The sequence below is a fragment of the Paenibacillus allorhizoplanae genome, assembly GCF_927798215.1.
Classification (GTDB): domain Bacteria; phylum Bacillota; class Bacilli; order Paenibacillales; family NBRC-103111; genus Paenibacillus_E; species Paenibacillus_E allorhizoplanae.
Window position 1 is genome coordinate 1 of the sequence record NZ_CAKMMW010000015.1, and the last position, 115,343, is coordinate 115,343.

Here is a 115,343-nt window from a genome sequence, read left to right on the forward strand (position 1 = left end):
CGCCGCTAGCTTATCCCGAAGGATAAACCCGCTCGACTTGCATGTATTAGGCACGCCGCCAGCGTTCGTCCTGAGCCAGGATCAAACTCTCCATAATAGTTTGGACGATTGCTCGTCCGTATATCTGAAAGCTTAATTGCTCATTTGAAGCTAGCGAGATTTTTGCAATCTCTTTTATAGTCGATTACTCGACTGTGCTTACTCACTCGTTGTTCAGTTTTCAAAGATCAATTTCTTTCGTTCACTGCCGTGCTACCGAAGCAGCGAAAAGTAATATACCATTTTCATTTTTTATTTGCAAGCTTTTTTTGAAATTCTTTTTTAATTCTTTTTCGTTGCCAGCCTGTCTGTCTTGCGGCCGAAGTGATAATATAGCATGGATGGCAAACACATGGCAATGTTTAATTTTTCCAATCACAAAATTGTTTAATCGCATCAGCCGCCACCAGTTATAGCTTCGGAAGTTTTGTAATTAAACAGATCTCTTCAACTTGCGAACTTCCCTGGTACGTCCACTATAGTATTGGGTACCGAGTACGCCAACAATGATGAATACGGAACCAATAACATGATAACGGGTTACTTCCTCTCGCAGGAATAACGCGCCCGCGGCAATTGTAACCAGTGTGGAAAGATTCGTGAAGACGCTCATTTGGGAAGCTTCGATTTTGGACAAGACATACGTCGACGCCAGAGCCGTTACCAGAGAAGACACCAAGCCCAAGAATAGAATAGACACGATAAAGAGTGGATGAGACATAGGCGTTAATAAACTCTCGAAAGATCCTAACTTCCTATGTGTAAGCAAAGAGGAGATCAGAAACACTACAAATCCTGTGCTCAGCATCAAGTAACTGATTTCAGATGGACTAAATTGTTTGGATAAGGAGCGTGCCATTACGCTGTATCCCGCAAATGAAATACTAGTGAGAATTAACAAGGAGATTCCTGTAATATTAGAGATGTCTAACTCAGCTCCCTTCATTAGAAAGATAAATACAACACCGAACACAGAGCAAAATATAGCGAGCTTCTGAGCCTTATTCGTGGATTCTTTCAAAAAGATCGATGCGCACAACATAGTGACGATAGGTGTAAATGCGTAGAGGATTCCCGCCTCAGCGGCCGTTGCATGCTGTAAGCCATACGCTTGTAAGGTGAAGAAGCCCAATGGATACATAGATGAGAGTAAAAGTGCTTTGCCAATAGGCTTGCCGCGATAACGCAATTTTACGATTCCCAAAGCAACTGGTAGCGATATTCCAAGAAACGATACGGCAAATCGGTACATCAGTGTATCGAGGGGTTGCGCGTAGTCCAGCGCTATTTTGGCAAACAAAAAAGAGATACCGATGATGACTGCATTGAGAACAGCTAGTAAATAAGCAAGTTTTAAACCGTTATGGGATTTCATCTCTCCAACTCCTTATCAAAATAGAATAGGTTTAGTCTTATAGCTGACTGAAACATTCTCTGATATCAGCATAAGTCCGTAAGCCATGCGCAACAATCCTTTTACACGGCAACTGTACCGGTACAATTCTAAGATGAAGATCGGAGATCCAACGCTCATGTATAAATATTTGCTTATTGTGAATGACATTGAACAGCAACTCGAACAGGGGCAATTTAAAGCTGGACAGAAGCTTCCTTCTATTAGAGACCTCTCCCTTCAGTATGCTTGCAACAAGAGCACGGTGATTCGTGCTTTTACCCTTCTGGAAAGTCGCCATCTCATTTATTCGATCCCACAAAGCGGCTATTACGCAGTTCAACAACGAGGAGCAAGTCTGCAGCTACCTGAAAATAGGGTCTTAGACTTCTCCTCTGCTGCACCAGATCCCGAGCTGTTTCCTTACTTGGACTTTAAACATTGTGTGGATAAAGCTTTTGACATGTACAAAAATGAATTGTTTATTTACGGGACACCACAAGGCTTGCCCTCGTTGTTACGGCTTCTATGTAAGCATTTGGCTAACTACCAGGTATTCACGAAGCCCGAACACATTCATATCACTTCCGGTGTGCAACAGGCCCTCGCCATCTTGGCATTGATGCCTTTTCCGAACAAAAAGCGCGGAATTCTCATGGAGCAGCCTAGCTATCACTTATTTATCCAATTAGTCGAAAGCTATCAGCTACCAGTACACGGAATTCATCGGTCACCTCAGGGTGATATCGACTTAAATCACTTAGAACATCTCTTCCGTACGGAGGATATAAAGTTATTCTATACGATGCCCCGTTTCCATAACCCGCTTGGGTGCTCCTACTCTGAGCCCACGAAGAAAGCAATTGCCAAGCTGGCCAAACGATACGATGTGTATATTGTTGAAGATGATTATTTGGCAGATCTGGAGCTTGATTCGAAATCAGATCCGATCTACACCTATGATTCTTCTCATGTCATTTATTTAAAAAGCTATGCTAAAATCCTGTTTCCCGGGTTAAGGGTCGGAGTTGCCGTTCTCCCGCAAGCTCTGAGTGATGTATTCCGTACATATAAAAAGGTAGCCGACATTGACAGTCCCATGCTTTCGCAAGCAGCCTTGGAAATTTATATTCAAAGCGGCATGTTTGAACGGCGTAAACATGCTATCAGGGATGCCTATTCGAAAAGGTTAGAACAGTTGCATCGATCTCTGCATTCCTATAATGAGGATAGCTATATTGTGGCTTCCCCAAGCCAATCTGGTGTACACACGCATATCGTGCTCCCTCCTCATTTGCCGATTAAGGTTTTGTTGGAAAGATTGCATAAGAAGCAGGTATTGATTCAAAACCTTACTCCTAATTACTTGCCCAGTTTTGAACCGCTTCCGCTCATGAATCTGAGCATCACACGCGTATCAGAAGATCGCATAGACAGGGGCGTAAGCCTCATAGCCAATGAGATCAAACACCTATTGAAACAGGGTCGGCGAGTCTAAAAAAGGTAAAAGCTGAGCACTGGACACCGCGTCACTTCCTGTCGACATGGTTCCAAGCACTCAGCCCTTATGCGATTATGGTGTTATCGTTAACTTAGGTCGATCCGTGCTGGTGATGCTCTCACTTGATGCAAAAGAGACATTCCCATTTGAATTTACTGCTGACGTGCTGTATACGCGGATGGAGAGCTTTTTGCCAGCAGACATCGCCGCTTGTACCTGAGAAGTTACATTAATGGTAATCGGCGTACCAGCAACGATCGTATACGTACCTAACACGGTGCTGGAAGAAGGCTTCGTATCCCAAGTGATGGCACCTTCTGTCCATGTGTTGTCGCTAACGAGTGCCACCTCGTTCTGGATGCCGCTCATTGCAGCTGTGATTGGCTTCAGTGTGATCGTTGCGTTAGAGACTGTACCGCTATAACTATTAAAATCAAATTTAAAATAACCATCCCGTTTGTAGCTAGTCAAGTCGTTCTTCGTATCAACCGTAACGGCCGTTGTTCCTGCTTGGTTCGTTGTAGAGTAGGTGCCATCTCTCACATTCGCGTCATCCACGGCAATCCACGTATTCGGAGCCGTTAGGACAATACCAGCACCATTATAGGCGCCGCGATTCGGAGAAGTCGAAGACGAGACGGAGTTGCCCCAGTAATCTTTGCCTCCATTGCTGCTGATTAGGACCCCAGAGGACAAGGCAGGCGAACCTGTTCCCAGCTTATAGCCATTCACCGTGCTTAAACCGATACCACCACTGCCTGCCCCTGCGAGGAGCGGATCTGTCGTTAATTTATGAGCATCACTTGGCTCACTTGCCGGGTGGTTACCATAGAAAACATTGTAATCATACACGTCATTCGCTTTGACGGAATAGCCGCCGCTACCTGCGTTGTAGACAATGTTATTCTTGAAATAGATCGGATTGCTTCCGGCAAGCCCCGTTGTAATGCTCGTGCTTAAACCCGAGCCAATATAGAAGGTATTATTATAAATTTGGCTATTCAACGGCGTATAGCCGCTATTGAATTGGAGAATACGCGCGCGGTCATTCTGCGAAATATTATAGCGAACGATCATATTGTCGTTACGAATCGTCCCATTTCCCATCACGAGCAAGAAGCCACCTTCATTATCATGACTATAATTGTACTGAACCGTACAACCACTCAAGTTAAAGTCGCAGTCAAAGCCTTGGCCGTCATTCGTTGTTTTGGTATTGTAGGCTTCGTTATATTGCATAACAGGACTGGTGCTGTTAATCGCCCAAATGGCAACGTCGAAATTGGTATCCCGTGCATGGGCTTTGTTTACAACGTTATATTGAATCAAACCATTGATGGAAGCCCGCATGACGATCCCATCTCCGCCGATATCATTCAACGTATTGTTGCTGATGACAAGATTCGTGTAGGGCTCGAAGTTGCCTGCCCCGTCATTGTTACCCCATGAGCTGCCATTGCTTATTCCCGTCCGATCCGTGCGCTCAATCGTATTGCCATCGATCAGAACGTCGTTCCATTTGGTTCTTACCGCGGTTCCTGATACGAGCACATAGATACCACCGGTTACTTTCAACGCATCGGTATTCGTTCCGGTGACATCGTGGATATACATATTTCGAATGTAGAAATGGTTGTAAGTTCCTACATCGTGTGCTTCAACTTTGACACCGTAACGGTCATCTGCTGAAGCGGATGTATTCGTTACCTCCAAGTTATTCAATTCCCAATATTGCTGATTGTAAAAATATACCGTTCCTCCAGTTAGTCCATTCCCATTAATAATCGGCTTATTGCCTGTGCCGTATTTATCAATGATGATGGGGGACCCCGAAGCTCCAGACCCTAGCGGGTGCAATTGCCCGGTCCAGACGGAGCCAGATTTGAAAAGGATTTTATCCCCAGGCAAAAAGGTCGTGCTATTGACTTTGGTTAACGTTTGCCATGCTGCCCCCGTGCTCAACCCATTGTTACTATCACTGCCTCCAGCCGAATCCACATAGTAGGTCGTATTGTTCGCATACGTTGTGGTCGTTAATGCTGGCATGGATACTACAACCGTCAATAGGAGTGTAAAAATTAGGCCGACCGATAGGCACAATCGAAATGCCTTTGATATTCTCATTAATCATTCTCCTCTATCTTGGAATATAAGTGCTTACATGTGTGAACCTAAAAAGACGGCTTATTGCAGCATCATTTCATGATAAATGTGGTCCACAAGCTTCACTTGCGCTGCATCCATCAATTGCTTCACTTTCTCTGCGTAACTAGCGTCCAGCGTGCGTTGCTTTTGATCATCCGTTAAGCCATTACTGGCGGTGTCACCTCCCTTCGATGCTGTCCCTTCTTGAAATACCGCTTGCACTTTCAATACCAAATTGGAAAAGACATAGGTGTAATAACCGCGCTCGTCATACTGCTTAGGACCATAGATAACTTGGTTATTCTTAATAGCTTTTTCCCTACGCTGATTTTCCATAGCCCAATTCTCGAGAAAAGTTGTATAGCTAAGATCATTCACTAGGCCGTATTCCTGGGCTAAAAGTTGTTGAACTTTGACCTCTTTCAATCGCTCTAGTGCCAGTTGCCTGGCTTTCTCGATCGGTACTTCCCCCTGAAAGCTCGTTGTCCAGAAAGAGGCAGAGTCATCCGCATTATAGTTTTTCTTGAAGTGACCCGCAGTCTGAGCCTTCACATCATTCAAGAACAGTTGAAACTCGCGCTCATCTATCGGTACATCATTGATATAAGCGACAGTGGCGTAAGAGGGACCTGCTAACGAATGGTTTTGCCATTCAGAGCAACCTGTAGCCACAAAGATAAACAGAAATAAGATGATCATGATAGGCTTCATAATCTCCCTCCTACTGCTCCGTCATTCGAAACACCCAATAGCCTTGTTGTACAGCCTTGCGAAGCTTAAATTGGATGCGATACAGGCTGTCTCCCCATACACGTGCTAAGCTTTCGTCTGTAACGGAGATGTGTTCAAAAGCAGCCTCCCACTGTTCGTGATCATATTGAAGCAAAAGCTGATTCTGATCGCTATCCTGCAAACGGATACGTCCCTGATCTTGAAGTTGGGGAAGTTGGCTGGACATCATATGAAGCAGCACTTGTTCGGTAGGCTCGAAAAGCAAGCACGATTCCCGTAGTTCTATAGAAGGGAACTGACCCCTCTGAAGCGTCAAGCTGCGATGCCAACTCTGCACACCCGCTTCAACTGGATAGGCACTGACTAGCTCTAAACCGAAACGAACAGTGTCCCCGCTGTTCTCATAATCTATGCCCTCCGCGCGGAAGGAACGGCCCTCCTTTTGCTCAAAACCGTTAATAACCGGAACACTGTGATAGCCAGACTGCATTGTCCAAATCTCATATCTCTGAGGACTGAATGTCTTCTGTGTATAGGTTTCCACCCCGATATCAATCAAGAACGGCTTTCCATGTACATAAACAACGAAATGACCGATGTCATTATGATTATGGCTTTCGTCATTGTGACCGCCTTTGATTGCAACAAACAGGCCTTGCGATGAGCCTTCCGATTCTCTTGCAGCCATCACTTGCAGGTTCGGCAGCCATACGTCTTGAACAAGTGGTGACGCTAGCGCTGCTTCCTTATGAATACTTGCGAAGCTATGCAAGCTGATCATTTCTTGGAAAAAGGAAATCCCCTTTCCTCTGCGATCAGATACTTGATAGGTGCGGAAGCCAATCTGCCCCAATGCCCGCAGCTGATCATCCTGGATTCGCGAGCCATACAAGTGGATCATGCTGTAGTCCTGTGAAGCAATCGCGGAGCCATCCGCAAAGTTTACATAGTAATGACCGTCAATGTTCATGTTGTAGACGAATTGCCCAAGCTTTTTAATCAAAGGTTGATCGTAAACCGACAGCGCACCGTCCGAAGAACGGTACAATAACTCCAGATTGACCAATAGCATGCCAGCCGCTCTTGCCCAGTATGTTGAACCTTCATCGCAGCCGCCATCTTCGAATTGCACCTCTAAGTACCGATCCAAGCTGCGCAGCACCTTGTCAAAAAGCATTGATTTCCGTTCTGGCTCCATATCCATCAGTAGTAAGACAGTCAACATATTCGCATTGCACCATGGGTTCCAGTTGTTAACTTCTCGTTCGCCAAAGCCCATCCACCAGAAATCATTCCGATCGGTGTATGGGGCAATTATGCGGCGATCCAGCTCCACTTGGATGCGCGCGCGAATAAGGGGAGAAAGCGCATCTAACGGGGCTTTCAGCAAATGCGACGTCCACGCGAGTAGCGCTGCGGTTTCTCCCGCCGTCAGGTCAAACAAGGGTTCACTTATATCCGAAAGCACCTCCCCTGGCTGAAGGGATAAATAATGATGGGCCGGAGCGCACCACGTCGTCTGCTCACAGAAGAGCCAAATGACGTTCGTGATCTCTCGAAGGAAGCGGCCCTTCGCTTCGATGCATTCTGCGATCAGGAGTGTGCAAAGCGCACTTCGTCTTTCTGTTTCAACGGAATCGTACGGCTTACGGCTTCCCTCTTCGAAATAGGCCATAAATGCGGTTGCACGCAAAGATGGCCATTCATATCCAAGGTAGGACTCTGCTTGCGTCAGCCAAGCTTGCTGTAAGTCCGTGGGTAAGTTGGCCCAAGCCTTGCGATCATCGCGTGCTGGGAAGATGCGTCCCACCATGCTTTTGCCTAAAATATGAGTTTCCACATCGGAAATGGTAATGAAATCTGTCAGCTTCATGTCACTATGCTCCTCCTTGTTGGGGTAAAGAAAAGACTGCCTCATTTGCAGTTTGGCTACGAATGTGACAGTCTTCGATTTTAATGAAATGGATTTATTTTCAAACTATTTAATGACTTCCGTGTACTGCTTCTCAATCTCGTTTGCGCCGGCAGATCTTGCCTTTTTGACATAGTCATCAAAAGAATCAACGGTTTGCTCGCCTGTAATAATTTTGATGTAGTTTTCCGTCGTCAGCTTCTGTAAATCAGCTGTGTACTTGCCGGAAGCCTCTACGCTTGGTAAGTACGACGGAGGCGTACCCGTTCCTTTCACTTTATCCGCAACGACATATTTCGCCTTGAATATCTGCTTCACCACATCCGGATTGTTGGTATACATGCCGAAAGTCGAGACACCGCGTTGCGCTGTTTCAGTTGGGTTTTTGAGCTTGGAAGCGACAGAACCGTCTGCGTTAATGACATAATCATTGTCTTTGACACCGTAGTTAGCCAGCATGTAATAGTCCTTGTCGGTGACCAGTGTATCTAGCATTTTCAAAATCGTATCCAGCTTTCTCGGATCTTTCGTTGCATTCTTGGTAATCACCAGTGTTTCGTTATTATAGCCCCAAATGTTTGCGCCATAGGCTTTGCCATCAGGACCTTTAATAGCTTTGCCGAGTGACCAAGTTTCTTCGTATTTCGCATCTGGTTTCACTTTGATGAACTCTTGATACACAGCTCCACCTTTATCTCCCTCTGTAAGCGGCGGTGTCCAATGATAATACATCACGTTGCCCGTTACACCGACACGGTTGTTAATGAAGGCATGGGAAGTCGCCCAATAACCGCCTTTGTTCTCACCCGTAACGAACTCTGGATCGATGACGCCGTCTTTGTACCATTTGGCCAGCAGCTTGAGGCCTTCTTTCATTTCCGGCTGAATTGCATCCATCGTCACTTTGTTATCCTTCACGGTGTACCAAAGGGCTGAGTAAGGTGTTGTGCCTTTGATAACATCCGTCGGGATCGGTCCGAAAGCACCAAGAACCGTTTGCATCGCTGTACTAGAGAGGCCGTACGTGTCTTTTTTGCCATTTTTATCAGGATCATTGTTCGTAAACTTATAAATCGCATCCTCAAACTCAGCTAACGTTTCAGGTACTTTGGTGATGCCAACATTCTTGAGCCAATCCGTGCGCCATACAAGGCTGGTTGGATAGGTGCCGTCTAATTGGAAAGCGGACAATCCGTAGTTTTTGCCTTTGTACATGCTGGAACGGAAGGCCGATCCTGAGGTGTCATTGTCCATGATTAATTTGTAGTAATTAGGTGCTTTCTGCTTGATCGTATCCACCGGAATTTCCGCTGCTACTCCGCTGTCCACGAGCTTGGATAATTCAAAGCCTTTCAGCCTCAAAATATCTGGTATTTCTCCCGATGCCATGCGGACGTTAAACACTTCACTGTATTTCTGCGAATCCGCTGTCCAGACATTGATTTTGGCATTAAAGCGCTTGGACACTTCCTGTAGGATCTCTGAGTTCGCATCTGGTGCTACATCGTTGATGTTATAGCCTGCCCATTCAATTGTGACTGGTGTGTCATTCTTAGCTACTGCTGTTGCCGTAGTACCTGTAGCTGCTGGTGCTGGGGTATTTGTCGTACTGCTCTCTGTGCCGCTGCTGCATGCAGCCAAACTCCCTGCTAACAAAGCTGCGCTCACCCAGCTGCCTACATGACGAATTGCTTTTCGCTTCATTTTTAGACCCTCCTAGACATGTATGTTAGTGAACCATCCCCTGTGAGGGGGCTGGGATTAACCTTTTAATGAGCCAATCATGACGCCTTTGACGAAATATTTTTGCAGGAACGGGTAAACAACAAGCAGAGGAATCAGGGATACCATGAGTGCAGCCATTTTCATCGTGTCGGTGTTGGCGTAAATTGTATTCGCTGCCTCCACTGCTTGTGGCTCTGAGCCTTCAAACATGATCTTGCGCAACACAAGCTGCAGGACCGCCTTCTTCGAATCCTTGAGATAAATCATGGCGTTAAACCATTCATTCCAATGGTAGACCATCGTCCAAAGACCCACTGTAGCAAGGATTGGGATGGAAATCGGCAATATGATGCGCGTTAAAATAACGAACTCATTCGCCCCATCAATACGTGCTGACTCTTGAATCTCCTCCGGGAGGGACATAAAGTAATTGCGGATAATCAGCATGGTAAAGGTATTGATTGCGACAGGCAGCACAAGCGCCCATACGCTGTTATAGAGACCGACGCCTTTGACAATCAAGTATGTCGGGATCAAGCCCCCGCTGAAAAACATCGTAAACACCATAAAAATCGTCCAAAACTTGCGATGCACCAAATTCTTTTTGGACAAGGGATAGGCTGCTAAAATCATTAAGGTCATGGAGACGACAATACCTAGAATGACGCGAACGATTGTATTCTGGTACCCGGTCCAGATTTGCTGATACGCTAGAATTTTGCGATAACCATCCCAATCGAATTTCAGCGGAATCAAATGAATGCCGTAGCTGCTCACGACTTCTGGCGGACTCATCGACACCGTAACCACCTGCATGAAGGGAATAATCGTAAGCACACTTAGCAAGATGAGGGTTGTATAGACAATCGTATCTACGAAGATATCCTCAAGGGTTCGTTTCTTTTTCTTACGTTGTGCTGCCATTTCGGAAATCACCTACCATAGGGAATAGTCATTCGTTTTCTTGGCTACATAATTGGTGAGAAGAATTAAGACAAAGGCAATGATATTTTTGAACAAACCGACAGTCGTTGCGAAACTGTAATCGCCTTTCACAAGCCCGATTTGATACGTATAGGTGGAAATAACATCACCAACCGAGAGGACAGAGGCATTGAGCAAGTTGTAAATTTGATCAAAATCATCATTAATGATGCCGCCTACAGCAAAAATGAACATGATCGTCACGACTGGCATGATGGATGGCATCGTGATGTTCCATATTTTCCGAAGACGCCCCGCCCCATCCATATCCGCTGCATCATACAGCTCAGGATCCACACTTGTAATCGCTGCTAGGTAGATGATCGTCGACCAACCGACTTCCTTCCATATGGAGGAGAGGACTAGGATGGACCGAAAGTAGGTCTCACTCGTCACGAAGAGGATCGGTTTATGGCCAAATTCCATGATGATTGCATTGATCAAACCTCGTGTTGGTGACAGAAATTCAATCACGATACCGCCGAGAATTACCCAGGAAATGAAATGTGGTAAATAGGTGATGGTCTGAACTGCTTTCTTAAAAAACACAAGGCGAACCTCATTCAGAATGAGACAGAGAATGATCGGCGCCGGAAAGCCAAAAATCAATTTATACGTGGAGATGATAAGGGTATTCTTCAGTACCGGTAAGAAATACAGACCCGTGAATAGCTCCTTAAAATGATCTAGCCCTACCCATTCACTGCCTGCAACGCCCTTTAGTGGATAGTAATTCTGAAAGGCAATGACAATCCCATATAAGGGGGCGTAGTGGAAGATGAGGTAGTAGGCGATGACGGGTATTAACATGAAGAAAAAATATTTTTGTTTCCAATACAGCTTGATTGCACGTTCTTTCGTGATCTGCGGCTGTACGCGCTCCTTCACTTCTCGTGCAGCGATGATTGCGTTACTCTCCATGCCATGCCTCCTGTTCCAAAATCTTGTGTGAGATGTGCGATTTGATGCCCTTATCGTACGGCCTATGTGGGGAGATCGACAACGCCCAATAACTTTACTGGCGTGTTGTTTTTTTTACGTCTTGATGAGAATCATGAATGAAGGCTCTGGTTATGCGGTTGCATGACAGATATTTTTACCTGTGTTGTTTTTTTGCTTTGGTGGGAAAGAAAAAACTGCCATGCATAGTGCATCGCAGCTCTCGTGGGGAGGACTAGCTTTCGAGGCTATCTCGATAGCTCTTGGGTGTACATCCGAAGTTCTCTTTGAACACATTCGCAAAATAACGAGGGCTCGTATAGCCGAGCTTCGCTGCAATCTCTTTTATCGATAAGTCCGTTTCTCTGAGGAGGCTTTCGGCGTGTTTCATTTTGATCCCAGCTAAATGCTCGGAGAAATTCGATCCCATAACCGATTTGTAAATCCGACTCACATAGCTGGAGTTCATATGAATGCCCTCGCTTAAGGACGATAGGGAGATTTCGTTGTAGATATTTTGCTCAATGTAGGCAAGGATCTGACGTTCTAGTGCGGTACCTGGGTCATCGTCGGTCACATTGGTGGTGTGGTACTCCATAATTTGTACAGATACACCGGTGAGCCAGTCCGTTAAATCAGCAACATTGTCCATCTTCCGGCCATAATCCCGAATGTCATAACCAAGGAATCGCTCTAGATCGATATCCATCGAAATGGCAGTTGTCCGGATGATCGAAATCGCATCAAATACCGTATTACGGCAATAATCAATATGATACCTGCCCGAAACAAGTGCTTTCCGCAATATTTCTAGGATAGAGAATACCATCTCCTGATTCCTATTGCGTACGGCGACTGATAGCTGCTCGATAATTTGCAGGCCACTGCCGTGCTCTTTGCGTTGCGCAATTGCCAGATCTTCATACGCAATACATGACTCCGTTGGCATGATGAAGGCGTAATTCAAGCACTCGCATGCTTCTGTATAGGATTGTGCGATATTCGTGTAGGCGTGATCGTATTCATTACCGAATCCGAGGACAAATTTCCCTTTCATCTGTTGGCGGATGCTGCTGTGAATTTTCTCCTTATCCAAAGCGTTCGAATAATTGAGGATCACAATAATATGGCCTTCGTTATCCATGGTCGAACAGAGCCAGTAATCACCAAGCTCTTCCACATGCTGCAGCATGCTGTACTGGATCATCATCTCGTTCTTCAGGCCAATCCCCTCAGTGCCAAAAACCTTGAGCGCCATACAAGCCGTCTTCTCTCGGTCAAAATGCAACTGGAGCATCTTCTCCATATTCGCTACTTGCGGATCGGTTTGATCGAGGTCGCCTTGCAGCAGCCGCATGATAAACTTATCGCGAATAATCGGCTTATTCGTCTCCATTTGATGATTCAAATCGGTGATGGTATGGGAGACACGATCGATCACCTGGTGGAGCATCGCATATTCGTTCTTCGCATGCTTCTCTTGGCCATCTGAGCTTCCCAGATTGCGAATCGTTTGAATGATGCTGCGCAGCGGTTTATTTGCCCAATGGGTCATATATATGGAGAAAAGTAAGCTTACCGTGAGTAGAAGGATAGTGGTGATCAGTAAATAATGCTTGAGCTGCTTCGATTTTTGGTACAGGGTATCAATTGAAATGACAGAGACATATTGCCAGTTGTTATACTTGGATTTAGCGTAGGATACGACACTTTGAACACCGTCGACGGATGCTTCAAACGTACCCGATTCTGGATGTTGCAGGAGCGTTGTGATGTAGTCCTTCTGGCTGAAATCTTGTCCTACCCACTGGTTGTCGCTATGGACAAGCACTTTTCCTGTTTCATCTACAACAAACAAGACCTCGCCATCTGTCGGAGAGGATTGAATTAGATTATGTATCGCGCTTTCTTTGATATTAATGGCGACGACCGCTTGCCGATTCGCAAGGCTATCGATCAGCGGAATATTTGAAAGATAGGTGATTACCGACGCATTGGATGGTGTGGTTACACGAGGAGGCAACCACCGATTCGGGGTCGTCATAGTACGTAGGACATTAATCCATGCTTCATCCAAGCTTTTGAGGGAGCCTGCCGAATCCAGATACGAACTATATTTATCATTAATGTACACGTTCCCCGCCGTATACCACACTTCAACGGATTGCAAGAAGTTCAACTTGTAGGGGATATCTGTCAAAAAGTTGCTAACTTCAGCAATCTTGTAGCCGTTGCCGCTGATATCGTGCGTAAGCGGATACGCCAGCACTTCATTACTTGGAATATCGGAGAAATAAATATTCACCAAGCGAATGACGCGATCCAGAATCGTTTCATCTACGGCATATTTCAGTTTGTTGACATCTTGGGTACTCTGTCTATTGATTTCTTGATTATAGGCGGTGGAGAAATAATGAATATAAATGAGCTGAGGGGCTAATGAAAGGATGATCACGAGCAAGATGTTAAACAAGAGAATTCGTGAGTAGATGGTGCTCATTCTGGCTCGGATGTTGAACATGTAAGATGGAACATCTCCTTGCAAGGTGGAGTGATTGAAGGGCTGGATGGGATTAGAGGCAGAATTTATAAAGCGTTTTCATAAATCACTACTTCTACTATAGCACAAATTTGCGACTTGTCATGGGGGGAGGGAAAAGCGAAGGAGAATAGGTAGGCATCTGCACAAACAACTGGTCACTTACCTACATATTATGAATCATACATGATAAGTACCTACTTTTAAAGGAGTGGAATGAAACGATGAGTTTACAACAACTGCCTCCTCCGCCAGTATATACTCCTTCAAAAGCTTCTGGTTCGTATATGATCGATTGTGTGAATCAGTACACCTATGTATGGCTAAAAAATGGTGACAGTTTCTGGTTTTACCCGATTCGTGTAGAGTCCTTCGGAACATCAGGTTTTAGATGGACTGGATCATTTTGGTTGTATTATGGCATAGATTCACGGTTTATCGATACCGTAGTCTGTCCTCCTATTCCTACCCTTTATTGATCACACGATAAAAACCGTCAGGAGAATCATCCTGACGGTCTTTAGGTTCATATTTACTCGCATCATTTTAAGTAAGCAACTGTCCTGCAACAACCTCCACCGCATTAATATACACATGTGTATCTGCTGATTCTGGATGCATCATCCCTCTGACAACTAATCGAATATCCGTCTCTATATGAGGATCTAGGCCGATCACGGTATATAGCGATTTGCGGAATCCGGTTTGCGGCCGGTATGTATCGACCGTACCTTGATAAGCTCCATTTAGGTAAATATCGAAGAATCCACCGTCGGCACATTTCTTTCCAACAATGCTTGCGGCTTCCCCCTTAAAACGGAACGATAACTCTGCTCCAGCTGCGCCTGATTTAGCCAATGTCCGTGCATAGACGTTCCAATCTCCATCGGCTCGCTCCCAGCCACCAGAGTAGTGAAGTGCAGCATGGGTATCGAGGTAGCGGATACAGTGAACTGGGGTAGATTCCGTGATAGGCTCGATTCGTAGGCTCCGGAAGGCATGACGATGGTAGCTGCTCAATAGTGCCGCATGACCACTCGACATCTCGCTATCGGTATGCGCAAACAATTGCACACCATTCCAATGTGCTTTAATTGTTTTGCCCTCAAACGCCATCACCAAGGTGTACCAAGTGTTCGGGTCCAAGGCGGTCGTATCTCCCTGCAAAAGGGGGTATTTCCCTTTCATCAGCTCATACCGCCCCGTATGTTCCATCCGCAGCCAGTAGCCCTCCGGCGGCTCATTGCTTTTGGATGTATAGCTGATACGGCCGCCTAAGCCGATGTAACCTGCCTGCTGGTCCAGCTGGACCTCTACCGACAAACGATAGTTGGTCCATTCCAGGCTGCCGAAGAGCGTATAGGGTTCCGGTGTTCTGCGATACGTCCAGTCGATCGGGATTTGCTCTTCCGTTACTTGCTGGCGGAGGATCAAGTCACCGTTTGCGTTTGTTTCGAATTCAAACGCGCCGCCTTGATCGGACATATACTTCGGATTGCCGCTTGGGCGGCCGTCTGTGAAGTCGTCGCTATACGGAAGTGGAAATATGGTTTCCGCTGTAATACGGAGCTCCTCGTCACCTTTGCGCTGCCCCGTTGTCGTTGTGATCGTATAGATCGCATAGGGCTCGGCTGTGAATTGATAAGGGCCCTCCGATTCCAGATGTGTAGCAGCCAGCTGAAAGTGAGAATGCTCGGTTGTCTTCCAGATATACAGCTTCCGATCCGTATTTCCTGTGTCGAATTGGTAGCTGCATGTCTCTGGTCCATTGTTGAGTACGACAATGGAGATATTCTTCGTGTTGGGATCCTCTAACGTCACAAACCCGCCAGTCTCCGATTGTCCGCACGCATCATCCAGATAGACCCAGCCTGGCTGCATGAACTGCGTGAAATGTGCGATCACCCAGAAACCAGGATCAATACGGTAATGACCAGACCAAGGCCAAGTCGCAACTAAAATGCCTTTGTAATTGAATGGTGTGTTCTCGTACTCTGCTTCCAATAAAGGATGCAGCTCGTATTTCACCATCTTGCCATCGACATACATGTCGATGATGCGCTTGCCGATATGCAGCCCACCTCGGCTAAAGGTGTGGCGGAATGGTGCGAGGTCCTCGCTCAGCCACAGTGATTTCCCGCTCAGCTTCGCTGTCTCCGTGCTGTCTTGCCGATAGTGAACGCCATACGCGTGCACCGCCTCGAACAACTCCGGATCCTCGGCCGCATGATCGGCGATATCCCACCCGTGGTCGCTGTCGTCAGCGACCAGCTTGATATGGCCGAAGCCTTCCCGTTTGAGGCCAGGTACTAGCGTGTTTACGGTCCAATCGCGACTGAAAGCGCCCTCATTGATGTCCGGGCCAAGGAAATCGAATTCGAGTCCGTATTCGTCTCTAGCTCCGCGCAGGAAATTTAAGTAATACGCCAGCTTATCCTCATCATTCTGAATCCAGAGAGGCGTCCCCCAGCGCAGCGCGTCTACCAACAGCTCGGGGTTAATTGCTTTAGCCAGCTTAGCGATAGGTAGTCCATAGCCTCGTGTAATGTCAAAATCCTCTCGACTCCGCATATGCGATGGCTCGGTACCCGCCGATGTGTTCACGTCGGAGCCCAGCTCCACCTTCAAATGCTGCAAGCTAACTCCATACTTGGGCTTGAATAATAGGTCCATAATTTCATTACGCTGCTGCTCTGGATAATCCATGAGCAGCTTCGACATCCCGTTGCTCGTAATACCGCCAATGCCTTCAAACACTCGACCGAGCTTAGCATCCGTACATCTTATTACATGCGTTTGATTTTCCATCGTGGTTCCCCTTTACTGGGCAGATCGCTCTCATACGTCTGCCCCCCTAAGGATTATTTTTTGATTTCACTCATGATTTGTTTATACTTCTGATCCTGCTGCTTTGCGATTTCATACATATCTTTCGCTAAAAAAGCATTATCTTTCTGCGTTGCGTACCAGTTAGCCATCCATTCTTCGACTTTCTTACCGTCTGCTTTTTCCCAAATGCTAATCGCTTCTTTCATCGCATCTTCAGTGGAGTATTTATCACCTTCCACGATGGATTTTGCCCAAACCGTACCATTGCCAGCACCTACCATGCTATTCACTTGTTTGTCTGTGTTCGTCACAATCGTTGCCAGGTCTTTCGGCAGCTGCGGCATATGCTCGGAGTGCGTCAATTCTGCGTATGGCAGATCGAACGTTAAGTACGTATCACGCAGCAATTGGTAGTAATCCTGCACTCGTGGGTCACTCTTATACTGAACCGCTGCTGTGGAACATTTATTAAAGCGTAAACCTGTATTCGTCAACATTTTCATATAAACCGTGATATCGCTAACTTCTTTCTTAAATTTGTCAGCATCAATAATTTGTGCACAACCGTCAACTGTTTTCGTATGAACGCCTTCCGTCCCATTATCGAGAACATCGGCTGTGGAATCCTTCGCCATGAAATCAATATATTTCATCACAGCGTCTGCATTTTTCGTTGAGGCCGCAACGGCACCTGTCATTTGCACCGGATTTTCCAACGACGGCGTAAAACGTCCGAACGGACTTGTCGGGAACGGCATCAGCGTCATCGTTGCAGTTGGCACATTCTTTTGAAGCGGATCTAGAAACTGTGACACGATATCCTGCGGTGTATTAAAGTTCGGTGAAATGATACCTACTTTACCTGTAATAAAATCCTGTTTGGCCTTCGCCATATTTTTATCGTTGAAAAAGTCCTTATCTACAATGCCTTCACTGTACAGCTTTTTCTTGAAATCCGTCGCTACCTTAATGTTTTCCCAGCTATAAGTAAGCTTGCCCTCTTTGACAACCCAAGGCTTAATCGCGAAGAACATTTGATTGATCGTGTATTCCATCGAGCCGGCCAAGGCGATACCAAATGTATCTTTTTTACCGTTACCATCTGGATCCTGTTCAGCAAAAGCTTTAGCCACCTTATACAAATCGTCCGTTGTTTTCGGCATTTCGAGACCGAGCTTCTTCAACCAATCTGTGCGGATAATGACGCCACGAAGCGGATTCACCCATTGAATATGCCCCACTTCATACAGCTTGCCATCTGGCTTGGTGCCAGCTTTGCGGAGCAGCGGATTTTGCTCAAGCAGCTTTTTGTACTCTGTAGAGCTCTTGGCAATCAAGTCATCGAGAGGAAGCAGCTGTTTCTGCTCGTACAAGGGGTTCCTGATCGTTGGATCGAATACCATCAAGAGATCCGGTGCAGAACCAGAGGCGAACATGACATTCGTTTTTTCTTTAATTTGGGCAAAAGAAACCGCTGTGAATTTCACATTCTCAGGCCCTTTCTCGTTGATCCATTTGGTCCAGCGATTGGACTCGTTCGTTCCTTCTTCTTGGGAAACACGCCCCGTGTCGTAAGCGGTTACGGTAATGTCCTTGCGAACCTCTGGCGCTTTGGTTGGTACGGATGACACTGATGACGATGCAGCCGGTGATGCTGTCGAGGTACTTTCATCATCTTTGGAGCAGCCGATCACGGTAAGAGCCAAAACTGCGGTTGACGCTAAAGCAAGCTTCACTTTCATATTTCTCATGAATACATACCCCTTTCATCTATGAACAGCTTGGTAAGCATGGTGAATCCAGCTTTGATGGAGACTAACCTTTTACAGCGCCGAGCATGACACCCTTCACGAAATACTTTTGCAGAAAAGGGTAGATCACGATCATCGGCAGCATCATAATCATGACACTAGCGGCCTTCAAGGATTCCGGCACTACTTCGACTTGGGCACCTGTTAACACGATCTCCTGCAGCAGCTGTTGGTTTTGAATCATATTTTGCACAAGGACCGCCAAATTATATTTCGCGGATTCATTGATATAGAGCATCACATTGAAAAATGAGTTCCAATAGCTCACTGCATAAAATAGCGTAATTGTCGCCAGTACTGGCTTAGATAATGGCAAAATGATTTGCAGCAGTTGACGCCATTGCCCGCATCCATCCATTTTACCCGCTTCTTCCAGCTCATCTGGAATGTTCTCGAAGTACGTCTTCATGACGAGCATATTGTACGTATTCACGAGAGCGGGAATCCATAGTGCCCAGTAACTGTTCATTAGTCCGAATATTTTCACAATGAGATAGGTGGGAATCATTCCCCCGGTAAACATCATGGTAAAAATCATGGCCAAGGTCACATAGCGTCTGCCAGGAAATAGTTTGCGCGACAACGGGTAAGCCGTCAGTATGGTGACCAGCATACTTAGCGCGACACCAACGACGGTGATCACAACACTATTTCTAAAGGCGGATAACATCCGTGTCCCTTCAATCATCGACGTAAAGGCATCCGTATTCCAGCCAACCGGCCAGAACGTTACTCTGCCAGACAGAATTTCCTGCGTATGACTAAGCGATAACGAGGCAATATGCAGCAAAGGCAGCAAGCACGTCAAGGCAATCAGCGCCAGTAAGCCATAATTAAGTCCGAAAAAGAGGCGGTCTCCAAAGGACGTTGTTCTCAAGTTCTCACTCTCCTCTCTTTTATTTCATTGTGGCCCCCGCAAAGTAATAGGAATTTACTCCAGCGCTTAGCTTCACTTTGTGGGGCATGTTTAAAACAAGCCGTGTCCAAAGCGGCGAGCCAATGCATTCGCAGAGTAGACAAGCACGAAGCCGACAACGGATTCGAAAAAGCCCATTGCTGCCGTCAGGCTGAACTGCCCGCCTTGAAGGCCCACGCGATACATATAGGTCGAGATGACCTCGGAGACACTGGCGTTTAATGAATTTTGCAACACGTACACATGATCGAAACCAATCTCCATCACCTTGCCTAATTGTAAAATGAGCAGAAGGACAATTGTCGTGCTAATCCCCGGAATGGTCACGTGACGAATCTGCTGCCATTTGTTCGCGCCGTCAATATTGGCCGACTCGTACAGGGAGGGATCAATCGCCGTTAAGGCAGCCAAGTAGATGATGGCATTAAAACCCATTTCCTTCCACACACCTGAGGAGATAAAAACAGCGATCCAACTCTTCGTATTGTACAGGAATGCAAATGGCTCTCCGCCTGAAAGCTTGATCCAATTGTTTACGATGCCTGATTCAATCGACAAGATCGAGATGATCAATCCGCCAACGATGACCCACGAGAAAAAATGAGGCATATAAAGAATGGTCTGCACGATCCGTTTGAACCACATTCGACGAGCTTCATTGAGCATGATGGCAAGCGCAATTGGAATGGGAAACCCACAAATAATCGTTAAACCACTCAGTACGAGCGTGTTGCGGATAATGTCCAACGACTGGTCTTGTTTAAATAAGGTTTCGAAGTTGTTCATCCCGACCCATGGGCTGTGAAGAATACCTTCCGTGAAATTGTAGTCTTTGAAGGCAATGACAAGCCCTCCCATCGGCAAATATTTAAACAGCACATAGAACAATATGCCTGGAATCAACATGAGAACAAGCGGCAGACTTTCCTTCCAGCGAAGCCTAGATTTGGCTTTCACTTTGCGCAGCTGATTCGGCAAAACTGTGGTATGTATCTCCGAATTTGGGTTCATCGCATCTCTCTCCTTTCTACTTCTTATTATAGAAGGAAAATTTCAAACCTACCTTGAATCTGATAAGCAATACCTCGAAAATTATACGGAGATTAGGAGTGGAAAAGAGAAGGCACGCAGCGAATCTCGCTACATGCCTTAGGCTTACTGCCGAACCTGCTAGCCCATCTTCCGGAATTCACTCGGGGAGCAATGTACCCAAGTACGAAATACCGTGGTGAAATAATTCGGATCCTCATAGCCGACCGATTCGGCAATTTCGGATATTTTCATATTCGTATTGCTTAGTAGAATTTTGGCCTTCTCCAAGCGGAACTTCGTTAAGTAGTTGGTGTAGCTTTCGCCTGTTTCTTTTTTGAAAAGGTTGCTAAAGTAGCTCACACTGAGATACACGTGCTGGGCGACATCATGAATGGAGCAAGCTCCCTCGTAATTACGCTCCATGTAGGCGATGGCTTTATCCAGTAAATTGACATTTTTACCGGCAAGCCACGAGTTTAACTGCCACATAAAGGCCTGTATCTGTTTGGATAGCCATTCCGCGACTTCGCTGGATAATCGAATCGGCTGCAGCGCTTCAATCCACTCCCCAAGCCCTTTCTCCTCAGCGTCTTCTCCCTCTAAGGCCCGCTTACTTGCCGCTGCTATTGCCAGAGCCGTGCTGAGCCCCTCGATTTTGGCATCATTCACGTTCATCTCGATCACTTGCCGCAGATGGACCTCCAAGTATTCACGCAACTGCTCTGTTTTTCCCTGTACGATGAAGGACATGACTTCGGATTGTATGCTTTTGCTCCGGGCAGCATGATCGGGGATCTGCAGTTCCGCTTTGCTACTCCCCTCATAGGAAGCGAAATGACCATATAAGGATCGCATGCTCTCATAAGCTTCTGGCCGAAGTGTTAAGCCAAGCAGGCTTTGCGTGGACGCCACCAGCCCAAGCTCGAAGGAGGTGAGCGAGTCAGATTTGTCAGTCAGTACAGCAAAAACATCGTGCTTCACATTCGCAATGCTGCCAGCTATATCCGAGATAGCAAGCCATTCTTTCATCATATTCAGCAAGGCAAATTGCAGCAGTCTTGCATCTTCGCGCCGATAGCCCTTCGTAGGGGGTGCATAACTGTCCACGGTGAACACCAATAGCTTTCGGTTAGCGCAGGTCGTCTGCAACCGTGCCACAGTATCTTCATCCATCGGAAGGCCCAACAGCCACGACTGAATGTGATGCTCGAACAGGCGATTCCGTTCCAGTTGACTGCGTTCAGCCTGCTCTTGACGCTCCGCATATAAGCGATAAGCTTTCTCCAACGGAGGCGCCAGTTCTTGTGCGGAGATGGGCTTCAACAAGAAGTCTATCGCCCCATAGCGCAGCGCTGCCTGCGCAAACTCAAAATCCTTATGCGCCGTCAGTACCATCACATCGACCGAGCGGCCTAACTCAGAAATACGCTGGCAAAGCTCAACACCGTCCATTTCAGGCATGCGAATATCTGTAATGACCAGATCCGGTTCAAGCTCTTCGATGAGAGATAAAGCTTGCACACCGTTCTCAGCCTCGCCAATGACAGTCCAACCGGCATGGCTTGCTTCTATCATTTTGGACAAGCCCCTGCGTATGAGATGCTCATCGTCTACAAGTAACAGTTTCCCTTTCATAGCTGCCGACTTCCTTCCATCTGGGTTTGAACGGGGAGTATTAGTTTCATCGTCGTGCCCTCATTAGGCTCGCTGTGGATAACTAATCCATAAGGGGGGCCGTACATGAGACTGACACGCCTGATGACGGTTTTCAATCCAATTCCTCCAGTGGCACTGGTTGGCTCCTCTAGGCTCCGATGCTGCAGCTGCAAGATTTTATCAATCTGCTCCTGCGACATGCCTTTGCCATTATCGCTAATTTCGATACATAAGAGGGATTGCCGGGTGGACACCTTGATGCGCAGAATGCAGACTTTAGACATTTGGGCAAAAGCGTGCACGAAAGCGTTCTCCACCAGCGGCTGCAAAATGAGCCGGATCACTGGAAGCTGCTCCGCTTCCTCGTCTACTTGAATGAACGTCTCGAGTCTGCCGCCAATCCGTACACTTTGAATATTGATGTATTTCGTGATGTGTTCGATCTCGTCTTTTACGGTCGTATGTGCATTCGGTTTCTGCAGCGCATAGCGCAGCAGCCCAGACAAGGAAAGCACCAACTGAGCTGCCTGTTCATCATTCTCACCCAGATATAGCTTCATATGAATTGTATCCAAGGTGTTATAGAGAAAATGAGGATTCAATTGCGCTTGCAGCGCAGTGAGCTCGGCTTCCCGCTCATTCAATTTACGTTCATACACTTCCTCAACGAGCGACTCAATATTCGCTGCCATTTCATTAAAGCTGTGGCCTAGAAAGGCCAGCTCATCTTGAGTGGAGATACGAATCCGCGTATCGAAGCGGCCACTGCGGAGCTTTTTCATCCCCGTAACTAACGTGTGCAGCGGTTTGAGCAATCTTTTTCCTGTGAAGAAAATAAGCAATGAAGCTAGCAGAATGCTGACGAGCCCCGAATAGAGGGCGATTTGGAAAATAACCTGACTCTTCTCGTTGATGGACTTCAGTGACAAGGTGCTGATGAGTGTCATCCCGGAGTCTCGCGTCTTATTGCGGCTAACGAGGATCGACTCCCCATTCGACTTCACAATTTGGGAGTCTGACACCAGCAGCAGTTCCTCTAGCTTAAAACCGCTATTTGGCTTTGCGTTCGTGTAGACGACTTTATCGTTACTATCAAGCAGGATAACCTGCGCGTTCTCACCTTTGGCCAACTCATCGAGAATCGAGCCAAAGATGGATTGATCGTAGAATAAAATCAGGTTGCCGTAGAGTTCCTGCTTCTTGTTCTTCATATAGCGTGCCGCCGAGATCACGTTGCGATAGCCGGAGCTTTCGATGCTCGATATTTTCAGAGGCTGCCACACCAGCTCACCGTTGGATCCCTCTAAGGAGCGGAGGACTGCTGCATAATTGGCATCACTGAGGGGGATGACAGTACCTGCATTATTTTCAAAGAAGTAGCCGGAGCCCTTCGTATTATACACATACATGCTGGAAAGCTTGGGTTCATCAATCGAGATCTGATTCAGCAGCTTCGTCAGCTCGTCCTGATCGAGCAAACGGTTGTAGAAAGTATCATCAGCACGCTCGGCTGAGCGCCTAAGAATATCTTCGATGTAGGGATGGAACACGATATAATTGGTCGCTTTATATAGATTCTGAATTTGTGTTTCGACACGAGCGGTTGCTTGCTCATTGGCCTTAGCGAACTGCTTACTAATTTCCGTCGTAAAAAGTTTGAGATAAACGGTATAGGTGGCATATCCGGAAATGAGGAAGATGACCATAATCAAAACGGATAACGAGGCGATGAGTTTAAACGATAGATTCTTCTTGAACATGTGCATACCCCCGTACACGTATTATAGCTTACAGGAGGCTCAGACGCCTCGAAAATCATACGATTTCTCTCGAAAATTATAGAGAAAAACCACTGGTACATTTACCAGTGGTTTGCATTAGATAACATGTTACTCTTTTATCATAGTGATGATTTTAGAGATAGGAACATTTCCATATCCTTACTTAGCTCATTACCTAAACACTTGCTTTATTTATTTCTTAGCAGTTGCGTACCAATCGTTTACTTCTTTGTAACTTGCGTCTCCGCCTGACGTTTTGAATTTTTGTTGGAAAGCTTCAATACCCGTCATCGGTTCAGCACCAAAGATAAGCTTGGTCGTATAGTCGCTTACCATCGTGTTAAGCTGTGCGAAGTTCTTCGAGAATTCAGGTAAGAATGGAGCAAAGCCTAACGGATCTGCAACTCTCGTATTTGCTGGTTGAAGAGTATTCATGAAATTCCAAGCGTCGAACAAACGCATATCCTTACGAACACGGGCTTGCCAATACGTTTGATAGATTCTATCGTCTGTACCCGTTAAGAAGTTGTTGGCTTGATTTCGCTCATCCGTAAAAATCGGTTGAATTGGCGTATACGCACCATCTTTAAGTGTAAAATGTTTATTTTCTTCACCGATTGCCATTGTTCTGAACGTATCTTTCTCAAGCTTAGCATTCATCCATTTGATCGCATCTTCCGGATGCTTGGAAGCTTTAGGAATATAAGTAATACGATCGAAGCCTGCAGAAGCACTTAGACCTGTTTTTCCATCTTTCCCTTTTAACGTTGGAATAAAAGCAGCTTTAGCGGTAGGAATATTTTTGACCAAAGCATCTGTTACGACAGGGACATCCGCCCAGTGAAGCATGATCATGCCTGCTTTACCGCTTGAGAATTTTTCTTTGGCAGTAGCATCTTTATTGGCTGCGAACTCTTTGTCGAGCAAGCCTTGTTTAAAGAGATCTGAAACATACGTTACATAGTCTTTGTAAGCAGGGTCTAGCAATCGTGGCGTTAGCTTACCATTTACATCATTCCAAAAATTCGGTACACCAAAAGCACCGGCAATGTTAGGAATAATTGGAGCTTCACCCTTTACCGTTAAAGGAATATTCTTGTCACCGTTTCCGCCAGGATCTTTCTCTTTGAAGGCTTTAAGAACAGCCGTTAGCTCGTCTGTCGTTGTTGGCGCTTTCATTCCTACTTTTTCAAGCCAATCTTGACGAATGTACAAGCTTTCACCTGCAAATGAGAGCGTTGTTGTTGGGATCGCATAAAGTTTCCCATCTATTTTGGCAGCTTCCAAAGCAGAAGGGGCAATGGCCGCTTTAATGTTCGGTCCAAATTTGTCAATCAACGGACCCAAGTCAGTTAAAGCACCTTTTTTGGCATAATCCGCATATAACGCTTTGAAGTCTGTTGATCCGCCTGTCGTGATGGCATCATAAGATTCCCCAGACGCAATCAAGATATTCAACTTGTCCGCCGGCTTGTCCTGTGGCAGCATATCATATTGCACTTTATATCCTGTTGCTTGTTCCAAGTATTTTGCAACTGGATACGTATTGTAGTCATCCTTTTGCCATACTTGAAGCGATTTCAATTCTGGTTTAGGTCCAGCAGAAGCAGTAGCTGCGGCTGTTGTACTAGCTGGGGCTGTTGTGCTGCTTCCTGTATCCGTGCTTTTGGAAGAGCAAGCGACAAGAGATGTTACTGATAAGCTTGCTGCAACAGCTACTAGCATCACTTTTTTGTTATTTTTTAACATGTGTAAACCTCCCTAGTCTTCTGTTTAATATATCATTAAACCCTTGATGCTCGCATCATAGGCGTTAATGCAGATTTACCCTTTTACAGATCCAATAAGTACACCTTTGACAAAATGCTTTTGCAAATACGGATAAACAAGCAACATCGGTATGATTGAAGCGATTACGGTCGCAGCTCGAATGCCTTCCGCTGATACGTTCATCATATCGTCAACGCTCTTATTCACAGCACTGGAGCTATCTGCATCCATGACAATATCTCGCAAGTAGAGCTGTAATGGCTTAAGACCTGCGTCATTAATGTAAAGCATGGGATGAAAATAGTCGTTCCAGAAGTAAACCGCATAGAAAAGAGCAATCGTTGCGATGACAGGCACACTTAACGGTAGAACAATTTTCCAAAGAATCGTGAAATTGCGAGCGCCATCCATTTTGGCAGACTCTTCAAGCGACTCTGGCAATGATTCATAGTAACTTTTGATAACAAGCATATTGAACACACTAATCAGTGCAGGCAGCATCAGCGACCATAAGCTATTGATTAAATGTAGTTTCTTCATCAATAAGTAATTCGGAATAATACCGCCATTAAACATCATCGTGAATATGAACAGCACCATAATAAAAGAAATTCCAGGCAAATGCCTTTTGGACAATGGATAAGCTGTTAAAGCCGTCACCAGAATCGCAATCACTGTTCCTACAACCGTAATTAGGAGCGATATCCCAATGGAATGGAGGAACTGGCTGGACGACACCACATATTTCATCGTATCTAACTGGAAGCCGACTGGGATAATACCAACTTTGCCGGAAACTACAGCTGATTCTTCACTAATGGCTTTGGATAAAATATTCGCGAGTGGCAGCAAAGTAGCTAAGCCGCACAGGAGTAAAACAAGATAAATACAAATGTCAAAAGTCCAATCACTCAGTGTTTTCTTATGCATGCTCTGCTCCCCCCTACCATATGCTTCGCTTGATCAGCTTTTTGCTAAGTTCATTACCTGCCACGATCAAGATAAACCCAACAAGAGAGTTGAACAACCCGACTGCTGTACTAAAACTATAATCTTGTTGACCGAGCCCTTGACGATAGACGAAAGTCCCGATCACATCACCTGATTGATACACGACAGAATTGTACATCGTTAATATTTGCTCCGTACCCGCCTCAAGCAAGTAACCCATACGTAAAATCAAGATCAAAACGATGGTTGGTACAATGCCTGGCAACGTAATGTGAAGCATTTGTCTAATGCGGCCTGCACCATCAATGGATGCAGCTTCATACTGTTCCTGCTCAATACCTGCAATAGCTGCGATAAAAATAATGGCGTTCCAGCCTGATTCTTTCCAACCTGCGGTGAATACGACCACGCTTCGGAAGAATTGGTTGTCCAGGAAGAAGGAAATCGGTGTCCCTCCGAACCACTCAATCACATTGTTCACTAGACCGCCTGATGGGGACAGGATATTAATAAATAACCCTGATATGATGACCCATGATAAGAAATGTGGTAGAAAGATAATTGTTTGAATCGTCTTCTTGAAAAAAGCCTTCCGAACCTCATTTAAGAAAAGTGCAATGATGATCGGTATCGGAAAAAGAAGCACAATTTTGTAAACACTGATCAGCAAGGTATTCACGAAAACCTGATAAAACTCTTCGGAATGGATCAGCTTCTCGAATTGATCCAGACCTACAAACTTACTTCCCATAAATCCATCGAAAATATTAAAGTCTTGAAATGCGATGATAATCCCATACATAGGCGCATATTTGAATATAAGCAAAAATAGTATCCCTGGGATTAATAAAAGGTATAAATCATAATTAGTGACAACCAGCTTCCAACGGCCGCTACCTTTGACCTTCGGCTTGGCGTGAGCTGTTTTTCGTTCAGCCTCTGTAAGTGTAACACTCATGAATGGCTCACCTCCGTGTTCTTATAGGTCAATTATATAGGTCGCCAAAGTGGACTTGTAGATGGTAATATTTCTGTTTCTGGTGCAATCTTATGATGTTTCGCAAAAAAAGCCGACCTCTTGACCGAAGAGGCGGCTTGTCTTATGACTTTTATAGAATTAATATTTATGCAAATAAATGGATGTTTGTTGATTGTTATCCAGTTATTACGTATTAGTGATGTGACACTTGCCCTTGCTTATAAAAGACAACATCCTGACTGCTCAGCGCGTTATGAAGCTTGTCGATCGAAACGTCTTGGACAGGGCAGGCGTCGTCTGTGGCGATGGATGCCGCGATTCCAGCCGCTTGCCCTAGTGCGTAGCAAGTTGCCTGTACCCGCATGGAGGACATCGCTACATGCGTGGCTGAAATCGACCGTCCCGCTACCAGCAGGTTATCCAGTTGCTCTGTCACCATGCATCGGTAGGGAATGTCATAGCCATCGATCTTCCGCTCATCCGTCGTTTTTTGTCCATCGGGACTATGGATATCGATCTCATAGTTAGTCTGTGCGACTACATCCGCAAAACGTGTACCGCTCACAACGTCTTGTTCCGTAAGTGTGTACAGACCTTGAATCTGGTTGGTTTCCCGGACGCCAACTTGATTCGCGATATGCGAGAGCGCGTAGGTTTCAAATCCGTTGCGCTGTAAGTAATTGACGACGGAAAACACCTGTCTCAATGCCTCTGTTTCCGCGTAATTGACATCCTCAATTTTCGCCCCATTGCCTTTGACACGCGTCATATTCACCAGCAGTGTACCGTCATTGTTTCGTTCCCAATATAAGCGGCGCCCTTGAGGTAGATCCGATATTTCATCATATCGATAGCAGCCTTCAGGCAAAATTTGCACTACTGACTTGCCTGTATTTTGCATCATAAACATCAATGTCATGGGTTGAGTCATGCCATCTTCATCTCGTCCCGACGTGTAAGGTACACCCGCATCTAGCGCAGCTCTTGCATCTCCCGTACAGTCGATGAACTGCTTGCCTTCGAAAGCTTTTAATCCCTCACGCGTCGATACGATGACAGCCTTCACGCTTCTGTCTTCCTTCACTGTGCCGATAAACTCCGCATGATAAATGACCTGTACGCCTTCCTTCTTCATTTTCTCATTTAAGTATTGTCTCAGTATGAAAGGCGAATATTGCGGTGCGATCGACACATCGTGATCTTTCGGCAAATGGTCGGCCAGTGCTTCGGCAATCATCTCCCGGTAAATACCCGTTACGTTACCAATCGGCATAAATATACTGACGTTTCCGAGCGTCCCCATACCGCCTAATTGGCCCGATTTTTCCAGCAAAGTGACTTTCTTTCCTAGTCTCGCCGCGCTTATGGCAGCCGCTGTTCCAGCTGGGCCTCCACCAATGACAACGACATCTGCGGAATCATACGTTTCGATCTGTCTCTGAAAATCATAAGTTTGGGTTTGTTGGTTGCTCATTGTCATCCTTCTTTCATTAAGTTATTGAGTGCCAGTCTCTTGCTGTTTCGCCCATGCTTGGAACAATTTCTCCCGCTCTGCCAACTCTACATCCGCAACCTGTCTTACATAATCCAGATCCTCACCGAACAATTCTGGCGTCCACTTGCGACCGAACGCGGCATGCGTCACTTCGTCTGCCCAGTCGTAATCTTGGAATCGCTCCATCAATGGGTGCTTGGCTTCGTCACGACAGAACTCGTACTCCGCAATTTTGCCAGGGCGCCGCATCGCCTTTTCCTCAAAACCAATACTTAAGAGCGCATATCGCTGTGCCGGAAGCTTCTCGATGAGTGGATCATAGCCGCCCACGTACTGACGCAACGACATCCAATCAATGCCCTCTGCCTCGAGCGCCGCTTGACCGAACAACGCGTGCCGCACTTCATCCCACAGATGCCGCGCCAAATCCTCGTAAAACTCCCATGGCATAAGCTTCTGGTCATAAATGACGCTCGCCAGATTCTCCACCGCGGACATTTCCTCTTGTCTGGCCTTCATCATTCCGATTAGTCGAATTTTCAATGGATCCTCAGGCAAGTTCGGCACGGCCGTACGTCCCATAGTAGGTGTTCCCATCTTCTTAACATCACGAATGGCTTGTTTCGGCATCTCATAAACTTTGCCGGACCGCCATCGGGCAGGGACATGTGTGGAAGTGCCCTGTTCGCCGCTAATACCCCCAGCTGCATCCAAATATCCTGTGATTCTGTTTTCGAATTCCGCCGCTAGCTCCAAGGACTCCCCTTCTTGCTGCAACGTCTCAATCATGCCTTCACCCCAAGCGATCTGTTCACGTAAATCGGAGGAAAGTGCCTTGAGCAAGCGAACCGTCGGATAATCGACGAGCTGCTGCGTATCCGTCATATGTTGCGTAACCGCTTTCAGCAAAGCCGGTTTCACTACCCTGTACACACCGACTAGCAGCTCCAGATCGCTTCGCGCATGAATCAACTCTTCAAAGAGCAAAGCAAGTGTGACGTTCGGCTGTTTTTGCAATAGCATAGGGGAGGTTCTTAGTTCCTGAATTCTTCGACGTAGGGAACCTGCCGCTTCTGCATCCTCATATAGATGCTTGCCTAGCGCAGCCTTCAAATGCCAATTCTCTCTCGCCGGGAGCTGTCCTGCTGCACAAAAGAACAATTGCTCATGGATGTACCTGTATCTACGCAGCAATTTCGAGTTCATCTCTACACTATATGTCCCTGTACCGAACGGATTGGCAATACCTGCATACGAGATCATATTGGCCTCCCTAAGCTTGAATGGATATGGTGTATGGCATCATTATAAGGCGAAATTGCAGGATTGGCTTTGTCAAAATTCTTAATAAATGTATCAAAACGTCTTTTTCATTGTTTATGTCTCCTATGGCTTGGCGGACATCCGAAGCGAAGTTTATACATTTTTGAAAAATGGTGCACACTCGAGAACCCACAGCTGTCGGCGATGTTTTGAAGCGGCATCGAGGTGCCTCGTAAAAGCTCTGTCGCATATTCGAGTCTTAGTTTAAGCAAGTATTGATGAGGCGCCATATCGAATTGGTTTCGGAATAGCATGGAAAAATAGGAACGAGACATGAAAGCTTTACGAGCCATTTCCTCTACCGAAAGCGGTTCAGATAACCGATACTGCATGTACGCGGGCACCCAGTTTAAGGAGATGGCGTTTTTATATTCAGAGCTGTCTTGGGATGTGTATTCTTTTAGTAACTCCAGAATAATGTCCGCGGCATACACATGCGCTTGAAGCCTTGCCAGTGCATGTTGACGGTTCCAGTGCTCGATAATTTGCAGAAAGACATCTGCCATCCACTCATTCCTAGAAGACTTAAACACAACAGGAACGGCAATATCAGCAAAAGTTGTTAAATCTGGTTGTAAATTAACCAATTCAGGATGAGTGCCTCGCTCCAAAGGCACAATCATAGGAAGTCGCTCGCCACCTCCAGATGGAAACAGCTCGAAGTGGAGCGCCATGACCGTCAATGGCGACTCCGATTCGAGCTGATGAACAACACCAGGCTGGATCAAACTGAACTGCCCAGGCTTCAATAGATACGTATTCGCATCAATAGTTAATTGTGCTGAACCGTCTTGTACATAAAGCAACAAATAATCCGTTATGATTCTTGCATGCGTATTCCACTGTTTAAAATGTAACAGATCCGCATATCTAATATGCGGTCTCAAATCTTGATTTAGGATGGACTCCGTAACCAATCTTATCCTTCCTTTCGACGCTCGGCACAATGAGATTGGTGGTGCTAGCTGCTTGATTCTATGATTTGCCGTTGCAATTGAAATCTTGCTGTGATCGTGGTTCCTTCCCCAAGCTGAGATTGGATGCTCAACCCGTAGGATTCACCCGAGAACAAACGAATTCGTTCATTTACGTTGTATAAGCCATAGGAGCTTCCAGAACCATCTGTTCGCATGGCTGGTCTAGGTTCTGTTAGCAAGGTCTGGGCAAAATCAGGATCCATACCAATACCATCATCGGTAACGGACAGAAGCAGATCATCCCCTTCTATAGAAGCGCGAATCGTAATTTTACCTGTTTTCCCTTTTGATTTACGTATGCCATGAAGCAGCGCATTTTCTACAATCGGCTGCAAAGTGAGCTTAGGAATGAGATACGATTCTAATGTAAGTCCTACTTTCGGGGTTTCATCCGATTCATCCTTCCCAATTAGCTCGAACACGAACTCGAAGCTTTTGGGAAAACGCGTCTGCTGAATTTCTAAGTATACTTTCGCAAGTTCCAGCTCATCTGTAACCGTTACGACATCTTTCCCTTTATTCAAGCTAAGCCTAAAATAACGAGCAAGTCCGTCAATCATTTGGCTAATATCGTGCGCTTTATGTCCAATGGCAATCCAATTAATCGTATCCAATGTATTGTAGAGGAAATGGGGATTAATCTGCGCTTGCAGAGCACGTAACTGCGCCTCACGCTCTTGCACCTTAGATCTATAGGTTTCCTCCATTAAATCTTTCACACGATGGATGAGATGATCCACACTTTTTTCTAGCAGATTAAAATCACCATCCGATGAGACAGACCTTTCTTCCAGACCAGCCACACCTTCACGTTTAATGGCTTTAATAACCGTCTGAACGCGTCGATTCATCCCTCGTACGATAAAGGCTAATAAAATGAAAACGAGGATCAGGAATAGTATCGTCACCCCTGTTAACGTAGCTACACTCGAAAATTGATTTAACGAGGCAGCCCGTGAGTTGATGCCCTTCTTCGGAACCTCAGCTACAAGCTTCCAACCTGTGGCGTCTACTGTGGTGTAAACGACATATTGTTGCGTATCATTCTCAACAATTGGCGATACACCTTCCTTATTTGCTTCAATTACCTGTAGAACCGATTTCGATTCTAACTTAGTCCCTAGTAAGGATTTATCGCTGTGAAACACAATGGAGCCATCCGGAGCAACAATAAAGACACTCTGGTCTTTGTTCAGTGATATGCCTGCGACGATATTTTCAAGCGTCTTCGCTTCTACGTCTAGGGATAAGTATCCGGATACACTGTCGAAATGATTTGGGTCTCTTAGGAGGCGAATGCCTGAGAATATGAATTTGGTATCCTCAGGATTTTCAATAAACTTTTCCTCATAAACACCAGTCCAAACGAGATGACCGCTAGCATTCTTTACTTTCTCATACCAAGGACGTGTCATGAGCGTTTCAATTGTGAAAAAATTTACTTTCTCATGAGAAAATAGCTTTTTCTCATCTACATATAGTCGAACACGAAACACATTCGTATTGGTCTGGATATTATCAATTAATAACCGCATTTCTTTTAATGCATCAATTTGTTCGCTGTAGGAGGACGAGTTATTTAAATAATCCACTAGCTTAAGATTCGTAAACAACGAATTCGACGTATCCCGCAAGTTATCGAACTGATGATCCAAATTAATTTCAGCCTGCTTCAACGTTTGAAGCATTGAGCGAGTCACTTCTTCTTCCAGAATGTGCGAGTAACGCTGGGAATAGACGTATAGAAAAATAGAAGCTGGAATAATAATCAACACCGCATAGGCGATCAGCCATAGCCTTGCTGCAAGAACACTTTTGAAAATCATCGTTATAAACGTCCAGCCTCTGTTCTTGACATGCATGATGAACCCTACTCTCTTTACATGACTTGCTCACGGAAGGAGCTCGGTGTATATCCCGTATATTTTTTGAATATTTTGCTAAAATAACTAGGATCCGAATACCCCACCGCATAGCATACTTCATAAAACTTATTGGCGGGATCCTTCAGTAGCTCTTTCGCCCGCTCCACGCGAACCTTGGTCATATATTCGTTAATCGTTTCCCCAGTTTCTTGTTTAAAAAGCAAACACAAATACGTCGTAGACAGGAATACTTCCGTCGCGATATCGCCTACTTGCAAATTCTCCGCATACCGTTTATCGATAATCGCCCGTGTTCGTTCGATCACATTTTTGGATTTACCATTTCGTTTATCCCCAATGCGTTCACATACCTCGACCAAAAACACGTCAACAAGACGATGTAAAGCACCTAACGTTTCTTGCTGAAACACTTTGGCCATGAGCTCGTTTTCTTTGCTTTCCAGATCTTGCTTCTGCACATGCAGCTCCAACAAGATTCGACTGGCTAGAAGCAGCAATTGTAGACTGATGTTACGTCCATAAGCAATTCCATTTGTCCGATTACGTGACAGGGCATTGTACATCTCGTTTAACTCTTCCTGCACTTTCAAGGTATCTGCAGACTTCAAGGATGAGACGATACGCTCCTGCTGTGAGGCATCAAACCGATACACACTCTCCTCGGCTTGTTCCAAATTGTCCATGGAAATGATCTGGTTTTTGCCTAAAAACCATCGTTGATCGGCCGCTTCCTTCGCTTGCGAATAGGATTGCGGCAGACTGGCAAGTCTGGAAATCCGTTCACCTACCCCGATCGTAACGCTGATTTTCAAATAATTATGAAGGCTTTCGCGGACTTCCTCTGCTAGGGTGAACAGCAAGCTTTCCTGATCATCTTCCTGAGCCATACGAAGAATTCCTACGAATTCGCCGATCTGATTTTCAAAAACATAGCCGCCAATCTTTCGCTCAATCAACTCTTGCACAATATTCAGAACCGAATAGGATAGCAGCTGTTGGTCTCTCTCGGACCGCGTTTGTGCAACTTCAGTGGCATCATCGATCCGAATAGCAATGACCCAATAGGCTCCCTCCATTGGCAGCTGCAAATTAAGGAAATCTATACGATCCTGCACACGTGACGGGTAAATAACACCTTCCCGGATCAATGACATAAGGAATTTCTCCTGCAGCAGGGGCATGCTCTGTATGAGCTTGACCTGCATATCTTCAATAAGCTTGCGCTCTTGCTGCTCAGCATTGAGAGAGCTTACTAACCGTTCGATAACTATCTCCAATTCGCCCAAATTGACAGGCTTAAACATATAATCAACCGCTTTAACCTTCAACGCAGATTTCAAATACTCAGCATCATCGTGACCGCTAACGAACACAATTTTGATATGAGGAAAGCGTTCACTTAACTGGTTGGACATCTGAATCCCATCCATATTGGGCATTCGCACGTCGGTTAGGACAAGATCTGGCTTTTCACGCTCGATCACCTCAAGCGCTACGTCACCATCATCTGCTTCGCCTACAACCTCAATCCCATATGCCTTCCAGTCAAAATAATTACTTAACCCGAAACGTACTGTCGGTTCATCGTCCACAATGACAAGTTTATACATCTGGTGTCGGCCTCCCTAATCGCAGTTCTCTATATTATAGCTTGGACAAAGCCATGAGACATAGGAGGATCTTATGATTTCTGGTGCGATCTTAAGGTACGACTAGGCTGGCTTAAGATGAGATCCCTGCAGTTGTAAGACCAATATGGAACTCACCTTGAATGCGAATATGTTCAAAAGGCAATGTCGGATTGGCAATCCGCCACAGCATCCGATCCGCTGCGCGATATCCCGTTTGTGAGATCGGAAGAAGCGGACGTGTAAATTCCGGCAATACTTCAGGTTGTTCATTGAGGAAACCAACTAACGAAATCTCGTCTGGAACTCGGAGCTGAAGCACCTTGCAGGTGTCATAGACCACAGGCACTTCATGATCGATGCCGCAAATGATGGCAGTTGGCTGTTGTTGTTGAATTTGATTGAGGAGTTCGTTATGCCACTCCATATTACTGTCACGTGGGCCTATGCAATGCGCGGAAGGCGAGATCGTGATGCCAGAGGCTTGCATCGCATAACCAAACGCCTGCCAACGCAGAATAGATCCTCGCTGCATAAGGATGTCACCCACATACATAATCCGCTCGTGCCCTTGACTTCGCAAATAAGCCACAGCCTGGCAAGTCGCTTCGTAGACATCCCAGATAACACTGTCAATTTTGACACCCGACGGTGGAAAACTTAAGAGAATTCGGGGAATGGGAAGCTCAAAAAGCACCGTTTCCCACTCCTGAGGCAAAATGCTCGGCGCAATGAATATACCGTCTGCATATAGGACTCCTGCTTCCTCTAGCCAAGCTGCCATCTTCTCTTGTTTTAAGCGCTGCGGCAGCATGAGCAGCTCAATGCGATGTCCGAAGGAGAAGAATCGATCTTGCAGGCCTTGCAGCAGCAAGCGGTTATATGACACGGACTCTGCTGTCTGAACAAGCAGAAAACGCAGGCGCTCATTCGGGTAAGGCGCAATGTGATCCATCCTTAAACTGCGGATCTGGTCCATCGTGTAATAGCCGAGCTTCTCGGCTGTTTGGACAATGAGTTGGCGAGTCGCCTCCGACATGCCATGCTTGCCCTTCAGCGCTTTATTCACGGTTTGCACCGTTAAGCCAAGCTCGATCGCGATTGTTTTCATTGTGACTGCTTTGCGGGTTGGCATGGGGTTGATTACACCTCCAATACATTGTTTATAACGGACAAAAGTTAAAAGACATAACTGACATGACTTATTCATGTCCACTATATCACGCTTACTTTTTGGATGAAACAAAAATTAAACTAGTTCCTTCGTTACAGCGATCTATAATGAAAACAAAGGCTTTCTGAATATGTAACGCGAAAACACTGCGGCGGTTTAGACTCGCCAATGTCCACCCACTAGGAGGAAAATTCGAATGACTAACTCATCTACTAACAACTTAACCGTAACCATACCTGCTCAAAAGTTAACTGTCAGTCACACCCCTGATGTCGTCGTTGTTGGCGGTGGTGCTACTGGTATTGCCGCTGCAATTGCGGCAGCGCGTAATGGTGCCAGCACGCTCTTAATCGAGCAAAGGGGCTACCTAGGCGGCATGGGAACTGCTGCACTTGTACCTGCATTTTGCCCATATACCGATGGAGAAAAGCCTGTTATTCGTGGTATTGGCCTCGATTTATTAGAAAAAATGAAACACGCAGCTGGTGAGGATTTCCTTAACCGTTATGAACAATTGCTGGACTGGGTTCCGATCGATGTGGAAACGCTCAAACGTGTCTATGATGCCGAAGTACTTGCCAGCGGTGCACAAGTACTATTCCATACCGTTGCTGATCAAGTGCTGCTTGATGGGGATCGCATCAGCGGGCTTGTCATTAGCAATAAATCCGGCCGGTCCGTCGTGCAAGCGAAGCTGTACATTGACGCATCCGGAGATGCGGATCTTGCAGCATTAGCTGGGGTTCCTTTTCAAGTTGGGGGCGAAAATGGTGAGCTTCAGCCGGGTACGATGTGCTATGTCGTTACGGGTGCAGATAAGAATCGTTTCAGTCAATTTCTCGCTGATATAGGACAGCATCCGCAGCTTGAAGAACTCGTGACCTTAGCCCAGCAAAATGGTGAACTGCCAGAAGGACGCAAGCGCATTTCAGGGATGGCTTGGATTTCGAATTCCGTAGTTGGCTTTAACTTCGGCCACGTCTTCAATATCGACGGAACAAAAGCAGAGGATTTAACGCGTGCCGCGATCGAAGGACGTCAGTTGATTGATACACAAATCCGATTCTTGAAGAAATATGTGCCTGGCTTTGAGCATATTTTCCTTGTCCATTCCGGCGATCAAATCGGTATTCGCGAAACCCGCCGTATCCAAGGGGACTACACCCTTGTCGTGGATGATTTCCTCTCGATGCGCACGTTCGAGGACGATATTGCCCGTAATTCCTACTTTATTGATATCCACTTGGCGAATGCCGGATCTACAATGACGATTAAGCATTTGCCAAAAGGAAAATCCCACGGCGTGCCTTATCGCTGTATGCTTCCGCAAGGCAAATCGAATCTCATCGTCGCAGGACGCTCTGTTTCGTCTGATCGTCCAGTGCAAGGTTCTCTTCGCGTAATGCCCAATTGCTTCGCTATGGGTGAAGCTGCAGGCGTTGCTGCATCGATGGCGAGCGTTAAGGATATTGGCTTCCGTGAGGTGTCCATCCCTGAATTGCAGCGCAAATTGATCGAGCAAGGTGCCTATCTGGGAGATAATCCAGGACTCGCATATGCAGATCAAGAGGTCCCTGTCGGGTCTGTTCATTATGAAGAAGAGAATTAATTGAAAGGGGATTACTACCTTGCTTAACAAATGGGCAGGAAAAACCTGGGGTACCCTCGGAGACAGCATTACCGAAGCTGGCGGCTATCAGCCGCTAGTGAAGGAAGCGCTAGGTTTCGCAAGCGTGATCAACTATGGCAAAAGTGGCTGTCCCATGACAGCTGGCGGTGATCGTGACTATGGAGCGACGACTCATGTTGGTCGGATGATCGACACTGCCTTAGATTGCGTCACCATCTTCGCTGGTGTGAATGATTTTCGTCTAGATAAGCCGGTCGGGGAGTTAGGGAGTAAGGACGTGTTTACTTTTCACGGTGCGTATGCCACGTTGATTGAGGACATTTTGACGAAAAATCCGAAATGCCGGTTGAGTTTATGGACCCCGCTGCAGCGAGATAAGGATCAATATGACATTTTCTATGTCAACGCGGCTGGTCATCGTCTCCTTGATTATGTCGAGGCTATTAAACAGATTGGCTTGCTGTACGGGCTGCCTGTGCTTAATCTGTACGCGGAAAGCGGATTAAACAAGCTGACACTGCCCCACTTCACATCGGATGGCTTGCATCCGAATGAGGCTGGTCATCGACGGATTGCTGATATGGTTGTACCGTTTTTGTTGGGATTGTAAAAAAGTATGGAAACAGCCGATCTCGGGGGTTAGATACCGGGGGTGGCTGTTTTTTTTGATTAGCCAAGTTTTGCGAAATAACTGGATTTCATCCAGCTAATTCAGCTGCTTTAGTCTGATTATTGAGAATAGATGGACAAAGTCCATCTATTCTCTGCCTATCGGGCACATCTAGTCGTTTTCACTGAAATTAGCTGTACAATTTCCATCTAATTGGAAAACTCGAAGATTTTGCGATAAATTAACTGTACGTTTTCCATTAATCTATGTGAGCAAGAAAGCCACTCCCGGCTAATGCGTACTTCACGATACGCTGCCCCTTTCCACTATAGGCAGGTGTGAGCATACCTTTCGAGCAAAGCTTCTTAAGCATCATGACCGCAGTCCGATGATCAATATCAAAATGCTGCTCCACATCCTTCGGCCGAATCGGCTCTGCACGCTGAACGGCGAGACGAAGGACTTCTTTTTCTGCCATGTGGGCGCGTAGAACTGGCGTTGCACTCGCTTGATATCTCGCCATCACCATTCGCAGCAAGGCTATACAGAGCTCCGGCCTTTGTTCAACATCATCATAAGCGAAGGAAATGACTTGATACCCCATCGCATAAAGAAACGTTTCGCGATTCAATTCATTGCAAAATTTCTGCCTGTCCAGATCACGAACATGCGAGGTATAGCCTTTTATTTCTATCAGCAGCTTCACAAAGCCTGGCAACCACGCAAAATCCGCAAAGTACGAGCGCCCACGCCAATCAAGCACCTCATATTCAGGGTGAAGATGCTCGAAGTCCCCACGTAAAGTCCACCAAATTTGTTTCGCAAAAAGCGCCTCCCCATGCCCATGTCCTCTCTCCAATCTGCCGCGCCGCTCCCCACTACGGTTGTCCAAATGCTTCCGAATAAACACGTTATGCTCTTCCACTACATTCATTTTTCTCATCTCCTTCTAAATAAACAGAAAACGCCCCGCATCCATTCAAATAGAATGGAACGGGACGTTCTTCGTCACTTAAATGTAATTATAAGGAAATTATTGATGAATGACTAGTCCTGATTATCTAGATACAGGTCAATTTAGCTGGTAGCTATTCGTGCATTTTTTAAATAACTGGATTTCCTGTAGCTAATTCAGTACCATTTGACTGATTTAGGGAAATAACTGGAAATCCTACATGTAATATCGGCAGAATCTTGGCTATCGCACTCAAACACGAGAATTAGCTGTATATTTTCCATTTAAATGGATATATTTGCGATTTTCCTGAGTATTAACTGTACTTTTTCCATCTACTGCGTGTGTGAGGTCGTGCGTATCTCGGCGTTCTTGTGGATGGCGTAACTTGTAAGTGCGTACGTGTATCTTGTACGTATAAAGAACCTACTTGTAGGGTGTAAGTGTATGCCTGTACTTGTAAATAAGTTCAACGACTACAAGAAATAATACTGACTCAAATCCTTGCCCTTCAAAGCATAGCGCTTGTAGTGCTGGTAATGCGCCTTATACAGGTCGCCATCCTTCGCTGGTGCGTACGTTAGGAATAGCTGCTTGCGGCTTTTATCCGATGTATTCGTTCCACTTTGATGCGGTGTGAAGGAGTGGAAAATAATGACGTCACCCGGCTTCGTCTCAACGATTTCACCCGTACTAGGGTCGATTTCCGCGATTTCCTGCGCGTTCATATTCCTAAGTTCCCCTGGCGTTGAGCGAAGACGCTCGTGGTACCCTGGGAACAACTCCAGCCCGCCATTCACAACGGTAGCCCCGTCAATCGCAACCATCACGCTGATAAGCCCCTCGATCGGGAAGCCTTGCCACCATGCAGCATCCTGATGCATACTGTAGCCGTTTGCCCCTGGCAGCTTGAAGATCAGTTTATCTTTAAACAGCTGCGGCTCATCCAAATATATGTCACGAAGCGGCGTTAGAATCCGCTCATCCTTCACTAAATCCGCGAACACCGCAGAAATATCATGAACCGGGTCCAATCGTTCAATTTTCACTTCACCGTTTGCATACCCTTTGTGCCCTGCTCGAACATTATTCGGTGCTGTGTACGCCTCTAGCGTGAGGAGCTTGTCGCATTCCGCTTGAAGCACGATGGCTTCTTGCTCGCTGAACACATTTCGCAGCACAAGATAGCCTTTCTCGTTATAACTTTGGATCTGTTCTGTGGTAAGAATGTTGATTTTTTTCATGGTGTAATCTCCTTTGTTTGTTGCTTGTATTTGCTTCCATGACTTAATAGTACTCCGAGTTATTTACATTGCACATGCACTGGTTTATGATATTTCATATACTTTTTTGCAAATGACACTTCACTTAGAAAGGTGAATTGCGATGCCACCTATCCAAATGATTCGATACTATTGCAGCGGAATTAGGGATAGCTTTATGATGGAAGAAGATATGTATAAAGACTGGGTCCTGCTTGCCCCCCAATCCGGTGGATTCTCTTACAACTTAAGCACCAATGCAGAAGGAGATTTCCAAGATGTATCGGTTGGTGAGCTTGTCATTTGTCCGCCAGGCACATTATTAAAGCGTAAAGTAACCTCACCTCTCTCCTTTATTTTCATAGAATTCAGTTCAGAGCGCACGTATTCCCATGGCAAAATTATAATCCGAGATATTCAGCGTTTAACGTCCACCTTCACTTATTTGCGACAGCTATCCGATGAGCCTTCCGATAAAAATGGAGCCTACGCAAACCACTTAATCACGGATCTTCTGTTCCAAATTGAGAAAGAACAAGACCATATCCCGTCCTACCAGCAGGACAAAACAGACCCGATTACCTACCGAGCTCTTGCTTATATTGAGCAGCATGCGTTCGGAGCTCACTTTCAATTGCAAGACCTTGCGAAGGAGCTAGGCCTCAGCGCTTCGCAGTTAACCAGACGTTTTCAGCAGGTGTACAAGCTTTCGCCCATTGCTTACGCCACCACACTTCGGCTTCAAAAGGCACGCGCCTTACTCGTCGACACCGATCTAACGCTAGAGGACATCGCTGAGCAGTGCGGGTATCAGAACGCTTTTTATATGAGCCGCATGTTTAAAAGTAAAATAAAAATAAGCCCCTCGACGTATCGAAGGACCTACCGTTTCTAAAAAGCTCTACCTACTTCTTCAATTTATAGCTGACAAACGCTAATTTCTGGCTATCGGGTGACCACGAGTTGACGTTAATTGTCCCTTGTCCGCCAAACAGCGAAACTAAGGTCCGAGAAGGGCCTCCCGTACTCGCCATTAATCGAATTTCAACCTCTTTATTCGGGGGATGCGCATTAGGCTCGACATCTCCTTCACGATAAACAATATAAGCAACCGTATTCCCATCTGGGGATACGTGAGGAAACCAATTGTTACTCTGCTCATCTGTCATTTGCGTCTGCTCACTGCCGTCCACGTTCATTCGCCATACCTGCATCAAGCCGGATCGTGTGGAATTGAACCAGATATGCTGACCATCTGGCGAATATTCAGGACCATCATCAAGTCCAGGGACATCTGTCAGCTGTCGCTCCACACCACCCTGAACGGGAATCGTATAAATATTGTAAACACCATTCCGCTCTGCACAATAGGATAATTCACGGCCATCCGGAGACCACCCATGCAGATAGCTTGGGGCCATTGCTGTAATCAATGTAGGCTGACCACCAGCTAACGGAAGCACATAAATGCGTGACTGCCCGTCTTCTTCCGTATGATGACTAACCGCAATCTGCGAATTATCCGGGGACAGCACATGATCATTATTACACCAATTCGCATAGCCAGAATCGATGACTTTGCTTTCACCTGCAACCATTTCGTAAGCGTAGAGCAAGCCTCTCCGGTTGTAAATGAGACGCTCACCATTACTCGTCCAGTTCGGCGCCTCAATTAGATCATCGAATTCAGCCAATACGTGACGTTCCCCTGTGCCCACATCCACAATTTCAAGAGTACTAATGACATGCCGTTCTTCCCGCTTGCGAGGCTCCTGCAACGTATTCATGGGCTCCACCGTCCTTTGTAATCCCATCATACTTACTCCTCAGAAGGACTGTCAAATCCCACCAAGATGATGCCTTCCCTAGCAAAAAAGAGCCGCTAAACAATCAGCAGCCCTTTTTCTGGTAAAAGTTGAACGGTCGTCGTGCGACCATCTGCGGTAATACCAATGTGATCCTTTGCGATAAGTCCTAGCATCGCCCCCGCTCCAATCCGATACACATGGATGAAGCTAGCCTGTTTACTAGATTGGCGATGCAGCAACGCAGTCAGTGGTACGCTAGAGTCGATGGAATGGCCTGGCGTTCGAACCGTCAGCAGCTCTTGGTCAGGTAGCATCAATGCCGTTTGATGGATCTGGACACCGTGCATAAGTACATACTTCATGCTAACATTCGATGCTTCAGGGAAAAAGCGCCCCACGATAGGCAAGTCTGGCAAGTTTGGTTGGATGTGAATAGGTGGATACTGGACTTTATCTGCAAAAGAGAGCTCCTTCAGCTCCTCCGACAACGGATCGACCATAGGATGCATCCACCACTCGATGGACTGAAGATCCTCGCTCAAGAGCGTGACTTCAAACCAATCCAACAGCCAGTCGCTTGTTAAAAGGAGATGACGATTCAGTCTGCAGCCTTCGTAGGCTGCGTCACTTTGCAGCCACGCGTAGGTGCTTGCTTCTGTTTGCTCAAAGTGCATACACAGCCCCGTATGCTCAGCTTGCGATTTACCGCCTAGTGAAACCGTGTTATGACTGGCGGTCTCACCAAACCACGGACGCAGCGTGGATCCATACGGAACTACGCCGAAATCTGGCGTAAGTGTCTGATCCTTATGCATCAACGTCAGGTGCAGCTTATCTAGGTGCCCGTGAGCACCACCGTGTTCGCCAAAATCCACAAGAAAAGACAACGGGTTATCCACTTGTCTCCCGACAACAAAACCAGATGCTGGCCAAAGCTTTGAACCGCGCGACTTCGTAAGAGCCTCGGAGGGAATCGCTATGGATGCCGTAGCGCCATACAGCAGCGCTTCAAGCCCGCAGCGCGAGCCGTCCGCGGAGCCCATCTGCCGATACGCCTCGCGCAGAATCGGCTCGAGTCCTTCCACCGCATAGTGGCTCAGCCCCAGCTCGACTACCTCCGCGATTTCGCGGGCGTATGGCAGCCGCTCCATCGGACCATCGTGCAGCGCTGGCAGCACGCCTTGATCATCGGCGAGCTCCACTAGCGCCTCCACCATGCCGCGCATGGACTGGCCTAGCGAGCCCTCGCACGCGTAGAGATCTCTATCGCATCGCTTCGCCATCTCAGCGAAGATCATATACGCTCGCAGCACGAAAACATGATAATACGTGCTGCCTTCGAACTCCAACTGATCGGGCTTCACACCGATCGACAAATGATGCCGGAAGCCGCCCTCGGCTTCCACTAAAGCTTCAAGCTCATGCCGCTCCCCCCGGGCGGCATACACACAAGCGAGCGATGCGTTCAGCCAAGCGGTATAATTGTTCTCCGCATTGTTCCGCTCGTGGATCAAAATCCCACGATACGCGCGCATGCTCTGTTCCAGCAGATGAAGGAACGTATCTACCTTGTGCTGCTCATCTGAGCTAAAGACTACCCCTTCATCCAACAGCAGGACATACGCGCGAATCAGCGTCGTAGACCATATGGACTCCGTCAGAGCTTGATGAAATGCGCGCCCTTTCAGCATCCAAGGCTGCGCATCTGGATGCACAGGATAGAGCGGAAACTGCGCCGCATACGCCACGATCAGCTGTTTGCTCAGCTCGGCATAGGCGTAGTCGCGCAGTCCCGCATAAACCGCAGCTGCTTGCAGCGCTATTCGCGCGAGCAGCTGGTGCTTATACACCAGCCAGGCGCCTCGGTACTCGGCGCCTTCCACCATACAGCCGTGCGGACAATGAAACTGCATCGCATCGGCTACGGAAGGATCGAACAGCAGCTCCGTGTGGTGCTGCGGACACACATACTGGTGCCACCAACCGCCTGGCTCCAGTGGTATGATCATGCTGCCGCTAGCCTGCAGCCCATCAATCTCTTTCTTCAGCGAGTTCGCTACCTCACTCGCCCAAGCTAAGCGCTGCACCTTTGCGCGCATTGACTCCTTCACCTTAACGGCATCGCTCATCGCATCATCATCCCGCCGTTAACCTCAATCGTCTCTCCTGTCAGGTAGCTAGCAAGCTCCGATGCCAAATACAGAACTGCCCCAGCCACATCCTCTGGTGTGCCTTCGCGCCCAAGCGGAATGCCGCCGATGGTAGCCTGACGCGCTGCGTCACTCGTGAAAGTTGCGTGGAACATCGTGTTGCCGATAAAGCCAGGTGACACGTTATTTACAGTGATGCCGCTTACCGCTACTTCCTTCGCCAGCCCCTTCGAGTAGGCCATCACAGCAGCTTTGCTAGCCGCATAAATGCTAGAACCAGGCCCACCGCCGTTGTAGGCAGCAACCGATGACATATTAATTATGCGGCCGGCGCCTTTGGCTTTCATGCCGGGCAGCACTCTTTTGCACATAAACACCGTGCTTTTCAAATTCACATTCATGATGCGCTCATACATATCCTCGGTCATCTCTGCGTTCGGCACTCGCTGCACTAAATGGCCTGCGTTATTCACCAGAATATCGATGGAGCCGCCAAAAGCCTGCTCAACCTCGTTTACTAGCCGATCAATTTGATTGGGATCCGTCACATCTGCTTGCACAAGAATGGCCTCCCCACCAGCCGCACGAATGGCCGCCACCGTTTCTTCTCCCTGAGCTATGTTAGATAGACAATTCACGCCAACCTTTGCCCCATTTGCAGCCAAAGCCTGAGCAATCGCCCGTCCAATCCCCGCGTTCGATCCTGTAACAAGTGCAATATTTCCAGTAAGATTTAAACCATTCATACGATTTCTTCCTCCTATTAAATACCCTTTTATATGTTGATCAACCTTGTGCAGCCCGCAACTTATCCACAGAAGGTCGTAAAAACCCAGCCAATTGCTCCCCCATCCGACTATGTCCATAATCCGAGGGATGAATCAAATCACTTGTCAAAGAGGTGAAATCAATCATGATCTGCGCCCCATCTAAAAGGGTCAAATTCGCATGCTGACGACTCTCAACGTACCGTTTTAACACATCATTAAATTGCTTTTCAGCCACGCTAAACGGATGTGCCGTATCATGAAAATACGTTGCCCGATTCGAATAGATCGTTGTCACAAGAATCGGTTTCGTAGGGTGATTGCGGATGATCCCATCCAATAAATAAGTCGCGCGATGCTGAAATTCCTCGGTGCTCACGGTTCCCCTCATATTGACGCCCAGTTCCAGATAGGCCAAATCCCAATCTCCCCGCTCCGCCAAATGATCAGCCAACTCCGGCTCACAATAGCAAGACCCGCTGAGACCTAAATTCAACACATCGATCCCAAGGCGGCGAGCCGTCTGCTGGACATAACCGTTATAATGACTCAAGGCGCCAGCCCCTTGTGTAATCGACGAACCATAGGCAAGCATGGTCAATTGCGGTACTTCCTGACGCTCAGGAGGCCTAATCGCAAAGCCATAAGCATCTATGTCATAAAAAATCACTGTAAACCGGTCGCAATAGATACGCCAAACGTTGGAAGAGAACGCGACATTATCCAGTAACTCCGAAGGTACCTCAGCAAATCTTTCTGGTGCTTCCAATTGTAAAGTCGTGACGACACCTGCCTTCAAGTCATACGCAGCATGGAACAAATCGCCTTTGAAAACGAGCACGTGTCCATTCTTTTCTTGCGCAGCAATCATCACTCTGATGTTCGTAGCCTCTGTCACAAATCGTATCTCACAGCCGCTAGATTCGGCAGCTTTGGTTCGGCCTTTGTCGGTTAGCGATTCACGAACCTGCTTGGGAAAACGCTGTAGCCTAAGACCAGGTAGATACATACTTGTTTCCAACTCCGCTGTATTATGAAACGCCACATTGTCCAGCATCGCTTCTCTCCACGCTTTCTCTCTATGTTTGAATTACGGGGTAATCGTTGTAAAAATAAGGGTTGGTGCCTTGTTACTATCCGTATATTCTCTGGTATATACGGTAGCTGGATTATCGTCCGACACCATCGTTAACCGGAAGCTAAGTGTGCCGTCACTTTGGGTTTGGACATACTTCGTCACGTCAAATGTCACGTAGCTGCCAGCAGTTACTGGTATATCTCCTGCATCTACATCAGTAAATGCTCTTGCTGGCTGGTTCGCCGCTGTAATGAGCGTTGGATCCCAGCTATCCGAGGCAATCCCATGGAGCAGGAGATCGGCTCCGGCCTGTGCACTTGCGACATACAATCGCAGATGAACTGTATCAATGGCACCTGTTAAGGTCGGCATAGCTACTTTCATGTAACCGGCCTGCTTCCCGCCATCTGTTTGAATGAGCATCGTTGTTGTTGTACTGTAATTCGTATTTGCATTGGTCGATGTAACGCTGTCCACATACGTATCTGCATCCACAACCTTCGTTGTTTGTGAAGGTGTTTGTACCGTGATGGTCAAGGCGGAAGACGTGAATCCGTTATACGATGCCGATACGGTGGCACTTCCTAATCCAACGCCGGTAATGCCGCCACTGCTCGATATCGACACAACACTTGCCAGACTACTTGTAAAAACAGAACCTGCAGCAGTTGCGTCTTCCGTTGATGAATCTGCGAAATGAGCCGTTACCAGAAGCTGCTTCACTCCACCGCCGAGTGCAATACTAGCAGGTACACCTGAGATTGTAATGCCTGTCATAGCTGGTGTAGTCGCAGTGATGGTATTACTTACAGTTGTGCGGTTCGCTTGATCTATCGCTTCAACTTTAAACGTATACGAAGTGCCTGGCAGAAGCTCAGTTGCGGTATACGAGGTTGCATTCGCAAAAGTAGTATCGTACAGAACGTCGTTTCGATAAATACGATAACCAACAATATTCGTATCATCATTGGCCGCTGGCCAGTTCAACGTTACTTGACGTGGAGTCACGACTCCAAGCGATAACGGTGTGCCTGAGCTCCAGCTTGGTGCTGTAAGATCTGTCAGTAGATCAGAGGTATACTCATCTGCTCCGACATCCGGAACACCCGCTCTTGCTTCGTGCTCTACATCTTCCGTCACGAAGGACAGTGCGCCGCCACTGCCATAATTGCCAACCGAGCTGTTGATCGTCGGGCTGTTAGCTGCAAGCTTTTTATACGGAATCGATCTGAGTCTGCTATACTCACTTGAGGTCCAAAGCCATGCATAATCGGTCTGACTCAAATTCAGCACCGCTTCTTTCATCATCGGATAAGCAACTTTCACTTCCGACTCCGCTAATGCTGCCGAATTCCCCGTAATAAGCGGCACACCATGCTGTGGGAACATGATATTGCCAGACCAGCTCAAGCCTGGGATTGACGTCATGATTTTAATAAGTTCTTGCTGACCACCAACCACCACATTATTGGCAAAAGTTATATTCTGAGGAGCCATGCCGTAGCGCACAAATCCCAGCTCGATCCCGCTTTTGTTGTCCACAAGTGTGTTGTTTGCGATCATAACATTCTTGGCAATGTAGTGATTATTGCTCGGGATCGGCTGTGTCAAATTATCGTTATCGCCCGTTGTAAGGGCAATCGTCGCATCCCATTCCGTCCCTGTCAGCCCTTGAAAATAATTGTTATACACCTTGTGATTCTGGCCGTATACCCGTACACCGCCTGTACCTAACGTTCGGCTATCTGGGTTTGTCGGAAGCACTTCACGACCATTTCCAATGAACATGTTGCCATAGACACTAGAACCGTTCCCCGATCTAAGGGACACTTCGCCCAAAGATTCGATGAAATAGTTGTAGCGAATAACATTGCCGCCGCTTTTGACAGAGACATATTCAGGGTCACTATCGACATGATCGAAAATGTTGTACTGAATCGTCGCATACGCATTCAAATGCACCAGATCCGTCACACCGAGGCGGATGCCTTCGGATTCATTTTCCTGACGAGGCAGCGTATTTCGGAAAATATTGTACTCCACCACATCGTACTGGGTAATTTCGTACGTACCCGCTACAGTGTCTCGGTTGCCGTCGAAGAGTATAAACTTGCCGCGATCCTTTTTATTCTCCATCAAATTGTGGTCCACTTGGTTGTGATGTGAATTCCAACCATCGATGTACACCCAGCTGGATTTGGTTGCATCCGTCGCTGAGCTTGGTGAGTGAAAATAATTGTTCGTGATCCGCATATGGTTACAACCTGTAATTCGAATCCAGTTCGACGCTGTGCTGTCCATGACGAACGTCATATCTTGGATGGTGATGTAAGAGCTGTCTGTGAATTTAATCGGACCTGCGTTGAAAACAGCCATCCCTTTGTTCTTCGCTTTGATCACGATCGGGCTGCTGGCATCGCCATGTTTGCCTGTGATGCTGAAGGAAGCATAATTCCCATTCTCCAGCTCAATCACAGCACCTGGGTTCGCCGCATTAATGGCTTGCGTAAGCTGGGTTGAGTTGCTTACGGAGACAGGCGAGTTCGCAATGGTTTGCGGTACCGCTGATATAGCTGGCGTGCTATTCGAACCTTCGCCCGCTGTATTCACAGCACTAACGACGAAATAATAAGTATGACCAATCGTTAAGCCAGTCACCGTATAATTCGTTGTGGAGATCGGTGAGCTGTTCACAGTAGTGAAAGGCCCGCTCCCACTGGACGCCATCTTCACGTTGTAGCCAGTTGCTGTAGCCGAAGCTGTCCATGCGACGTTCACGGCACCTGTGCTAGGTAGGGACGTCGTTACGTTCGTTGGGGCACTTGGTACTGTCGGAGATGATGTTGAACCACTTGTTGCCGTTGCTGTTACATCGTCAAATGCCGTCGCACCCGCATAACTGTAAAGACCAACTTGACCTGATGTATAAGGTGTCGTGTCTGTTCCTGAAAGGATAAGCGTGCTGCCGTAAAAGCCTTCGAGCTTCAAGCTGCCATCCGTGTTCTGAGTTGATTGGAGCTTCATCGGTAAGTAGCCGAGACTGTCGAAGGAGGTGCTCAGCGTCGTGTTCGTGATGGAGACACCGCTAGCATTCGGCGTTCCTGCCGTTTGCGGCACGCTGATCTTCGAGCTGCCTGTCACCTTTTCCAAATAAAACTGATAACTGGTTGAGTTTTTCTTCATCGTAAAACGGTAATACGTCGCCGTTGCGCCGCTGCCCGAGTATCTGGCGACGAGTCCGGCATACGTACTGTTTGCACCGGTCACTTTTAGCTTACCTGTTAGCGTGAGGTCACCCGTCTGGATTGCAGGGGTCGTTGCTCCCCACTGGTCATTCGTTAGAACATACGTGACACCTGTTGTGGTGTCTGTTTGTTTGAGGAAGTGATTGAGTCCGACTGAGGCGGCCTCTTCCCCCATCTGCCAGCTTGTGCTTCCGCCGACGACGATCTTCCAAGGCTGCGCAATGGTGGAAGCGCTACCAACTGGTGACGTGTATCCGCTTGTGGCATTGCCATAGCTTTCAAAGTCTTCTTTGGCCGTTTTGAGTTCCACTTGAATATCGTCAAAAGCTGTCGCGCCCGCATAACTGTACACGCCGACTTGACCGGATGTGTATGGGGTCGTGTCTGTTCCCGAGAGGATGAGTGTGCTGCCATAGTAACCTTGGAGCGTTAGGCTGTCATCCGTGTTTTGGATCACTTGCAGCTTTACAGGCAAGTAGCCGAGACTATCGAATGAGGTGCTCAGCGTCGTGTTCGTGACGGAAACGCCGCTAGCATTCGGAGTGCCTGCCGTTTGGGGCACGCTGATCTTCGTGTTGCCAGTTACTTTTTCAAGATAAAACTGATAGCTGGATGAGTTCTTCTTCATCGTAAAACGGTAATACGTAGCCGTCGTTCCGCTGCCTGAGTATCTGGCAACGAGTCCAGCATACGTGCTGTTGGCGCCAGTCACCTTGAGTTTACCTGATAAAGTGATCTCACTGTTCGTGATGCCTGGTGTCGCTGCGCTCCATTGGTCATTCGTTACTACATACGTGACTCCTGTGGTTGCATCTGTCTGCTTGAGAAAATGATTCTGTGTTGCTCCACCGGATGCGGCTTCCTCGTCCATGGACCAATTCGTACTGCCGCCGACGACAGCTTTCCATGGCTGGGTGCTGGTCGAAGTGCTCCCAACGGGTGAGGTATAGCCGGTTGTTGCGTTGCCGTAGTTTTCGAAGTCCTCCGATAGCGGCAATCCTGCTGCCGAGGCTGCAGGTGTAGGGATGATGGCCAGACACAGGGATAACAGCAATAGTACAGATAACATGCCACTCAAAAGCTTCCGTTTCCTAACCATCATGTCATTCATAAATATAAATTCACCATCCTTTATATGGAACTAAGACTCATTATAGATAGGTGTGACGCTGAAACATATGATCGAATTTAAGCAGTATTGTGTTTTTTTAAACAGGTGAGGGAACATTGGTGCGCTATTAGTATGAATTCAGCCTTTGTACGAATTGTTTGGGGAATAACGCAGCAAAAAGCCCCGCTCCACAAATAGGAGCGGGGCTAAATACCCTCATGTCCCTATATTCGGGAACCGAATATAGATCCGTGTACCAACGCCGAGCTCGCTTGCGATGCTCAGGCCGTATTGCTCGCCGAACACCAGCTGGATGCGGCGATGCACGTTCATCATGCCGATGCCGCCACTGTTGCCGGCACCCTTATGCAGCTTCGCTTCCGCCAATTGATTGGTGCTCAGCTGCTTGTTTAGCGAGGCGAGATGCTCGGGCGTCATCCCGACGCCGTTATCCTCAAGGACGATAATCAGATCATCGTCCTTCATCCACGCATCCAGCCGAATGTAGTGATGCTCCTCGATCCCATCAGCAAAGCCGTGCTGAAAAATATTTTCGATCAACGGCTGTAAGGTAAGCCGAGCTGTCTTCTTCAAGAAGAATTCCGGCGGAATTCTTACATCTAGCTCGAATTCCCGCCCTACCCTGTGTTTCATAATCGTCATGTAGTTCAGCACATGCTTGAGTTCATTGACGATGGCCGTCTCTTCGATATGCGTCTGCACCGAGTAGCGGAACATCGTGGCGATGGCATCCACAATCTCCGTAATTTCGGTGGATTGCTGAATGACGGCGTAAACGATAATATTTTCCAACGTATTGTATAGAAAATGCGGATTAATTTGCAGCTGCAGCGATTGCAGCTCTGCCTTCTGTCGCTCCAACTCAGCATCCTTCTTGCTGAGCTCGGTTCGGTATAAGGTGTCCATTAATTCTGACAGCGAGACGACCATCAAATTGTAACGCTGGATCAACTCATCGAGCTCATTTTTCGTTTGCAGCTGGGGGATTTTCACCCAGTTCCCTTTTTCCGTCTGGCGCATGCCATTTTTCAAAATTTGAATCGGTTTCGTGATGTTTCGACCAAATCGATAGGATAACAGTAACGCCAATAGCAGTGTAAGGCCCCCCACCCAGAAGGAGGAGTAACGTATGCTCGATAGTGGGCGATTAATATCTGCCGTCGGAATCGACACCATGAGGTTCCAACCCGTATAAGCTGACTTCGAGCTGACGACCATTCGCTCTTCCCCAAACGAGGAATCCTTGAAGGATTTCAAGTCATTCCCTTCTATTTTCGCCATCAGCGCCTTGTTCACCGTAGTACCGATTCTCTGCTTATCCGGATGATACACGATGCGCCCGTCATTATCGACAATGGCAAAAAATCCACTCGGCCCCAAATTAATTCCCTTCCATAAGGTTGCGAACTCGTCTGCCTTAATCTCGATGGCCAAAATACCTTTGAACTCATTGAACACTTCGCCATGAATTTTGCGTGCCAACGTGATGAATTGATTGTTGCTCTCCTTGAATACACTGTTGCTGATAATGGTCATGTTGCCTAGTGCATCCGTCTCTTTGTCCAGCTCTTCCATTGTAAAAGCAGGCACCGGATCAACTATCGGCTTCAACGCCGGATTCTCATAATACACCCAATGATCGTTATAATCGGCTAAATAGACGGTCATAATCTCCGGTGACTTAATAAAAAGCGGATTGATGACGTTATCCATTAAGTTGTCCGTGAACTGATAATACTCGTAATCGCCTGTTGGCGGGTCGTCGAGGAACTTTTTAACCGAGCTATTGGTAAAAAGCGACAGATGCGCGCGCTCATAATTTTTCAAATATAAATCCGTATGGTTGACCGCGTTCGATACAATTTCCGTTAAATGCTGCTCCGTTTGCTCCTTCAACTTGTTCGAGGAAATATAGTAAGAGGAGAAACCGATCGACATGACGGTGATCAGAACAATAGCGGCCACATAGGCGAAAATGCTGCGAGCTAACGATGGCTTCATCATTTGATCCCCATCATATGCCGGTATTCAAGCGGTGAGAGACCAGTGACTTTTTTGAACATACGGGAAAAATGCGGGTAGTTCTCATAGCCGATCTCATACGCGATATCGTTCGTGCGGTAGTGCGGCATTTCCAGCATCCGCTTCGCCAGCTCAATTCGTTTCGTGATGCGATATTGCACAAAGGTTTCCTTGAACACCTTCTTGAACAGCAAGCTCAAATAGGGTGGTGTAATGCCGAGATACTCAGCAACGTCCTCTAGGGAGAGACTATTCGTAATGTTGGCATCCATGTAAATTTTCGCTTTCTGCATGAGATCCTGACCACCTCGTTGCAGCGCCAGCTCATCGATCATCTTCATGATTTGCTCCTGAAGCTGCAGGAAGTAAGCCATCATATCTGTTGTATCGGTCATTTCTTCGGTTTTGGGCTGAAAGCTGCGAAGAGAAAGCCGCTTCTTGAGCATGGGCAGGCAATCCTGCAGCAGCTGAATGAACTCAGAATCCGAGGAGGAAGCCGACATGCAATACAACCGCAACTCCTCCAAATGCACTTCTACCGCATCAATTCGCAGCGTCCAGATGGCCTCTACAATTTTCTCAATCCAATCCTCATACTTGGAAATCGATAAAATCGCATGACCGCTCTGTGAAATCAGCTTGTTCAGCAAATCATGGATTTTGACCGGCGTAAACGGTTTCAATAAATATTCTTTGACCCCATAGGACATACCAGCCTGAGCATATTCGAAGTCACCATAACCCGAAATAATGACCTTCTGGATCAGTGGATATTTCTCATGCACTTGCTTGCATAGCTCAAGTCCATCCATCTTCGGCATTCGGATATCTGTAAAAAGCAGCTGTGGCATCGATTCCTCGATCATTTGCAGTGCCTTTACACCATTGCTAGCTGTGCGTATCAAATCAAATTTATGTGAATGCTGTTTTAACATAATAACCATACCTTTTAGAATAAGCGGTTCGTCGTCTACGATCAGAATTTGCTTCATCCAGCCGCCCCCCTTTATGGCAAAAAACATTTATCCTCAACCCGAGAATAAATGCTTTCCACCCATTGCACAAGCTATTTTTTAGTCGCCCATGACGACGCCGTCTTTTTTGTTGTAACGCTCTGTTGCTTCCTTGATGATTTCATTTCCACCTTTGGCTTTCCAATCTTCCAACGCTTTCGGCCAATCGGAGATCGGTTCCTTGCCATACACCATTTTCAGCATGTGATCTAGAATAACTGGCGGCATATCGGAGAACTTCAGACCCGCATCCGTGAACTTCGCTGTCGTTGTAAGCTCAGGTGCAAAGGAGATCCCGTTTCTTCCTTCTTTGGTCACGATGGTGTCAAATTGTGTGATCAACTTTTTACCATCTTCGGTTGTGTTTAAAAGTGTTCTGTTAAGTGCTGTATCTTCCACAAGTCTCAGCATAACGGAGCGGAATTGCTCTTCCAGGGAGCCTTCTGGTGTCGTCGGTTGTTTGTAAACGACTTTGTTATCTTGCATCGTGTACGTGTCGCCTTCAATACCGAAATTAAAGAATCGATCGCCCGCTTCTGTCACCATGTAGTTCATCATTTTCACAATCGCGATGGCTTTCTCCTTGCTAACCTTGCTATTGATGTAAGACAATCCGCCTGTGTAGCTGTATTTCATCATACCGCCCTTGCCATCATCACCGACTGGGGACGGAATAATGATGACTTCGGATTTGGCATTAGCAGGCTTCGTTGTACTAATCCAGTTCATCAACAAGTTCGCGTTGTGATTCCATACCCCGGATTTACCTGCATTGATATTGTTCGTCCATTTGTTACCGTCAAGACTCGCGAAATCCTTCGCCATCAAGCCTTCATCGTACATCGTTTTGTAGACGGTCAGTGCTTTCTGCATCGCTTCCACTTTGAAAAACTTCGGTACTACCTGATCACCGATTTTCTCAAACATCGTGCTATACGGCATAACGTCATACGCTCCGAAAATTACATCGGAATAAACGAAATCTTTCCGGAAGGCATACGGTTCAGCAACACCATTCTTCTTCATTGCCCGCAGGACGTTGAGGAAATCGTCTACCGTCTTCGGAACTGGCAGCCCCGTTTGATCCAGCAAATCTTTACGGATAAACGTGGAGCGACGGCTTGCATTGGACAAATATTCAGGAATGGCATAAATTTTGCCGTTGTACTTCACTTCGTTCCACGCTTGCTCGGGAATCGCTTTCAATAAATCTTTGCCATATTCTTTGAGCAGATCATCAAGCGGCATGAACAATCCACCTTTGATCGCTCCGCTCATATCTGGCCCCTGTGGGAACATCCCTTGAATCGTATTCATGACATCCGGCAGATCCGTGCTGGCGAACATCAAGGCTGTCTTCGGTTTGAACTCCGCATGCGGTACAAGGCGCAGATCAAGCTGCGTATTCGTCAATTCACCTAACTTTTTCACCCATTTATCATTGTTGATGTCTGTGCTGCTGAGCGCGTATTTATTTAAGGAGTCACTTAAGGAGATGGAGATTTTCACCGGTGCTTGCGCTTTTGCGGAACTTGCAGGGCTTGCTGGACTTGCTGAGCTTCCACTTGTTCCCGTGGTACTCGTCGAAGAATTGGAACAACCCGCGATAACCGCAACCATTAGCGTTGAGACGAGACCCGTTTTCAACCAAGCTTTCATTGTATATCCCCCTAATCGATATGTTGTTGATTCGTGATCATCTTATCGTGAAAGAAAAACTTGGAACATTGTGTTTTTTAAGCTCAGTTGATCTTTATTATACAGCTTTTACGATTTTATCGAACCGATTAACATCCCTTTGATGAAATGCTTTTGCAGGAAAGGGTACACGAGCATGATCGGAATCGTCGCAATCACGATAACCGCCATCTTCAGTCCTTCGGGCGATAAATTGGCGATATCCCCTGCTGTATTGGCTAAATCAGATGAATCGGTTACGACAAATTCACGTAATTTCACTTGAAGCGGGAACAAGGCACGATTGTTGATAAAATAGAGCGCATTCGAATAGTTGTTCCATAACGCCACCGAATAAATGATACTCATCGTCGCCATCGCTGGCTTCGAAAGCGGCAAAATAATGCTCCAAATCGTGCGAATCTCCCCCGCCCCATCGATACGAGCGGACTCGATTAGCTCGCCTGGGATGGAGAGAAAGAAAGAGCGCATCACGAACAAGTTAAACGCACTGATCGCCCCGGGCAGCATCAGCGCCCACAAACTATCCAAAAGGCCCAGATTACGAACTAGCAAGTAATTCGGGATTAGTGGAGCATGGAAAATCATCGTAATCAGCACGAGCAGCAAAATGTATTTGCGCTCTCGATATTCATTTCTAGATAGCGGATACGCTAAGCTTGCCGTCATGATGAGACTGATGAGCGTACCAAAAACCGTAATAATTACGCTTACACTAAAAGCGCGCCATATCGCAATTTGCTTCAGAACCGTTACGTAGTTATCGACTGTGAATTGAACAGGCCATAATACGACCTTCCCCGCGCTGAGTGCAACAGGTCCACTGAAAGACTGAGCAATAATATTTAATATCGGTAAAACCATGATTAAGCTGATCAGAATGAGCCCGATCGGATTCAACATGGATATCGCGCTTGGTTTATGCAGGGCTGACTTGCTGTTAGACATAGTTAGGTGCCTCCTTTCTTAGATAAGTTAGTATAAACCTTCGCCGGTTGCTTTTTTGCTAAACATATTAGCGGTTACGATCAGAACGAAACCAATCACCGACTTAAATAGGCCAATGGCTGTCGTGTAGCTGTATTCGCGCTGAATCAGCCCCACCCGATAAATGTACGTATCTAAAATATCCCCCTGCGAATTGTTCAAAGGATTCAGGAACACGAACACACGCTCAAAGCCTAAATCCAGAAAATTACCAATTTGCAAAAGAAAGAGGATCGTAATCGTCGTCAGAATACTCGGAATCGTAATGGACCACGTTTGTTTCCACCGTGATGCTCCGTCAATTTGCGCAGCCTCATAGATATCTGGATTGATCCCACTCATCGCCGCCAAATAAATAATCGTACTCCAACCTGCATCACGCCAAACACTGGAACTTACGATGATCGTCCTGATAAAGGAATCCTCACCCATGAAATAAATCGGCTCATGTCCAAATAGCGTCACGATATAGTTGACGACACCACTTGTCGGATTTAAGATTTCGATCACAATGCCCCCGACCACTACCCATGATAAAAAGTGAGGTAGGTATACGGCCGTCTGGACGAAACGCTTGAAAAACTGGTTGCGCAGCTCGTTCATCATAAGCGCCAATAGGATCGGTATGGGGAAGGCGAAGAACAAGGTATAGAAGCCGATGGCCATCGTGTTTTTTAAAATGCGCCAGAAATCTGCGTACTCGAACATGCGCCGGAAATTGTCCAAGCCCACCCAATCGCTTTTCCATATCCCCGTGAAAATACTGTAGTCTTGGAAGGCCATGACTGACCCCGTCAGCGGGATATATTTGAAGATTAAAAAGTAAACAATGCCTGGAATCGACAGCAGGTACAGCACCTTGTAGCGATTGTAATAGGTCAACAACCCTGATTTTTTCGCCGATTGCTCTTGAGGCTTGCTTACCGCCTGCTTAACGTCTGAATAGCTCATGTTCTCCATCACCCTATCATCGTTGTTATGATATGAAGTGTACCGTAGGCGGCGCGAAAGAGGCATACCGTGAATTAAGGGCACTTATCTTTTTTTAATATTTCACTCTGCTCCATCCTCCATCTCCATCATTTGAGCGCGATAACTATACCTCTTAGTCATTTCATCCCCCGCCACTGCCTCTGTGCCTAAATAACTGGATTTCCTCCAGCTAAATCCTCTCATTGCACCGGGTAATCGGGATTAACTGGATAAAGTACATCTAAATTTGGTCATATGCGTCGTATCGAGCTAAATCAGCCGAATTACCTACATGTTTTACATCTAGTTTGTGAAAAGGGGGATTTCCGACGAAATTAGCTGTATGTTTTCCAGTTATTCGTTGCTGGGGGCTTGTAGGGACCGCCCAATACTTAACTCTACGTAACTAAGTGAACTAATAGTGCCTTCTTGTCGGCCAACCCCACCTCACTTATACTTACAGCAACAAGGGTTGATGAGAGGATGATACTAGCAGATGAAATATAGAAATATGGGACGCAGCGGGTTAAAAGTAAGTGAAATCGCCTTAGGAAGCTGGCTTACATACGGTACAGCCGCAGAGCAAAAAGCCGCTGATGCTTGCATCGCGAAAGCTTTTGAAAGTGGTATTAATTTCTTCGATACCGCGAATGCTTACAATCGTGGCGAAGGCGAGAAAGCGATGGGAGCCGCGCTGAAAGGATATGATCGCTCGAGCTATGTGCTCTCTACGAAGGTCTATTTCCCGATGGGCGATGGCCCGAACGATCGCGGATTATCCCGCAAGCACATTATGGAGCAATGTGATGCCAGCTTGAAACGACTTGGTGTCGACTACATCGATATCTATTTCTGCCATCGGTATGATATACACACACCGCTGGAAGAAACACTTCGCGCGCTTGACGATTTGGTCACGCAAGGCAAAATCATTTATCCTGCCGTCAGCGAATGGAACGGCGCTCAAATCACTGAGGCTGCAAGCATTGCTGAGCGCATCCATCTACGTCCGCTGATTTCAAATCAGCCGATCTACAATATGTTCGAGCGCTATATCGAGCGCGAAGTACTTCCTGTATCCGAGCGCAAGGGGCTTGGTCAGGTTGTCTTTTCACCGCTTGCGCAAGGCATTCTAACGGGTAAATATAAGTTGGGGCAGCCGCTCCCTGCCGATAGTCGTGCTGCGAACGATTCCGTAAATGGCGTCATCAACAGCTATCTGAATGACCGTGTACTGCAGACCGTTCATGATCTTGAGCAAGTTGCCCAAGGGCTGGATATCTCTATCGCACAGCTCGCGATTGCATGGGTGCTCCGTCAACCTGGCGTAAGCTCCGCACTGATTGGTGCGACAAAGCCTGAGCAGATCGAAGAGAACGTGAAAGCTGTTGATATTGCGCTCGGAGCAGAAACATTGGGGCAAATCGAAGATATTTTGAAGAAAGTCGCGGATTTCTCTCCAGCACGCTAATCATTTGAACAATGGATAGTGCTTACCCCCACTAATAAAAGAATATATGCACAACGAGAAGCCGTTCCTAAGGTCAAAAGACCTTGCGAAACGGCTTTTTTGGGCATTCCTCTCACATAAAACCTGAGGACGGGCCTTTTTTAACCAAATAGCTCTGTATTGACCCTTGTGTACACATGAAAATAATACGTATATGGATTTGCTTCATCCGTAATCCCTTGATCGACGGAAACCTCCTGCCACTCCGTATAATCAACCTCTGGAAAGTAAGTATCTCCATCGAATTCATGATCGATTTTGGTCATATAGAGCTTGTCCGCATAGGGTAAAAATAGACGATAAATTTCTTCGCCGCCAAAAATGAAGAATTCTTCTTCTCCGCGGCACATCGCTAGTACATCTGCAACAGAATGAGCGATCTCGCATCCCTTGGCGGAATAGGTCGTATCCCTAGTCAGGATGATGTTCCGTCTCCCTGGCAACGCTTTGCCGATAGACTCGAAATTCTTCCTCCCTAAAATGATCGAATGCCCCATCGTCGTTTTCTTTACATACTGCCATTCTTTGGGCAGTCGCCACGGCAGATCATTGTTTCTACCAATAACGCGATTCTTGTCCATGGCTACTATGAACGAAATTGTCAAAGCGATCACTGCCTTATCTTAAATTTACGGTTCCGTAACAGACAATTTCATCCGTATGCCCGCTATGGTTTGCCCTACATGATTCATTTTCTTCTCTACCAAATAGGGCTTAAACCCTAGCTTGGTATAAAATATCAATCCTCTTGTGTTCACATTATGACAAACGAGATGCAACTCTTGAACCTTTAGAACCTCTTTCGCTTTCTCAATCATTGTGCGGATTAAAGATTCGGCTGCTCCCGTACCTCTGGCTTCAGGAGAAACAATGACGTTGCCAAGCCAACAGTGCTTATCTACCTCTAAACCATACAAATTCGCATACCCCAGTATCTGCCCCTTCACATCCACCACGACGGTTTGCTGCAATCTATGCTTAGTTGACTCCACGAGTTGTTCAGACGTAAGCGGGTATTGGAGCACAGGTGACATATAATACAGCTCTTCCGCATTGCGCGGAAAGGAACGAATTGTGTTGAAATCCTCGTTAGCTGCTGATCTACATGTGAACATGGGAATTCCTCCTTTTATGGAAAAGTGGGAAATTAAAGCGAATGTACCCCCCTCCCCACATCCTCCACTTGCGCATAGCCATACAATTTCGAGAGGAAGTTCTCGTTTCCTTTTTTGTAATCCGCAACTCTATCAAACGACAAAATCAGAGCTATCATGTCGAATAAGGAAATAAATGGGTGGGTCCATGTGAGCAGGACCATAAGCACTTACTAGACTAGTCGAATCTAGTATTTAATTGAAATGACCATAGGTCAAATACATAGATTTGTTTCAGTTTCATACTCTAATTTGCAGGAGGTCTCCTATTGAAAAACTACACCTCGAAGATGACTAGAGTTTTACTAGCAACAAGTTTAACCGCAGGACTTTTCTCAACAGCCGCTTTCACAACAGCAACATCTGCATTCGCAGCAGAAACTGACCACGCTGAGGCACTTGAAGCACCACCGGTCGATTTCAATATCGTGGATGATGATCGACTGGCCAAAGGCTTAATGGACCGAGGTCTATTAAGTAAAAGCGCTACCCCTGAACAAATCAGTAAAGCTATCAAATCGTATGTTGCTGTAAAGAACAACAAAATGGCTCCAACCAAAGTCGACAAGCAAAGCAATGAGATCGACAGAAGATCGAAGGAGTTCATTGCGAAGCAAAAAGATAAGCTTTCATCACAGTTAAACAAAGGCCATCTGGATTTGAAGAATGGTCTCCCGGGTGGCATCTCTATTCCATCCGCCAAACAAGATTCCTACAACGGTCCCGTACGCGAGGATAAAGTCCTTGTTCTTTTGACCGAATTCTCGGATTTTAAGCATAACAATGTCAAACAAGAACCTGGATTCATGTTTGCCAAAGATTTCAACCGTGATCATTATCAACAGCTCATGTTCGGCAATAAAGATTTCACTTTATTCGACGGTTCTAAGATCAAAACCTTCAAACAATACTACGAAGAGCAATCCGGTGGCAGCTATACGGTGGATGGCTATGTCTCAGATTGGTTAACCGTTCCAGGTAAAGCCGTCGAATACGGTGATGACAACCCAGCAGGAGGTCATGATAACCTCAACCCCAAAGGGCCTCGAGATTTGGTGAAGGACGCGCTGAATGCTGCAGTTGCAACCGGCCTTAAGCTAGCTGACTATGATAAGTTCGATTTATATGATTTGGATGGCGATGGCAATCAGAATGAACCTGACGGTCTAGTCGACCACCTGATGATTATTCATGCGGGTACAGGTCAAGAAGCTGGCGGCGGTCAGTTAGGCGATAATGCCATTTGGTCTCATCGTTGGACGCTAAGTAGTGTGTATGCGATACCCGGAACAACTGCAGGGGTTGACTATTGGGGTGGCCGAATGGCTGCTTATGATTATACGATCCAGCCTGAAGATGGTGCTGTGGGGGTTTTTGCTCATGAGTACGGTCATGACTTAGGATTGCCAGATGAATATGATACCCAGTATACCGGTCAAGGCGAGCCTGTTGCTTCTTGGTCCATCATGAGCGGTGGCAGTTGGAACGGCAACATTGCGGGTACAACGCCTAGCTCTTTTTCACCTCAAAATAAAGAGTTCTTCCAGAAAACCATGGGCGGCAACTGGGCCAATGTGACTGAAATTGACTCTTCCGACATAACGAAATTAGGTAAGGCTGCCATCATTGATCAGAGTGTAACGAAGTCCAACAATCCAGGTATCATCAAAGTGACTTTGCCAGATAAAGCAGTGGCAGGCATCCAGCCAGCGTTCGGAACTAAGTATTATTACAGCACGAAGGGCGATAACCTTCATACGACGCTTTCCACGCCTGAGTTTGATTTATCCCAAGCACAAACAGCTACATTTGATTTTAAAACGCTCTATGATGTCGAGTTTGAATATGACTACTTAACGGTGACAGCTTCGACCTACAACGAGCAAGTAACCCTCGATATTATTGGTGATAATGACACGAACGGCGACGCGCGTGCTGAAACCACGAACGGAGCTTGGGTAGACAAATCCTATGATTTAAGCCATTTTGCTGGTAAAAAAGTAACCCTCCACTTCGACTACGTCACGGATGGCGGGCTCGCGTTGAATGGTTTTGCTATGGATAATGCGAAATTAACCGTAAATGGTCAAGTCGTATTCTCCGACGATGCCGAAGGTGCATCTCAATTTAACCTCGACGGCTTCGTCGTCTCGAACGGTATTGAATTTAAGAAGCACTATTACTATTTAGAGTGGAGAAATTACGCTGGATCCGATAAAGCTTTGGAATTTAGCCGTGGTGTCAAATACAATACTGGACTTGTCGTTTGGTACGCAGATGATAGTTATTTGGACAACTGGACCGGTATTCACCCTGGAGAAGGATTCCTTGGTGTCGTAGATTCTCACGCTGACGCGATGATTTTCAAGAAGGATGGACAAGATTCCGTCTCGCAAACGACACGATATCAAGTAGCGGACGCTGCTTTCTCGTTAGACAAAACACCAGCCTGGTACATCAACAACCCTACCCGTGGTGAGTATACGTATAAATCTCTGCAAGGCGTCGAGGAATTCTCCGATTCCAACAGCTACATGAATGCATTGATTCCAGATGCCGGGCGCCTAGTGCCGAATTTTGGATTAAAGTTCCGGGTTGTGGGTGAAGCCAAGGATAATTCTGCAGGATTAATTTGGCTCCATAAGTAAGGATAATATGAACAAGACAAAAACCCCTAGCCTACTCAGCTAAGGGGTTCTTGTTATTAGTAACTTACTCGACGTTGCCGTAGTACCAAGCTTCACCTGTCGTCATAATCCGATAATTCAGAGCAATTCTATCGTCCTCCGTCCAAGCTAGCGTGCTTGGATTTTGACGTATTAGGACAATGTTTAAATTAGAAAAGTCCCCTGTAGTCACCGCAGAGCTTGCCAACTGGCTAAGTGGAATGACCATCTCCATCTCGCCTGTAGTTGTGTCCCACTGAGGAATGGTAACTCCTGTAATATGGTTGGTAAATGTCCAGTTCCCGCTTTGAACATTAAATTTAGAAAGATTCGTTCCATCACTCCAACGTCCAACTAAATATTGGAAAGGTCGATCCAAGGTTCCTCCATACATCCCTGTCGACTTGGTCGAGGCTGCACTGTGCTTAAAGTCCTCAGCGTACACCATCATTCCAAATCGCGGAGTGGTATTGAAGCCTGGTAAGGTACCGCTATTATTTTTGATACGGACATATAAATTATTAGCATCGTTACTAACATATACCCTCTTAATGTCTGTAGCTGCTGAACTTGAAGAACTGTCTGAAACCTTATCGACATAGTAAGGAACATTGCTCCATTGCGACAGATCGTTGGCTACGGTTGTTGTAACCGTAATTGCTTTGTATGCCCCGCTATTTGATTGCGGAGGTGTAATCCGAATATCCGCTTTTCCCTCATACTGCAGGGCCGCAAGGACAAACCAAGCCGCAGTTACAGGCTCAACGGATGTACTCGGCAGCGGCTTGAGTGTAATCCGTGAAACAGCTTCCCCTGCTGACATATAGCCGACCGCCGTTCGGGATACGACCCATTGTAAATAATTAAGAGCGTTCGCTGTTTCTCCACGATCCAGATGATAAAGCGCCATATAGAGACTCATCTGCGGCCATGAAGGCTCATCGCTTTGCGCTTCGTTACCTGCAGGACTGAACGATGCGGTGTAGTAGAAAGTATCCCCATCATAACGGGCTATACCATAGTTATCATGCTGCAGGTTCGTTTTTATTTTGTTAATATGGCTGCTTGCCCGTGAAGAATTGGCATCGACTACCCCATAAGCCATCAGCGCCGCTGATGAAGCATCTACCAACGTATTAGCGCCTCCGGATGTTGTTACGGCCCGATTGTAATAGTTATTCACGACATTCCACAAACCTTTGGGATTCCACGTATCTTCTCTTTGAATACTGGAACGAATTTTACTGGCTGCTCCATTATAATCGTCGGCTAAGCTGTTCAAGCTCTTCGCCCTCGCCATGTACTGCGCCGCATCCAAACCAGCTACATAGACCGCTTGTGTGAAGGCGTTGTACTCCACATTCTCCTCCCAAATGCTATTATCTGGCACGCCGAATTGATACGGGTCAGACCCTAAATTCGACCAAATGAAATCAGCGGATTTTTTATATTTGGTCCAAATGTTGTTGAGGAAAGTCGTATTTCCCGTCTTTACATAATGCAGGTAAGCGCCTATTAAGAAAATGCCGATGGAATCATGCTCAGGCTCGACAAAAGAAACATAATTATTAGTCCATAAATCGAACGTGGTCTTAAAGCTGCCGTCAGATAGCTGGCGATCCTGCAGCCAATACCAATATTTCTCCGCTTCATCGGTAAAGCCTGCTTGATCGAGCGCCATCGCCGTCACCGCTGAATCCCTTGCCCAAACCTTATACCCATAAGCGATCGGATTCGTTGCTGCCGGCATGGCTCCGGAAGTTGGCTGAATGGAGTTCTTGATCGTAATTAAGCCGCGTTTATACGTATCGTTGATACCGGTATCCGTGAAGTTGACGGTTTGTTTACCGGTTCCCGTTAACCAATTTGTGTAAGAAGTTCCGGTTTGGGTAAACCAATAGGAGGCTGTTTGTGCTCGCGCCGTATCAATCGAGCTTTGTGCATTCGCAAGTGAATTGCGCACTGTTGCTACAAAAGAACGTGTGACTGAGCTGTTTGCCGGAATCGTAAATCGATCCTGAAACGCGACACTGATGTCTACAGCTGTCTTGCTGGCGTTGCTCTTAACGGTTCCGTTGTTGTCGAAGGTGTACCATGCCGCTACATCGGAGGCAGCTAGCGAGGACTGCGTATCGTCAGCTACCTGATAACCATCCATTGTTTGATAAGCGCCAAGGGCGACATAATACTGTCCCGAATTGCTCATGTTGACGAATAAGGTATTCCGCGCTGCATCGTAAGTGCCCGTATTCGTTTGATTCGTGCCTCCCTTGGTTTTATTGTTGACATGAATTTGCTCCAGCATGTTGTAATCAATAGCAGAGCCTGTTGGATTCGTAAACGTAAAGGTGGCAACTGTGAAATTATCATTTGGCACCATTGCAAAATCCTTCGTTACCGTAATCGGCATGTTAGTGCCGCTATAATCCAAATATTTGGTACGTAAAATCCCGTTGTTATCGTAATAAGCTTCAGAATTGAAATTATGCGGCTGATCATATTTGGTCGAACTGGTTTCATTTCGGAAAAAGCTTGAGTAATCAACGATTTGATTCGTCGTATAATCATCGCTGATCCGCATCTCGCCAATCCGTGGTCCGAACGTACCCGTGTCATTCTGAGACAGCTTGCTAGCCATCCAAATATTCATGGCATTCGTCCAGTTGGACATATAAAGGCTCGTAATAGACTGCGAAGTGGGAGAGGTCAGGGCAAAGACTGGCACTGAAATAAGCAATAAACTTAGTGTTAACACTACGGCAAGAAATAGTGCCAGCTTAGATTTATAAGTGCGCATAAGGACCATGGTTAAACCTCCTAGTTCGTATTTTTCAATTGATGGTTATATTGTAGTTCGTACCCTCCCAGCGGTCTGTGCTGTACTCAGCCACGCCATTGGCATTATCATCCCAAAGGAAAGTCGCGTTTACCGTAGTGCCTGTCGTAAAGGGGCCAACTGAAATCTCATAGTCCAAATTGCCGTTGGTAGAACCATTAGATACAAATGCGGTATCTACGACATTTGTCCAGTTGTTTACACCCCAATGAACCCAACCAGGTGCACCCACCCGGTACGTGATCCTATACCCTGCTGGAACAGTGGTAATCTGGCGATCAAATTGCCAAATATACGTTTTATCCAAATCCAAATGATCCAGGTTTATCGCTCCAGCATTCGTACTGTTGTACCATAACACGATGCTATGGTGACCCGGCTTCAAATGTGCGGTCATTTCACCATATCCCCAAGTCCCCCATCCTCCAGTTGACTTAAGTTGAACGGTTCCCGCAAATTTGCCGTCGACATAGACGTCCCTGCTTGCGTTAGTACCACCGTTGGCGTAGCGGAATCTGAGTACATAATCATCATCTGTTGCTGAATTGACGATAAAAGATACGCCGTCGCCGGAATTCGCAAATTGATCGACAAAGCCAGTTCCTGTGTAGCCAGCATAATTGGTATTGGTTGCAACGTTGGATTTAATCGCTGTCTCGGCTTCATAGATATCATTGGTTGGCACACTAAATGTTCTTTTCATATAAATCATATCCCAATACTTCAGGGAAGGAACGGTGAAGGAAACATATTTACCATTGGTATCAGAACTGCTGGTGAAGGTTAGTTCTTGGGTTGTTCCATTCGAAATATCTGGAGATGCTAGGTAAACATTAGAGATCGTTTCGTCATTGCCAATATAAACCTTTGTAGCTAAATTCGACATGTTCGTTGGAGCGTTAGCCGCATTTCTCCACTTCGTATCATTATTCGTTAAGTTAATTAGATGCACAATGTCATAGTTGGTGCTGCGCTTATTTAATTGCCATATCGTTCCTGAAGCTGCGTCCCCGCTTACGGTTTGACCCGTGATGCTTGCGAACTGAGTGCCAGAATCGTTATTGACTACGTCGGTATCAAACAATAAGTTTTCATAGCCTGTGATAAAATTATAGTGATCCTTCATGCCTTCCCGCAGTGTACTTCTCATTTGCTTGCTGAAGTTGGGAAAGTAAGGATGTCCTAGCATCTGATCGGCCTCACCCATCTCAATGTGGAAAGCCCCACTGGCTGCAATCGCTGCATTCGTCAAACGAACGGAATTTTCCTCGAACGTACCGAGCGTCAAGCTATCCAGGTTAATGAAGCCAGTGCTAGCCGTATCTTTTTTCAGGCGAATTGTATGGGAGCCGGCACTCAGCTGAACTACACTGTAGGCGTCAAATGCCCATGTGTTCCAATCGGCTTGATCCAGGAATTCAATCTCCTTGTTGAGCACGCCATCCACATATACGTTTCTCGTGGATTTGGCACCCGTATCATTCGCATAGCGGAACACTAAAGCATATTTGCCTGTTTCCGGTGCAGAAATGGCGAAATCCACATAGTCACCATTATCTCCAAAGCCATCCACAAATCCAGTTCCTGTATACCCAGTATGATTGGTGTTAGCTGCCACGCCATTTAACGTAGCAGATTCGGCTTCATACTTTGTACCGAGATTCTCCTCATAGTTCATGTAAGCCGCAAGGACAAACGCTTTGCCACCATTATTTTGGCGAGCGTAATTGACATAATCCTTCAGTTCAATGTAATCATCCGAGCCTTCCCAGATTTCACTGTAATCAAAATCAGTTTGAGCATTCTTGGTGACATCGGGGGCTGCCCAGCCATCAACGGCACCATTCACTACATTGAAGGTTACTACTTTATTGGACAACGAATTTGCATTCAGATTGCTTCTTAAATTGTTGACGAATCCAGCAAACGTGTTATCTAGATCAATGGTTGACCCATTATACGCGTAGGGGTCACTTCTTTGACCCATTTGATCCAGATGAATGCCGTCAAATCCTGCTGTGTTCAAAATATCTCTATACTGTCCGTAAATATGGTTCTGCCAGCTCGTGCTTGCCGGATTGAATAACCATAAGTTGGTATTTGGATTGTTATCCACGAAATCAAAAACCAACTGATTGGCATGGGCAGCATCATAGAACATTCCCCATTGATTGCTGACGCCAGAGATGGTGGAATAATCTTGAAGCGCCGCATAAGTCATCGTATACGGCATAGCTGCGGCATTATAATTATGCATGGAGGAGATCAGATTCTGAATCGTTGGCCATCCAATGGTCAACTTTCCGCTCCAATCCGTCCAGGAACTGTCAATAACGCCTGATGTTCGTTTGATCATATTCTCATGCCGCCACATCCAGTCGTACAATTGGAACGATACGGTATGGTAATCCTGCATCGTCTTCTTTACACGAGCATCGGTTGTACTGCTTGATTCACCAACCGGAAATTCGCTCATAAATCCATAACGCGGATACTTTATCCAGTCATTGGACACATCAATGGCTGTAGCACCTGTCCCAGCAGACCCACCAGCAGTAATTTTTACGAAGTAGCCGATATGATTTGTTGATGGCGGTGTCCATGTGAAGTTCACCGTTGTAGAACTTCCATTCGCGAGAGTTACTGCTGTTGATGTCGTATACTTTTGGGTTTCACCTTGGTAAATCGTTATCGTAATATTGTTACTATAGGAAGTGCCTGTATCATTCGTAAGTTCTGCCGAGATTGTTACCGTATTTCCCGTGTTGTACCTTGCTTTGTCCGTATATACTCGCTTTACGATTCCGCTGGTTGCGGCATTAGCTACAACGACGAAGAGCATCCCAATTGCAAGGCTGATCACAGCTAACACGACTGCTTTTCTATAGATCGTTGACAACATTCATGAATTCCTCCTTTAAGATTTGCACAATTGTTGACTTCCATTGGCTGTTAGTTTCAAGATCTGTATTCCTGCTCACCTCCTTTTCAAGACAGAAAAACCCCTAATCGATACACTGAGAAAAATGGACATTTTTCCGTTCGATTAAGGGTTGCTAGTCTTTCATAAATTGAAGTGGTAGCTTCGTTACAGCTTCATTGTAAACCCATCTGATTGCACTTGAAACACCTTAAAATTGCTATTAAGGTACGTATTTTTACCACATAAGAATTTCTAAGTTTCCAGTATACAAGGAAAAACAAATTCTTATTGGCGATAAAAACTACCTTTAAACGCGGTCGCTCATCCTCGAATTACTTCGAAAGTAGTTTTTCTCATTGTACAAGCTCAATAACCACTAAAGTCCAAATATCAAGATGAGGGATTGTCAAGACGAGTGTTTTGCCGCGATCCCTATCCTCTATCTCGTATTGTGCTTGCTGTGGCCTCCCCATCTCGTCATCCGGAGTCGAAATAAAGACCGATTTCACATCCGATTCAAGCAAAATAGTTAATGATAAATCATGCTGCGGAGTTGGCTTTTCCTTCCCCGTATTCCAATAATCGTCTGATACACCACAAAGGTTAATCAGGTTCACCACTTTCAGTCCCGGCTTTTCTTTAATTAGTGTCCAAACCTTGTTCGCTTCACCGTAAGTACTGTATGAAACCTTCTCGAAAACATATTCAAGATTATCGCCATCCACATGTGTCATCGAAACGTCCCTTAACTCTGGGTCAAACAGGACAGTAGCATACCTGATCATGAAATCGTAATACAATCGAATGTCTCGGAAGAAGGAATCAGACAACTTAGAATAATCCACATAATAGCCTTGGGTTAGCACACCTTTATTCTCGCCCAACAGCAAATGGTAACCACCGCTGGCGGAGATCACTGCCGTTAGAATCAGTGCAGCATGGTTTGCTCGGTCTATGGATGCATCACCTGTCTCCATGAAGGGCTTTAAATAAGCGGCTAATATCACCGGCTTCCCCTCACCGTATTGCTGCGCCCAGCGTAAAATTTGAACGATATGATGATACCGCTCATAAGGTTTCCAAACCTCAATATAAATGACATCCTGTTCAGCACGCGCAACCGTGTTAACCGGCCAATTACCCACATTATTAAAAATTAAGCATAAGTCATCTATACTTCGCTGCAGCGTCATCCGAGTATTATTGATCAGTACTGGAAAGTGCTCATCCAGCTTCACAATCTTATCCTGATTAGCTAACTTGGATATGGCTATTTTCGGTGAACCATAAGTATCCATGTGTATACCGTCAAAGGGCAGCTCCTCAATTGTTCGCTTATACTGCTCAATGATATGGCGATGCCACGGTGATTCTTCTGCTATATTCATTAAGTAAAAAATGTGAATAAAGTCGAGCACCTTGCCGTTGCTCCCATAAAGAGCCCAATCGGGGTGCTGCTCATAAAATTCTCGACTTGCCGCATACACAGCGCCATAAGCAATGGCCTTCATGCCAAAGCTGTGACACAGGTCAATCTTCTCTTCAATCACCTTTCGGCTGGACACCTTACCCATTAAATCAGAGTAGACTTCTACTTCAGCTACAAGATCATCATGACGATACATCCAATCATAGAACTGTACGAGGTTGATGTGCAGCTTAGCCATCTGCGTGACATCTTCGCTGTCACCAGCCTCTTTCGGGTGAAAATCACTTAGGAATCCGTACCTTGGCGATTTTCTCCAGTTCGTAACCACATCGAATGAGGTAGAACTTACCTGGAGCCATTCCTCATCTAGATACAAGTAAATATCAACGCCATAGCCTTTAAAATCAACATCCTTAGGACTAATCATCAACTGGACGGTTTGCTGTCCTGGATCTGATCTGCCAATCTTGTGACGATAGACTTCAATTTGTTGGTTCAAATCGTAAACTTTTGCTTCCAATTCAACCTGACCGTTATCCATGGCAAAGGGGAGATCTAACTCCACGGCAATGGTGATCGGTTGATTTCGCAGGAACTGTGCTTTTACCGGATAAACATCATGGATATATGGCTTCACTCATCTCATCCCTTCAGTGCACCTGCCGTGATGCCTTTAATAAAATATTTCTGGAAAATAAGAAATGCAAGTACAGCCGGAGCAAGCCCGATCACCGCTGCAGCTGCCATTAAGTTCCACTGTGCGCCGTATTTTTGAAAAAAAATGGAGATGGCTAGGGGGACGGTATGCATCGTCTGACTTTGCAGGAAAAAGACGGCCTGACCGTAATTGTTCCAAATCCCAAGTCCCGATAAAATGACAACAGCAGCGGTCACAGGCTTAACGAAATGAAAGGTAATGCGCCAAAACGCAGTAAAATAGGTGCATCCATCCATAATCGCAGACTCCTCAACCTCTCTGGGAAGCTGCTTAATAAAGCTAGCATAGAGAAAGACTGATAGTGGAAGTGCAGTGGCTGCAGTAAGAAGAATCATCGCCCAATGCGTATTAATACCGCCAATCGATTTCATCAAGGTGTATAGGGGAACCGTAATAATAATTGCGGGAATCATCATACACAGCAGGAGAAGCTGAAAGATAATTCGATTGAAGCGGCTGTTAAAGCGAGCAATAGAATAGCCTGCCGCACTCGCGAATAGGACGATTATAGCCACTGAACCTATTGTAATGATCAGCGAATTCAGAATAGCATTGCCAATTTTGGAGATTTTCCAAGCGTTCACATAGTTAACAAAATGAAAATCCGGCAGCAGAATATTGCCATCAAAGAAGCTGCTGGATGGTGTGTTCAGAGATAAATATAACAATGCGTAGAATGGAATGAGGGATAAGAGTACCATGAGCGTTACGACGACATATCTGCCAAGCCTAAGGGTTTTGTTTCGCATCGCCTTCTCCTCACATCTCAATCTCTCTGGATTTCGTTAAGCGCATAAAGATGATGACAGGAATCACAATGATCACAAATAATAGTAACGCCACTGCCGTTGAATACCCTGTGAAACTGCCATATAGCATGCGCAAAATATAAATACTTAAAGATTCCGTACTGTAACCTGGCCCTCCGTCTGTTAAGGCGACAATGATTTCGAATACGCTCAAGGAACCTATTATATTCGTAACGACATTAATTTGGATGGCTGGATATAGCAATGGAATGGTGATAGAGTGTAAGGTTGCAAAGTAGCCAGCTCCATCGATTTTGCTGGATTCATATAACTCTGCCGGTATGGATTGAAGCCCTGCCAGATAAATAATCATCGTCATACCTACAAACTGCCAAACGTTGACCATCACAAGTACTTTCATAGCAGACGAACTATCACCAAGCCAATTCGTGTTCATAAATCCTAGATTCATATTGTCCAAAATATGATAGAGGAAGCCTCTCCCCGGCTGTAAAATGAAATACCAGACATATCCCATAATTAATGGACTGATAACTGCTGGTAAATATACGATGGCCCTAACTACGCCCTTCCCCTTAAAATTCCGATCTAAGATAAGTGCATACGCGAGTCCAAAAATATTAAGCAGCGGCGCACTTCCGAGCGCAAAAAAAAGGGTATTGTACAGATCGTGCTTGGCTCGATCATCATGAAAGAAATCGACGAAATTTTGCATCCCCACAAATTTGGCTTGGGACACCCCGTTCCAATTCGTTAAGCTAATTCCTATTCCCTGTGTGAGTGGGTATATGAAGAACAACGCGAATAAAAGGATAGCAGGTACAGCCATAAATTTGTGCAGATTGGTATTAATGGCGCGCAAGAGATACATAGCGATCCTCTCCTAAACCCGAATGTATGAACGATTATGAGAAAGGGAAGAGATCGGTGATCCTTCCCTTCTCGCGAGTTCATTCTATTTTACTTGGAAGCTTTCCATCCTTTATCCCATGTTTCTTTGTACGTTTTGGCAAAATCAGCTGGTGTTTTGTATTTGCCGGCAATCAATTCTTGCACCATGCGGCCTACATCATCACCCGAGAAGCCAGAAGGTGTATCTGTGAAGGCAATGTTCACACCTGTTTTTAATGCTTGCGTTGCTTGATCTTGTAGCGGGCCCCAATCAGCTTTCACATCGGTGAAGGCGGAAGGTGATTTAATCGCTTCGCTGTATAACTTTAAATTTTCCGCTTTGAAGAGGAAATCAAGGAATTTCTTAGCCTCTTCCGGATGCTTGGATGCAGAAGTGATCGCATACTTGGAATCCTCTGCGGATAATACGACTGGCTTACCTCCATCTTGTAAAGCTGGGAATGGGCTGAAGCCAATATTTTTGGCAAAATCCGGATTGATCTTGAGCAGATCGCCCAGTACCCACATGCCTTGGCTGAACATAGCTGCTTTTCCGGCAACAAAATCCTCTTTTTCATTATCATAGGTAGCGGTCAATGCATCCGCATTGATCAACCCTTCATTCTTAAGCTCCATGATTCGAGCAGCGAAGGTCTCCATACTGCCGCCTGGGGCATCAAACGCAAGTTTTGCCCCATCGTTGTTAATGAACGCTTTGCGTGATTCATAAACACCATACTGCTGCTTGATGATGCCATGAGCCATAAATTCGATCAAATGTCCCATAGACCATGCTTCTTTACCAGGCAAGAACATTGGCACGACGCCTTTTTTCTTCTCTTTGATTGTTTTCAAGTTTGTTTTGAAGTCAGCCCATGTGAGTGCTTCCTTTAAACCTAATTCAGAGAAAATTTGCTTGTTGTAAAATATACCGCCCATTGTAACTGTTGCTGCTGCCGAGAACTGTTTGCCCGTTTTAATATCCGTATTCAAATCTTTGACAGCCGGCAGCACTCTCGACCAGAAGGCAGCGTTCGATAAGTCGAGGTATTTTCCTTGATCAATGTAATCTTGGCTAACTACCGTAGTGATATCAGGTACATCGCCGGATGCGAACTTGATCTTGATCACATTGCTGGCATCCTTCTGATATTCCTGCTCTACTTTGATACCTGGATTCTCGGTTTGAAACTTAGCGATCATTTGATTAACTAAATCTACCGTTTCTACTTTACCTGTCAAAAACTTTAGTAGGACGACTTCTTTCGGTTTCTCTGTTGGCTTTTCTGTTGCTTTGGCCGATTCGCTGCTAATGGCTGTTGTTGGCTTTACCTCTTCCTTGGTTCCGCATCCTGCGGCAATACCCAAAATAACTGAGAAACACATGACCATGGATAGCGCTCTGTTTAACACGTTGTTTCCTCCCTTTTGTCTCACATAAGAAAACTTTGTAAACAGTTCCTTCTATTTCATCTTACTTTCAATCCAATCATTCGTTAAGACCTCAATTTTCTTGATTGGAGTGCGGTTTTTTTAGAAGTGCTGATGTTACCGAACCTGATGTGATATATTGGGCATAGAGGGAGGTAATGGAATGAAACAATGGAGCATTAAGTTCAAGCTGCTAATCATGACTGGACTCTTAATTTTATTATCCGTGATCCTCGTTTCCTTCGTCTCTTATCATCAGTACACCAAAGACTTCGAGATTCAGTCCACCGAAAGGGTTCAGCAAATTATCGAGCAAGCCTCTCTGAACATCGACAATTATCTCGACGACTTATCGCGTTTATCAGTCGCCCCCTACCGAAATTCGGCCGTGATGGCTGCACTTGAAACTACTCACCCCGATTCAGAGATCGAACAACTCAAGAAGACTCGTACGATTGAAGATTTTCTGGATGAGATTATGATCATTCCAAGAAATGATATTCTTACTGTTTTTGTACTGACGGATACGGCATACTCAAGCGGCAGGGTGCAGACCAACATCGATTCAAAGGTCGACTTCCACAACTTCAATTGGTATACGGAAGCGCTTTCAACACAAGAGTCTATCTTCGTCCCCGCGCATATGCAGCAAATTATTAAGAACCCGAAGAATAAGGTCTTCTCGATCGTACGGCAGCTTCGCAGCACCAAGGATACGGAGAAAATTATCGGCATTATTAAGGTGGATGCCAATTACAGCGGTATTGAAGCCATTGGCAATAAAGTGAACATGGGCAGCAAAGGCGGGCTCTTCATTGTGGATGCAGATCAGAATCTTATATTTTCCAATGTCAAAGGCGGTCATGAGCTGGATCTCTATCAAACCATGCTGAAAACCAGCCATTCTAAGACGACGATCCGTTTGGATAATGAGAACTATCTGCTTAATGCGACTCCCATTTCACGAGCTAACTGGACCGTTGTTGCCGTAAACTCCGTTGCCGAACTCAATCACAATGCCGTCAAAACAAGAAATATCGCATTCTTAATGGCGATTATTAGCTCTTTTCTCGCTATTCTTGTCTATTTCTTCTTCATCAAAAGATATCTCAATCCGTTGCTAACTATCGTTAAGCTAATGAAAGAGATTGATCATGGCAATTTATCGGTCACCTTCCCGAACAACAGGCATGATGAAATTGGCTACCTGGGGTCCTCCTTTAATGAGATGGTTCATCGCATTCAAGAGATGCTCGAAGAGAACACGAAACTTGTCAGAGAAGTGTATGAGGCAAATTTCCTGCAAAAGGAAGCCCAAATCAAAGCCTTGTTCAACCAGATTAGACCACATTTTATTTTCAACACACTCAATATGATCAGTCTTCTGATGCAGAGCGGCAAAGAGGAGCAAGCCGTAGACCAAATTAATAAACTTAGTTCCCTCCTAAGGGGTATGACAAACTGGGATAAAGAAATCACGCTTGGGCAGGAAATCAGCTTACTCGAAGCTTACCTCAGCATTCAAAGCAGTAGATTTGGCGGAAGACTGGAATACACAATTACCATTGCTAATTCGCTGGGCAGTTATTATATTCCTGCGCTCCTCCTACAGCCTGCCGTTGAGAATGCCGTTATTCATGGGTGTGAGATGAAGAAAGAGAAAACGATTATACACATATATAGTGATGAAGATGACACTAATCTCTATTTCTATGTTCGTGATAATGGGAAAGGGATAGATGCCGATAAGCTTGCAAAACTCCAGGAACGTGTGGAATCGTTGGTTTATAACGAAGATCTCCACGGTTTACATAGTGCTGGTACGGGAATCGGTCTTGTCAATGTGAATAAGCGGATCAAGCTGAAGTATGGGACGGAGTATGGACTTACGATTGATAGTACGCCGGAAGTAGGCACATGCGTCACTATCATTTTACCCAAATTAGACGTCAGAAAGGAGAATCGGCATGTATAAAATGCTCGTGGTCGACGATGAGTCACTTACTAGAGACTACCTGAAGCTAACTATTCCGCAGATTAATCCTGGGTGGGAGGTCGCGCATGTCGCCTCAGATGGCAAGGAAGCTCTTGAGATTCTTGATCAGCATGCTGTTGATTTAATCCTCACCGATATTAAAATGCCTGTCATGGACGGCCTCACTTTATGTAAAATCGTTTCAAAAATGTCTCCTCGCCCAAGAACGGTCATCCTATCAGGCCATGATGAGTTTACTTTTGCTAAAGAGGCCATAACCTATGGTGTGAATGAATATTTGCTGAAGCCTATTGTTAAGGAAGAGCTGCGCGTCGTCCTCGAACGGATTACACACGATTTGGATAAAGAGAAAAGTCAGCTGCTGACCCAACAATCCATGCAAATTCTCTCTGAGGATTCCAAAAACCATGTGGTCAAAAATTTCTTGAAAGCCGTTATCGTAGACAGTAATGCGGAGATTAAAGTACTTTACCCACTTCTCTTCCGTCTAAAGGTGAGCTTAATCGAGACAGAAGGTAATCTAATGATCCTCTCATTGGATGAAGATATGATTCTTAGGAAATCTATTCCATACGCCGATATTCCTGTATTTAAGTATATTTTACAACAGATTACAACTGAAATTGTGGAAGAAGGAAGGGTGTTCTACGATACGGAGGAAAATACAATTGTACTTGTAACCGGCGATTGTCAAGATGACCTAATTAAACAATGCAGAGCCATCCATGCTAAAGTAGCTGACGCGATCTATAGGAGTACGGGTATTACGATCTCCGGTGCTATTGGTAATTGTGTCAACGATGTGCTTCGATTGAACTCCTCCTACCGCAAAGCGCGCAAGATGCTAATGAGCCGTCTGCTGAGTGGCGGTAACTCCTGCTTCGCCTTCAGCGATGAGAGTAAGGATATGCCATCCATTCTAGAATTGGATAAAACGATGATGGCTATTCAATCCGGTTTACTCGATAGAAATGAAACGAATTACATGGTTTCCGTTCGGAATTATGCCGAGCTTATGGGCGGTTATCAGCTTCCCGTTGTTTACCGATATGGCGTTCATTTAATTAGGAGCATAGCGGCCATGAACCCGAACTTTACGGATGAAGGAATACAAGCAGCGCAGACGATCCTTAGGAAGTTGGAAAGCCCCACTTTACAGGCACCGTCAAAAGAAGAAGTGCTGCTTAACTTTTATGAAATTCTCAAATCCTTCATCCTACATGCCACGCCGAAGCACGATAACGAGAACGAGCACGACCTTGTAGCCAGAGCTAAGGAATACATCTATTCGCACTACTCGGAGCCTATCTCTCTCGCTATTATTGCAGATACAATAGGCGTTTCCGCTAGTTATTTGAGCAATATTTTTCATAAAAGCGTGAATGAATCTTATATTAAATTTTTAACCAGAGTGCGAATGGAGCAAGCCGCCAAGCTACTGAGGGCAAGACCCTCAGAGAAGATTATTGATGTCTCAGACAAAGTAGGGTACGTGAGTGTTAAACATTTCTCCCATGTATTCAAGCAGCACTTCTACATGCCCCCTGGAGAGTATCAGGAAAAGCAAGCTGCCGCGTTAAAAGGATGAGAAAAGCCGTCAGGGAGATCTTCCTGGCGGCATATTTCAGGTTTAACACCCTAGGGGATTTGCAATCCCCGTATTATTCTTTCAACCATTCGAGGCGACATATAATCTCCAAATACCTCCATTTCTCTCCGTTTATCTGCCATTCCTTCGGTTGTCAACCTGGTAGGGGTCTGCTACTCTTTGGATAACAAGACCTATAAACGGGAAAAGGGGCTACCCCCATGCTGAATCGGAATTTCATGTTAACGGATACACAGCGATTTTTGCTTCGAAATGTATCTATCATTGTGCTCGGTCTCTTCATTAACCAAATGCTCCAAACTGTGGGAAGCATCGTTCTAGCTCGTGTATTGGACGATCCTACCAAATTCGGCCAAGTGAATCTCTTGTTGCAAATTTTCGGTATGGCCTCCTTGTTTCTCAATGTCGGATTCAACTCCTCCTTAATTTACACCTTTTCTAGGAAGCCGATGGAGGCAGTACAAACCAATTTTCGCGTCGCTTTTTTCGGGAGCTCTCTATTCGGGGTTATCTTCGGGATCCTACTCGTGCTACTCGCACCAATCCTAGCGAATTATTATCAGCTACCTGAGCTAAAAGGAGCCCTGATCCTCAGCTCAATCATGTTTGTATTCAACTCCATCATCAATATTGGCGTCGCTTCTTTCTCAGGAAACCGCGATTTCGGTGTTCAGGCCTTTTTCATGGTCATTACAACGACACTTGCCACTTCAGGTACGGTTGTCGGCGTTTTATTACCCATTGGCTCGTTGAACCTTCTTGAAAATATTTCGGTGTGGATGAGCGTGGGAGCGATCCTAACAGCTCTTTTTATTGGCTGGAAAGTTGAACGTGTGCATAATCCGAAATGGTTCGGTGGTATCCCTTTCCAAGAGGTTCGAAGCATGATGGCATACGGCCTGCCTTCCTGGGCGGGTAATATCGCAAAAGCATTCCAACAGCCTTTTCTGGTCATGATGGTTGGTTCCAGTTCGGTTATCGCCGTTGGTTATTTATCGAATGGATTCCGTATAACAGGCTTCATCGGCATCATTACATGGGCGTTCATGATTGTCACATTCCCATTCGTGGCCGAGAGTGCACAGGATTTGAAAGAAAGCAAGCATCGTGGGACGAGCTGTGTCCGGTATAACAATATTTTTCTGTATCCGCTGACAGCACTCATTTGTTTATATCCCGACCAGATCAACGGATTTCTATTCGGGGAGAGCTTCACATCCGGGGATTCTGCAGCTTATATTCGGCTGATGGCTTTAGGCGTCTTATTCTCCTCCGTAGGTCGACTAGGTGGCAGCATTCTAGCGGGAATTGGCAAAACAAAGGCTAACTTCTGGGTCATGATCGTCGCTGGAATTTTCGTCATTGCCATTGTCCCTTTCATTGCAGCTAAAAGTCCCGTCTTGGCTGTTTGTATTTATACAGGGGGATGGGCTGTCTCCGCACTTGCGATGATTGGATTTTTTTACTACGAAAAGTTCCCGCTTGACTGGTGGAAGGCTTACGGACAGCCTCTGCTGCCTACGATCGGGATGATGGCTATCATGGAAGCTGGCTCATTTGCGAGAAGTTGGTATCCCATTTTCATCATCGCTGGACTCATTGGTTTACTCCTATTAACGATCATGATTGAAAAACGCCCCCATACAGGGACTGATGTTCATACGCCAGCAGCCCAATAGTTATAGGGTTACATGCAGAAAAGCACTTCAAAGGCAGGATACCGCCTTGGAGTGCTTTTTGTATGCTAATACTAAATGGAATACGCATATTTATTATTTGCTGTCATATCCCCTAGAGCAGGATTCTGCTCTTTCACCAATATGCGATCCAGAATCAATTGTTCAAAATAAGCGAACCCGCTGTCCCGCACGCGAGGCCGCGGGAGCGTTATTTTTACATCGAGGGCGATCTGCCCTTCTTCGATCAAAATAACACGATCCGCAAGCTGAACGGCTTCCGACACATCATGCGTCACGAGCAGCGCCGTAAACTTCTGCTGATACCACAGCCGCTCAATGAGCTGCTGCATCTCAATGCGGGTCAACGCATCGAGCGCGCCGAGCGGCTCATCCAACAGCAGCAGGCGAGGCTGACCGGCCAGAGCACGGGCCAATGCAACGCGTTGACGTTGCCCCCCGGACAGAACTCCCGGCCATTCATTCGTTCTGTCCGCAAGCCCCACTTGCGCAAGAACCTCTTCGGCTCTAGCGCGCGAGCCATCTTTCACTCCAACCTGAACATTCGCGAGCACGCGATTCCATGGAAGCAGGCGTGCATCCTGAAACAACACACGTGTTTCGGAATGGATGCCTTTGAGCGTCTGGCCATCGACCTCGATTTGGCCGCTCGAGGGCTTATCCAGCCCAGCGATTAAGCGCAGCAGTGTGCTTTTACCGCAGCCGCTTCGCCCAACAATCGCAATAAACTCGCCAGGTGCTACGTCCAACTCTACACCTTGCAGCACTTGCTTTTGGCCAAAAACCTTCGCAGCCTGCTTCACTTGCAATCGAATGCCAGTACCTTCCGCCATCGTGCCCACTCTCCTTTATGGTTTCAAGAAATTAGGATGCCATTGCAGCCATGCGTGTTCCAGAAGCTTCGCTATATAGTCGGATATTTTGCCTAGTAGGGCATAGACAATAATACTCAGAATAACAACATCCATTTGCAAAAATTCTCTAGCATTCATCGCCATGTAGCCAATCCCAGAAGAGGACGAAATCGTTTCGGCTACGATTAAAGTTATCCACATAATACCTAGTGAGAACCGAACCCCGACCAAAATCGAGGGCAACGCACCGGGAATAATGATTTTGCGGAAGAGATGAAAATGGCGAAGCCCGTAAACACGACCCATTTCGATCAAACCCGGATCAACAGATCGAATGCCATGGAACGTATTTAAATAAATCGGGAAGAACACACCTAACGCAACTAGGAAGAGCTTACCTTCTTCACCAATACCAAACCAGAGGATGACCAACGGAATCATCGCTAGATGAGGAATATTCCGCAGCATTTGTACGGATGTGTCCGTCACCTTTTCAAGAATAGGAAAGAGTCCGTTAATTAAGCCTAGGACAAATCCGATACTGCCGCCAATCGCAAAGCCGATAAATGCTCGTTTGGAGCTGGCACCGATATACGTGAATAAGGTCCCTTTCTCTGCCAAATGAACACCAGCCGCAAATACCGCTGAAGGTGTAGATAGAATTCGGGTGGAAATGACCCCAAATTGCCCCAATAGCTGCCATAAAACAATAAGTACAATCGGAAGCGCCCAAGGGAGCAACTGTTTAGCCAGAGACTTTGACAGGTTGGTTGTCATCGGACCGAACCCCCTTTGCAGGCTTCGGCAACTCGGTGTTGGCGATGAGTTCTCCAAATGGACTTACGTAATTCGCAGATGTGGTCGTCCGTTTCTCATTTGATTTTAAAGGCAAATGCGGGAACAGCAGCTCCGCTGTCCGATAAGCCTCCTCCAGGTGTGGGTAACCAGAGAAAATAAACGTCTCAATACCTAGGTCCGCATACTCTTTCATTCGTGCCGCAACCGTCTCCGGATCACCGACCAAAGCTGTCCCTGCACCTCCGCGCACAAGCCCGATGCCCGCCCACAGATTAGGACTAATTTCCAACTTGGTCCGATCACCCTTGTGCAGCTCTGCCATACGGCGTTGGCCTACAGAGTCCATGCTGGCAAATATTTTTTGCGCAGAAGCAATGGTTTCATCATCCAGATGGGAAATGAGGCGATTGGCATCAGCCCACGCTTCCTCTGAGGTTTCACGTACGATGACATGCAATCGAATACCAAACTTCACCGTGCGGCCGCGCTTGGCTGCAGCTTCGCGAACTGTTTTAATTTTCTCAGCGACTTGAGCTGGCGGCTCTCCCCACGTTAAGTACACATCGACATGATCTGCTGCTACTTCGATCCCAGCTGGTGAGGAGCCTCCGAAATAGATCGGGGGATATGGCGCTTGGATTGGCGGATAAACAATCTTCCCGCCTTTAACTTTCAAATGTTCCCCTGTGAAATCGACTTGCTCTCCGGCCAACTCTTTGCGCCAAATGTGCAGGAATTCGTCGGTCAACTTATAGCGGGCATCATGCTCCAGGAAGAGTCCCTCCGCTTCAAGCTCTTTTGCATCGCCGCCCGTGACGACGTTGATTAATAAGCGACCCTCTGATAACCGATCGAAGGTGGAAGCCATTCTGGCCGAAAGGGTCGGCGACATCAAGCCCGGTCTAACCGCGACTAGGAATTTCAGTCGCTCTGTCACGGGAATCAAGGAAGATGCCACAACCCATGCATCCTCGCAAGATCTGCCCGTCGGCAACAGGACGCCACCATAGCCTAGTTGATCAGCCGCTTGCGCAATCTGCTTCATATAGCCATAATCGACTGCGCGTGCCCCTTTCGTTGTTCCAATGTATCTGCTGTCTCCGTGTGTCGGAATGAACCAGAATACTTCCATCTTCATCGTCTCCCTTATCCTTTATAAGTAGCTCGAACCTATTTCGTAGCTGGCAATACGGCGTCTTTCACTTTAATTTCTTTCGGAATTAGTCCTAGTTTAAAAAAGGTATCAGCGATTTTCTGTTGTTCATTGATCAAAGCATCATCGATTGGTTGAATCCCGTAAGCTCTGCGTTTTGCCGCGCGTTCCAGGGAAGGTACATCAATTCCCAACTGCGGGGACAACGTTTCGGCAAGCTCTTTCGGATGATCTTTGGACCATGTATCTACTTTGGCTAATTGATCTAGTACAATCTTGACGGTCTCCTTATTGTTTTCTGCGTAGTTGCGAGTAGCTAGATAAAACTCATGATTGGCAACGGTGTCTTTGCCGTCAGCCAAGATTTTCGCTTTGGCAGACGTTTCTGCTGCTGAGAAGAAGGGATCCCAGATGACCCAAGCATCGACGCTGCCTTTCTCAAACGCTGCTCTCGCATCTGCCGGGGGAAGGAAAACCACCTGAATATCTTCATATTTCAAACCAGCTTTTTCGAGCTGCTTCACTAACAAGTAATGTACGTTGGAACCTTTATTCAAGGCGACCTTCTTGCCTTTCAGTTCAGCTACGGATTTAATCTCCGACTTCTCTGGAATGAGGATTGCTTCACTAGCTGGGCTTGCCGGTTCATGCCCTAAGTAAACGAGCGGTGTCCCTGCAGCCTGTGCAAAAATCGGCGGCGCTTCACCGGTATGCCCCACGTCAATACTGCCAACATTCATCGCTTCTAGCAATTGAGGACCACCTGGGAACTCCGTCCATTGAATGGTGATGCCTTTTTCTTTTAATGCTTTATCTAGCTCCCCGTTCGCTTTCAGGAAGTTCACTGTACCGTATTTCTGATAGCCAATGCGTAATGTCGTGCTTTTCTCTGATTTTGTTGTAGTGGTAGCTGCAGGCGCTTTCGTATCGTCAGCAGTACCTGTTGTCGACTTGGAAGCCGCTCCGCAACCGCTCAACACCGTAACTAGCAAAGTGGATAAAACGAAACTCATGATTAGATTTTTTTTCATGATAAAGCCCCCTTATTTCTTATATGGTTTTCTTTACAGCACGCACCGATTGGATACAAAAAAGAGACACAGCTCTCCCCCTTCATGGAAGTTTCGCTTGTGTCTCCGGTGGTCCGGTCGATACATAATTATTCTGATAAGATTACTTGGTTTTAATTTATCAGCATTCTTGATGTTCGTCAATAGTTTTATTAGAAATAAAATTGTGCTACTGGCGGTTGCCTATGGTTTTAGTGAAAATGGAGGGGGAATCCCCGGTCAGTTGGCGACTCCCACCTTATCAAGTCCTTGCTTGAGAGCACGAGGAGGCCTGCTAACAGTTTAAATGGAGAATCTACAGTTAAATTCTGCGATTCCTTCGGGTTTCGGGGTTTAGATGGAAAAAGTCCAGTTATTTTAACCGATATTTAAGTAACTGGGCAAAATTCAGGATATTACCTGTGGGAAATACAGCTAGTTCATCAAATTGGTTAACTCCGGCTCAAATGGATGGAGGAATTCCAGTTAAATTGAAAAGCCAACCACCTCAACCGGCAGTTGGCCCTCTCCCTTACTCAAGTCCCACAAAACGTTTGATACGCACAAGCCGAAGGTTCCGGCGGCGCGGCATACTCCTCTTGCTCAGGTGCGTGTGCGAAGGGGTTCGCAAGCATAGCAAGCAGTCGCTCCATCACACTATTGTCACCATGTTCGACTGCAGCTTCTAGCGCTGCTTCTACCCGATGATTGCGCGGAATGACGGCAGGATTGCTGCTGCGCATCAATTGCTGTGAAGCCGTTTGGTCTTCCTGTTGTCTGCCTAGTCTTGCCTGCCACTGTTCCTGCCAAAGGGCAAATTCCGGCGTGCCGAACAGGACTGATTCTTTTATTTTATCAAACGTCAATGCTAAGAAAGTATTCGTATAATCCGCACTTGTCTTCTCCATCATGCTTAGCAAGCCTTCGATCAACGCAAGATCTTCCTGCTCTTCATTAAAGATCCCTAGCTTCGCTCTCATTCCTGTGAGCCACGCTTGTTGATATGTCGTGGAAAATTCGGACAGCGCACCCTCGGCTAGCTTGATTGCTTGCTCCTCGTCAGTATGCAGCAGCGGCAACAGTGTTTCTGCAAATCTAGCGAGATTCCATACGGCAATACGCGGTTGGTTGCCATAGGCGTAGCGGCCATGCGTGTCAATGGAGCTGAACACCGTGGCAGGGTCATAGGCATCCATGAAGGCACAAGGACCATAATCAATCGTTTCTCCGCTGATCGCCATATTATCGGTATTCATCACGCCGTGAATAAAGCCAACGAGCTGCCATTTCGTAATGAGCTTGGCCTGACGTTTAATCACTTCCTGAAGGAACTGAAGGTAGCGTTGCTCACTTCCATTCTCACTTGCATCAACTTCAGGGTAATGTCTCTGTATGGTGTAATCCGCAAGTGCCTGAGTATCCTCAATAGTGCCATATTGAGCAGCATATTGAAAAGTACCAACCCGAATATGACTTGCCGCTATGCGTGTCAGAACTGCACCAGGCAGCTCGGTTTCACGGTAAATAACATCACCCGTTGTTACTACAGCTAAGCTTCGCGTCGTAGGAATGCCAAGTCCGACCATCGCTTCGCTAATGATATATTCACGCAGCATCGGTCCAAGGGCTGCGCGGCCATCGCCTCGACGGGAGTAGGGTGTTCTGCCTGAACCTTTCAGCTGAACATCCACCCGCTCACCTTGCGGAGTCATTTGTTCGCCCAGTAGGATTGCGCGGCCATCTCCCAGCATATTGAAATGTCCGAATTGATGAGCTGCATAAGCTTGCGCAAGCGGTATCGAACCTTCTGGTATGTGATTGCCAGTGAGCGTAGCAACACCTTCTTCACTTCGCAATGCCGAAGCATTCAACCCCAGCGCTTCTGCCAATGGCTCATTCAGAACGATCAACTTCGGTGCGCGTCCAGGGGTAGGGTTCACCTTCGTAAAGAAGGTTTGCGGCAGATGTGCATAGCTGTTATCAAAGTTCCAGCCTGTATTTTGTTTTGCAATATGATCTGTCATCTTATCTCCTCTTTCTTGCTCCAACATCCTGTTTGCTCAATTATATCATAGTCGACAAAAAAACCTCTTCATAAGCATCATCGAAGAGGTTTTCCCTTTTAATTAGTTTCTATTACTGATGTTAAATTGAAAATCGTTTTAATGTGGTTATCGCATTAAAATGCATGCCCTCGTGATATAACGTGAAATTTAAGAACTCCCCAATTGTACTTAGGAGTAATCCACTACCTGTTGTGAATGGCTTAGCCACGCTTTCATCCAAGCGATCCTGTAAGATACTCTGAATCCGTTTGGGTTGCTCAGCAAGCAACGCAAGTAATTCTTCAAGCGAAGGGAGTTCCTCGTTCCAATCTGCGGGTTTGGTACCTTTTGCAAATAACCGATCAAAATTCTCAGGCAGTTGTAAAGGCTCGCCAGCAAAATGAAAAGCAAACTTCTCTTGAACCGTGTAAATATGTCCCAAATTCCATCGGATGTTATTATTAAATCCTTCAGGTATGTGGTCTATTGTGTTTTCCGATAGCCCTGCAACCGCTTTGATGGTTGATTGACGAATAAAATCCAGTTGTTTGAGCGTGATTTGCTCCATAAGATATCCTCGCTTTTTTACTCTACTGTAGCACGTTTCCAGCAAGCTTGCGCCACATTTTTCAAAATCAAGGCTTGCTCCCACCGACTGGAGAGCTCCCTGTGGCTGCCGCCGATATATTTTAAAAAAAGAGCCTACACATGTAGGCTCCAATTGGAACGAAAGGTTATTCTTCTTCGTAAATGACGACTGATTGGGTCTCGTCTTCCCATTTAACCGTTGCTTTCAATGACTCGCTAATGAAACGAACTGGCACAACCGTATTGCCTTCAACGATCGTTGCAGGAACCTCTAAAATAACTTCTTTACCGTCTACTAAAGCCTTCGTGCTGTCGATAAAGAGTTTAACACTAACACCGTCTCGTGTAACCGTTACAGAACGCTCTTCTGCGTCCCACTTCACTTCAGCTTTTAACGCTTCCGAAATGGCACGGAATGGAACTAGTGTGCTGCCATCTTTAATGAATGGATTCACTTCCAAGGATGGTTGCTCACCATTCACGTATAAGAATACACCTTTTTTCCCTAACTTGTGATAAAGCTTAGTTAGCTTTTTATAGGAATTGATGTTTTTAAGGTTTACCTTAACTGCTTCCTTTTGAACATAAACCGCATCCGTTACACTTCCCTGCTCGTCCAATACGTCAGCAACAGCTGCTAACGCAGCATCTCTATCCGTAATTAAATCAAGTTCAGCCTTTAATTCAGCACTAATGTGAGCACCATAGTTAGTCAAAAGTAGATCGGCAATAACAGCTCCAGCAGGCTTATTTTTCACATTTTCTAACGCATTAAGTAGACCTTTATAACCATTCTTACCTTGGCCATATGTATCGGAAGTGACCGTTGCATCCGTACTTCCATTGACATTTACATTGATTTCTACGTCTGTTTTGGACCCATTAGCTTTATCCGCACTGTTACTATTCTCGGATTTGGCGAATGCTGATCCAGCCATAAGGCTTGTTGCCACGATGCAGGAAGCTGTAATCATCCATGTTTTTTTCATTTTCATAAAATCGACTCCTTTTTTTATGTAGCTTATTATGGAACTTTCTCACTCTATTAGTTATTCGATAGATTTCCTGATTTTGGATGGGTCGTATTAATATAATTTATTTTCAATATTATAGCGCCGTAGAGGATGCTGTTGTTTCCCACTTTGCGCTCTTAGGTTTGGAAGCGTAGAAAAAAATAACCACAAGCGAGAGGTTAGTCTCGATTGTGGTCCCCTATCACTCTGACAAGACTGTTTTACTCTTCCACTAGACTTCCATTTAAGGCGTTAATTGTTCTTAAACCTACATTTCTAACCTGTAAAGTTTCCCCTTTGACAAGTACATTTGGGTTATGTTTACTAAGTTCGAGCACTTGTTCTTCCTTCATTTGGGAGATAAGAATTTCTTCTTAGCTTGGAAATTGACGATTCAAATTTGTAATATCGACTTGAACATTACAATTTCGGACAATGCAGTTTCATTAGAATTGCCAATCACGGCTATTGCCTCAATACCTTGAAATGTTTGTACGGTTCGTAAATCCAGTTTCTTACTACCGTCAATCCACATCCATGTAATTCGGCTATTATCACCTGTAAACCGTTCAAGGCTGCAACAACCCAAAAGCCTCATTTTTTTTAAACTTCTTACTTGAGACGTGTTCCCCAATTCTTTGAATCTACCTTGTACTATTCCAAGGGACTCCAAAGGCACTCGGTTCCACTTTGCAAAATCGATATCCTTACTGTGTAATAGATCGAGCGATTTTAGCGTGTGACACTCAGCTATCCCGTCAATATCCTCTGTTCGGGCAGACTGAAGATCCAGCTGTTTGATGGGAGCAAGAGGCTTTATGCAGGTATTTACATGGGTTATATGTGTTATTGGTTGAATAATTGATTCATTCAGCACTGGGTGGGCGGAGGATAAAAAGAAAACCACAAGTGAGAGTTAGTCTCATTGTGGTTGAACGATTTTCTTAAATTTGTATTACCTTATAACTTCTACACTTCATACAGCTTATTAATTAAGTCACTGAAAGAACTACTTATAAAAGAAATAGCTCTATCAGGGTTAGTAAACGCAATCTCATGATCCCAAAATACTACTTTTGGATTTTTGTTATTCATTCTGAAATCAAAACAAATTAGATTCCCAAATGGATCATCTGCTATAGGAATAACATCACTTGGTAGCCTGTCTTTAACATTCTCATAGGTAGTAATAATATAATTAATACTATCATGATTGAAACTCAACAAGTAACCAAAAACCGCTTCTTCATGATTTTCAAAATCAAATGAATCTGGTATGGGTGAACCCCCATGACTTTCACATGCAATATTGACATAATCATCTGGAAATTGAATGTTCCAATAATCCCCTACATTGACTATTTCATCTTTTGTAACCTTCTTGTCTGTAAAGTCCCAAGTTACATTCATTCTTTTGCCCTCCATCTTTTATTCATCAGTACCACCTCTACCTGTTCTTCCTGCCCTCCCAAATCCCCATATAGATCTGCCGCCAGAATGACCAGTTTTTGCATGAATATTTGCATCGACTAACTGCATCTTACCTGCAATTTGATGATGATGCCATGTATACATACGTTCATTTGAGGAATTTATTATACGGGGGTTACAAAGGTAAGTTCATTAGATTCTGATATAGTAATTCATTCGGCACTGGGTGGGGTCTCTTAAGAGAAAGTCCCCCACCCTACCCGCTCCAAATGTTTTTTTACGTCTCGAACGCAACAGCGGCGTACAAAAAGAAAACCACCCTACGATGGTTAATCGCAAGGTGGTGAGATAGCTAGTTTGCTTCTTTTATATGTTCTCTAATTTGTCTTGATCTGAGTAATAACTCGTTCACAAGAATCTCATTCTTAGGATCATCATATTTTTTAAAATTGATTTTCGCAAAATATTTACTCTCGATTCTCATTAGCTCTTTCTTTATCATCTCTTGACTCTCAGAATGTGATAAATTATAAAATTTATCAATTAGAAACCGTTCTTCGTCCAAATAATGTGTTCTATTAGAATATACATGGTCCATTATACTTATCATTTCGATTGCAAGATCAATAAATTTAGTTTCACTCGTATCGTTAAAAGACATATGTCCCCTCCCAGTTGTACAACCTGCTATCGTAACTATTGTGAAAATAAACAGGATAAAACCAAGAAACTTTTTCCCATATTATTTTACCTACTCCCTTTACCTCTTCCACTTCCACCTTTTCTCTTGCTCTTTCCATCCATATCAACGAAATAATACTCTTCCGCAAAAAATCTGGCTTCCCAAGTCCCAACCGTTATCTAGAGACTCGATCCTCATATACATGTCATTAGCATGTAATCAAGGATATTCAGGATTGTAAGGTGTATTATCATAATCAATAAAAAAAAAACCACCCTACGATGGTTAGTGTCGCAAGGTGGTTAGGATTAATCATTCAGAAAAATTATTCTTGATTGGTGGGCTAGGATTCCAACTTATTAAGTTGATATGGTATTTATTAAGCAACTCGTCTGCTCTTATTAATCTATTGCTCGTAAATTTACCGTCCCGACGTTCAATAAGTAAAGCATTGGGAAAACCGTGTCGATACCCCTCTGTATCTTTCAAATCACCCATATAATAGTCTGGGCTACCTGGAGAATAGTATATTTCTTTTGTTTGATCGACCTTTAGCAATGTTATTCTCTGATTCCCGCTAGCTAATCTATCTTTCCACTTACGATATTTTCCATTGGCTTCATCTGCACCAAATCCATCAAATTCACATATTAAAGTATCCTGAATGACCTTTCGCTCTCCGTTAATTTCATACTCCAAACGAAACGGAAATTCTCCGTATGTGATTTCAGGGCGCGGAGGATTCGGTCCCAAATGAATACCTATGAATATGAGAATCCAAGGTAAAGCAAAATACACTACGAATACAAATGCCACCAACAATGGAATGCCTAGCAATAAAAATATTTTCGCTTTCAGTTATATCATTCCTCCTTCAAAGCACTTATCACTGAATCCATAGAGTGATTAGCTACTGCCACTCTCGCTGCTTCCTTCACTCTATCAGAGAGTACCATCTGTCCATTATACCACTTCTTTTTTCTAACATTATTCTCATCAAAGAAAACCTGCTGTGGTAAATAAACCGTTGTCCCTGTTGGTACTTCACCAAAAAAATCGTTTAAAACTTCACCCGTAACAACATAATTCGTTACACTTGCGGTATAGTCAAGGTCACTTAAATCATATTCACTTAAGTCTGGTTTTGCGGGATTAAATGTAATAGCATTTTTATTATTGGCAACTGCATTTGCAACCGCCTCAGCTCCCCCTTTTGAATGACCTACCATTGTTATTTCACTATCTTTATTGTTAGCCACAAAATACGAAGATTCTGAAATCGAATCTTTCATGTCATCTGAATAACCAAATGGTTGTTGGAGATTGTTGACCCAATCTCCATTTTCGCTAGTGCCTTTGTTAACCAGTGCATATTCCGTTGATCCATCTGCTTTGACACTTGAGTATACACCTATTTTTAATCCCTCTTCATTTTTCAGGATGTCAATTATTGTCCATCTATCAGCAACTGTTTTTTCATTTATAACGTCATTATCTGTTGCACCATAAATGTTTTGCGCCATTAAAGCGGCTTCCATCAAGGTAGGCTTGTATCCGCTCGGGTCAATGTATCTTAACGGATTGTTCCACACATACGCAAACCCATTCTGACTCTGCGGATTCCCTAACGTCCCCTTATACGTATCCTCACTAACAAACCGCCCTAACTCCGGCTTATAATACCGCGCCCTTGCATACGACAGTCCGCTATTATAATCATACCCTAATCCCGTGTAACCGAAAAGGTTATCCGGTCCCGGCCAATTCATGTCGAACTTCTTCCCATCGGTCGGGATGCCGAATTCGTCGTAATGGTAACGGCTTGAGACACGGCCGTCCTTCTCAATCAGGCCAACTGCACTTCCAAGGGCATCATTCAGATAAAATAATGTCCGAGGCGCAACGCCTGGTTCAGCCCCCGCAGTACCGTCATGAGGGTCCCAACCGTTGTTGGCGTCGTAGGCTGGCAGATAGGTCATGGAAATACGTTCGCCACCAACCCCGTATGCATAGGTCTGTTTCCAACGGTAATAATCATTAGCGCCACTTAGCTGATCTTTATCTGTAACTTGAAGGGGTTCAGGATTCGCTAGACTTACATCATTGGTAAAGTTAAATTCCCAATGCTTCTTCTTGAATTCCTTCTCCCAGCCTTCGCGCGGTCCGCCTGGGTGCATGTCCGGATACGGTTCTTCAACTTGCCCGCACTTCTTAGCAAGACCCGGCGGAATGAAGCCTGGCGGCACTTCATGGCATTTGTTTGAACTGTTGCCATTTCCATTTCCATTTCCATTTCCATTTCCAATTCCATTTCCATTTCCATTGCTATTCCCTTGCCCGTTCCCACCATCACTGTGATCGGTCGGACCATGCTTCACATCTACGATCATTTTCGTCCGATTACCGTCACCATCGTAGAAGAATTGCGAGACATCTTGCTTCGCACTGCGATGCTGCTTCAGGCGATTCGCCGAATCCCATATGTATTCCTCGATAAGCTCAGGAGCAGATGAGGAAGCTGCTGCGCTAACACTTTGCAATGCAGGGCTAGTTCCATAGACGCCAGATGTAACCGCATCTGATCCGTATACTTGGTTAAGTACAGTTGAATTGAGCAGACTTGTTAGGCTCTCATCATCCTGTTCGATTCCCATAACGCGCAGCAGGTTACCCCGTGGGTCATAGGTGAAGTCTTTATAATCGCTCCCACTCTGCCAATGCAGCAGTTTATCTGCTGGATCATAGGTATAGTTCTCTGTGTTGGTTAATGAATCCCATACACTTTGCTTCGTTAGACGATTCCCCACCGCGTCGTAGCTGTAGTTCGTCAACGATGGCGTTTCCACTGTTTGAGAATTATATTGTCTCACTTGTGTCAATTGATTCAACGCATCATAGGCATACTCGGTAATCATCGAGTCCTGATGATCCTCGCTGTTTGAATCGTCTTCGTCGTTACCGTCTTCTACTCGCTCGAGTCGTGTCCGGTTCCCCACGGGGTCATAGGCATATTGCAAATGTTCCACAACTTTACCAAACTGGTTAGCGTGACGAAGATCCTGCACTTGACCTAGTGCATCATACTGATACGTACTCACGCCTTGTGTCGGCAGCTTCTTCTGCGTCAGCAAGCCACGATTGTCATACGTATAGTTTGTTGTCAGTCCACTTCCATCGGTGACACTTGTCATGCGGTCTAACTGGTCATATTGATACGTGACGGACGTCTGATCTGGGTATACAACTTTGCTGTGTTGTCCCGTTGGCGTCCATTCGTAGCCGACGGTCTGATTCGCTCCGTTTGTGACCTGCGTTAGTCGATTTAGGGCGTCGTAGGCATATGAGGTTGTACCTGTCGCATCCACCATCGTCGTTCTACGACCCAACAAGTCATGGGTGTATTTAACGTGCTGCTGATCCGGATATACAACGCTCGTTAAACGGTTGACCGCATCATAATCATAATGAGTCGCCTTATTATCTGGATATAGCACGCTCACCACATTGTTGTTGCTGTCATAATCCAGTTTCGTGGGTTGACCCAGCGGATTCATTTCCTGGGTTAATAAATGGCGCTGATTGTACTGATAGCTGGTTACTCGGCCTAGCGCATCCATTTTGCTTGTGATATTCCCTACCGTATCGTAATCGTACGAGGTGGTAGCCCCTAGCGCATTCGTAACGGATTCCAATTGCCCGATGGGATCGTACGCATAGGTGGTTGATTGGTTGTTGGCATCGGTGACTTTCATAACGCGACCCATCGGGTCGTATGCCATGGTTGTCGTGTATCCTAACGGGTTGGTGATACTCGTAACGCGTCCCAGTTTATCGTAGTTATATGAAGTGATCTTACCAGCTTCATCAATACTATGAACCACACGGCCCAATACATCGCGTTCCAAAGATGTCGTATGCCCCATCGGATCGACCGTAGCAACGAGAGCACCACGGACATCATACTGCAATTGCCAGACGGCGCCATTTGGCTTGGTGGTACTGGTCAGACGTCCTGCCTTGTCATATGCATAAGTCATAGACTGACCCAAGGCATCCGTCTGTTGGATCAATCGACCTAGCGCATCATATTGATACGTAGTTGCCGCTTCTAGTGCGTTACTATTCCGAATCAGTTGTCCTTGCTTATTATAGGCGTAGTTAGTGATACCGCCTGTTGCATCTTTAACCTGGACAGGCAGGTTACGTTCATCATAGTTGATTTCGGTGACACCGTGCTTCGGATCGATTCGTTTCGTGATGTTGCCAACAGCATCGTATTCGAGCGTTGTCGTTAAAAGTACTTCGTGGTCATCTTCGTCTCGATCCTTCACAATGATTGTGCTCGGGCGATCGTTAACGTCATATTCATATTCAGTGACTGCGCCACTCGCATCCTTCATCTGCTTCAATCTGTTCAAAGCATCATAGATGAACTCCGTCTCGTTTCCTAGCGCGTCCTTGATCTTCGATACCTTGTCAAACTGATATTGCAGGTTGGTCTCTGCTCCCGCCGCATCTTTGTGGTAGATCAGATTGCTATCCTTGTCGTATCGGAATTCCTCTAACTGACCCAGCGCATCTTGCTTCGCAACCACGCGATCCCGTGCGTCATATTGGATTCCACTAATTTGACCTAGTGCATCGATCATCTGCGTGACACGGTGAAGCGGATCGCGCTCCAGATTGCTCTTGGCACCAGATGGATCGGTAACCCATTTGGCAAAACCTTGAGCATCGTTCTCAAACGTTACATTCTCACCCTCGGCGTTTACAACTCCCGTGACGACGCCTTTTGCATCTCGCTGGATCGTATTGATCTCTCCAAGCGTATTCTCAATAGCAGTGACTTTGCCTTGATTGTCATAAGAAAGCAGCGTTGAATGACCCAAACTATCGATGATCTCCTTAGGCTGGTTCCACTCGTTGTATTTCATCGTAGTAATCGCACCTATAGGATCAATGGCTTGCTCCAAATTCCCATTCAAATCATAGGAGAAACGGCTTGTATGTCCATTCCGATCCGTACGTACCTTAATGTTATCCTGGTTATCGTACTCAAATCGCTCAAAGGTGCCATCTGGATATTCAATGGCGGTTTGACGTAGTCTTTCATCGTACGTGTACGTTTTGATTCGACCGAGTTCATCTCGGACTTTCGTCTGATGATTCTCAGTATCATAGGTAATGTAGCCTTTTACCCCACGGAAATCCGTCTGTTCTTTCACCTTTCCTTCTTCATTATAGACATTGACGAGCGAGGTCGTATCATTCGGATTGCGAATCTCGGTGATCCGATGGTTCTGATCATAGTCAAACTTCATCGTACCGCCGTCAGGCAGTGTTACAGACTTTAAGTCATGCTGATTGTTGTCATAAGTGTAACGAACCTCACGACTTGATTGATCCGTTATTGTGGCTATTTTACCCGCATCACCATATTGCAAGTTCAGCTCTGCACCATCCGTATGAATCCGGGTCAGAACCGTACCGCTATAACTCAAATGGATTTGAAGCTGATTGGGGTTCTTAATGGATAACAAAACGCCATCCTGACGGAATAAATAGCTCCAATGATTCGGCATTTCCATCAAATAGGTCTCGTCCGGCTGTTTGGTCAACGTGTTATACGTTCCAAAAGGAGGCTTAAACGTTCCATCCGCTTGCGGTTGATACTCATAGCTCGCACCCTCAGGCGTAGTAACGGCGATAACTTCACCTTCACGGCGCTCCAATTTCCATTCATAGCTATGATGCCAACCGTACCCTATAGCTCCATTAAAGGTATCTCGACTGTGGTACGTAATCCTCCATTCTAACGGGAATGCAGCTTGTAAACTTAAATTCGTATGGGAGAATACGAAATCCCCTGTTGCCAAGTTAATCGGATCTAACCCGATTGGTCTCGGGTATTTGGCAGGATTGGTTATTTTCTCAATATGAGTCAAATAATCCAATTCACCTGGCTGAAATGTACCTGCCCATTCCGGATCATAGATTAATAACTGAACTCCCTTGTCTAACAGACCAGGACAGCCTCCTGCAACTCCGAGGCAGGGTTTAAAAGGAATCACGTTATCTGTAGCTATTTTCTGTCCTTCAAAAACCATCTCTGGTACGGTCTTGGCAACATAAAAATAACCCGCCAAGGATTCCCATGTCACATTATAATCCCGTATTTCGTGCCGCAAAATGGCATACTGCGCTGATGGAGCAGACACCTTACCGTCCCGAATACGCTTTGCAACAGCTGTAATTTTGTAAATCTCATTTTCTTTCAGCTGAATTTCTGCTTCCCATTCCCCAACCAGACTGCTCGGGGTTTTGGTCGAATTCACAGGAAACGAGTTGAAGTAACTTGCATTAATGGAAAACCCTTGTGCCCACGAGCTTGATCTCTGCTGTGTCAAAATGCTTCCGCTTAATGGATCAAGTACCCTCTGAGTGGGGTCTTGGATCTGCTTATCCCCCTCGCGATACACTCTCGAATAGTACAAGGTAACTTCGGTCCCAATTTCAGCTAAGCCTCGAATTTTATGTGTTGTCTTGCGTCTAAGAGCATCTAAATGTGGATCGTTGTTTGCCGGATCATAGTTAGGCCGTATGTCTAAATGCGTCGGAGCAGGAGGGTTCGGATTGAACACCGTTATACTTGTATCTTGCTTCTCGCTTGGAAAATCCGTTGGTGTCACACAGACCTTGTACGCTCCATCCAACGCGTAATTACTTCCAGCCCCCGTTTCGACTTGACCGTCCCATGTCACAGAGTTATTGCTCAGAACCGGATAACTCTGTCCACTAACGATACTTCGGGTACCTCCGCCACAAAGCTCTACATTCGTAGGATGCTCGCTTTGAATCGGTTTACCTGTAATCGGATCACGAGCAGGATCTGTATATTCCCAGTTTATGCTTGTGGTTTCTCCATACACTGCATTGATTTGCGATGGAGAAGCCGATACCACTGTTGCGGCTTTCGCTCTCGGCAGCGCTCCTCCAGGTATAAAGGGTAATCCTGTAAAGAATATAAGTATGGAAAGTAGAAGCGATATCGCTTGCTTCCCTGTTGTTTTCGTTTTTTTCTTCATGAATTGGATTTCCTCTCTTTCCGTTATATCTTGTCTTGATTAATTAGTAATCGATAAATTACCATTGCCGCTTCCGCACGAGTCGATGTCGCTTGTGGACGAATGCCTTCCGCGCTTCCTTCAACAAAGCCAAGCTTCACTGCCAGTGCCGCATACCCCTGTGCCCAACTGCTGATCTCCTTCGCATCGGCAAAGGAAAGAGCATCCGTCATTTGATCCGCTTCCTTCTCTTTACCTACCGCTCGAATCAGCATCGCCATCATTTGCTCTCTAGTCAGCTCGGTATCGGGCAGAAATCCTTGATCTCCACCCTCTACCAAGCCTTGTGAAGCTGCAGCCTCAATCCATCCAGCTCCCCAATAGTCGGCGGGGACATCCGCAAAGCGTCCTTGAGCCGCAGCAGGTTTAAGCCCCGTTGCAGCTGCCAGCATTTTCGTAAATTGGGCGCGGGTAAGCTTGGCATTCGGTTGGAAGACTCCGTCCTCAACGCCGTTTAGAATTCTTCGCGCAGCCAGCACCTCAATCGGCGTCTGAGCCCAATGCTTCTCAACATCTTTGAACTTGGCATCGTAAAGAAGAACCGCAAATGTACCTTCCTCTTCGAACTTGCTCTGAACCTTTTTAGTCTTGCCGTCCACCTTTCCACCTTTAAAGCTCCATCCTTGATCCGGACTATACGTGTAAATGGCAAGCTTTTTTGTTTCGGATGGGAGTACCTCAGCATCGTTGTGGCTTAGTTGCAATTCGCCCGGTTGATAAGGCGGGGTCCCCCAATGAATGCGCCATACCCTTGACTTGAGCTGCATTGGCTCGACTGGGGATTGTGCTGCTGCTAAGGAAGTGACCTCCTGGAGCTCTACTTCCGTTTCGGCCTGCCACGAGCCTGGAACAAATTCAATCGAGATGCTGCCATCTTTCGATGTGACCACGCCACCCGCTGGACCAAGCTTTACTTTGATCGATGACTGAAGAGGAAGAGGAAGAGGAAGCGACACCCCCGTCTGGGGAGCAGCGAAATAGCTGGTTATGGATTCTGTTTTTACAGCAGAAAAATTCTCCGTACTAAGCAGCATATTACCCGTAAAGGCAAGCGGCACCTGATCCGACGTTCCTGATGAAATCTGTTTCACTTCGCCGCTTGCAACACTCGCCGACATAATCTGAGCAACACCGCCCTTATCTTCCATCCACGCCATATAGGAATCGCCTGCGACTAAGACTGCAAAATCGCGCGGTTTTGTCGTCAGGGGGGTCAGCTCTTTGACAACTGGATCGGATTCCGAAACATTGACCATCATATATTGGGTTGCTGTATCTTTTTGGTGAATAAACAGTCCCGCTGAACCGTTAAAAACAAACCAACTAACATAACCCGGCTGAGGTACAGAAGCAACTGTCTTCGTCTCGTGAGAAGCAATTGTATACAGCCCCAATGCAGGTTTATTGTATGGTTTAAACATAACCTTACCGTGGGAAACAATCGGAAAAGTACCTTTGCCAAATTGCTCTACATGATCTGTTGTCCAGTCATATATATACAGTTCGGAAGTTGCGTTATTGTTATACCAAGCAATGTAGCGTCCATCAGTAGTAGGAATGCTATGTGCGCCCGGATCAACGTTTAGCTTTTTCTCCACCCCTGAGGACAATTGATAACCATATACATTCCAATCAAATTGTTTATCTGGCGGCACATCCCGCTTCTCTTGCCATACAATCAACCCATCCTTTACTTTAGCTAGTCGCTTGGATGTGGGGGTATTCGTTATTTGCTTGGTTTCTTCGGTTGTTATATTTTTATAATAAATTTGAGTGTTTCCGGAGGTGTCCGAAGCGTTCCAAACTACTTCCTCACCGGAGTAATTAGCATCTCCTCCAGGAACGCTTAATGCAAAGGCTTTATTCCAATTCATCAATGAAAATACCATAAATAAAACTATCACTATGAACCATTTGCTAAACTTCATTACTTTTTCCCCCGTATCGTTATTTTTGCGCACCAAAAAACCAAGCTCTAAAGAGCAACCCGGCTATCATCCCATAATGTGACTTATGGATTAGACCCGTGGCTTTGCGTCTCCGCCTTTCGACGGATTTGCCTTTGTTCATTTTCACTTGGCTAGTAGGTAGATATACTCAACTAATAGTCTTAAAGTTTTATAACCCAACCCATAATATCCCAAGATTCCTCATAGTTCAACATTTTATTTGACATATGTGGAAAAAGGTTGAATTTTGTGATTAATTTCACAAAATTCAAGAGAAATATTAAAACTTGTTTAGAATAACAAAAGCCTTACTCGTTGCATACGAGTAAGGCCTTAAAGTCACACGCTTTATTGTACTCCCTTATTCCGCCGTAACACGTTTCCAGCAAGCTTGCGCCACATTTTTCAAAATCAAGGCTTGCTCCCACCGACTGGAGAGTTCCCGACCATCTTGACCCCTGATCGCATATGGTGCAGGACCTAGCTCGCAGACGAAAGGAAGCACATCACCAGGCTTAGCCCCTTGAAGCCAATAGCGCATCGCTTGTGTCCACCATTGCTCATAACGTGCCAGCATCGCATCCGAATAGCCAGCATCGACTTGAATTTGCTCCCCCGATGATAGTCGACTATGAATTGCTGACGTTCGTTGCAGCACCACATCAAGAAGAGGCTCCGCCTTTTCTTGCTTCTCCGTCATTTCCCCTGCCAGCACATAGTGGGAGATATCCAGCGTAAACCGCAGATTCGGCAGCGCTTGCGCGTATTGCACAGTACGGATTAGGTCTTGTGTAATTTTGCCGCGATGCGTCTCTACACAAAATGGCATGCTATGCGCAGCCGAGACAGCCGCGAGTCCACCTAGCAGATCAATAGCTTCTTCGTCTATCACAAAAGAGTCCGCCACCTGACCATTCACATACAGCATATCCATATCTGCGGCATGCTGAATATGTGCTGATAAGTCACCCGCGCTGAATGGGAAACAATGGGACCCAAAGCTCAAACTGTATTGGTTCAGCAACCGTTTCCACTCATCCCTAACATCTATCTCCGGCACTCTCGCCAGGATGCCAGTAAAGCCCGCGCCTGCAATACGCTCAAGCTTTGCCTCTAAAGAAAGCTCAGCTTCTAACTCCATCATAGCCCACATGGATTGATGAATTTCGAGCCGTGGAGGGCGATTAGAGCCATCATTGATCCTGGTTATATCGATTTTTCCCATCATTCGTATTAATAGCCTCCTAGGCTACCCGCCGGTTTATTTTTATTCAGATCACCATGCGCCTCCATGTACACGGCACGTTTCTTCACGGTTCGCTCCGCTTCTTCCTGTGCCGCACGCGCATCGCCGCCATGAACATCCTCAATCATCCAACGCTGTCCAAAGCCTGCATGCACAACCTCATCTGCCCAGTCAAAATCTTGAAACGTCGTCATAAGCGGATCCTTCGCGATATCCCGGCAGAACTCCCACTCCTCGCGCTTGCCTGGTGGATACTTCATTGCTGCCTTCTCAATGGCAATCGTCAAATGCGAATAAGCTTCAGTGCCCTCGAACAGCTGTGCTGTCATATCGTACCACCCCGTCCAGTTGGGGAATTGATACACATCGTACCCCTTCGCACGAAGTGCAGCCTCGCCGAACCAACTGTGGCGAACCTCATCCCACATATGCCTAGCCGTATCGCGGTAGAAATGCCATGGTTTGCCTTCGGTTGTGAAATGGACATAAGCCACGCCTTCCGCTGGAGACATCTCAAAATACCTCGACAGCATCATCGTCATGAATCGTCCTTCCTCATTGTCTGGAATGGCGAACCCTTGCATTTTCACAACATGTGTGCTGAAACGACTGTCCCGAGTACTGATTTGCGGCATGGCAAACGGCTCCGTTACGATCCTAGTAGATGGATCTACGGGAACTCGTTCCTCCCATCCTGTAATACCGCCCGCTGCTGCAAGCAGCTGTTCCACATACATTCTCCAATGCTGCGCTTGTTCCTTCTCCGTTTCCGATGCGGATTGCAGCAGATATTGAAGCGCCTCGCGCCCCCAGTCCATTTGCTCCTCGCGGTCGATGAGTTGATGCTTCAAGATATGAAGCGTAGGTTCATCAACGAGAGGCTGCGCTTTGCCTTTATAGGCATGAATGGCTGCAATTTGCGCAGGCTTCACCACGTCAAAGAGTGCCGTAAACAAACACAAAGTTGTTGCTGAATTCAGCACCGTTTGCATGAGCTCATTGAGCGATGCATCTGGACATTTATCGAATGCTACCGTGCTCATGCGCAGCTGCTTAATGCGATTGCGGAATTGATCGTGATGCTCCGCATCCTGCGAGCTCAAACGCGCAAGCCCTCCTTTTATTTCATATTCAGGTCTAGCCGCCATATGAGCAGCCTCAATTCGCATAAGTTGGCGATCGACATAAGCAATTCGTTGTAAGGTTTTGGCTGATTCCTCTACGGACATGCCGATACGATCCCAATCCTTGATTCCCATGAATGGATGCAGCATAAGTACCCCTCCAGTATCTTTGCACTATAATATGAACTTATGAACTAATCATAGTGGTATTTACTATAAGAATACATACATTGAATCACATATAAATTTACACTAAAATACATAACATTGCGGATTACACTTCCTCATTGGGCCCGATAAAACCTAGTCGGACGGTCATTGCCCATTTGGCAATTTTCAGCGTTTCAGCAATGGTCGAATAGGATAACATCGATTGTTTATCCGTTCCTTGCAACCCCCATACCACGACACTTTCATCTTGCAGGACTTTGACGCTCTGTTGTAATTTCATTTCACCTGTCATGCCAATCCCCACTGGTTTGTCTACCCTTACTGCAGTGCTATAGTAACCATTATGTTCGATGATTGCATATTCCAGCTCGCTATAGACAACACCGTTAGGATCTTGGCGATCCTTAAACGAATAGACAAAATCACCATCAAAATGGTAGTTCCCCATCTTGTCTTTGTCCTTCTCCATCATGATCATGCTCATGCCCGCTAACGTATTCTTCTTCACGCCATCATTCCAATAATCGAAACTAACTGCAAGCTTCTGTTGCGGCCCAACATATTGAAGTGCAATGGAACCTGACATCAGCCCCATAAACGGCTTCAGCTTTTCATTATTTTTACCATCAAATAACGGTTCAGGAGAAGCTGACCACGTTGAAATGTCTGATTTATCATCCACCTTAAGCTCAGGAGCACTCATAACTTTACGGCTTGAGACGTCATTCACAACGGCCCCAGTGATCAGACCTGCCAGTACGATGACTGAAAGTATTTGCGGTATTTTATTTGTACGCATTCCTATGCACCTCCACGAAGTTATAAATGCTTATATTTTAAAATAATACCACAATTTGGTTACTTCAGCGTGTGAACGATTCCCACCATCTTTCGTACTATTATGAATTTGATAAAAAAGGGAGTAATTGTTCATGACCCCTACTTTAGATTGTTTTAAGAAATAAATAAGCACCCGTTTAGATCTTCGATTTACAATAAGAGAGGAGTGAGTAAATTAACGGGGGCTATAGCCATATATGAGCAAAAAGCTAGGAATAATCTCGATTATCATCATTATTGCGGTTGCGATCGTGGCGATATTCCCTTATGTCACCTTAGATCCAGCGAACAGCCGCGTTTCGCTTGATGTGAATTTCCCGTTGCACTACATCGTGCTGACGAGTCATATTGCACTTGCTTTGGTTGCCCTGATCAGCGGCTTGTTCCAATTTCATGCACGCTTTCGCACCAACTATCCGGCCTGGCATCGAGCGCTCGGACGCATCTATATCTTCAGCATCATGCTTAGTGGATGTCTAGGCGTTGTCTTAAGCTTTTACGCAGAAAACTTCACGAAAGCCATGGCGTTCCTGGTCTTAAGTGTACTTTGGCTGATCACCACGTGGAATGGTTTCCGCTTTGCGGTCAAAGGGCAGCTCGCCCAGCATCGGATCTGGATGATGCGAAGTTATGCCATCACACTCGTTGCCGTATCTGCTAGGATCATCGTTCCGATCTGCATTCTCCTTTATCTAGCTATGCACGGGTTCCATCTTCCAGAAGGCGGCCGAGAGCAGATGGTTGCCGAGATTCTCAACATCAACGTATGGTTTGGTTTGATCATCAATCTTGTTGTCGTGGAATGGTATTTGCTTCGATCGAAAAAATGAGAAAAAGGGCTTTCCACCTAGTGACTAGGGGAAGGCCCTTTTCTATAAGTCCGTTCTACTTCTCGCCATTGTCCAAAATAAGCATTTCCTCATAATTGATCGCTTGCAATAATTCAAGAACAGTTCCGCTTGAGATTTGATTAGCCTCTTCCAACTCTTGGATCCCATCCCGCTTCATCTGTACACTTCGTAATTGAACAATCCTTAGTTGATGTAGGAAATCGACTTCCGAATGCGCGCTTAAAAGCTTACCGTCATGTTTCTGACTGCGAGCGTAATGTTGGATAACGAGCAGCGCTTCTAACTGATGCTTCGGCGATTGCTGTTTACGAATGGCTGTAACCGCTGCCTCTTGCAGCTGCTTCTCAATCGATTGCAGCTCTTCAAACATCTCTGTGACGGACCTAAATCTCTCTGGGAGCCCTTCTCTTCGGTGCTGCTGAATCTTACGGTTCAGAAGGCTCAGCTTTAATCTAACCCAGAGATATTGCAGCCTTGCAAGAAAGAACGATTCCGACTGCGGCTGATGCAATAAAGTAAATACAGACTGCAACTGCGGCGAAATGACACCTTGCGCAATCAATTCCGCCAACCTAGCGGCTTCGGCTGTTCGCCCAATTTGTTGAAGTTCACGAATGTAAGGCCCCGATACTTTGACCGTTCCATAACAGTCCATACGTATTTGCTCCTCTAGCTGTTGAACAACCGCGAGAGTAGCATCGTAGTTATCCTCATTTTTCTCCGATTTGAGCGCTTGAATCGTTCTCTTAGCCAGCAGAATACTTGCTTCTTTCAACGACAAGGCTGCCTGGTCGGAGGTTGCCGCGGTGACTGATTTTCCAATAAACGGCATTGCGAATGTAGCAGCTAACATGCTGATTAAGATTACACTGGCCGAAATAAACAAAATCGTATGGCGCAGAGGGAAGGCCGTCCCATCAGATAATTCAAAAGGGATTGACAACGCCGTTGCTAACGTGATCGTACCGTGGACACCGCAAAAACTAGCCGCAAGAGCAAAGCTCCTTCTACTCGTATAGGTATTTGTCTCTGTCGTCTTTTGATTAGAAGGAACGAATTCGTCATGAAAAAGATAAACCCAGATGAACCTAGCCGCAAATAACGCCGCGTAGATCGCAACCGCTAATCCAAGCTCCTTCCAGATAGGAGCCTCACCACTATGAACTAATCCTGTTATAACCTCTGGCAGCAATAAGCCAAGCAAGGCAAATACGAGTCCATTCAAAATGAAACTTAGCACAGACCATGTATTGGTCGAGATGATGTGCAGTTTGGTCGTTGTTTGCTGTAACCGATCACGCTCTAACCCGTGCACAATCCCCGCAACTACGACGGCCAAGATCCCTGAAACATGAATTTCCTCAGCAACTAAATAGATCACGAACGGCGTCAGTAACTGAATAGTGACAAGCGAGTTGACTTCTTCCAGACCTTTTTTTCGTAAAAATAGCCTGAAATTCACCAAGACTGCACCTAGTACGAGCCCCACGATAATCCCACCTATGGCGACTAGCAGAAATTCCCAAGCTGCTGATCGGACCGAGAAGACGCCTGTCATTACAACACCTAAAGCTACTTTAAAGGAAACAAGACCTGCCGCATCGTTAAGCAACGACTCACCCTCTAGGATCGGCATTAAACCTTTGGGGAACGTCCTTCCCCTAGTCATCGACTTCACTGCAACAGCATCTGTTGGAGACATGACAGCCGCTAGAGCGAATGCGACGGGTAGTGGCATCGCAGGGATCAAATAATGAATAAAATATCCGATACCTATGACGGTAATGACGACAAGCCATAACGCCATAAGCAAAATAGGCTTGCGGTACTCCAGCAATTCTTTGCGCGAGATGACACGGCCATCTCCAAATAAAATAGGCGCGATGAGACAGACCATAAAGGCCTCTGGTTCAAAATCGAAATCCGTAGGAACGAATGGCAGCCATGACACCAAAGCTCCTAAACCAATTAAGTAAAAGGGCAACGGGATTCGGGGATAGCGCTTGTTGAGCAGCGTAGCTGTTACGATTACTGCTGCCACAATGAATAAAGGCAACAAAAGTTCCATCAAAACTTGCCTCTCTTTCATTTCCTTGTAGAGGGAATTATTGGGTAGCATCCGCTATAATCCCTTGTTCTATCCCAAGAGAAAAGGAGCAGCCAGAACATCCTGACTCCCCTTTGATTCCTTGCATAAAAACCTACTCAATACCAACTTGTAAACACCGAAGAAGTTCCATACGTTAGCGGCACCGCTACTCCCATCATCACAATCGGTCCCCACCAAGTAAACATTGAGATGCCTGCTACTAAGCTAATGACCATCATCGCTGGCAGCACTAAGATCGGAATGGCTGTCTGAATGGCTTGGTGTTTCATCGGATCTTGAATCGGGAATAGGGACAGGAATGGCGCCGTCAGTTCATCCTTGCAGAACGATTTGCGCCAGAAGACAAGCAAGACAGCCGCAAGAATCCAGACGAGAATTTTAATCGCACCTGGCAATATAAACAGAGCGCCACTGATGACAATAACAAACTGTATGGATTGCCGCCATTGCAGACCATTTCGGAAATACGATTTCACTAATAGCTCAGCAATGCCCGTGCCAGCGCCTTTTCCTTTGAGCAATCGCTGCGATCTGCTGAACAGAAGCGGATATCTGCGGGTTGGTTTTCTTTTGCGCTCCATCACACGGATTAACATGAGAGAAACGATCCGCATCCGTGCATCACGTTCGCGCGCGACATCCGCGAAGAAGGTACCTTTTTCACGCAGCCGTGTCCGAGTTAGCAGCAGGAAAGTACCGGCCAGTAACAAGATGACTAGCCAACTGTACAGAAGTTGATCCCTGATCTCCACAACTAACCATTGGAATACGAATACGCCTGCTGCAAAAATCACAATACGAAGCAACCATAGCAGGAAGCGTTGGAAGCGAAGCGCTATCAATTGTCGAATGAGGCCGATGTTTAGCTTCACCACGTAGGTTAGCAGCCAAAAGCACACGACCTGCGCGATGCTAAACGAATAAACAGGTACTAATAGTGGTAGGAAAAGAAGCGTTACTAGCAACGACGTAACCCCTTGTAGCACCACCGAATACCGATAGCCGAGATGCATGAGATGTCGAAACCAACCTTCATTTTGCCGGAGAAACAATTGATCTCCTTCTTCAACAAAGTAACGTAACGTGCCTAACCATGTGAATATGTAAAAAAGTGTAGCCACCGTATGTATGGATATCCCGTTTAACCAGGCAGGAGGTGTCATGTACCACGCATAATAGTGATAGCCCGCCACGATCAGCAGAGGAATGACGAAATAAATGGCGATGACCCAATCGACGGCCATGCGTAAGGCCCGATACTGAAATTTCAAATCTGAGCGTACTCTGCGTGTAAAAACCTGGAAACTGCTATTCAACCCACTCACGCCCCCTCTCATAGTAAGGAATGGAAGCAGTCGAACAGAGTAGCATCCGGCATGTCGCATTGTTTTTGAATGTCTTGCAGGGTACCGTTCGCAACCAATCTGCCACCAGAAAGCAGTACAAATGAACTGCAAATCCGCTCCGCCGTATCTAACACATGGGTACTCATCAGAATGCCTGCCCCACGCTGCCGCTCCTCTTCCAGCATCCCCAAGAAATCCTTGATCGCCTTCGGATCTAGCCCAATGAAGGGCTCGTCCACGATATACACATCGGGTTTATTCAAAAAACCAAGAATGAGCATGATCTTCTGTTGCATCCCTTTGGAAAATTTCCCAGGTAATTGATGCTTCTCATCTAATAGGCGGAACCGATGCAAGAGATCGTCAGCACGCTCTAAGAACACAGTGCGATCTAATTCATATACCGATGCCGCGAACTCCATGTGCTCCCACAACGTCAACTCATCATACAGAATGGGATGCTCGGGAATATAAGCGTAGCTTTTATTTTCACCCATGAAGGAGATTTTGCCTTTAAAATCCTTCAACAAACCAAGTAGGCTCTTGATTGTCGTGCTTTTGCCGGCACCGTTCGGACCTAACAATCCCACGAGCTCCCCTTGCCTCACTGTAAAATGAATCCCCTTAATAATATCCGGCACCTCATCGTAGCCGGCCTGTTCAATGTACACATCTAAAACCGCTAATTGTTCATCTGACATTCCGCGACTTCCCTTCCATCCTAATCATGCAACCTATTCACATTGCTTTGCCATCATCGTATCATGAAAGTTTACCCAAAGTATGAAGTTTAGATAAAAACGAGAAAAAACCTTTAAGCGCGGTCACCCTTAGACGAGCGTCCGCGTTAAAAGTTGTCTAACACACATGGAGCTTACACGTATTGAAACCTAACATGAAAAGACTAGTACCATCTCAAAGCAACAGGCAGACATTGGATAAACAAAACAAGGTTCTTCATGTGTTTCATCATCGTATTCACCCTTTCAAAAAGACATAAAACGCCTATCCTGTGGTAGGATAGGCGCCATTGCCTCGAATATTAGTTGCACATCGTCGTGCGGTTAATTAGAGTATACTTTCAGAATAATTATATGTCAAGTATCATAACACGAAAAATGGAATAGCACTGTTTATGCTGACAAAACCACTTACGTGTCACTTAACATAACATATTTATGATTGGATTTTTTTCACCAACATATCCGCAATCAGATCATCTTGTCCAATTTTCTCGCAACTCTCTGGGCACGGTTCGCTGCTCTAAGTCGATTTTTTCGACTATCTCGGCTACGGCAGGGGCTTTTGAAATTGCCTGATAATGCAAAAAAAGACCCTCACCCAGCCAAAGCTAGGTAAGGATCACTATTCATCCATCGATTTACTGCTGCATCTCCTGAACGCTGTAGCTATTGATGACCGCCGCCGCAAAGGTTACACGATTGTTCCGGAAATAGTGATATAACAGACGAGCCTCGGGACACTCTTCGTCATATCGGGGAAAGTTCAAAAAATCATCCGCCGTCCAACCTTCGCTACGCAGGCTCTCAATGGACTCTGCAATTTTGCTAGGAATGACAGGTTTGAATACAGTTGTCGCCTCTGTTGTCATCGCCACACGCCACCTTTCACTTGAATCTATCATTCTAGTAAAAGGATACCCACATCTAGCAGCGGTTAAACGTCACTTCCCGCTTAAAACTCCACATAGCTCGTCACGGACTTGCCAGGCAGCGTAACCGTAATAGCACCGCCAGTCACAACCATATCCGTTAATTTGGCCAGATCCTCGGTAGCACTTGTTCGTCTTCCTGAAACATTAGCCATCGTCAGACCGCTAATCGTCGTCGTGATGGCCGACGTGCTGTTATTGATCAGCACAACAGATACACGCCCCGTCCCATTCTTCCCCCCAATAGCAACAAGGTTGCTGTCGCTCGAGGATGCCAGAATGCGGGTATCGTCCGGACGCAGGTAACGGCTGAATTGCCCCATAACATAAAGCCTTTTATTCACTGTATACGAATTATTGGCCCCTAGATTAATGAGCCCCTCTCCGGAGGTGCTTGCAGCAGGATTGACCGCCCACCAGTACAACCAGCCTCTCTCGCCTCGCTTCAAATCGGCGGCAATCATATTCGCCCACTTCAACCCATCCGTGATGCTCGGATCATTGGCGGTTTGGAAATTGCTAACCTCTGTCGCGATCAACGGTTTACCATAATGGTTCACATCGACATACGTACTGTAATCATGTACCGAGACAAAATCCAGTTTCGTCCGTGTCGTTTCACTGAAACCGTTCATATAGTTGTTGGAAGCGGTTCGATTCGAGCCCTCTGGTGCTCCAACCAATACGCCTTGATTCAAGCTGTGAACCGCATCAGCAACCTTCGCAGATACTTGATCCAGTTCACTATTCGTATACTGCGTCGACGCATAAGGCGTCGCTAAATCGGGTTCATTTTGCACACTGACCCATTTAATATTAAATCCGAATACATTCCGATATTGATTCACGTACGTCTTCATGTAATTGGCGAAATTATCATATTGCGAGGTGCTCAGATGCCCGCCGTTATTCGGCGAACCATTCGTTTTCATCCAGCCAGGGGGACTCCAAGGCACCGCATAGAACTGATTCATCCCGCGATTCTTCGCTTCTTGGGCGAACCATCTTTGATGCAGATCTGTGTTCCAATCCGTCACACCTGAAGACGGCATGAACGTCGTTTGCACAGCATCCTGCGCAGCCGTATAGGGATTGATCTCCATCCTGACGATCGACAACCCTGCGTTAGATGCATCCGTGCGGAATAGTTTATCTAGAATTTGCCCTTGCGTTGTTGCATTGTAATTCGTTTTCAACTCATTCACCGGGTGATTGGCTGCGGCACCGAATCCCCAAATCGTTTGGTACGTCGTGTCTTTGTACAGCGTCACCGTACTTGCTGCCAATGCCGGAGGAGCTACGCTCACCAACATCGAAATCGCTAACCCAATTACACCATAAACCTTCTTTCTGCGTGAAATCATTCTGCATGCACCTCTTTACTCAAATTTGGCCCACGTTCAACCTCCCTAAATTTATACTGAAATCGCTTTCAAAACACTGAGGTAAAAATGCTTTTTACTGCACGAATGCGATGCAAATGCGGCAAAGTGCTCGCACTGTGCCCGATTCGTGCTTACTCTTTGCCTACTACTTGCCCACTCCGTGCCTTATTCACCTCCAAACCGGTCCTTATATTCCATCGGGTTCAAGCCATGATATTGTTTGAAGATACGCGAGAAGTGAATGCTGTTTTCGTACCCAACTTGTAGGGCAATCTCGTAGCTCTTCAAGGAAGAAGTGAGCAACAAGTCCCGTGCTTTGCGCATTCTAACGTTGACGCAATACGTCCAGATCGTCATCCCTGCCTGCTCTTTAAAAAGCTTCGCTAAATACGAACGACTCATCGCAACATGATCCGCTAGCTCTTGTAACCCCCAATTCTCCGCATAATGCTCTTCGATATACCGTTTGACTTGGTCGACGACGCTCTCTTTCTGCAGGTTCTTCGCTTTGCGCGCGCGATCCATCAGAATATTGGCCGCTTGTTCAAGCCTTCTCACTGCACATAATCGGAAATACTGCCGCACATCGGAGTGCTTCAGGCTATGCTCGCCAAGCTCGACGTCCTCACCTTCCTCATACTTCACGTGGATGTCCTGCTTCTTCAACTCTTCGATGACCAGTGATGTCCAAGCCATGGACAGCTCATTTAAAATCTCATAACTTCCTTCCACCCACGACTCCAACATCGCCAAGGTGTCTACGATAATCAGCGGCTGACCGTGCAAATAAACCGATAACACCATCTCCAGCCAGCTGTCTAGCATCGGCTTATAGACGGGCAGCTTGTGCAGCAGAAGCTGATTCGCCTCATTACGCCGGCTGCTGCGGATGCGGGCGCTGGCCTTCCTGACAGCCTCTTGCAAGAGGCTGCTATCCATCGGCTTCAGGACATAATCGACGGCGCCAAGCTCAATACTCTTTTTGGCATATTGGAAATCATCATAACTTGAAATCACAATACAGATCATCCAAGGATACAGTTGATTAATTTCTTTCATTAATTGCAGCCCATCTACGAGTGGCATCCGAACATCCGTCATGCAAATGTCTGCGTAATGATCCTTGAGCCAATCCAGCGCTTTTTTTCCATTCGGGAGCGTTCCGGATACGGTAACTCCTTCCATTTCAGACACTTGGATAGCCAAACTCTCCCGAATCAAATCTTCGTCGTCTACGATGATTAGTCTATTCATCCGCTTGTACTCCCCTTTCTACGTATCCAAACTATCTTGTAAAGGCAATAAGACTTCAACAACCGCTCCCCCAGAAATGGGATCATTAAAGAACGTAATCGTAGCTTCCCCCGCATAAAACATATGCAAACGGTAAACCAGATTCGATAAACCTACTTGTTTGTGCCGGTACTGATGGACGTGTGAATCCGCTTGCTCCTGCGTTAATCTGACTAACGTCTCCGACGAGAAACCAGGTCCATTATCAGCAACGGTGAGAAGCAGCTTGTCCCCCTGCACGACTTCCCCGCGAATATGGATATGTACGGATTCCCCTGTCGTTTCTCTCCCATGCTTAATGCTGTTTTCCACCAGTGGCTGCAGAAGTGCTTTCGTACAGATCGCCTGCAAATGCTCCTCAGGTACCTCAATGCAATAGGTGACTTCATCTTTGAATCTGACTTTCATGATCGTCAAATAATTCTCCAAGTGCTTGATCTCTTCTTTGAGAATCACTTTCATATTCTTGAAATCCGATGTGTAGCGCAGCATATTGGAGAGATTAACAGCTACATGCCCAATATGCGTTTGCTTAGCAATGACAGCCATGGAATTGATCGTTTCGAGCGTGTTATATAAAAAATGTGAATTAATTTGCGACTGAAGCGCCGAAATCACAGCCCGATGCTGCAAAACACGCGTCTCCGCGTGATCATGAATGGATTGCTCCAAATGACCGAGCAAATTATTAAAGGAGATACTCAAATCAGCGACCTCATCGACTCCCTCTACCTCAGCCCGCAAATGGAAGGAGCTCGTCAATTGCATCGCTTTCATCATTTTACGCAAACCTAGAATCCGTCTTGTAATAGAAGAAGCTGCAAAATAGGTGAGCAAAACCGAAATAATCAACGCAGATATCGCAATAACAATCGTGACATTTCTCGTGTAGTTAATGCTTTGGGCAATTTCCTGATAGGGAAGAATCGCAATAATTTTCCAACCTGTCATCTGAATCGTTTGAAAAATGATGAGCTCTTTTCCCGTTTTGTCGAAAACTGAACCCTCCTGCTGGTCTTTCACCGCTTGAACAATATGGTCATCCATATGCCCCATCACCTCTGCGGAATGAGAATGATGAATAATCGTACCGGCTTGGTCCATAACGAAGGCTGAGCCCGTGCTCGCAATATTAATTTGAGACATGACACTCTGAGACGGCTTCAGTGAAATATCGATTTTCAAATAACCGTTACTCAACTGCTTAAAAAGAGTCAACACGGGGATCTTCATTTTCTGATTCGCTGCATCAATGTAATTCTCGGAAATGCCGGTTATAAATTTGACCTTCTCATAATTGCCGCTTTGGGCGAAATAAGGTTCATTTTTAATCGAGTATTTTAAGGGAAGGGCGTACGTATTGACGAAATGCTGCTCATTCCCGTTAGGGTTATACAAAGAGACGGACAATACCTCTGGATATTGCAAAAATAAGCGATTCAAATAGTTATCCTTGATTCTTTCGTACGTACGAATGAGTTCAGAAGAAACATTTGGGGACGAGACACGCATCCAATCCCGAACTTCGAGACTGTTGCTCAGCATAAGAAAAGCTAACTCGTACTCCGAGTAATAACGATTTAAGTTCATGTTAGCTTGCCTGAGGACTTGCATACTCAGATGATCAATATCTTTGCGGACGGAACTCTTCGTCTGGATATAACTAGAAATACCAATTGTTGAAACTGTAAAAATCAGAATAGTGACGATGATGGAGATGAGCCGCCATTTCAGGGAACGCTTCAGGCTCTTGACCATATAGTTAATCAAATTGATCTCCCCTTGTAAACTGACGATGATATGCCTAGAGTCTCGTAGTTAAATAATATGCCCAATTTCAGTCCTGAGCAATGAGGTAAGCGTTTTATTCACTGCAGGGATCGTACTTTTTTGTTTAAAATACGACAAAAACCGCGCCGAGGTAGGCGCGGTTGGAGTACTATAATTTATTGGTAGATAAATTGGAATAATCTGTACAACATAACGGCAGTTTCAGCTCTAGTCGTATTGCCCAGTGGATTCACCTTGCCGGCGTTGCCTTCGACTAAACCTTGTTGAACGAGAGCATGAATGGATTGGACCGCATAAGAAGCGATATCAGCTCCGTCCGTGAATGGATTGGCGTTTTTCCCTGTAGGTAATGATTGGTTCACTTGAGCCAAGGCTCTCGTAATCATGACGAACATATCTTGACGAGTAATATTAGCTTGCGGGTTAAAGTGTTGATCATCTACGCCATTAACAATGCCGAGCTTACTCGCAATTCCAACAGCTTTTTCATAATAAGTACCTGTCTGAATGTCCTCAAAATGCGTCTCGGCCGTCGCTTGTAGCCCAAAGGTTTCAACCAGTAATTTCGTGAAGTCTGCTCGTGTGATAGAAGCCGTCGGATTGAACGATTGAGCCGTAACCCCTTGAATAATCCCTTTGGAAGCAAGTATTTCGATGGCTTTCTGCGCCCACATCGTGGAGGCGAGATCCTGGAAAGCTGGCTTGTTGTAGGAAACTGCGTACGTACTAAAATGATTCGTGCTGAACTGAAACATGCCAGTAGCAGCGTTGTAGCTGCCTGTCGGTACGAGTTGAGCTTCTCCTTTCGTGTTCACATACCAGACGTTTAACAGTTCAGGATGAGTTTTCTCATCTGAAGATAGTACATAAGGAATACGAACAGAAACGGAAGCATCCTTATTCTCGAATTTCATCGGTTGGCCGGATGCCGTGAATTGCAAATCGACGACAACGCCTGTCTTGCCCTTCAGATCTGTTTGTGCTGGCAGCTTATCTATCGATATGTTAATTGTAAGCGTAGACTGTCCAGTCGCTGCTGCATTATTAGTAAACATATGGCTAGGTAGAACAACCGTGCCAAGTTCCGTCGAAATTTCAAGCCCGTGAGTTGAAGCTTTCTGCGTCAGATACTCCGTTGGTAGTTCAAGCGCATAGCTGTTAGCTCCTGCTACTTTCGGTACATGTAGGGTTACTATCGAACTCGTTCCACCTACTTGTGCATCCGTCTTCTTAAAGGCTTCTTCCAGTGTTGTTTTATCAATCTTTGCTGTGGCTTTCCCGTCTACCGTTGTAACGCTAGTTGTTGGGAAGGTAATCTGGGCTGCCCCATTGTTAACCGTAATAGTCGGCTTCTCCGGCTCTGATTGCGTCCCTGTAGATGGCTCAGTTGGAGCAGGAACAGCTTGTGTTCTGATACGCAAGCTCGGGCCACTTGTTGACCAATTGTTCGCAGCATCTGCCGCTTCAACTTTGAAGTCATAAGCCGTATCAGCGGTCAATCCGGTTACCTGCCACGTTGTGTTTGGCGTAGTAGTAACTACGTTGCCATTCATCAGTAGTTTATACTGCGTTACGCCTACGCGGTCAATCGCTTGGCTCCATGAGAGTTGAACGGAATTCGATGTCACGATGCCTTGTGTCAGAGTACTTTCAGCTGGCCACCCAGGTGCTGTTTTATCACTTGGAACTGGGATTTCTGGATCATCCGTACTTGGGCCGAACACAGTCGAGTTCCCTAGGAAATCCTGTGCTTCTACTTTGTAAACGGCTGCTTCAGTATCCTGCAGCACAATGCTTGTTGCTCCCGCAACGGAAGCGACAAACCCGCCATTGCGATAAACGTTATACTGCATAACCCCAACATTGTCCAAGGCAGCATCCCACACTAGGGTGATTTGATTACCTACGCTTGTGGACGTTATACGCGAGCCAGTCGGCCATTGCGGCGTAATTGTATCGGCCAACATCGTACTTTCGTAAACTTGCAGCGGTTCAGAGACGTTCCCAGCTTCGTCCACTGCTCGGACCTTAAACATATAGGCGGTTTGTGCTTGTAATCCGTTGATGAAATAACTTCGAATATCATTCGACACTTCGATGACCATTGAATCGTCTTGCTCGATACGATAACTTGTGACGCCTGAATCATCCACTGCCGCAGGCCAGTTCAACTGAAGGCCAGATGCGCTGATAAGCGTGAGATTCAGCTGGCTTCCATTACTCCAGGTTGGCAGCGTCACATCTCCAGCAAGCGTCGCCGTGGAGAGTACCGGACTACTTACTGTATTGCCTGCCGCATCACGTGCCACGACATGGAACTGATAATTCGTTCCTGGTACCAATGCAGAAACCTCATAAGTCGTGCCGGTGACAGTCCCCAGCAGCGCAGCGCCCTGGTACACATCGTAGGCCGTTACACCGTAATTGTCTTCAGCGGCCGACCAATGCAGGTTGAGCGCTTTGCGACCCACACTTTGTGCTGTCAAACCTGCGCTTGTCGGCCATACTGGACTAACCGCATCAACGGCAGGCGTCGTGAGCGACGCAGATGGTCCATTAGTTGATTCTAACGCGATGTCTACCGCTTCTACCTTAAAGGTGTAAGCCGTCGCAGGTGCTAAGCCATTCACTTGATAGCTGTATACATCCGATGCAACAGTCGCAATGGCCGTACCATTCTGGTACACCTTGTAGCGGTTAATACCGGAAAGATCTTGCGCACTTGGCCATGTTAAGGTCGCCGTATGCGGGGCAACTTGTGTGACCGCCAAATTCGCGCCTGTCCATGTCGGTGCTGTCGTATCCGTTGGCAGTTCTTCCGTTCCGAGCGTTAGGTACGGTCTAAATCCGACATTTGCTCCCGCAGCTTCCTTCGAATAAAAATCGACGTTTTGATCCAGCCAACTGTCATTTTGCAGCTTGAAACTGATCGTCCCGTCACCGCTTTTCTCTGTAGCTGCTTGACTTGTCACACTTAATTTCTTCCAGTATCCAGCATTTCGCACGATTGTACTGCCGATCAGCGAGCCATCTGCTGGCTTGTTCTGCCAATTGATGGACGCCCCACCCGCATCGGCCACCTCTCGCCAGTTGTCGCCTGTGCTGTACAGATCCATGCTAATGTCCATATTTGCCGTCTGAACCGCAAAAACATAGAGATTCAAGGAAGCATCGTATACATTCCCAGTAACCGAAGTCAGCGGGAATTTTAAATATGCACGTCGGTTGTTACCTGTGTTTTTATTCGCATCGCTACCTGATACACCAGCTGCATTCTTGAAGCGCAAATAATCCAGATTGTTCGTTGATCCCGCTTCACCTAGCGTGCTAGGCGCCTGGATGAACGCATCCGCGCTCGGATATATCACCGTCTGCTTACGAATAACGCCTTGGTACGTCGTAACCGAAACGGCTGGTCCGTTGTTCGTTGACCAATTTCCGGCGGCATCCCCCGCTTCGACGCGGAACGTATAGGCCGTACCGGCAATCAAGTTCGTCACCGCATAGGTTTGTATGTTGCCAGCGACGGTTGCAATTAACGTATTATTCGCAAAAATCTTATAACCTGTAACACCAATCTCATCAAACGCTGCCGTCCAATTTAAATTCACTGCATGGTCGGCCAGCCCGCTATACGTTAAGCTCCGATTAGCTGGCCATGTCGGACGGACTTCATCTGGTCCTGCTTGGGTTTTAATCGACAATCCAGGACCTGTTATTGACCAGTTATTTTTGCCATCCCCCGCTTCAAC

79 protein-coding genes, 1 rRNA gene and 1 riboswitch (1 of these 81 running past the window's edge) are annotated in these 115,343 nt (G+C 46.1%); of the genes, 10 read left to right on the forward strand and 70 right to left on the reverse strand.

The window, feature by feature from the left end; all coding sequences use genetic code 11:
- The 3 genes from L6I86_RS22055 to L6I86_RS22065 all read right to left on the reverse strand — a co-directional run.
- Positions 1–97: ribosomal RNA gene (locus L6I86_RS22055) — 16S ribosomal RNA — on the reverse strand; the annotation flags it as partial.
- Positions 98–241: 144 nt separating this feature from the next.
- Positions 242–436, reverse strand: coding sequence for a hypothetical protein (locus tag L6I86_RS22060; RefSeq protein ID WP_236290556.1), 195 nt, complete (start codon positions 434–436; stop codon positions 242–244).
- 36 nt (positions 437–472) lie between these two features.
- On the reverse strand, positions 473–1,414 hold the full coding sequence (locus tag L6I86_RS22065) for a DMT family transporter (protein WP_236290558.1): 942 nt from the start codon (positions 1,412–1,414) through the stop codon (positions 473–475).
- 157 nt (positions 1,415–1,571) lie between these two features.
- Between L6I86_RS22065 and L6I86_RS22070 the strand changes: the two genes are divergently transcribed.
- Complete coding sequence (locus L6I86_RS22070; protein ID WP_236290560.1) at positions 1,572–2,930, forward strand: aminotransferase-like domain-containing protein; 1,359 nt, start codon at positions 1,572–1,574, stop codon at positions 2,928–2,930.
- 75 nt (positions 2,931–3,005) lie between these two features.
- On the opposite strand, the gene L6I86_RS22075 is transcribed toward L6I86_RS22070, so the two are convergent.
- From L6I86_RS22075 to L6I86_RS22180, 22 genes are all read right to left on the reverse strand, one after another.
- Positions 3,006–5,057, reverse strand: coding sequence for a CBM96 family carbohydrate-binding protein (locus L6I86_RS22075; protein ID WP_236290562.1), 2,052 nt, complete (start codon positions 5,055–5,057; stop codon positions 3,006–3,008).
- A gap of 60 nt (positions 5,058–5,117) precedes the next feature.
- A complete protein-coding gene (locus tag L6I86_RS22080; protein WP_236290564.1) occupies positions 5,118–5,789 on the reverse strand; it encodes a hypothetical protein in 672 nt (223 codons plus the stop codon).
- Positions 5,790–5,799: 10 nt separating this feature from the next.
- Positions 5,800–7,683, reverse strand: coding sequence for a heparinase II/III domain-containing protein (locus L6I86_RS22085; protein WP_236290566.1), 1,884 nt, complete (start codon positions 7,681–7,683; stop codon positions 5,800–5,802).
- Positions 7,684–7,788: 105 nt separating this feature from the next.
- Positions 7,789–9,426: a type 2 periplasmic-binding domain-containing protein gene (locus tag L6I86_RS22090; RefSeq protein ID WP_236290567.1), complete on the reverse strand. Its 1,638-nt coding sequence runs from the start codon at positions 9,424–9,426 to the stop codon at positions 7,789–7,791.
- Between the two features lie 57 nt (positions 9,427–9,483).
- On the reverse strand, positions 9,484–10,371 hold the full coding sequence (locus L6I86_RS22095; RefSeq protein WP_236290569.1) for a carbohydrate ABC transporter permease: 888 nt from the start codon (positions 10,369–10,371) through the stop codon (positions 9,484–9,486).
- Between the two features lie 12 nt (positions 10,372–10,383).
- Positions 10,384–11,352, reverse strand: coding sequence for an ABC transporter permease (locus tag L6I86_RS22100; RefSeq protein ID WP_236290571.1), 969 nt, complete (start codon positions 11,350–11,352; stop codon positions 10,384–10,386).
- A 253-nt stretch (positions 11,353–11,605) separates the two neighbouring features.
- The gene (locus L6I86_RS22105; RefSeq protein WP_236290573.1) at positions 11,606–13,891 is read right to left on the reverse strand and encodes a helix-turn-helix domain-containing protein; all 2,286 of its coding nucleotides are present in this window, start codon (positions 13,889–13,891) and stop codon (positions 11,606–11,608) included.
- A 564-nt stretch (positions 13,892–14,455) separates the two neighbouring features.
- The gene (locus L6I86_RS22110) at positions 14,456–16,717 is read right to left on the reverse strand and encodes a glycoside hydrolase family 30 protein (protein ID WP_236290575.1); all 2,262 of its coding nucleotides are present in this window, start codon (positions 16,715–16,717) and stop codon (positions 14,456–14,458) included.
- 53 nt (positions 16,718–16,770) lie between these two features.
- Entirely contained in the window at positions 16,771–18,489 is a 1,719-nt protein-coding gene (locus tag L6I86_RS22115) for an extracellular solute-binding protein (RefSeq protein ID WP_236290576.1), read from the reverse strand.
- Between the two features lie 64 nt (positions 18,490–18,553).
- Positions 18,554–19,426: a carbohydrate ABC transporter permease gene (locus tag L6I86_RS22120; protein WP_236290578.1), complete on the reverse strand. Its 873-nt coding sequence runs from the start codon at positions 19,424–19,426 to the stop codon at positions 18,554–18,556.
- 90 nt (positions 19,427–19,516) lie between these two features.
- Entirely contained in the window at positions 19,517–20,476 is a 960-nt protein-coding gene (locus L6I86_RS22125) for an ABC transporter permease (protein WP_236290580.1), read from the reverse strand.
- Between the two features lie 159 nt (positions 20,477–20,635).
- Complete coding sequence (locus L6I86_RS22130; protein WP_236290582.1) at positions 20,636–22,132, reverse strand: response regulator transcription factor; 1,497 nt, start codon at positions 22,130–22,132, stop codon at positions 20,636–20,638.
- On the reverse strand, positions 22,129–23,913 hold the full coding sequence (locus L6I86_RS22135; protein ID WP_236290584.1) for a cache domain-containing sensor histidine kinase: 1,785 nt from the start codon (positions 23,911–23,913) through the stop codon (positions 22,129–22,131). The genes L6I86_RS22130 and L6I86_RS22135 overlap by 4 nt, the downstream gene beginning before the upstream one ends.
- Positions 23,914–24,126: 213 nt before the next feature.
- Complete coding sequence (locus L6I86_RS22140; protein WP_056623539.1) at positions 24,127–25,683, reverse strand: extracellular solute-binding protein; 1,557 nt, start codon at positions 25,681–25,683, stop codon at positions 24,127–24,129.
- Between the two features lie 75 nt (positions 25,684–25,758).
- Complete coding sequence (locus L6I86_RS22145) at positions 25,759–26,634, reverse strand: carbohydrate ABC transporter permease (protein WP_056623537.1); 876 nt, start codon at positions 26,632–26,634, stop codon at positions 25,759–25,761.
- Positions 26,635–26,647: 13 nt separating this feature from the next.
- Entirely contained in the window at positions 26,648–27,613 is a 966-nt protein-coding gene (locus tag L6I86_RS22150; RefSeq protein ID WP_236290586.1) for an ABC transporter permease, read from the reverse strand.
- A gap of 214 nt (positions 27,614–27,827) precedes the next feature.
- Positions 27,828–29,108, reverse strand: a complete 1,281-nt coding sequence (locus L6I86_RS22155; RefSeq protein ID WP_236290587.1) for an FAD-dependent oxidoreductase — start codon at positions 29,106–29,108, stop codon at positions 27,828–27,830.
- A gap of 21 nt (positions 29,109–29,129) precedes the next feature.
- Complete coding sequence (locus tag L6I86_RS22160) at positions 29,130–30,392, reverse strand: hypothetical protein (protein ID WP_236290589.1); 1,263 nt, start codon at positions 30,390–30,392, stop codon at positions 29,130–29,132.
- 107 nt (positions 30,393–30,499) lie between these two features.
- Positions 30,500–31,369: an AraC family transcriptional regulator gene (locus L6I86_RS22165; protein WP_236290591.1), complete on the reverse strand. Its 870-nt coding sequence runs from the start codon at positions 31,367–31,369 to the stop codon at positions 30,500–30,502.
- A 44-nt stretch (positions 31,370–31,413) separates the two neighbouring features.
- Positions 31,414–33,291 (reverse strand): cache domain-containing sensor histidine kinase, encoded by a 1,878-nt coding sequence (locus L6I86_RS22170; protein WP_236290593.1) that lies wholly within the window; start codon positions 33,289–33,291, stop codon positions 31,414–31,416.
- Between the two features lie 17 nt (positions 33,292–33,308).
- The gene (locus tag L6I86_RS22175) at positions 33,309–34,925 is read right to left on the reverse strand and encodes a response regulator (protein WP_236290595.1); all 1,617 of its coding nucleotides are present in this window, start codon (positions 34,923–34,925) and stop codon (positions 33,309–33,311) included.
- Between the two features lie 112 nt (positions 34,926–35,037).
- Positions 35,038–36,078 carry a LacI family DNA-binding transcriptional regulator gene (locus tag L6I86_RS22180; protein ID WP_236290597.1) on the reverse strand — a complete coding sequence of 347 codons (1,041 nt, stop codon included), beginning with the start codon at positions 36,076–36,078 and terminating at the stop codon, positions 35,038–35,040.
- Between the two features lie 235 nt (positions 36,079–36,313).
- Between L6I86_RS22180 and L6I86_RS22185 the strand changes: the two genes are divergently transcribed.
- Positions 36,314–37,726: an FAD-dependent oxidoreductase gene (locus L6I86_RS22185; RefSeq protein ID WP_236290599.1), complete on the forward strand. Its 1,413-nt coding sequence runs from the start codon at positions 36,314–36,316 to the stop codon at positions 37,724–37,726.
- 19 nt (positions 37,727–37,745) lie between these two features.
- A complete protein-coding gene (locus L6I86_RS22190) occupies positions 37,746–38,357 on the forward strand; it encodes an SGNH/GDSL hydrolase family protein (protein WP_236290600.1) in 612 nt (203 codons plus the stop codon).
- A 259-nt stretch (positions 38,358–38,616) separates the two neighbouring features.
- Here the strand turns inward: L6I86_RS22190 and L6I86_RS22195 are convergent, their stop codons facing one another.
- Entirely contained in the window at positions 38,617–39,291 is a 675-nt protein-coding gene (locus tag L6I86_RS22195; protein WP_236290602.1) for a hypothetical protein, read from the reverse strand.
- Positions 39,292–39,788: 497 nt separating this feature from the next.
- Positions 39,789–40,556, reverse strand: coding sequence for a phytanoyl-CoA dioxygenase family protein (locus L6I86_RS22200; RefSeq protein ID WP_236290603.1), 768 nt, complete (start codon positions 40,554–40,556; stop codon positions 39,789–39,791).
- A gap of 142 nt (positions 40,557–40,698) precedes the next feature.
- On the opposite strand from L6I86_RS22200, the gene L6I86_RS22205 reads away from it, so the two are divergent.
- Positions 40,699–41,469 (forward strand): helix-turn-helix domain-containing protein, encoded by a 771-nt coding sequence (locus L6I86_RS22205; RefSeq protein ID WP_236290605.1) that lies wholly within the window; start codon positions 40,699–40,701, stop codon positions 41,467–41,469.
- 10 nt (positions 41,470–41,479) lie between these two features.
- Here the strand turns inward: L6I86_RS22205 and L6I86_RS22210 are convergent, their stop codons facing one another.
- The 10 genes from L6I86_RS22210 to L6I86_RS22255 form a co-directional block, all read right to left on the reverse strand.
- The gene (locus L6I86_RS22210; RefSeq protein ID WP_236290607.1) at positions 41,480–42,388 is read right to left on the reverse strand and encodes a TolB family protein; all 909 of its coding nucleotides are present in this window, start codon (positions 42,386–42,388) and stop codon (positions 41,480–41,482) included.
- A 68-nt stretch (positions 42,389–42,456) separates the two neighbouring features.
- The gene (locus tag L6I86_RS22215) at positions 42,457–44,511 is read right to left on the reverse strand and encodes a heparinase II/III domain-containing protein (protein WP_236290609.1); all 2,055 of its coding nucleotides are present in this window, start codon (positions 44,509–44,511) and stop codon (positions 42,457–42,459) included.
- Complete coding sequence (locus tag L6I86_RS22220) at positions 44,508–45,278, reverse strand: SDR family NAD(P)-dependent oxidoreductase (protein WP_236290611.1); 771 nt, start codon at positions 45,276–45,278, stop codon at positions 44,508–44,510. The genes L6I86_RS22215 and L6I86_RS22220 overlap by 4 nt, the downstream gene beginning before the upstream one ends.
- Before the next feature lie 40 nt (positions 45,279–45,318).
- Positions 45,319–46,356 (reverse strand): SGNH/GDSL hydrolase family protein, encoded by a 1,038-nt coding sequence (locus L6I86_RS22225; protein WP_236290613.1) that lies wholly within the window; start codon positions 46,354–46,356, stop codon positions 45,319–45,321.
- Between the two features lie 33 nt (positions 46,357–46,389).
- Positions 46,390–50,691 (reverse strand): chondroitinase-B domain-containing protein, encoded by a 4,302-nt coding sequence (locus L6I86_RS22230; protein WP_236290615.1) that lies wholly within the window; start codon positions 50,689–50,691, stop codon positions 46,390–46,392.
- A gap of 258 nt (positions 50,692–50,949) precedes the next feature.
- The gene (locus tag L6I86_RS22235; protein WP_236290618.1) at positions 50,950–52,755 is read right to left on the reverse strand and encodes a cache domain-containing sensor histidine kinase; all 1,806 of its coding nucleotides are present in this window, start codon (positions 52,753–52,755) and stop codon (positions 50,950–50,952) included.
- Complete coding sequence (locus L6I86_RS22240) at positions 52,755–53,768, reverse strand: response regulator transcription factor (RefSeq protein WP_236290620.1); 1,014 nt, start codon at positions 53,766–53,768, stop codon at positions 52,755–52,757. The genes L6I86_RS22235 and L6I86_RS22240 overlap by 1 nt, the downstream gene beginning before the upstream one ends.
- An 81-nt stretch (positions 53,769–53,849) precedes the next feature.
- Complete coding sequence (locus L6I86_RS22245) at positions 53,850–55,448, reverse strand: extracellular solute-binding protein (protein WP_236290622.1); 1,599 nt, start codon at positions 55,446–55,448, stop codon at positions 53,850–53,852.
- 108 nt (positions 55,449–55,556) lie between these two features.
- Entirely contained in the window at positions 55,557–56,435 is an 879-nt protein-coding gene (locus L6I86_RS22250; RefSeq protein ID WP_236290624.1) for a carbohydrate ABC transporter permease, read from the reverse strand.
- Between the two features lie 27 nt (positions 56,436–56,462).
- Positions 56,463–57,425: an ABC transporter permease gene (locus L6I86_RS22255; protein WP_236290625.1), complete on the reverse strand. Its 963-nt coding sequence runs from the start codon at positions 57,423–57,425 to the stop codon at positions 56,463–56,465.
- Between the two features lie 517 nt (positions 57,426–57,942).
- On the opposite strand from L6I86_RS22255, the gene L6I86_RS22260 reads away from it, so the two are divergent.
- On the forward strand, positions 57,943–58,917 hold the full coding sequence (locus tag L6I86_RS22260; protein WP_236290628.1) for an aldo/keto reductase family protein: 975 nt from the start codon (positions 57,943–57,945) through the stop codon (positions 58,915–58,917).
- 140 nt (positions 58,918–59,057) lie between these two features.
- On the opposite strand, the gene L6I86_RS22265 is transcribed toward L6I86_RS22260, so the two are convergent.
- The gene (locus tag L6I86_RS22265; RefSeq protein WP_236290630.1) at positions 59,058–59,561 is read right to left on the reverse strand and encodes a dihydrofolate reductase; all 504 of its coding nucleotides are present in this window, start codon (positions 59,559–59,561) and stop codon (positions 59,058–59,060) included.
- 24 nt (positions 59,562–59,585) lie between these two features.
- Entirely contained in the window at positions 59,586–60,071 is a 486-nt protein-coding gene (locus L6I86_RS22270) for a GNAT family N-acetyltransferase (RefSeq protein ID WP_236290632.1), read from the reverse strand.
- A 329-nt stretch (positions 60,072–60,400) separates the two neighbouring features.
- Between L6I86_RS22270 and L6I86_RS22275 the strand changes: the two genes are divergently transcribed.
- Positions 60,401–62,758 (forward strand): immune inhibitor A domain-containing protein, encoded by a 2,358-nt coding sequence (locus L6I86_RS22275; RefSeq protein WP_236290724.1) that lies wholly within the window; start codon positions 60,401–60,403, stop codon positions 62,756–62,758.
- A 64-nt stretch (positions 62,759–62,822) separates the two neighbouring features.
- Here the strand turns inward: L6I86_RS22275 and L6I86_RS22280 are convergent, their stop codons facing one another.
- The 6 genes from L6I86_RS22280 to L6I86_RS22305 all read right to left on the reverse strand — a co-directional run bounded on the left by L6I86_RS22280 (position 62,823) and on the right by L6I86_RS22305 (position 73,756).
- Complete coding sequence (locus L6I86_RS22280) at positions 62,823–65,582, reverse strand: glycoside hydrolase family 15 protein (RefSeq protein WP_236290634.1); 2,760 nt, start codon at positions 65,580–65,582, stop codon at positions 62,823–62,825.
- A 25-nt stretch (positions 65,583–65,607) separates the two neighbouring features.
- Complete coding sequence (locus tag L6I86_RS22285) at positions 65,608–68,514, reverse strand: glycoside hydrolase family 66 protein (RefSeq protein ID WP_236290636.1); 2,907 nt, start codon at positions 68,512–68,514, stop codon at positions 65,608–65,610.
- A 374-nt stretch (positions 68,515–68,888) separates the two neighbouring features.
- Entirely contained in the window at positions 68,889–70,601 is a 1,713-nt protein-coding gene (locus L6I86_RS22290) for a glycoside hydrolase family 66 protein (protein ID WP_236290638.1), read from the reverse strand.
- Positions 70,602–70,606: 5 nt separating this feature from the next.
- Positions 70,607–71,431 (reverse strand): carbohydrate ABC transporter permease, encoded by an 825-nt coding sequence (locus L6I86_RS22295; RefSeq protein WP_236290640.1) that lies wholly within the window; start codon positions 71,429–71,431, stop codon positions 70,607–70,609.
- A 10-nt stretch (positions 71,432–71,441) separates the two neighbouring features.
- The gene (locus L6I86_RS22300; RefSeq protein WP_236290642.1) at positions 71,442–72,323 is read right to left on the reverse strand and encodes a carbohydrate ABC transporter permease; all 882 of its coding nucleotides are present in this window, start codon (positions 72,321–72,323) and stop codon (positions 71,442–71,444) included.
- 89 nt (positions 72,324–72,412) lie between these two features.
- Entirely contained in the window at positions 72,413–73,756 is a 1,344-nt protein-coding gene (locus L6I86_RS22305) for an ABC transporter substrate-binding protein (protein ID WP_236290643.1), read from the reverse strand.
- A 181-nt stretch (positions 73,757–73,937) separates the two neighbouring features.
- Between L6I86_RS22305 and L6I86_RS22310 the strand changes: the two genes are divergently transcribed.
- The 3 genes from L6I86_RS22310 to L6I86_RS22320 all read left to right on the forward strand — a co-directional run bounded on the left by L6I86_RS22310 (position 73,938) and on the right by L6I86_RS22320 (position 79,058).
- Positions 73,938–75,749, forward strand: coding sequence for a cache domain-containing sensor histidine kinase (locus L6I86_RS22310; protein WP_236290645.1), 1,812 nt, complete (start codon positions 73,938–73,940; stop codon positions 75,747–75,749).
- Positions 75,742–77,358: a response regulator gene (locus L6I86_RS22315; RefSeq protein WP_236290646.1), complete on the forward strand. Its 1,617-nt coding sequence runs from the start codon at positions 75,742–75,744 to the stop codon at positions 77,356–77,358. Before L6I86_RS22310 ends, L6I86_RS22315 begins: the two co-directional genes overlap by 8 nt.
- 221 nt (positions 77,359–77,579) lie before the next feature.
- The gene (locus tag L6I86_RS22320) at positions 77,580–79,058 is read left to right on the forward strand and encodes an oligosaccharide flippase family protein (RefSeq protein WP_236290647.1); all 1,479 of its coding nucleotides are present in this window, start codon (positions 77,580–77,582) and stop codon (positions 79,056–79,058) included.
- Positions 79,059–79,129: 71 nt separating this feature from the next.
- On the opposite strand, the gene L6I86_RS22325 is transcribed toward L6I86_RS22320, so the two are convergent.
- The 17 genes from L6I86_RS22325 to L6I86_RS22405 form a co-directional block, all read right to left on the reverse strand.
- Positions 79,130–79,909 (reverse strand): ATP-binding cassette domain-containing protein, encoded by a 780-nt coding sequence (locus L6I86_RS22325; RefSeq protein WP_236290648.1) that lies wholly within the window; start codon positions 79,907–79,909, stop codon positions 79,130–79,132.
- Between the two features lie 15 nt (positions 79,910–79,924).
- Positions 79,925–80,707: an aliphatic sulfonate ABC transporter permease SsuC gene (gene ssuC, locus L6I86_RS22330; RefSeq protein ID WP_236290649.1), complete on the reverse strand. Its 783-nt coding sequence runs from the start codon at positions 80,705–80,707 to the stop codon at positions 79,925–79,927.
- A complete protein-coding gene (gene ssuD, locus L6I86_RS22335; protein ID WP_236290650.1) occupies positions 80,676–81,860 on the reverse strand; it encodes an FMNH2-dependent alkanesulfonate monooxygenase in 1,185 nt (394 codons plus the stop codon). The genes ssuC and ssuD overlap by 32 nt, the downstream gene beginning before the upstream one ends.
- A gap of 38 nt (positions 81,861–81,898) precedes the next feature.
- Positions 81,899–82,912: a sulfonate ABC transporter substrate-binding protein gene (locus L6I86_RS22340; protein ID WP_236290651.1), complete on the reverse strand. Its 1,014-nt coding sequence runs from the start codon at positions 82,910–82,912 to the stop codon at positions 81,899–81,901.
- A 554-nt stretch (positions 82,913–83,466) separates the two neighbouring features.
- Positions 83,467–84,954 (reverse strand): protein adenylyltransferase SelO, encoded by a 1,488-nt coding sequence (locus L6I86_RS22345; RefSeq protein ID WP_236290652.1) that lies wholly within the window; start codon positions 84,952–84,954, stop codon positions 83,467–83,469.
- A gap of 121 nt (positions 84,955–85,075) precedes the next feature.
- Positions 85,076–85,543, reverse strand: a complete 468-nt coding sequence (locus L6I86_RS22350; RefSeq protein ID WP_236290653.1) for a DinB family protein — start codon at positions 85,541–85,543, stop codon at positions 85,076–85,078.
- Between the two features lie 166 nt (positions 85,544–85,709).
- On the reverse strand, positions 85,710–86,552 hold the full coding sequence (locus tag L6I86_RS22355; RefSeq protein WP_420851917.1) for a copper amine oxidase N-terminal domain-containing protein: 843 nt from the start codon (positions 86,550–86,552) through the stop codon (positions 85,710–85,712).
- Positions 86,553–86,970: 418 nt separating this feature from the next.
- The gene (locus L6I86_RS22360; RefSeq protein ID WP_236290655.1) at positions 86,971–87,483 is read right to left on the reverse strand and encodes a hypothetical protein; all 513 of its coding nucleotides are present in this window, start codon (positions 87,481–87,483) and stop codon (positions 86,971–86,973) included.
- A 62-nt stretch (positions 87,484–87,545) separates the two neighbouring features.
- A complete protein-coding gene (locus L6I86_RS22365; RefSeq protein ID WP_236290656.1) occupies positions 87,546–87,986 on the reverse strand; it encodes an SMI1/KNR4 family protein in 441 nt (146 codons plus the stop codon).
- A gap of 18 nt (positions 87,987–88,004) precedes the next feature.
- A complete protein-coding gene (locus tag L6I86_RS22370) occupies positions 88,005–88,175 on the reverse strand; it encodes an HNH endonuclease (protein WP_338113429.1) in 171 nt (56 codons plus the stop codon).
- 184 nt (positions 88,176–88,359) lie between these two features.
- Positions 88,360–88,668 (reverse strand): hypothetical protein, encoded by a 309-nt coding sequence (locus L6I86_RS22375; protein ID WP_236290658.1) that lies wholly within the window; start codon positions 88,666–88,668, stop codon positions 88,360–88,362.
- Positions 88,669–89,001: 333 nt separating this feature from the next.
- Positions 89,002–89,526 (reverse strand): hypothetical protein, encoded by a 525-nt coding sequence (locus tag L6I86_RS22380; protein WP_236290659.1) that lies wholly within the window; start codon positions 89,524–89,526, stop codon positions 89,002–89,004.
- Between the two features lie 26 nt (positions 89,527–89,552).
- On the reverse strand, positions 89,553–95,774 hold the full coding sequence (locus L6I86_RS22385) for a DUF6531 domain-containing protein (RefSeq protein WP_236290660.1): 6,222 nt from the start codon (positions 95,772–95,774) through the stop codon (positions 89,553–89,555).
- 23 nt (positions 95,775–95,797) lie between these two features.
- Positions 95,798–97,741 carry an S-layer homology domain-containing protein gene (locus tag L6I86_RS22390; RefSeq protein ID WP_236290661.1) on the reverse strand — a complete coding sequence of 648 codons (1,944 nt, stop codon included), beginning with the start codon at positions 97,739–97,741 and terminating at the stop codon, positions 95,798–95,800.
- Positions 97,742–97,791: 50 nt separating this feature from the next.
- Positions 97,792–97,884: riboswitch (cyclic di-GMP riboswitch) on the reverse strand.
- Between the two features lie 239 nt (positions 97,885–98,123).
- Entirely contained in the window at positions 98,124–98,990 is an 867-nt protein-coding gene (locus tag L6I86_RS22395) for a sugar phosphate isomerase/epimerase family protein (protein WP_236290662.1), read from the reverse strand.
- A gap of 5 nt (positions 98,991–98,995) precedes the next feature.
- Positions 98,996–100,282, reverse strand: coding sequence for a hypothetical protein (locus tag L6I86_RS22400; protein WP_236290663.1), 1,287 nt, complete (start codon positions 100,280–100,282; stop codon positions 98,996–98,998).
- 124 nt (positions 100,283–100,406) lie between these two features.
- Entirely contained in the window at positions 100,407–101,102 is a 696-nt protein-coding gene (locus tag L6I86_RS22405; protein WP_236290664.1) for a hypothetical protein, read from the reverse strand.
- Positions 101,103–101,340: 238 nt separating this feature from the next.
- On the opposite strand from L6I86_RS22405, the gene L6I86_RS22410 reads away from it, so the two are divergent.
- On the forward strand, positions 101,341–101,973 hold the full coding sequence (locus tag L6I86_RS22410) for a DUF2306 domain-containing protein (RefSeq protein ID WP_236290665.1): 633 nt from the start codon (positions 101,341–101,343) through the stop codon (positions 101,971–101,973).
- 55 nt (positions 101,974–102,028) lie between these two features.
- Here L6I86_RS22410 and L6I86_RS22415 read toward each other — a convergent pair whose 3' ends face one another.
- The 8 genes from L6I86_RS22415 to L6I86_RS22450 all read right to left on the reverse strand — a co-directional run.
- The gene (locus tag L6I86_RS22415; RefSeq protein ID WP_236290666.1) at positions 102,029–104,062 is read right to left on the reverse strand and encodes a Na+/H+ antiporter; all 2,034 of its coding nucleotides are present in this window, start codon (positions 104,060–104,062) and stop codon (positions 102,029–102,031) included.
- Positions 104,063–104,199: 137 nt separating this feature from the next.
- A complete protein-coding gene (locus tag L6I86_RS22420) occupies positions 104,200–105,420 on the reverse strand; it encodes an ABC transporter permease (RefSeq protein ID WP_236290667.1) in 1,221 nt (406 codons plus the stop codon).
- 17 nt (positions 105,421–105,437) lie between these two features.
- The gene (locus L6I86_RS22425) at positions 105,438–106,151 is read right to left on the reverse strand and encodes an ABC transporter ATP-binding protein (protein WP_057308850.1); all 714 of its coding nucleotides are present in this window, start codon (positions 106,149–106,151) and stop codon (positions 105,438–105,440) included.
- Between the two features lie 680 nt (positions 106,152–106,831).
- Positions 106,832–107,062 carry a hypothetical protein gene (locus L6I86_RS22430; RefSeq protein ID WP_236290668.1) on the reverse strand — a complete coding sequence of 77 codons (231 nt, stop codon included), beginning with the start codon at positions 107,060–107,062 and terminating at the stop codon, positions 106,832–106,834.
- A gap of 83 nt (positions 107,063–107,145) precedes the next feature.
- Complete coding sequence (locus tag L6I86_RS22435) at positions 107,146–108,486, reverse strand: glycoside hydrolase (protein WP_236290669.1); 1,341 nt, start codon at positions 108,484–108,486, stop codon at positions 107,146–107,148.
- 186 nt (positions 108,487–108,672) lie between these two features.
- Positions 108,673–109,761: a response regulator transcription factor gene (locus L6I86_RS22440; protein WP_236290670.1), complete on the reverse strand. Its 1,089-nt coding sequence runs from the start codon at positions 109,759–109,761 to the stop codon at positions 108,673–108,675.
- An 18-nt stretch (positions 109,762–109,779) separates the two neighbouring features.
- Positions 109,780–111,570 carry a sensor histidine kinase gene (locus L6I86_RS22445; protein ID WP_236290671.1) on the reverse strand — a complete coding sequence of 597 codons (1,791 nt, stop codon included), beginning with the start codon at positions 111,568–111,570 and terminating at the stop codon, positions 109,780–109,782.
- A gap of 176 nt (positions 111,571–111,746) precedes the next feature.
- Positions 111,747–115,343: the 3' portion of a fibronectin type III domain-containing protein gene (locus L6I86_RS22450; protein ID WP_236290672.1), read on the reverse strand. The gene runs 2,664 nt beyond the window's last position; the window shows 3,597 of its 6,261 coding nt (coding positions 2,665–6,261); its start codon lies off the right edge, out of view; it ends in the stop codon at positions 111,747–111,749.

Coding starts and splice junctions, on each gene's coding strand:
- L6I86_RS22205 (WP_236290605.1), top strand. CDS start 40,699: ATGCCACCTATCCAAATGATTCGATACTATTGCAGCGGAATTAGGGAT.
- L6I86_RS22310 (WP_236290645.1), top strand. CDS start 73,938: ATGAAACAATGGAGCATTAAGTTCAAGCTGCTAATCATGACTGGACTC.
- L6I86_RS22245 (WP_236290622.1), bottom strand. CDS start 55,448: ATGAAAGCTTGGTTGAAAACGGGTCTCGTCTCAACGCTAATGGTTGCG.
- L6I86_RS22115 (WP_236290576.1), bottom strand. CDS start 18,489: ATGAGAAATATGAAAGTGAAGCTTGCTTTAGCGTCAACCGCAGTTTTG.
- L6I86_RS22085 (WP_236290566.1), bottom strand. CDS start 7,683: ATGAAGCTGACAGATTTCATTACCATTTCCGATGTGGAAACTCATATT.
- L6I86_RS22070 (WP_236290560.1), top strand. CDS start 1,572: ATGTATAAATATTTGCTTATTGTGAATGACATTGAACAGCAACTCGAA.
- L6I86_RS22365 (WP_236290656.1), bottom strand. CDS start 87,986: ATGAATGTAACTTGGGACTTTACAGACAAGAAGGTTACAAAAGATGAA.
- L6I86_RS22170 (WP_236290593.1), bottom strand. CDS start 33,291: ATGCATGTCAAGAACAGAGGCTGGACGTTTATAACGATGATTTTCAAA.
- L6I86_RS22215 (WP_236290609.1), bottom strand. CDS start 44,511: ATGAGCGATGCCGTTAAGGTGAAGGAGTCAATGCGCGCAAAGGTGCAG.
- L6I86_RS22140 (WP_056623539.1), bottom strand. CDS start 25,683: ATGTTAAAAAATAACAAAAAAGTGATGCTAGTAGCTGTTGCAGCAAGC.
- L6I86_RS22405 (WP_236290664.1), bottom strand. CDS start 101,102: ATGCGTACAAATAAAATACCGCAAATACTTTCAGTCATCGTACTGGCA.
- L6I86_RS22110 (WP_236290575.1), bottom strand. CDS start 16,717: ATGGAAAATCAAACGCATGTAATAAGATGTACGGATGCTAAGCTCGGT.
- L6I86_RS22325 (WP_236290648.1), bottom strand. CDS start 79,909: ATGGCGGAAGGTACTGGCATTCGATTGCAAGTGAAGCAGGCTGCGAAG.
- L6I86_RS22385 (WP_236290660.1), bottom strand. CDS start 95,774: ATGAAGAAAAAAACGAAAACAACAGGGAAGCAAGCGATATCGCTTCTA.
- L6I86_RS22100 (WP_236290571.1), bottom strand. CDS start 11,352: ATGGAGAGTAACGCAATCATCGCTGCACGAGAAGTGAAGGAGCGCGTA.
- L6I86_RS22075 (WP_236290562.1), bottom strand. CDS start 5,057: ATGAGAATATCAAAGGCATTTCGATTGTGCCTATCGGTCGGCCTAATT.
- L6I86_RS22225 (WP_236290613.1), bottom strand. CDS start 46,356: ATGCTGGACAATGTGGCGTTTCATAATACAGCGGAGTTGGAAACAAGT.
- L6I86_RS22090 (WP_236290567.1), bottom strand. CDS start 9,426: ATGAAGCGAAAAGCAATTCGTCATGTAGGCAGCTGGGTGAGCGCAGCT.
- L6I86_RS22135 (WP_236290584.1), bottom strand. CDS start 23,913: ATGTTCAAGAAGAATCTATCGTTTAAACTCATCGCCTCGTTATCCGTT.
- ssuC (WP_236290649.1), bottom strand. CDS start 80,707: ATGACAACCAACCTGTCAAAGTCTCTGGCTAAACAGTTGCTCCCTTGG.
- L6I86_RS22440 (WP_236290670.1), bottom strand. CDS start 109,761: ATGAATAGACTAATCATCGTAGACGACGAAGATTTGATTCGGGAGAGT.
- L6I86_RS22400 (WP_236290663.1), bottom strand. CDS start 100,282: ATGCTGCATCCATTCATGGGAATCAAGGATTGGGATCGTATCGGCATG.
- L6I86_RS22425 (WP_057308850.1), bottom strand. CDS start 106,151: ATGTCAGATGAACAATTAGCGGTTTTAGATGTGTACATTGAACAGGCC.
- L6I86_RS22260 (WP_236290628.1), top strand. CDS start 57,943: ATGAAATATAGAAATATGGGACGCAGCGGGTTAAAAGTAAGTGAAATC.
- L6I86_RS22240 (WP_236290620.1), bottom strand. CDS start 53,768: ATGAAGCAAATTCTGATCGTAGACGACGAACCGCTTATTCTAAAAGGT.
- L6I86_RS22270 (WP_236290632.1), bottom strand. CDS start 60,071: ATGTTCACATGTAGATCAGCAGCTAACGAGGATTTCAACACAATTCGT.
- L6I86_RS22435 (WP_236290669.1), bottom strand. CDS start 108,486: ATGATTTCACGCAGAAAGAAGGTTTATGGTGTAATTGGGTTAGCGATT.
- L6I86_RS22375 (WP_236290658.1), bottom strand. CDS start 88,668: ATGTCTTTTAACGATACGAGTGAAACTAAATTTATTGATCTTGCAATC.
- L6I86_RS22355 (WP_420851917.1), bottom strand. CDS start 86,552: ATGAAAAAAACATGGATGATTACAGCTTCCTGCATCGTGGCAACAAGC.
- L6I86_RS22160 (WP_236290589.1), bottom strand. CDS start 30,392: ATGATCTCGTATGCAGGTATTGCCAATCCGTTCGGTACAGGGACATAT.
- L6I86_RS22390 (WP_236290661.1), bottom strand. CDS start 97,741: ATGAAGTTTAGCAAATGGTTCATAGTGATAGTTTTATTTATGGTATTT.
- L6I86_RS22220 (WP_236290611.1), bottom strand. CDS start 45,278: ATGAATGGTTTAAATCTTACTGGAAATATTGCACTTGTTACAGGATCG.
- L6I86_RS22200 (WP_236290603.1), bottom strand. CDS start 40,556: ATGAAAAAAATCAACATTCTTACCACAGAACAGATCCAAAGTTATAAC.
- L6I86_RS22095 (WP_236290569.1), bottom strand. CDS start 10,371: ATGGCAGCACAACGTAAGAAAAAGAAACGAACCCTTGAGGATATCTTC.
- L6I86_RS22395 (WP_236290662.1), bottom strand. CDS start 98,990: ATGATGGGAAAAATCGATATAACCAGGATCAATGATGGCTCTAATCGC.
- L6I86_RS22210 (WP_236290607.1), bottom strand. CDS start 42,388: ATGGGATTACAAAGGACGGTGGAGCCCATGAATACGTTGCAGGAGCCT.
- L6I86_RS22300 (WP_236290642.1), bottom strand. CDS start 72,323: ATGTATCTCTTGCGCGCCATTAATACCAATCTGCACAAATTTATGGCT.
- L6I86_RS22180 (WP_236290597.1), bottom strand. CDS start 36,078: ATGCCAACCCGCAAAGCAGTCACAATGAAAACAATCGCGATCGAGCTT.
- L6I86_RS22340 (WP_236290651.1), bottom strand. CDS start 82,912: ATGAAAAAAAATCTAATCATGAGTTTCGTTTTATCCACTTTGCTAGTT.
- L6I86_RS22235 (WP_236290618.1), bottom strand. CDS start 52,755: ATGAAGCCATCGTTAGCTCGCAGCATTTTCGCCTATGTGGCCGCTATT.
- L6I86_RS22315 (WP_236290646.1), top strand. CDS start 75,742: ATGTATAAAATGCTCGTGGTCGACGATGAGTCACTTACTAGAGACTAC.
- L6I86_RS22230 (WP_236290615.1), bottom strand. CDS start 50,691: ATGTTATCTGTACTATTGCTGTTATCCCTGTGTCTGGCCATCATCCCT.
- L6I86_RS22065 (WP_236290558.1), bottom strand. CDS start 1,414: ATGAAATCCCATAACGGTTTAAAACTTGCTTATTTACTAGCTGTTCTC.
- L6I86_RS22350 (WP_236290653.1), bottom strand. CDS start 85,543: ATGGAGCAAATCACGCTCAAACAACTGGATTTTATTCGTCAATCAACC.
- L6I86_RS22185 (WP_236290599.1), top strand. CDS start 36,314: ATGACTAACTCATCTACTAACAACTTAACCGTAACCATACCTGCTCAA.
- L6I86_RS22275 (WP_236290724.1), top strand. CDS start 60,401: ATGACTAGAGTTTTACTAGCAACAAGTTTAACCGCAGGACTTTTCTCA.
- L6I86_RS22105 (WP_236290573.1), bottom strand. CDS start 13,891: ATGTTCAACATCCGAGCCAGAATGAGCACCATCTACTCACGAATTCTC.
- L6I86_RS22125 (WP_236290580.1), bottom strand. CDS start 20,476: ATGAACCCAAATTCGGAGATACATACCACAGTTTTGCCGAATCAGCTG.
- L6I86_RS22410 (WP_236290665.1), top strand. CDS start 101,341: ATGAGCAAAAAGCTAGGAATAATCTCGATTATCATCATTATTGCGGTT.
- L6I86_RS22250 (WP_236290624.1), bottom strand. CDS start 56,435: ATGTCTAACAGCAAGTCAGCCCTGCATAAACCAAGCGCGATATCCATG.
- L6I86_RS22255 (WP_236290625.1), bottom strand. CDS start 57,425: ATGAGCTATTCAGACGTTAAGCAGGCGGTAAGCAAGCCTCAAGAGCAA.
- L6I86_RS22295 (WP_236290640.1), bottom strand. CDS start 71,431: ATGCGAAACAAAACCCTTAGGCTTGGCAGATATGTCGTCGTAACGCTC.
- L6I86_RS22155 (WP_236290587.1), bottom strand. CDS start 29,108: ATGAGCAACCAACAAACCCAAACTTATGATTTTCAGAGACAGATCGAA.
- L6I86_RS22415 (WP_236290666.1), bottom strand. CDS start 104,062: ATGGAACTTTTGTTGCCTTTATTCATTGTGGCAGCAGTAATCGTAACA.
- L6I86_RS22150 (WP_236290586.1), bottom strand. CDS start 27,613: ATGAGTGTTACACTTACAGAGGCTGAACGAAAAACAGCTCACGCCAAG.
- L6I86_RS22285 (WP_236290636.1), bottom strand. CDS start 68,514: ATGTTGTCAACGATCTATAGAAAAGCAGTCGTGTTAGCTGTGATCAGC.
- L6I86_RS22145 (WP_056623537.1), bottom strand. CDS start 26,634: ATGCATAAGAAAACACTGAGTGATTGGACTTTTGACATTTGTATTTAT.
- ssuD (WP_236290650.1), bottom strand. CDS start 81,860: ATGGAAGTATTCTGGTTCATTCCGACACACGGAGACAGCAGATACATT.
- L6I86_RS22195 (WP_236290602.1), bottom strand. CDS start 39,291: ATGAATGTAGTGGAAGAGCATAACGTGTTTATTCGGAAGCATTTGGAC.
- L6I86_RS22320 (WP_236290647.1), top strand. CDS start 77,580: ATGCTGAATCGGAATTTCATGTTAACGGATACACAGCGATTTTTGCTT.
- L6I86_RS22080 (WP_236290564.1), bottom strand. CDS start 5,789: ATGAAGCCTATCATGATCATCTTATTTCTGTTTATCTTTGTGGCTACA.
- L6I86_RS22130 (WP_236290582.1), bottom strand. CDS start 22,132: ATGAAAGGGAAACTGTTACTTGTAGACGATGAGCATCTCATACGCAGG.
- L6I86_RS22060 (WP_236290556.1), bottom strand. CDS start 436: ATGCGATTAAACAATTTTGTGATTGGAAAAATTAAACATTGCCATGTG.
- L6I86_RS22280 (WP_236290634.1), bottom strand. CDS start 65,582: ATGGTCCTTATGCGCACTTATAAATCTAAGCTGGCACTATTTCTTGCC.
- L6I86_RS22345 (WP_236290652.1), bottom strand. CDS start 84,954: ATGACAGATCATATTGCAAAACAAAATACAGGCTGGAACTTTGATAAC.
- L6I86_RS22175 (WP_236290595.1), bottom strand. CDS start 34,925: ATGTATAAACTTGTCATTGTGGACGATGAACCGACAGTACGTTTCGGG.
- L6I86_RS22430 (WP_236290668.1), bottom strand. CDS start 107,062: ATGACAACAGAGGCGACAACTGTATTCAAACCTGTCATTCCTAGCAAA.